The organism is Mucilaginibacter gracilis, assembly GCF_003633615.1.
In the GTDB taxonomy this organism is placed as follows: domain Bacteria; phylum Bacteroidota; class Bacteroidia; order Sphingobacteriales; family Sphingobacteriaceae; genus Mucilaginibacter; species Mucilaginibacter gracilis.
Genome location: NZ_RBKU01000001.1, coordinates 5,305,246 through 5,420,588, shown reverse-complemented (window position 1 = coordinate 5,420,588; position 115,343 = coordinate 5,305,246). Strand labels below are relative to the sequence as shown.

Genomic DNA, 115,343 nt, shown 5'->3' with positions numbered 1-115,343 from the left:
TCTGTGCCTCGACGTTTCACGCCATTCTTCCAGGTCAAGCTGTTCCATTAGATAGGCATAAGAAAGCCCGTGAAAGCCGTACCGTTTAATACCCATAGCCTGAAATCGACGTGGAATGGAGACTAACTTTGCCACGGGCGGCATAGTGGTATGAAAGGAAGTATCAAAACAGGCGACTTGTACCAGGTCCGGGTAGCGCTTCCTGAAAACGGAGATCATTTTAATTTCTTCAGGCAGATGTTCGGGATCGAAGGCGCTGATCTTTTTCAGATCGTCCATTAGATCATCGGTGATCTTTTCCGGTTTATCATGGTCCAGGCCTTGAACCACCCTATGCCCAATCCCCTTGACCAGTTCAAAATCTACCTGTTTTTCCAGCCACCCAATCAGCCAGCTAGCGGTGGATTCATAGTCATTAGTTTTAAGGTCAATTTTATGAGTCGGATGATGCCCGGGATTTTTAAATCGCAGTGCAACGCTTTTTTGACCGATGTTTTCTATTTCGCCTGATAGTATTTCATTTAATCGTACATCAGCTTGGTATAATGCGAACTTGATGCTGGATGAACCACCATTAATAGTAAGCACATGGTTTTTACCTTTTTTCATGGCTGTCATTAATTGTGCGCAATCCAAAGGATGCTAATTTTGTGGTGGTAGACTGATAATCTGTATGGTGAATGGTATTCATGCCAAAATTTTCCGCAAGCCGGACAAACATGAGCTGATCGTCGATATAGATAATTTGTTTGGCGGGCACCTGCGAAATGTCTAATGCCAGCTTAAAAATATCGGTATCGGGTTTACGAAGACGGACAAAGGAAGAGGAGATGAAACAATCAGCAAGATTATTCAGCCCGAAATTTTTTATTCTGAATTCATTCAATTCTCGGCTTTCATTACTCACAATCACGATCTTTAAATGTTGCTCCTTTTTAAGTGCAGCGATCAGGGATAGCATTTCGAAATGGCCGGTAGACTGGGCAAACATAAATTCTTTGAAATCCTGTATTCCGAAATCCTGATGTTCGACAAAAACAACCCTTCTCAAATATTCCTCAAGTGTTATTTTACCTAATTCGAAGGTTTCTACGGTAATGTGGTGCCGGTCTTCCATTACACCATGGTCAAGCTTAAAATAATCAGCAGCCTTTTTGCGTGCAACGCGGTTCCACCCATCGGTAAGCAAGACGCCGCCGATATCCAGAAATAGGGCGGTGATCTTTTGGTTATTCATACCCGCTTTTAATAACGGTTTGAATCATTTTAAAACGGCCGTTTGGTTTGATATAGTTGGGGAGGTGTGCAGGTATAATAATGCCCATCCCTGCTTTTAGGTGGTTGGACATATGATCAATAACAATCTCTGCATTTCCTTCAATGATCTGGGCGAAAGTATCGAAAGGGCTCGTTTTTTCGGTTAATCCTTCTCCGCTGTCAAAAGACATAATGCTAATGTTTCCTGTCGATTTTTTAATAATGGTTTTGATGACGACGGCATTGGGTACATATTCAATAATCTCCACGATAATGTGTGCTTTACCTGTTTCCAGTTCAGTGTTATCTGATGCTTTTTTTTCCATGGCTTTTGATTTAAATATCTTTTTACACTTTTCTTTCTCTAATTTCTTTTAGCTATCAGAAGGTAGATTCTAATTGAGGGTATTCCAGAGCGGTTAAAATCCTAGCACAAAGATGGCGTGACCGGGAATTCTAATTGTTACACAACTCCTTAGAAATGTTACATATTTCACACATTACGAATGACCGATTGTGTTATAGCGATAGGGGAGTAGCAGATCGTAAGCGAGATATTGATATCCGTTGTATAAATGCAGTAATAGAGAATTTAACCTCAGGTTTTTTATTTTTCCATATGATTAAAACTAATCTTGTTTTTATTCCTTATAGTTGTGCATATTGGTATTACATGAACTCATCAAGCAATAAATTCAATGTAATTCAACAATGTGTGCCTGCCATCAAATTTGCTTCTTATAACGACTCTGCTATCGTGATAAGACCGTTCAGCAAATCATTGATTTTACGTTCCTACCCCCCCTTTAGAATATGAAACTTTATGTTAAAAATATGGTATGTATACGCTGCAAGATGGTGGTCAAACAGCAACTCAAAAAATTATCTCTTCATTACATTATCGTCGAACTTGGTGAAGTGGAAATTTTGGAAACCATGTCTAATGCTCAATTGCTGGAATTTAAAACTTTGCTTTTGAAGCACGGACTTGAATTACTGGATGACAAAAAGAGTATCTTGATTGAAAAAATAAAGAAAGTAATTGTCGAGCTGATCCATTATTCCGATGAACCTGCAAAGGTTAATTTTTCTGACTACCTGAGTGAAAAATTAAACCATGATTACACCTACCTGGCTAATTTATTTTCAGAAGTGGTTGGAATCAATATCGAGCATTATGTTATCATGCATAAAATAGAAAGGGTAAAGGAGTTATTAGTCTATGATGAACTTTCACTAACAGAAATCTCTTATAAATTACACTACAGCAGCGTAGCGCACCTTTCCAACCAATTCAAGAAAATTACGGGTTTAACGCCGTCCCATTTTAAAAAATTTAAAGAAAACAGGCAATTGGGCATCGTCGATCCCTGAAAAAATAGAGCGCATGACCTTTACTTAAAGTTTCTTATTAAATCATAAAAAAAAATAAAAATGTTAAGAGAATTAGACAAAAACCAAATAGAAACTCTGTTGAAAGATCAACTGATTGGTCGCCTTGGATGCCATTCAGCAGGCGTTACTTACATTGTGCCAGTTAATTATGTGTATGATGGAACAAGCATTTATTGCCATTCTGCTAAAGGGATGAAGATCGATATGATGAGACAGAATCCGGAAGTTTGTTTTGAAGTGGATAAAATAAAAGACATGACCGACTGGCAAAGCGTGATCGCATGGGGAAAGTTCGAGGAAATTACCGAAATGGCCGAACAGCAAAAAGTTTTACAACAATTGACGGATAGAATTACGCCATACATCATTGATGATTCGGTTACCCGCGAACATGGTTTTGTTGATAACGAAAGTGATATAGGGACGACGGTTGAACTTATCATGTACAAAATCGTCGTCAATAAAAAAACCGGGCGGTTTGAAGCCAGATAAATTTGCGTATGATAGCTTCGGAAATGTACCACTTGACATACGAAAAGTAAACTCGTTTAAAGATTCTGACTAGAAGATCAGAGAGTAGTTTTTAGATAATATTGAATTTAAGTGTTTAACTTAAATTCAATTGCATTACAACATGTTTGTAACAATACTAATTCATTTTTATGTTTTAGTTGAAAAGCAATGCTGAAGTTCCGGACTAAACCCTTGTCAAACCTAAATTTACAATGGTTGATTTAGGGTGTTTTTGATTGTCGGTTTAAATGCTTTTATAAATGACGCAAAAGAATAGCAAAGAAGAAATGTTTTAAATCAATCTGTGGAAGGGGAGGAGTTCAGAATAATCGCTCTTGTTGTCTTATGATGATTCTGTTATATTTAAAAGTATTCTTTATTCTACGAATGACGCAAATAGCAGGTTTGTATTCCAATTGTTAAGTCAAATATAGTATTTTGTTACTTTTACAGTTTTTTCAATTCTAATTTCCATTAGGATAAAATTGATGGAAATTTCGAAAAAGGTTCGGGATTATACAATCCACTTTTTTTTGTATTGGAATTTGGAAGATTTTCTACCGATTAATGTTGTAATAGGCTTCCTTACCTTAAGTTTTGGTGGTCGCTGACAGACCATTTGTTTAAGTGATTGGTAGGCACGTTTCCATTATGAAAGAGTGAGAAATCAGCTCGCCCAATGATTAGGGTGAGAGAGAATAAGCTTTTCGGTGCAAATCCCTGTCAAAGGCAGGAGTTTGTGAAAAATCTATGGAATAGTGACTAGCATCATTTTTCGGAACAGTCCGCATCATTCTATTATTCAGTAATTTAAGAAACCTTTGTGTCGGTATTAGCCTACTTGCTGGTGGATATTACGCCATTAATCCCGAAATTTCAGAACAGGTGCGATACGATGTGAAGCTTTTCAGCAGTAAGATGACAACCGTGAAAATCAACGTCATGAGGATAAACGGCACAGGAATTAATACTTGTCCGCCTTATAAATTATTGGGGCTATTGATAATTCCTATACATCAAACGGTCATCGGGCTTTTGGCAGGCCTTTCATCTCCCAGCAGCACACCCCACTGTTTATAATTTTCGGACCGGTCAAAAACTATTTTTAAAATGGAAAGTATTGGCATCGCCAGAAACATGCCTGATAAACCAGCCATAACGCCCCCAATAATGATCCCAACTATGGAAACAAGCGCATTTATTTTTACTTGCGAACCTACTATACGCGGCATCAGAATATTGTTGTCCAAAAACTGAACGAACGTAATAGCGCCTAAAACGATCAGGACATCGCTGATCTTATCCGATGACGCAAGCGTTAATAATACGCCTAAGAGATTGCCGATTAATGCCCCCAGGTAAGGGATCAGGTTTAAAAAAGCGAATATGATACCGATCAACAAGGCATTCTGGATACCGAATATCCACAATGCGCCGCCGAGAAGTATGATGATATAAGTGATCTGTATTAATAACCCAACCAGGTAGCTTTTTACCATCTTTTCTGTTTGCCGTATTCCTTCTTCAACGTTAAGGTTTTCATCGGCTTTAAACCACATTAAAATAAACTTCAAAAATAAGTTCCTGTATAATATGATCAGGTAAATATAGATAGGTAGAAGCCCGATGAATATAATGACGCCGGATAAGGAACCTGCTGCGCCGCTCAGCATTCCGCCTAACGAACTGAACAGCTTTTTGCTCTGTTCATTAATGAATTTCAGTTGTTCTGCCGGAGAATAGCCAAAAGAATTGCTGATCCAGATGCTGAGACTATCCAAATGCCTGGTAACTGTTTGCTGGATCTGGGGAAAATCATCCAGTAAAGCCGATACCTGGCTGGTAAACAACCAAATAACAAGGGCCAAACTAATAATTAATAAAAGTATGGGTAAGAAAATAGCGATACTCTCCGGAATTTTCAGCTTTCGAAACAAGCGAAAGATGGGCATCAGCATGAGTGAGAAGAAAAAGGCCATTAGCAACGGCATAATTACTGTATTCCCCAAAACAATCAATGCCCCTAATAAAAAGAGTCCCAGCAACTCAACCGACCGTTTTACTGTTAAGGGCAAATCTTTAATAGTGGTGCCCATGATAAACATTACTTTTATTAGAGATTAATTTAATCATTGTCTTTCCCGCTTCCTTCTTTCGCCGGCGATATCGCGTTGGTTCCGATCTCGGTATGCCTGATCTGTCCACCGAGGTAACCTGTTCTGGCAACGAGGCCAAATCCGATTAGGGAAGCAAATAATGCGATCAATGCAAAGGGCCTTACCAGCGAAGGGCTTTTCCAGGTTACAAAAAGCCCTGCTATTGAAATTACCCCGACGGCGATCAAAGCGATCAATGATGTCAGCGCAGATTCAGCATGTTCGTCAATGATATTTTTAGAGATTCCTTGTATATGCTCGACCGTTTCTTCTGCACCTTCACCGGTTGAATAAGCTATACCGGCACCTATAGCCGAAATGATCAGAACATTATAAGCGGCGATCAATGTCGTATTGCTTTTTCTCCATATCCCATGGATCAAAACAAACGCACCTAATATAGAACCGAATATCGGCAGGTGGGTGATCAGTAAATGAATGTGTGTTTGACTCATGATCTTTTTTATCAAAGATGTCAAATAAGGGGCTTGCTTTTAATGACGGCTATCAGCCATTACAATGATTAAGGTCATTATTATCAGTGATTTAAATGCCAGATTTGCAGTCTATAAAAGCTGTTATGAAAACGATCCTGATGCTGACTGATTTCTCAGGCAACGCTACGCATGCAGCCCGTGCTGCGGCCACTGTCGTTGAGAAATTACACGCCGATATCTTGCTGTTCAACACCTATTATGATCATCCCATATTGCCAGCTTATGGCGGCGGGCCATGGGTGGTAGAAGAGTTTGTGTTCCGCAAAGAGGATAGTACAGCACAACTTTCGCATTTAGCCATTCAGCTTAGGCACGTCATTGCCGATCAAACAAAAAATGGCTTCAGGCCCAAAACTGATTACCAGAGTGGTGAAGGTTCGCTCGGTGAGAATGTTGAGGTTATTTTAAAGGATAAAGCGATTGATATGATCGTGATGGGAGGAAGTACAAATAGCGGCCTTGAACACTTATTTTTTGGCAGCGACACGATGGATGTGATCAATCATGCCAACTGCCCTGTCCTGGTTATTCCTCCAAAAGCTTTATTAAAAAAAATAAATAAGGTTACGGTAGCTACCGCATTTGAACTGGCCGATATTAATGCCATCACGTACCTGGTGGGGCTGGCTAAGAACATCGGTTTTGAACTGGAGATCGTTCATGTATCATTAACAGAAAAGGACGAGGAACCCGTTAAGGAACGGGCGATCCATAATCGCGTCCGCGCTATAAAACAAGCCAATGTCACCTATCAGCAGATCAGGGGAAAAGATGTGATCAAACGGTTAAAAGGAATGTGTAAAGACAACGGCTCAGATATACTGGCCCTGGTACACTATCAGCACGGTTTTTTTGCCGATATCTTCAGGACGAGTAATACGGAACAGGCACTATCCGGAAATCATTTGCCGATAATGGTCATTCCGTCGCAATTAATTAACCCATAAGGTGACTATCATATAGTCCTCCTGTTAAACAATTACCCAGATGCCTTTAGAAAAATTAACTATACAGGGACTAACCACAGCACAGGTAACTGAAGCCAGGGCAAAATACGGGCGAAACGTTTTAGATTATAGAAAGGAAAACGGGTTTATTGATGCGGTAAAAAGCCTCGCAAAAGAGCCGATGGTAATTTTATTGCTGGTTACGTCGTGTATTTACTTCATCAGTGGAAAAACCGGCGACGGTATTTTTCTGGCTTCGGCAATTGTGCTGGTGGCTGGTATTTCCTTATACCAGGATTCTCGCAGCAGGAACGCACTCGAAAAATTAAAGGAGTTTTCCCAGCCGTCCTGCAAGGTAATCAGGAATGGAAAAGTGGAAGAAATAAAAAGTGAAGACCTCGTAATGGGTGATAGCTTAAGGATAGAAGAAGGCACCTCTATTACCGCTGATGGTGTTATCGTTCAATCGAATGACTTTTCTGTCAATGAAAGTATCCTTACCGGTGAGTCTTTGGCCGTTTATAAAGATAAAGACGCGACTGATCATTTAATTTTTCATGGAACCACGGTAGCAAGCGGCCTGGCTATAGCTACCATTACCGCAATAGGCAACGAAACCCGGTTAGGAAAGATCGGCAAAAGCCTGGAAGCTATAGTGGAAGAAAAGACCCCATTGGAATTACAGATCAACAACTTTGTAAAAAAAATGGTGATTGCCGGGGCGATTGTATTTTTGACCGTATGGGGCATTAACTATTTACATTCGGCTAACGTTCTCGATAGCCTGATCAAAGCGCTTACACTGGCGATGAGTATCCTGCCGGAAGAGATCCCGGTAGCATTTACTACGTTCATGGCCCTGGGCGCCTGGCGGCTGATGAAAATGGGCATCGTAGTCAAACAAATGAAAACGGTTGAAACTTTGGGCAGCGCATCTGTGATATGCACCGATAAAACCGGTACACTAACCGAAAATAAAATGAGCCTGGCGAGGGTTTATCTGCTGAAACAGAATCAGACTTTAAAAGCAGAAAGCATCACCAGCGAACCTGAAAAGGAATTGATCAGGATTGCGATGTGGGCCAGTGAACCCATGCCTTTTGATCCGATGGAAATTGCCCTGCACGAGGCCTATTCAAAAAGCTCCAAAATGGATGAACGGCTTACTTATAAAATGATCCATGAATATCCGCTGGGCGGCAAACCGCCCATGATGACCCACCTGTTCGAGAATGCAGAGGGGGAGCGCATTATCGCAGCAAAAGGTGCACCCGAAGCGCTGATTAAAGTCAGTGATCTGTACGATATCGAGAAAGACCGGATAACTTCTGCAATTAAGCAACTCGCAGCGGAGGGATACCGTGTATTGGCTGTCGGGCAGGCCATTTTTAACGGTAATGAATTCCCAGCTACACAGCAGGAGTTTAAATTCGCATTTAAAGGGCTGGTGGCTTTTTACGATCCTCCAAAGAAAAATATCAGTGCAGTAATGCAGGATTTTTACAAAGCCGGTATCGCAGTAAAGATCATTACGGGCGATAACGCGGAGACTACCGGAGCTATCGCCCGTCAAATTGATTTCCACGGTTTTGATCAATGTATCAGCGGCGACGCGCTGATGCAATTGTCTGACAAAGAGCTTGGGGATAAGGTAGAAACCGTTAATATTTTTACTCGGATGTTCCCGGATGCCAAACTCAGGATCATCAATGCCTTAAAAGCTAAAAACGAGATCGTAGCCATGACCGGCGACGGCGTGAACGATGGCCCCGCACTAAAGGCTGCAAACATTGGCATAGCTATGGGCAAAAAGGGGACAGAAATTGCCAAACAGGCGGCGTCGCTGATCCTGCTGGAAGATGATCTATCCAAAATGGTGGATGCCATAGCCATGGGCAGGCGTATTTATACTAATTTGAAAAAGGCGATCCAGTATATTATCTCCATCCATATCCCTATCGTATTAACTGTATTTATTCCTTTGGCCCTGGGCTGGATCTACCCCAATATATTTTCGCCGGTACATATCATTTTCCTGGAATTGATCATGGGGCCAACCTGTTCCATTATTTATGAGAATGAGCCGATGGAAAAGAATACCATGCTGCAAAAACCACGACCGTTCAGCACCACTTTTTTTAACTGGAAAGAATTAACCACCAGTATTATACAAGGTTTGGTGATCACAATCGGCACGCTGGCAACCTACCAGTATGCCGTAAGCAAAGGGGCAGATGAACAGCTAACCCGTACCATGGTATTTACCTGCCTGATCGCCGCCAATATATTATTGACACTGGTGAACCGTTCCTTCTTTTATTCAGTGCTCACGACCATCAGGTATAAAAATAACCTCGTTTTGCTAATCATCAGTAGCACCTTGCTTATTTCAGCTACTTTAATTTATGTAAGACCGTTAGCAATTTTCTTCAGTTTCGAGCCATTAAAATTGGAACAGCTTTTAATCAGTGCGGGTATCGGCTTTTTGTCGGTAATATGGTTTGAACTTTTTAAATGGCGAAAACGAATGACAGCCAAAAAGATTGCTGCAAATAATACCCCATCATGAACAGAAGGAAATTTTTAGGTATAACAGGGACATCGGTGGTTATAGCAGGGATAACTTATTACGCCCTGAGCGATAAAAGCAATTTTGTGAGGGCCGATCTGAAGCCTGATACCGCAGTTAAAACTCAACTGAACATAGATGAAAGGCGCATATTATTCCTTGCATCCCTGGCTCCGAGCGGCCACAATACGCAACCATGGCTGATAAAATATATCGAGCCGCTGCATTGGATTATCTTCAATGATAAAACTAAATGGTTGCCTGCTGTCGATCCGGCGCAAAGGGAAACGATGCTATCCATTGGTGCATTTATTCAAAACCTGGAATACGCCGCCAATAATCTGGGCTATAGTTGCCAATTTAGTTTGTTGGCTAATACTAACCAGGATGAAAATGTAATGGAAGTAAAACTGATCAAGTCGGGAAACCTCTTCAGGTATGATACCAAAACTATCATACAACGCCGGACGGTAAGATCAAACATGCTGTCCGAAGCATTGAAAACTGAAGATGTCAGGCTGCTAGTGGCCAATGAACCTGATTTTATTCGCTTTGTACCCCGTACAGCTAAAGCTTATCAATATCTGAACGAACAAACCATCGAAGCCAATAAGATCCAGTCCTATCGTAACGCAGCGCAAAAAGAATTGGCTGACTGGATAAGGTTTTCAAATAAGGATGCAGAGAAATACCGTGACGGTTTAACTCCGGGAAGTATGGAAATCGAGGGTATTTCCGGCTGGGTGGTGCGAAACTTTTATGGGAAACCGAACGTGATGGGTAATAGCTTCAGAGATCAGAATATTAAACAGGCAGAACAGCAGGTAGCATCTTCTGCAGGCTGGTTTTTAATCACAAGTAAGGATGCTTCTGTGCCGAGCCTCATCGAAACAGGGCGGCGGATGCAGCGGCTGTTCCTGAAAGTAAGAGATCAGAATATCGCTATACACCCCATGACCCAAATACTGGAGGAGCCGTCCATACATCAAGGCCTTAATGCCTCTGTCGGCATCACTGACCGGGTGCAGTTCATTTTAAGGACAGGTTATGTAAAACATTATCCCGAACCGGTTTCGTTAAGGCGGCCGGTAGACTGGCTGATACGCTCCTGACGAAGAAACAATCCATTCAATAACAAATAAGATATTCTAAATTCTGACCAACACACACCTTGCAACAAAATGAAATCAACAATAGGGCGAAACTGCCTGATCTTATTATTGGGTTTTCTGAGTTTAGGGGCTATAGGTGGAGGTGCATCATTAATCATTTCGCCAAATGGCAGCTTGATAGGTATGCCATTGTTCCTGCTGAAGAAGTCTCCTTTTCACGATTTTTTAATACCAGGGATCGTTTTATTTCTATTGCTTGGCGTAGCTCCATTCGTGTTAGTTTTTGCACTGATCAGAAAACCGGCATCTGAATTTGCCGAAAAACTTAACTGCTATGATGATATGTACTGGGCCTGGACCTTTAGTATTTATACGGCATTTATGCTGATCGCATGGATACAGTTGGAAATGATGTTTTTACAGGCGGTAAGCTGGCTGCATACTTTCTATATGTCTCTTGCCATTGCTATATTATTTGTCGCCTTATTGCCGGCAGTCAGGAGTTTATATCAAAAATCATCTTAATTTAAATAGGAAGATTATGCTCATTACAGTAATAGTCATTACAGCGCTTTTAGCAGCATTTATCATGGGTAGGGTTAACCTTGCTGTCCGGTTCGGTAAAACCGTGAACCGGCTTTTTGCTTCAGCAAAACCAGTTTCAGATAAAACCTTTAATTACGACCAACTAACAGGTTTACCAAAGCCTGTGCAGCGGTATTTTAAACATGTTTTAAGAAACGGGCAACCTTACATCAGTTACGTCAGTCTTTTACACGACGGGCAATTTAAAACGGGCCTGGATAAGGACTGGACGGCTATTAAAGGCGAACAATATTTCACCGTCGAAAAGCCAGGCTTCATCTGGAAAGGCACAACCTCCCTCTTCACTGCCCGTGATATGTATATTGCTGATAAGGGCAGGCTTATCGTTTCCATTTTGTCCCTTTACAATGTGGTAGATGCACAGGGAGAGAGCTTTAACCAGGGCGAGTTGTTGCGATGGTTGGCTGAAGGGGTTTGGTTTCCCACCAACCTACTGCCCGGAGATCAACTGAAATGGTTAGCCATTGATGAGAATACAGCAAAACTTACCTTTAGCTATAACGGAATGTTCCTGTACTACATTGTAACATTTGATGGCGAAGGGTTGATTACACAAATGGAAACCAAACGCTATATGGAAAAAGGCCGGCTGGAAACCTGGATAGGTAAAATGGCCGGTTATAAGCAGATCAACGGCGTATTCGTACCAACAAACATACAAGCCATATGGAGGTTAGAAAAAGGCGACTTCTGTTATGCTAAATTTAGGGTAACCAAAATAGTTTACGACCAGCCCCTGATATTTTAATTGGTGATAGATATTTAACATCAATAACATATTGCTACCCTATATTACAAAAATTAATAAGTTCATGATGAAATACTTACTGTGCTTATTAATCATCCTGTTGGTTTCGTGTAGCGACGCAGGCAAATTTATCAAAGTAAAGGGCTCTGATACGGAGGTTAACTTGGCGGTTAGCCTGGCCGAAAACTTTTATAAGGAACATCCGGATTTCAGTGTGGCGATCTCGGGCGGCGGATCTGGCCTGGGTATTGCTTCATTGCTTAACGGGCAAACTGATATAGCCAATTCATCCAGGCCATTGAACGCCGAAGAAATTATGTTGCTGAAGACAAAAGGCATCCCTATACGAACGGTGATTTTTGCGGAGGATGCCACAGCTTTTATCGTTCACAAGGATTTTCACCTGGATTCTATTGACATAGCAACGTTAACCAAAGTATTAAACGGGCAATACAAAACCTGGAAACCGGTTACGGGGCAGGATATGCCGATCAGTATTTACGGAAGGCAAAGCAATTCGGGAACGCATTCTTTCATCAGTAAAAAATTAAAGATGGAATTTAGCCGGGATGCCAAGGAAATGAACGGTAATGCCCAGATTGTGGAGGGTATTAAGCACGACAGATCCGGAATTGGTTATGTGGGCGCCGGCTACATACTCAATAACGGAACCGAACAACCCATTAAAGTATTAAAGATAATTGCTAAACCGGGAAGCATTGCGGTGTCTCCTTTAGATATCAAAGCAATTGCTGCTCGCCGGTATTATTTTCAGCGACCGTTATATCAGTTTATACCCCTTACATCCTGGAAAAAGGTGTCTGCATTTATTGATTTTGAAAAAAGCGCTGCAGGCCAAAAGATCATCACCACCTCCGGTTACTACATTATCCTCAAATAAGATATGAAATTAGCGATCAGAGAAAAAACAGATCAAGCTGCCAAATTATTGTTCAGGATGACCGGCCTGATGGTGATCGCTATACTGGCGGGTATATTCTTTATGCTGCTGTGGAATACAGTAGCCTTTTTTTTGAAAATAAAGCCCTGGGATTTTATTACCGGCACCCAATGGAATCCATCAGGAACCCCTGCTAATTATGGTATGCTGCCCTTGTTAGTGAGTACCAGCCTGGTTACGCTGGGTGCCATGTGTATCGCTATTCCTTTGGGTATAGGAACTGCATCCTTCCTGTCGGACTATGCGGGCAGAAAGCTAAAAAGCGTATTGAAACCAGCCATAGAGATGTTGGCTTCCGTCCCATCAGTAGCTATCGGATTTTTAGATATCGTCGTATTAGGCCCAGGCATTGCCAGTATCACAGGTCAATCAAATGGATTGAATGCACTTAATGGTGCTGTATTATTAGCTATCATGTCATTACCTACCATTATCACCGTAACCCAGGACGCGCTGGAGGGCGTGCCGAACGCCTACAAAGAAGCAAGTTACAGCGTTGGCGCCAACCGGTGGCAAACCTTGATACAAGTAACCATACCAGCCGCGGCACCGGGTATTTTGGCAGCTGTGATGCTGGGTGTTGGCCGTGCCATTGGCGAAACGATGACGGTATTAATGGCCACCGGCAACGCATCCGCTTTTCCAAAAGGATTTTTTCATTCGGTACGAACCATGACGGCTACCATCGCTATTGAGATGGGGGAGGTGCCTTATCAAACTACGCATTATTACGCGTTGTTCGCCATTGCGGCAGTGCTGTTTTTAATGACGTTATTGGTGAATATTGTTGGGGAGTACTTTGTAAACAAATACCGAAAATACCAGGCAGCATGATGAAAAAGCTCACACCAATTATTGAATGGGGAACTTTGCTTTTAACCACAGGTTTGGTTTGTTTTTTCCTGTTAGCCATTTTATGGGATCTGATCAGTAAAGGGTCTTCGTCCTTATCCTGGGCATTTATCAGCACTTCACCAAGTGACGGGATGACCAAAGGTGGTATTTTACCTGCCATTATCGGCACGGTATTACTCACATTGATCACAGCCTTAATAGCGGCACCCTTTGGTATTTGCTGCGCTATTTACCTGAACGAATATGCTGAGGATAGCTGGCTCACCAGGATCATCAGGGCCTCGATACGTAATTTAGCAGGCGTGCCCTCCATTATTTATGGCTTGTTCGGGCTGGCGTTGTTTGTACAAGGCCTGCAAATGGGAACTTCGCTTTTAGCTGCGGGATTAACGCTGGGCCTTTTATCGCTGCCCTATATTATCATTACCACCGAAGAAGCGTTAAGACGCGTTCCCAACAGTATGCGTCAGGCTGCTTTAGCGGTTGGAGCCACCCAATTTGAGTCTATCCGCGATGTGGTGTTGCCGTCTGCAATTCCGGGCATGTTAACCGGCCTGGTACTCACGCTATCCCGTGCGGCCGGGGAAACAGCCCCCATTTTGTTTACTGGCGTAGCTTTTTACATCAATAAACCGGCCGGTTATTTAAACCAGGAATTTATGGCGCTGCCGTACCATTTGTATATGTTATCTACCCAACACCAGGCTATTGAACAAGTAAGGCCCTTAGCTTACGGCACGGCATTGGTATTGATCATTGTGGTATTCTTTTTAAACCTTTCGGCTTTTTATATACGTTATCAGCATAGTAAACATGAATAAAGAGCGCGTCAAACTATCGGCAACAAACGCAAACCTGTGGTTTGGCAACAAGCAGGTTTTAAAAAACGTAACCGTAGCTTTTCCTCAAAATAAGATCACAGCCCTCATCGGCCCTTCTGGTTGCGGCAAAAGTACCCTGCTTAGATGCTTTAACAGGATGCATGATCTTTCAGCCGAGGTAAGGATCGAAGGTGAGTTTTTACTCGAAGACCAGAACCTGTATAAAGGGAAACTTTCTGCCACCGAAGTCCGGCGGCGTGTTGGGATGGTTTTTCAGCAGGCTAATCCCTTCCCAAAGAGTATTTATGAAAACATCAACTACGGTTTAAAGATCAATAATATCCCTAAAGACCAGCGCCCCGGTATCATTGAAAATGCATTGAAGGAAAGTTATATATGGGATGAGGTTAAAGATGACTTACAAAAACCGGCAACGAGGTTATCCGGCGGTCAGCAGCAGCGCTTGTGTATAGCCCGGGCCGTTGCCCTGCGCCCTGAGGTGATCTTGATGGATGAACCCTGCTCGGCTTTAGACCCGATCAGCACGGCAAAGATAGAAGAGCTCATATTGAGGCTTAAAAAAGATTATACCATCGTAATTGTGACGCACAATATGCAGCAGGCACAGCGGATAGCTGACCAAACTGTTTTTATGTACCTGGGCGAGATAATTGAGTCAGGCGATACGAAACAGATCTTTGATAAACCCGCTAATGAACTGACAAAGAATTATGTGAAGGGACATTTTGGATAGTATAACCGTTTGTTTTGATATTGAAATCGTCAACCGTCATAGGTTCATCATGTATCCGGTACTAAAAAAATCAAACAGGACACAAGAGCAAGTTTCTTTAATTTGAAATGGTAAATCCTTCGGCGGCCAGAAGGCAAAGGGTTGCTTGCCTTATCTATTTCCCTTTAAAATCTTAACTGTCTCTCATTCAATTTGATTGACGCTACAGCATCATTGTTTATAATGATGGCTGTCACTTCTTTAACTCTTTATTAAGGTCACTTTTATAAAAAAGATTTACTATGAAAAAAATATTGTTTCCAATTGCGCTCTTAACAGCAACATTAGTATTTGCCAATGGTTTAAGAGCCGCCGGCCGACCGTCCGGGCCAATGCTGGTTACAGACACTATCCAGAAGGCTAAACAAACCCAAAAAACGCAGATGAAAGGATTTAAAACAGACATCCAAAAGGATGCTACCGAAAACAAGAACTTCAGAAAGGTACTTTATACCGCCAAACACCTTCAGCTAGTGCTGATGAGCCTGAAGCCTGGCGAGGAAATCGGCTCGGAAACACACGCCAAAAGCGATCAGTTCTTTCGGTTTGAAGGAGGCAGTGGGATATGCATCATTAATTCAACCACCTATATCGTAAAGGATGGCGACGTTATTATAGTACCTGCCGGATCTAAACACAATGTTATTAATACCGATGCGCACAAGGACCTGAAACTTTATACAATTTACGCCATACCGCAGCACAAGGACGGCATCATACGTGCCACAAAAAAAGATGCGGAACAGCATGAAGCTAAATTTGATGGTAAAACAACGGAATAAGTTTTCCTTATCAATACATTTGCCCGGCTGCATTTTAAGTGTTGCAGCCGGACTTTTAAAGTATAGAATTGAACTTTATTCTTCGCCGATACCCATCTTATGAAATTCCTGCGATTTAATTTTTGTCACCCTGTTAAAGGGAATGTTCATCTAACGCTATTATCTAAAGATACCCCTAAAAGCCAGCATTCGGTATTTGACAGCCAAGAAACAAATCTGATCGAAGTGCCGATTGACCATTGTGAGGATGGAAAATGGAAAATTGAATTAGACTGGGAATATGAAAATGAATTCTTTATGCATAAAAAGGAGTTTGAAATCAAAGCCCACAAAAAGATTTATTAGCTAACTATTACCACATGGATGAACTTCAAATGCATCGTATCGGGATAATCATGAGGCCTGAACCTGGCAATGAGATGGAGGTCGAAGGTGTATTGAATCCTGCTGCAATTCGCGGACCTGACGGAGACCTCTATTTATTCCCACGGCTGGTGGCGAAAGGTAATTATTCGCGTATTGGCATAGCAAAAGTAATATTCGATGAAAAAGGCGAACCGGTTGGTGTAAAGCGTCTTGGAGTCGTATTGGAACCAGAAGCCGATTATGAAAAAAGGCCGGAAGGTGGCGGGTGTGAAGACCCGAGGATTACCTATTTTGAGCCGATACAGCAATACATCATGACGTACACTGCCTTCTCGTCAAAGGGGCCGCGCATTGCTTTGGCTATTTCAAAAGATCTACTTCACTGGGAGCGTTTAGGGCTCGCGGATTTTGCGGATTATAAGCTGATCACCTTTAATGACGTATATAATAAAGATGCCTGCATTTTTCCCAGGTCGATGACGAGTCCGCATGGCGATACTTCCATGGTAATGCTGCATCGCCCGTTATTTCCCGGCACTACGCCGGAAGACATCATGTGTGATCCCGAAGACCGCAGGATCAGGGATCACCACGAATGTATCTGGATATCCTATAGTGATTTGATGTTAAATGGCAGCCGGGCCGAACATCTTCAGGAATTTGAATCAAACAGCCCATTAGCGCTACCCGAAGCAGCTTGGGAAAAGATCAAGATCGGCGCAGGAACCCCACCGGTAATGTCAAGGCATGGCTGGCTGATGGTTTATCACGGCGTACACCAGATGCCTGCTGTTAACGATGAGCCGCATCACCTGGTTTACTCAGCAGGGGTTATGATCTTAGATGAGAATCACCCTGACAAAATTCGCTATCGTTCGGCCAGTCCTGTATTAAAGCCGGAGTTATTGGAAGAGCGTGTAGGAATTGTTCAAAGCGTAGTTTTTCCTACTGGAATTGACAGGCGGGACGATTTGGGAACGCCAAACAGGTTTGATATATACTATGGCATGGCGGATAATTGTATTGGGGTGGCAAGACTTGATATTCCTGATAACATAACTCTATTTTAGAAAAACAATATAACACAACAGTGCATTCCATTATATCCCTGAAAAATAGAAACCATTTTTCGCACTTAGTAATTATCGGTTAAACATTTCAAAAAGTATACCTAAAATTTTTAACGGTCTTTTTAAAGTACACGGGTACTCCCTCTTAGAAAAACCGAGTGAAATTTCCGGCATCCTTACTCCTTAGACAAAAAAAAAGTTACTGACCGCTGGCCAGTCATTTATCTATAAGACAGCCATATAACCAAATCGAATTTTCACGCATGACCGGAAATTGCCATTTAAAACCCGGAAAACACCGATCGCAAAATTCTATGGAGCGATTATTGACGTAAATGTAAATTAACAATCCGCATTTTTATTTACCGTTAATAATCGTTAGCTGCGTCGGCGGCCATTATGGATACAAACAACATTGCGGAGCAATTAATCATTGCCAACCAGGATAAGGCCAGATTTGAAGCAGAACTGATCCTTGCGAATATAGAGCTGGATTTTCAGAATGAGGAAAAACAGAAGCGCTCGGCAGAACTGACTATTGCCAATAAAGAACTGGATTTTCAGATCAGAGAAAAAGCGGATCGTGCTTCCGAACTAATTCTTGCTAATAAGGAGCTCCATTTCCAAAACGCAGAAAAGGAAAAACGTACAGCCGAGCTGGTTATCGCCTACAGCCAACTGGATGTACAGAACCGGGAGCGTGAAAAGCGCGATGCTGAGCTCATCCTGGCCAATATCGAACTCATTTTTCAAAATGGAGAAAAGGAAAAACGTGCTGCCGAGTTGGTTATCGCCTATAGCCAATTGGATTTTCAAAATCGGGAGCGTGAAAAACGCGCTGCCGAGCTAATCCTGGCTAATACTGAACTGATTTTTCAAAATCAGGAAAAGGAAAAACGTGCTGCGGAACTTATACTTGCCAATAAGGAACTGATCTTTCAGAATATTGAAAAGGAAAAACGCGCTGCAGAACTAATTGTAGCCAACAAAGAATTACTTTTTCAAAATGAAGAAAAAGAAAAGCGGGCGAATGAGTTAATTATAGCCAATAAGGAATTGGTTTTCCAAAATCAGGAAAAGGGTAAACGTGCAGCGGAACTCATCATTGCAAATATCGAACTTGATTTCCAGGACGAGGAAAAGGAAAAACGCGCAGCTGAACTCTTGATCGCGCTAAAAGAATTGGGCTATCAGGATGAAGAAAAAAGCAAACGTGCTGCTGAACTTATTATCGCCAACCGGGAACTGCTGGTTCAAAAACTCGAAAAAGACAGGAGAGCGGTCGCCGAAGCTAAGAAAGACGAATTTTTCAACATGGTAAGTCATGAATTTAAAACCCCATTGACGAATATTAAAGCCATTCATCAGTTACTGGAGAAAAAAACAGACAAAACGGATAAGATTTATCCTTTTCTTTCCAATGCGAGCAACAGCATCAAACGACTTGAAAAACTGATCGCGGACCTGTTGGATGTCACCAAGATCAATTCCGGACAAATTGATCTGAATATCGCCGCATTCTATTTTGCAGATGCTTTAACTTTAACCAATAGTATTGCTAATGTTGAATTGGCTTCTATTCAGCATGAGATAATTCTTCAAAACTCCGTTGATCTTTTTTACGGCGGAGACCAATACCGGATCGAACAGGTATTGATCAACCTACTGACTAATGCCATTAAATACTCACCGGATGCTCACCAGGTAATAGTTCATGCATCGATGGATAATGGCCACATATCGGTATGCGTAGAGGACTTTGGAATAGGAATCGACAAGAAAGATATAGAGCATTTATTCCAGCGCTTTTACCGGGTCAGTAAAACAGCCTTACAATATCAGGGTGTCGGACTCGGTTTATATATCGCTTCGGAGATCATAAAAAAACATAAAGGGACTTTTTACGTCAAAAGTGAACCTGGAAAAGGTAGTGCTTTTTGTTTTAATTTGCCTTTGATTCCATAAAGTTGACCTGAAAAACGATTCGGTTAAAATATGATCTTCATGATACTTAAAGAGGTCAATCTTTTAAAGGTTAAGCACTTATTATATCTTTAATTCAGCCCAATTACACATCTTCTAAGTCAGTTGCACTGGAATCTCCAATTAGACCCTATATTTTCTTTAACGAAAGTCGTCTTCTCTACCATTGCCAGGAACATTTCCGGCGTACCATTAAATCCCGGTTTGATCCGGAACAGTTTTTAAAAAAAATTTACTAATCCACCATAGCCCTTAAATACAATAAAAGCCCCGCTTATATTGTAAATATAAGCAATGCTGTTCCGCTTTGTCAAGTGTACAACCGGGCATCAGTTAGATAATGGCAAGCACTCCGTGCCGGGCTTTCCGCTGTATCTTCTTCGAAGGATTAAACTCAGCCGTAAAGTCGCCTTTACGGCTGGTCTTCAGAACCGTGCATGAAAGTTTCCCTTCACACGGCTCCTCGTCCGTTAATCATTTATATGAAGCAAGCTGTCTTTCCTCGTTTTGGTCACATGACAATGAGCATGTAATAGTTGCACATTAGCCCATATATCTTTTCCTCCCAAATACAAAGGAATAATATGGTCGGTATCCATATCATCGCCTAATGTAAACTGTAATTTGCATATTGAACATCGACCTTTCTGTTTCCTCAAAAGCATGGCTTTTCTGTTTGATAACGTAGGGTATCTACCAAGCCTTGCTCCCCAATAAGACCAGTCACCATCGTATGGTGAGCGGTTCTCTTTAACTTTGACGTGCCTAATGATTGGAGTTTCACTATAGAGTCTAAGAGGCTTCCCTTTACGAGCAGCAAATGTCCAACGACCGGTTTCCAATCGCCAGTACTTGCGGTTTACCCAAGTTTGGGTCTTATTCGGGTGTCTTCGATTCGCCCATCGCCTCAAAGATTGAAACAACTTATGTGACATATTACTAAACACCCTCTTTGATACAACTGTTGAATGAAATTTACTCCATCCCCTTATGACAGGATTAAGTTGTTCTATCAGGCGTTCTTGTTCGATTGTACGATTACGACGTACAATGTTTTGTATGGCTTTATGTTGTTTCTTTTGAGACTTTTTCGATGGCCTAATAAAAGTTTTGAAGCCGAGAGGCTTCCCATAGTTGCTTTTTCCTGTATGCGTTTTGCCAACATTGTATTGGCCAATGTGCATACCTAAAAAGTCGAATCCCCGGTTGCCATGTTCATCCTGTAGTAAGGTGTGTGCAATTCTCGTCTTTTCCTCTTTCAGGTTTAAATCAATATCTGCAAGCCATAATTCTATAGCTGCCTTACAATGATTTATAACCGCGAGATCTTTATGAAAGACTAAGAAGTCATCAGCATATCTAATAAGTATTGGGCCGCCGCGAACAGGGAATTTCTCTTTAACGATTTGTTCCATGCCGTGTAAAGCAATGTTAGCCAACAATGGAGAAATCACACCGCCTTGCGGCGTGCCTTGTTCAGTCTGGTTAAATACATCATCCTCTAACACCCCGGCTTTTAACCAAGCCCTAATCAATCTTCTTAGGCTGGGAATGGTATTTAACTTTGTTAACAGTTTTTCATGACTGATTTTATCAAAGCATTTCTCGATATCGGCATCTAATACATACTTAGGCTTACTTTTGATTGATAAAAAGATTGCTTCAATAGCATCATGGACTGAGCGACCAGGCCTAAACCCATAACTATTGGGTTCAAACCTCGCTTCCCATTCGGATTCAAGGGCTAATTTAACCAATGCCTGTGCAGCACGGTCTTTCATAACGGGTATGCCCAAAGGGCGTTTTTCATCGCTGTTTGGTTTCGGAATCCATATTCGGCGAGTTGGTTTAACCTTTGCTTCCAATAAGTCTTGGTTGCTAAGTTTCATTCGCTGCACCGGCGTTAGTTTTCTTACACCATCAACACCCGCTGTTTTCTTGCCTTGATTGTCCTGTGTTACTTTCCTAACCGCCAATAGCTTGGCGGCATTAGATTTCAATAACAGTTTTTGTAGTTTGCGCATAGATATTATATCTCCGCGCATGCTTGCCTGATAAATCCGTTTTTGCAGCTTGAAAACATTACGCTGAACCTTCGTCCAGTTAATTGTGTTCCATTCATACATCGGTCGTATTGCCGTGTTCATCGTCTTAAGTTGCTACTTACTAAATCTATCATTAACGTCGTGGGTACGTCTGCCTATCCTTTGGCTTTCCCAAAGGCATTTGCTTTTTACCCAATCTCTTCTTATTAAGGCATAAGGATGGCTTCCCTCTGCTACTGCAGAGCCTTAATAAGATTACCTTGTTCCGATTATCTGTATGGTCTTAATTGACTAAGGGTTAGCGTCCTATTCTTCACCGGATTACAATTGTTTGAACGATTGATGGACGACATAACCATCAATCCTGTAATCGCTCCCATTTTGGGCAAGCCTTACAACCGTAGTTGAATAATCTGAGTAGGCTTGTTGACAGTGACGATGATTCAAACATAGGTTCGTTGCCTACGCATACCTCTACACTCGCAAAGGATTGAGTGTCAGATTCCACTCGTACTTGCTTTCTTCCCTGCTGCACCTATACAGTTGCCACCTGTATAAATGAGGAAAGTGTTTTCATCTGTTCAAATAGATGGAATGGTGTTCCCATTCACCAGATAATCAGTTATTACAAAGAACATTTTTGTAATGTCCGCTTACTTTACTCACGGACAACAAGTCACACATGCCGCTGCTATCCCTCTCGCGAACAAGTTGTCTGATTTACGATTTTTGGTGCCATTTACATCATCCTACATTAACAGGCAATTGATTGGGTGCTAAATCCGAATAAGTTTAATATTCAATATTTCAAATTGATTAAATCGAACGATGTAAAGTGTATTGCTAATTTCATCAATCAACGAACTGAATCCAGCCCTCGACGAAGAATCAATAGTAATTGCATCTATCTCACATAAAGTATTAAAATAAAATTGCTCAATACGCGGTTCGCTCCAATAATGCGAATTTGATGCATAGTCAAACAATTGCCCCCGATAAGTCACCCAATAACGATATCGTTTTTCATTCAGCTCGCCAACGAGCGCAGCCAATTCCTCACTGGTTCGGGTTAATTCTATTCTTTCTTCGGCTTTTAGCTGATTTAATTGAGCCTTGATTTGAAGAAGAACTTTCTTCTCGTTTAAAGGCGCAATTTTCGTTTTTAATTCTTCTATTCTGGCAATTCGATCCATAGTGATGTGGTTTAAATTTGGTTTATTTCTACAAATCAAAGCATGACGATTGGTTTAAGTTACGTACGATCGTTTTCAAGACTACAAATATATTTATTTGGTTCTCACTTCGCCGGAGCTATTTCGACATTCTTGTTACCTGTTAAAATACTTGGGGTGACCGCAGCAATTTTCATGATAAAATCTACACAGTAGGGTTTGTATCGCCTTCGGCTCCAATGGCATTTTTTTATTTAATCAATGAATATTTTAAACGAAACGGGTAAAAAGCGCAGCTAAAATCAAGCCCGGATCTGTCGTGGGGTTTGCAAGAGACTACGGCATAAACGGCTTCCTCCCCAAAGGGTCCCCTCCAATTATTCCGTTTCCGTAATCGTAACGTATGCCTGCGGTGAAATCCAATTGGTTAGTTAGCGAATAGGTGGCCTGTCCGAAGAATGCATAACCTTTGTTGTTGCCATGGCTGTTGCCGATGGTGGTAAATGGCGCACCGGATGTCGGATCGAGCTGTAAATAGTCGGGCCCATAATAGACCGGCGAGTAGGTATAGAGATTTTGTGTAAAGCCATACGCGCCCGCAACCCATTTGAATTTGCTCTGGCTTGCCGATGGCGAGGCAAAACGTATTTCCTGTGAGAAAACATGCTGGTGATTATCCGGCGCGGTGCTGAGTATGTCCAGGGGACTGAAATCGTAGTCTACGCCTTTACCCTCGTACCAGGCGTGCCAATCAATGTAAGATGATACCGAAGTGAAGTTAAAATCCTTACCATAGTAATTGGCTGCCAGCGAGGTATTGAAGTTGTTTCTCCGTTCCACATTGGTATTGTTGGTATTGACCTGATAAGGCTTGGAAAATACGTCATCAATTGATCCTACCCAGGGAAAACTACCCCGGTCATTGTCGTTCTCGGTTTTCACGTTAAGCGCAAGCGACCATTGTTTAGACGGCAGGTACCGTAAATTAAAGTTGCCGGAATAATCCTCTCTGCGGTCGAAACCGCTTTTGGTGAATTCATTATAGTAGATCGAGCCGCGGTGATTATAAGTAAACGAACCGCTGGCAAACAGCTTGTCTTTGATGATAGGTTTTGAAAGGCTAACCGTATACCGCTGCTGCCCGTAATTACCGAAGGTCATTTCTGCATAACCGGAAGGTGTATTACCGGGTTGTTTAGTGGTAATGTTCACCACACCACCAAAGGCGTTACGCCCGTACAGCGTTCCCTGCGGCCCGCGCAGGATCTCGATACTCTGCACATCATTGAACAAGGGCGGCGCGGAAAAGTAATCGAACTGGTAAACACCATCTACATAGGTAGCAACCGCCTGCTCGTTGGAAAACCCCATCACCCCGCGTATGTTGAAGAAATTGGAGCTGGTGCTGTTGCCATGTTCCACCACAAATAAACTCGGGGCAATGGCGGTGAGGTTGGTGATATCCCATAACCGATACTCCTTAATTTGTTTAGCATCTAAGGCGGTGATCGCCGCCGGGATTTTCTGTATAGCCTCCTGGCGTTTTTCGGATGATACCGTCACCTCATTGAGTTGCTGGTTGCTTTCCGCAAGTTTAAAATCGATGACCAGTGTCTGGCCTTTACTCAGTTCCAAAGACTTAAGTTGGGAAGCATAGCCTACGGCAGAAACGCTTATAGTATAACTACCGGCTGTTAAATTGCTTATGCTATATTTCCCCTGGTTGTCAGTTAAGCTACCATAGTTGGTATTCAACAGCTTAACGGTTGTTTTATTAATGCCTTCTCCCGCCGATGTGGTAACGGCACCCTGTATTTTCCCTGATTGGGCCAATGCGGGGATACTAAAGCATACCAATATGAGGGTTGTAATTTTAAAAATTGTTTTCATAAATGTTTTTACATTTTATAGTTACTGAACCAACAAGCTCATTATTTCATTTTCTTCGGTCAGGTTTCATCCCGGCCAATTTTTTCGTAGCCTACACCAAGGACATTTCCCTATCTACGGTTGCGGCTTTCGTCGCTTTTGATTTCTTTCTACGTTTACCCCACCAGACATAAAATCCGGTGACCGGCAGTGTCGCCGAGATCAGGCTGGCGATGAAAGCCAGCACCTTAGTCCATATACCTAAAATTCCACCGGTATGAATATCATAGTTCATGCGCTTGATCTTATCACCCAAGCCCGCTTTTTCATAAAGACCAGCTTCAAAGCCGCTGCCTTTGCCTTGTAATGGTTTCAGACTATACTGGTCAAAATACCAGGTCTCACGTAGGTAATGGGTATCCTTATTGGGGTTATAAAACACCATAAAGGCCGCGTTCTTTTTTTCAGGGTAATAAAATGTAAACGCGGTTTCCTCGACGTATGGTTTTCTTCCCAGGCATTCCGCCCAAACAAGATCAGCCTTATTGTTGAGCGAATCGCTTAGCACAGGATTTTTTGACATGGGTTTCTTTGTGGTTTTCAATTGGTGCCCGCCGCTCGTCAGCCAATAAAAACCCTGGCCGAACCATTTGTAGCCCATGACCAGGCCTGTAGTGCAGATACAGAGCAGAATGAGCATGGCATAAAAACCCAACACGTTATGCAGGTCATAGTTCAGCTTTTTCCATTTGGCCCCCCAGCGGATGGAGAAGCTCAGGCCAGCCTGTTTCCTGCTTTTCGGCCACCACAAGATCAAACCTGTGATCAATAGGAAGAAGAACATCAGTACGCCAGCGGGAACAATAATTTTACCGATTTCTTTTGGCAGCCATAGGTAATAATGCCCTTGCAGTATGATTCTGAAAAAATCATCCTTCATCACCTTGATCTTTAAGATCTGGCCGTTATAGGGATCGACGTAAATATTGGTAGCCATCGAGCCCATTTTCATGCCCATATAGTTGACTACTGCCGATCTGCCTGGCCCATTATAGGTAATGGTGCCGACGTTTTTGCCTTTAAACCTTTCTTCAACTATCTTTTTCAATTGCGATGGCGGCAAAAGCACCTTACCGGTTTGCACATATTGAAACGGTTCGGTTACACTGCGGATCTCTTTTTCAAATACGATGATACAGCCGGTGATGCTAACGATCACCACAATAATGCCGGAGATCAATCCCAACCAGAGATGGATAAATCCGATAACCTTTTTTGCTGTCATGATCTTAAAATTTAAGTTCCAGTGAACCAAGTACACGGGCAGGCATTTGCGGCGTGGAGGATACCCAGTATTTCTCATTGGTCAGGTTATCAGCTTTCAGCGAGATCCTGAACTTCGGCTGGTTGTAAAACACAGAAGCGGCTAATACATTAGCAGAAGCAATATTTACAATATTGGCATCATCAAAAAAATTCTGCCCGTAGTAATTTCCGCCAGCCCCGATACCTAAACCTTTAGCAGCCCCCTGATATAGCGTATAGCTTACCCAATAGTTCAGCGTATTGTTGGGCACCAGTGCCGGGCGGTGACCCTGGATATCCGGGTTGGATTGTACATAACGGCTGTCATTCAAACCATAACCAGCGATAATGTTTAAACCCTTAACGGGATTGCCGATAAATTCCGCTTCCAGCCCTTTACTGCGCTGGGTGCCGTCCTGAATTGAAAAGGCGCTGTTGGCCGGATCTTTTCGCAGGATGTTCTCCACCTTGATATCATAATAGCTAACGGTAGAAGTCAATCTGCCGTCTAAATATTCCGCTTTAACACCACCTTCCCATTGGTTGGCGTGTTGCGGTTTAAAAGCGTTACCATTCTGGTCAAAGCCACTCACATTATTAAAGCCGTTCATGTAATTACCGAACAGCGATACATGGCTTTTAACCAATTGATAAACGATACCCAGCTTAGGTGATAAGGACCCTTGTTTGTAATTAGCGCTACCGTTATCCACGTAATCATCATAACGCAAACTGCCCATGACGTTCAGGCGGCTGGTCAGGTCGATTACGTCCGAAACATAAGCGGCGTATATATTACTATTGGGCTTGCTTGGATTATAGGTCAACTTGGCAATCGCGGCATCAAACTGGTCTATGCCGACATATGGGCCTGATGATTTCCGATAATTGAACTTATCATAAGCAGCACGGCTGGAATAGAACGTATGCCTGCGTTGTAAATAATCCATCCCGACTAAAATGCGGTGCTGCATCCCTGCCAGAAAAAATTTACCATTGAAGTTTTGTTGCAGTTCTAAAAAGTTGAGATCATAATAGGTCTTTCCGGCGGCGCGGGTCAACAAGGTATCGCTGGCAATGGTAGCGGCTAAAAATGGATAATCGTAATCAGTATGCGAACTGGCCAGGTTGGTACTGGAAGTCCAGTTATCGGACATTTTATAATTCAGCTGCATGTTGAAATTGGTCACCGTTCCCTTAAAGGCTATTTCATTGGTCAGGAACGATTTTTTATAAATGCTGCTGCTTAACTGATCCAGGCTTTTAATACCCGAAGTTGCCGGGATGGTCAGGATAGGCGTGCTTGTCGCCTTGCGGGTGTAGTATTCACCTTCCACCAAAAGATCGAGGCGTTTATTGATCCGATAGGTAAATACCGGTGCCACGAAATAGTTTTGGGTAATACCGTAGTCCTGGAAGCTACCCTCGTGGTGCGAAGCGAGATTGATGCGAAAAAGCGCGCTCGAATCTTTGTTGACCGGCGTATTAACATCGGCGGTAAAACGGCTGAGGCTGTAAGAGCCGCTGGTATAAGAAACGTTAGCAAAAGTACCATCCAATGGTTTTTTGGTTACCCGGTTCACCAGGCCGCCATAGGAAATCTGGGCACTGCCAAATAGCGTCCCTGACGGCCCTTTTAAAACCTCGATGCGCTCCAGGTTAGCCGGATCAACATCGGTATATTGCGGGCTGGTCAAGCCGTTCCGGATAAAACCGGGATCGGCAAAGCCCCTTAATATCAAATAATTCTGCCCATTACCGGCTTTAGCGCCACTGACAGCACCAGTCGCGTTCGCGAGAGCCTGCGAATACGCTACTACCGCCTGCTCTTTTAGCAGCTCTTTGGGGATCACAGTATAAACCTGCGGATTTTCCAGGTTCTTCAGCGGCATCCGCGCGATATAATCGGATTCCTTGCTGACTGATTTATTCTTCTTGGCGGTACTGATCACCACCTCCTGCAATTGCGCGTAAGAATCACTGAGCAATATGTCAGGTACAGCCGTAGTCTTCCCTGCGCTGATGGCCACAGCCTGCTCCAAGGGAGACAGGCCTATAAAGGTTAATTGCAGTATATAATTGCCAGCCGGGGCTTTTAAGCGGAAGTTGCCGTTATTGTCTGTTACAGTAAGATATTTGGTATCTTTCAAACCAACGGTTACGCCGGTAAGCGGTTGTTTATCTGACGAGAGTACTTTACCCTTAACCGTTCCGGTGGCAGGGTCTTCAGTATTCGTGATATTTTTGGCCATAGCCAGGTTGAAACTGGTCATCACCAGCAATAGCAAGAACAGGTTCTTGTAAAAATTAGAGAACATAGGAGTTTGTATAAGTACATAAGAATAGGCTGCGCATCAATACAGACCGCAGCAAAAAATAATACATAGCATGGCTAACCCTTTTTAGGGGGTGCCAAACAATATGAAATACTTATACACTAACCGTGGGTGGTCTGAAGATAGTTTCGATATAGCGGCTGCTATATTGGTAGGTGTAAGGTGGAAACGAGCTTTTTACCGTTTCTAAAATTGCTGGCTCGATGAACGACAATTGAAATGGCTCCTGAAAAAAGGATACTTCCAGACGGTTCAAGTTGTCTTTTGCTTCCTGTTTTTTTTCGTTTTCCTCGGCTTGGTGGATTTTTTTCATGAAATAACACTTGCCGTTACAGTGCATCCAGGGGCGGCTTCGATTGATACAAAGATTTTCCGCGATGTACTTGTGGTTCATTTCAAAACCGGCATAGACCATAAACATTGAAAAGTTGGAACTGATCAGTGTTACAAGTAGCAATATGGCGGTGAACCGTTTGAACATTTCCGCAAATGTAGGATAAAAACATTTTAATTAAGAGTTTTCGTTGATTGGATGTATACTGCTAAAATCAAAAGGCTAAAAATAAAAACTGCGCAAATAGGTTACACATCTGTTATTTTGCTTTGTTCTTAATCATCTTTTAATAACTTTTGCAGGAATGATTTGAGTTGAAATATATTACAGCCATTGTAAATGCATCTGACCCGTTTTTTTGAATTTTTCAGTTGATAATATCCTTTCGCGTGTACATAGGATTTATATGCACTTTCAACTGAAAAGATTATTGTTTCATCAGCTTCAAAGGCTGACATAGCTCTGTCTATTGCCTCACATACCTTTAGCAATTCAATCACATGAGCTATATTATCAATCATTTAGACGGTATTTACCTTTCTTTTTGCAGGTATATGTTATTCATTGTTATCAAAAATGAGGATAATTTATTTCAAATTTCGTATATTCGTATAATGTCCGATGATTCAATTTATCACCTTAATTTAGTAATTGATGACCTCACTAACAGTATTCGCCAGGTAGATAGTGGAGAAAGTTTTGAAACAGAGGTATTACCTGTTACGGATGAAGATATTAAAATTGCAACTAAAAAAAACAGTTGGCATTTTACATGGAAAACGGAGTATAATCAGGATGACCGTTCTGTTTTCAAATTGATAAAGTCTGATGAACCCGATATTATTCAGGGACTATTAAGTTTGAGTGATTTGGAGGGATATGTTTATGTTCATTTGGCAGAGAGTGCACCGATAAACTTTGGTACGGATAAATTGCATGAAGGTGTTGGTGGTAATCTGTTTGCTTTTGCATGCAAAAGATCCTGGGATGATGGCAATGAAGGGTTTGTTTCATTTCAGGCTAAGACTAAACTGATTACCCATTATGAGAAAGTTCTGGGAGCAGTTCACACTGGCGGTCATAATATGATTATTTATCCGCAAGAGGCATTATTTTTGATTAAACAATACTATAAAGTTTAGAAAAATGGGATATATCAGAGAACCAAAAAATGTTGACTTGGTAGTAGGCCCGTCAATTTTAACAGAGGATACAAAAAAACACATTGCTCAGGCCATTGCCCAGTATCATAAGACTGGCAGAAAGCCTGTCAGCGTTGAAATCACCCAAACGGCAGGAAGTGCCAGCCGGGCCAAATCAACCAAATCAAGGGCACAGCAGGCAATGCGGAGAAAAGCAAAAATATAAAAAGGTTGTGCTGAATTTTGCGCACAGCAAAGCACCCCGATCCATAACAGATCGGGGTTTCTTTTTACCGGGAAAAGGAATCAAAACGGTAAAGAGTTTACAGGTTCAATTTTTAACATCTGATCTAATAATATTATGCCGATACAAAATATTAATGGAAAAGAAATTGCTGTATTGACTTATGGGTACAGCGATAAATAGTGGCCATTGCTTAGCGAGTATGTTAAGGCCACGCATGGTAAAAACGAAGTAAAAGACCCTGCGGAAGTACTTTTAACGTTGGTTTCTTTAACACCCCTCATAAACACTTGCATGAACTGCCATATCTACTATTGCAATATCCCTATCTTTCAGGAGTGCTAAAAGTGTTGCACTGTTAGCCGTATATCCCGTAGTAAAAATCAATGCAGAATCCTCACTTCGATTAAAAAACGCTGATATTTTTCCGCTGTAACATTTCATGGTAGTCATGATGCCCACCTATTAGCGGCGAAGCCCCGGCACCTGTTCCATATTTTTCAATTCCATGAATAGCTGCCAATTTTACCTTGGGATGTTGGGTAAAATTCAGATAGTCATTTGAAACAAGGCTGACACATTTTTTGGGTGTTTTATTAAAAGGAGATGTCACCCACATTTCAGGCCCACAGCCATTTTTACTTGTCATAAAGCGAAAGTTCATCTGGCCACTTTCGTTCATATAAAATCCTTAAAACTCGCTTTTAAAAAATTGATGTTGGTTTTCATACGGTAAAATTTTAGTAGATGTTTTGAGTTAAAAATATAATTTTAACTAATCGTGGAAAATTACAATTGTTTCGTTAGAAGCGTTTTAGAATCGTTATTTACAATAGAATGACAGTTTTTACCTTTAAAAAAATTAAATAAAAATCCAATCTGAGGTAGGTGGAAAGTTTAGTGTTTTAAATGAATTAGAGGGGTTTTTAGTTGGTCCTAAAGGGCACAACCTAACGGCCAAAATCATTGTTTAATCGGAAGCATTTGGAATCGGCATATAACAACAATCTTTTACACCAACAGATCTTCCATCCCGAATGCCGTCAGTACTTTTTCGAATTCAACTTCAACGGCATCGTTGGCCCTTTTAGTGATATCTCCTGTTGAAGAATCAACAACTGTCCGTAATGGCCTTTGACCTTTCGGTAAATTGATCAGGTTTACTATCGCATCCGCAACTTCCTGAGGATCTGGATTTGCAGTTTCAAACATTTGTCCAATGGCTGCGAACATTTTATTTGGAACATCCGCGATCTCTTGATATTCGCCAGCAACTGATGCATCAGAACCAACCTGCATCTTTTGGGATATTTCTGTAGGGAAAGCTCCTGGTTGAATGATGGCTACATCAACCCCTAAAGGTCTTATTTCATAATGTAACCCTTCGCTTAAACCTTCTAAAGCAAACTTTGAAGCACTGTATATTACCGAAAAAGGAGCGGAAAATCTGCCATATCCGCTTGAAATGTTAATAATTAAGCCTTCTGATTGTTTACGCATAAATGGCAATACGAACTTTACCAATCTCCATGGGGCGAAGACATTGATATCAAACATCCGCCGGACATCATCAGTGGTAGAACTTTCGGCTACACCGAACATCGCAGCACCGGCATTGTTTACCAAAACGTCAATCGTTCCTTCTTTTGCGATAATCGCGTCAATAGCTTTTTTTACACTTGTTTCATCAGTTAATGACACATCCAAAACAGTAACATTTTCGATCTGTGCCAGGGCTTTTGCTTTGTCGGCATTTTTACCTTCGGTATCTCTAATGGTAGCATAAACTTTATGCCCCAAAGCCGCAACGGACTTGGCGGCAAGCCATCCGAAACCGCTATTCGTTCCAGTAATTAAAACAACTTTTTTGCTCATTTTTCTTGTTATTTAAGATGATGATGCAAAGGTTGGTATCTAAAAAAAGAAATCATTTACCATTTGGTAAAAAGCAATTTCAACGGATATTTTTTCTTATCCTGCTCAATGACTGTTGGGTGATCCCGAGGTAAGAGGCGATATGAGAAAGAGGAATACGATTGACAAGGCCGGGGAACTGTTCAATGAAGGATAAATAACGAGTGGTTGCATCCTCGGAAACTAACGGGCTCCTTCTTTCAATCATTTTTAACAAACAATTTTTTTCTATCAGACCTTTTATAGCTTCCCAGCCAACAATTGTATTTCCGATCTCGTCCCAATCTTTCTTTGAAAAAACAAGCAATTTACAATCGGTTTCAGCCTGTATATACTCAGAAGCTACCACTTGTGCCTCAAATTTTTGCTGGTCCGAAACAAAATGATTCTCTTCACTGAATGAATGAGTGATCTCTTCGCCTTTGTTGTTATAATAGCAGAAACGAATTACCCCCTCAAGAAGAAATCCAACCTGCCGGGGGATCTTTCCGGCTTCTGAAAAATATTCATCTTTATGAAGTGCCAGCGTTTTTGCTTTGCTCATAATGAAATCTGTTTGCTGCTTATTCAGATTGCCAAACTTCAATATATAATTGATGAACTCTTCCATACGTTAAATATCGAATTTATTGCGGGCAGTTTATTTACCATTTGGTAAAAACACAGTCGATCAGTTAATTTAACGTAGACGAATTAAAACAAAGAGAGCGGTTTCCCACTCGTTTTGTTTCACTTAATGTGTTTATTTATTTTCAAAAAAGCGTTTCTGTGTTTTTAAAGCTTCATCCAGGGATGTTTGAATATATGCAATACCCTGTACCGCTTCTGGAGTAGAAGCTATTCGTCCAATTTCCCCTGGCTTGGTAAAGTCAATTTCCTCAATGCGTTGGTTTATCCACCATAGGTTTCCAAATGGGTCCAAAATCCTGCAAACCTTTTCTCCAAACCACAGAGCAGTGATGTCAGTTACTGATTTAGCTCCAAACTCTATTGATTTTTGATAAACATCTTCTACATCTTCTACATATAAATTTAGAAAACTTGGGGTCGGCGGCCAGCCTTCTCTTGAATCAAAAAGCATAATTAAAGCATCTCCAATTTTTACGACTACGTGAATGATAATCCCTTCTTTATTAGTAATCCTGCTGTGAGGAATCTCTTCCGCATCAAAAGCAGCCTTTAAAAATTCAATTAATTTGGCTGAGGACTGAGAAATGATCCAAGGTGTAACTGATGTGTAGTGATCAGGTACGGTCTTAAGTTTTTGCGGTTCGTTCATATTCATGATTTTTTATAAAAATATTAACGGCGAGTGACAGCCCTATGTCAGTAGGTATTTGAAAATTATTGTATGTATCTCGTTATTTTGATGAAAGCAAGTTAAACATTTGTGTTTTACCGATCTCTATGAAGTATTACTGAAATTAGATGCAACTATTTTATCGATATTTTAGAGTAAACTGTTTAAATTGTAGCCTTTTGCGTCATCAGGCCAATCCGGCTAACTTTATCTTATACTTCCTGTAGCACCTGTAATATGCATTATAATTTGGTTTAAATTATGATTCAAAATTGCTGCTAAGATAAAACGTGAAATAGTATAAATCGGCCCTTTTTTAAGGGCTGTTTTTTCTTTGTCAGAGTAGTAAAATCTATAAATCGTACTATGTTAGCAAAAGCATTTTTTCCTTCAGGCCGGGATTATGTGGCCGCCTTTCGAAATATTATGAAACGTTCCACCTCTATTCGGAAAATGTGCAGGTCCGAATTATCTGCTGAATTAATCTGTCAATTCCCGAAACAGCGGAAGACATAGGGAAGTCTACAAACGGTTTAAATAGAAAGCTGGCGAATAATAGCACCTGGTACATTTATGCAAGCTCTCCCTGGCCGCCGGAAACGAAATGGTTATGTCCAGTGATATAGGCCGCGCGGTCAGACACCAAAAAAGCGATCATTTCCGCCATATCTGCTGCGGTACCTGGCTTGCCCTCCAGCGGGATAGCTTTAAAGAGCTGTTCTACCGTGATGCCAAAAGCGGCGGCCAGCTGTTCTCTGCCCTCGTTACCGCCGGGTGTAAGGATCGCGCCTGGCGTAACAATATTCACCCGTATGCCAGCCGGCCCCAGTTCCTTTGCCAACGACTTCGTATAGCTGCTTAATGCTGCTTTTGCTGCCCCATAGTGTGCCAGAAAACCGTGAAACGGGATCACGCCGCCCGATGATACATTAACAATTGCACCGGAACCGCTTTGGCGCAACGCGTTTAATAAAGGATTGGTTATGCGTACTGCGCTCATAAAGTTGATCATCAGCGAATCCATCCAGTCCTCATCCGTGATCATCTCAATACCCGGAAGCCTTGGCGTAGCTGCACCGGCGTTATTGACCAGAATGTCTAGGCCGCCAAGAATTTTCAATGCATCTTCGGTTACGTCGTTGGCACCGGCCAGTGTAGTTATATCGCCTTGAATGAACGATGCCCCGGCAGGGGTTTGTTCATGGCGTGAACGGGCGGCAACGGCTACGGTAGCGCCGCCATCGATAAGACGCTGGGCGGTTGCTGCACCAATACCCCGCGAACCACCGGTTACCAGGGCTTTTTTGCCCTGGAATTCATTTGCGTAATCTTTCATTGTCCTTCTTTTTAGAATAATTTACAATGCAAAGTTGCGGGGATAGCGACTGGTCGCCAATGAATTATTTCACCAAATGTGCGTGAACTAATTCACATTATTTAAGTATTGTTATTGCGGATTTTGGAAAGAAACTCGCGGGTCATTCCCAGGTAAGAAGCAATCATATATAACGGAAAACGTTGTAAGAGCTGCGGATAATTCTTTGCAAACTGCTCATATCTTTTTTCGGCAGACTGGCTGATATTAGACAGTACCCGCTTTTGAATATTCACCGCGACGTGCAGCGTCTTTAGCCTGAAGTAGCTATGAAATTTCGGGACCGTTTCTAATAATCGCTGTTCGTTCTCATAGCTTATCTGGATGACTTCGGAGTCCTCAATGGCTTCTACAAATAAGGTGGCAGGCTCTTGTGAAAGAAAACTTCCGTGATCGCCGATAAATCCACCCTCAACAGCAAGCGCAATCGTGTGCTCCTGTCCGTCATCGCCAAGGATATAAGCCCTTAAAGCGCCTTTCACCACATAATTGCGATAACTGGAAACAAAGTCCGGTTGGTCAATGAACTGCTTGCGCTTTACTTTCTTTACCCTTAACAGCGTAGCAAAAAAATCCTCTTCCGTTTTGGTGAGTGGCAATTCTCTGGTGACATAATTGACTAAAGGCGAAACGTCGTTCATAAGGCAAAGGTAAAATATTCAGTGCTGGAATTAAGGTTGCGGTGTTTATGATGAAGAAAAATGCCGGCGAAAAAATGCTGGTCTGATTAAACCTCGAAAAATAATAACCTAAAGAAGTTTATAAGTCACAAATGTTTAGGAATATCCTCCGGCTGAAAACACTTGTATTTCTCACTCTTAGAACCTGTCTTTATTGTGTCTACGCATTCCCACTGAATATCCCATGAGTATAAATGGTATGAAGATCGATACCATGGATAGCCAAAACCAAAGCGGCTTTGCTATCATCATGGTATAAAACACCGCTAATAAGGAAAATAATATGGCAACCGACATTGCTATGCTTCTTTTCCCCTTCAGCAACGATATTATAAAACCACCTGATAATGATGCGACTATTACCGCGATCAATTTGCTTAAAAGCAAGCTCATGGATGATTGGCTGAAAATAACCTGGGTATGCTTAATATTATCCACTGAGGGCGGAATCACCGGGTCAGGAAAAAACATTTCTGCGAATGATGCGATTGCAACAATAATAACAATAATAATTATCACACTAAATATGCCGGTTAAAATTGATTTCATCATAGCTGTACTTAAATAGAAGTTATAGGTGTAGTCGTTACCGCCAGCTTCAATAAGCTAAATCTGATTTTAGTTGGTAACTCCAATAGTCGCTTCATATTAAATTTACTTATGCTGTGTAATACCGAGAACCTCTTCCAGCCAATCAAACACAACTTGTGCCTTTAATGCCGGATTATTTAGTCCGCAATGGGCATCTCCTCCTTCTTCGGCAGTTAGCATTTTATCGCTTAACGACGCGCAATTAGTCATTTTTGCTATGGATGTTCTTGCCAGTGCTATTGCGCCGCCTTCACCCTCAGAGGACATATTTAAATAATGGCAAGTAATTTTGTCTTCCATCCCTTCAATTGTGAATTCACTTGCAAAGTCAAGGAATTCAGCAAGTGTTTTATTTTCCATCCCATGTGCCCAACGCACTTCGTCGAGCAACCAACGTACAACACTGTTGGACATATCGACCACCGATTCAAGCTCACGTGGGTAGGGCTCAAAGGGATCAAGATTCATGGCACCCATCCAGCCAATCCGGCAAAGTGGCATGGTCGGATAAGCAATGGCAGCTTTGATGCGATGATCGTGGGCAACCGTGCGCGGCACCATATACCCACCAAAACTATGGCCGTTGATGGCAATTTTATCAGGATCAACATCTGGCCGGGAAAGCGCGTAATCAACGAAGCGGCTGATCGGTACCTCCACATCAGGCCGGAACTTTAGTTCCGGGTCATGTATTAATGCCCCAGGCTCCCCTGAAACGTCGAACATTAAGGCATTCCAGCCTCTATCCGCTGCATGTGCCGCATCGCCCCAGTAGTAAATTTCCTCAGCAAAGGTATCCCCACCGCCCATTACCAGTAATGTAGGCTTAGGGCTATTCGTTTGATCAGCCCTGATAAAGTATCCTGGCAAGGTTTTGCCATTATCAATCGCCACTTCAACGACTTCAATTTGAGGATTCATCAATTTACAAGCTTCACGGAAACATACCCGGTTTTGCATTCTATACTGGTATTGCCGGGGATCTTTGTAGTTGCAAAAAAAACCGGCTGCCTGCCAATAGGTTGAGGCTCGCTTGAACGCGTCACGAGCACTTATTAAATGGCCCTTAGCAAAACATTCACGGGCGACATTTTCCACCCGCGTAGCCGTAGAAGCCCAGGCTTGGGTCCAGCTTTCAAAGTCGCCGTCGGTGATTTTTTTTATGGTAGAAAAGATCTCTCCCGACTCTGCGCCGCCAAAGTTGATGTGACTAAAAGCCTTGGCCAACTGCATGTCCATGATGCTTTTGAAGTAGGCCGGCATGCCACTTGTAGTTCCGTAATACCATTTGGTTGTTCGGGCGGTATTCGTTAATTCATTTTTCATATTCTCAGTTGATATTTTTATTGTTTAAATTTATGAAGCAAAAGTATTTCTACCTTTAGAGATAAAATAACCCTAAAGAATAAATAAATAGTCGTAAAAAATGGAAGAGAGCTCAGTTATTGATACTACAGTGGCCCAAATGCTACATACTTTAGGTATAGAGGAAAGCAAGGAATTATCTGATAATATCGGGAATTTTGATGTTCAAATTTTTAAAGTATTTGATTTTATTCCTGATTTGGTACTCACTATCCGTTCTTATGTCATTAAAAAAAAATTCACCCATCACTTTGGGAATGTTCAAAAGTTTGAGAACGGCATTTTTTTCTCCTTTCATAACTTTTTTAAGGATACTTCGAATAATAATTCTTCGCATAGCCTTAATGAAGAATTGCCCCATGTGAAAATAATCCCGATGAATAGCAGCCAGGAATATACATTCTACAAAAACACGCACATGAAGCATGTTGGAATACTGGTCAGTATTGACTATTTAAAACGTTTCTTAAGGGAAGACGCAGCAAAATTCAGTGATTTATTGACCTGTCAGAACAGTCTGGTTATCGAAGAGTTCATGTCGGATGATATACTACGAACTATAAATGAAATTGTAAACGCTGACAACGTTAGCTTATCTAAATTTTATTTCAAATTGAAGGCCATTGAATTGCTTTATTTCCTCTTTAAAAGGCTTGATAAACGTGTCCAAATGACTTTTCACAGGCTAACCCGCACTGAAATACAAAACCTGTACAAAGTTAGGGACAGATTAATAGCTCAACTTGATAATGCACCCCCTCTTGGCGAATTGAAAAACATTGCCGGTATGAATGAAATAAAATTAAGAAAATCATTTATTCAGGTTTTCGGTATGGGTTTGTATGAATATTTTCAGCATATCCGGATGCAGGAAGCCGCGCGGTTATTAAGAGAAGACAACCTAACCGTATCCGAAGCAGGGTATCGCCTAGGCTTTACAAACCTTAGCCATTTTAGTAGAGTATTCGAGGCAAGTATAGGTGTGAAGCCTAAAAAATGGTCTATGGAAAAAAGTATTGGTTCTTAACGCATACCGTACCAACTATCAAACGGACAATGTTTTTTGGCACGACCACGAGTAATTCGGAAAATATCCTGTTTAAGCAAGCCTGTGAGTATCGGGATTTAGGCCTGCAATAGATAATAGCACTAAATCCCACTCAACAAATAAAACAACTTGACTCTTCACCATTTTCCATTGACATTTCCAGGTACCTTTGCAATAACGCAATTCGAATTATGGTCAAGATACCTGATGCTTATATTTCCCGCAAAGCTGAAATAGTGGTTCAGTTCAAGCATGTTTTGGAAAGCCATATGGATGACTTTATGGCCGGGCGGGTCAATAAAATGTATGAGCTTAAGGAAATAGCAGATATTATTTGCCTTCATCCTGTTCATCTGAGCAAAGTAATCAAATTGGAAACAGGTCATCATGCCTGTTACTTTTATGAACAGCGGATTTTATTGGAAGCTACAAAATTGCTTGCCGACAGGACTTTATCCATTGGAACGATTGCCCACACCCTGGATTATGATGTTTCAAATTTTACCAAGTTCTTTAAAAAGTTCATGGGAACAACACCATCATCATACAGGAAAACATTAGAGATCACCATTTAAATTAAAAAAATGAGCAACAAAGAAATTATGATTGGAGCGGGTACGTCAAGTCCTCTTATTGCCCGTAAACCGGGTTACGGAACAATGCGTTTGACGGGTGAAGGTTTCTATGGTGAACCACGGAATCGCGAGGGTGCTATTGCACTTTTGAGAAAAGCCGTAGAACTGGGTGTTAATTTTTTTGATACCGCAGATTTCTACGGACCGGGCGTAACCAATAGATTATTAGCTGACGCCTTATATCCTTATTCGGATGACATTACCATCGCTACGAAGGTTGGGACTAAACGGGGAACCGACAAAAGCTGGCTACCATACGGCAAGCCTGAAGAGTTGAGAACGAGTGTCGAAAATAACCTCAAAGAACTCAAACTGGATCAATTGCCTTTAGTGCATTATGGCAAAGCTGCACATAGTCCGGGAGATTATGAGGAAGGTTTGGGAACCATACTGGCACTGCAAAAAGAAGGTAAAATCCTGCATGTCGGACTCAGCAACGCCTCCGTTGATCAATTTAATACCGCGATCAAAATGGGTAAAGTTGCCAGCGTTGAGAATATGTACAGCTATACGCAACGGGTTACTGATCCGGCTAGTCCCTACGGATTCCAGGGGGGAGAGTTATTGCCTTTGTGCCAGGAACATCAGATTCCTTTTATTCCTTTCTTTTCACTAGAAACGTCATTACCTACCGGGCAGAACAAAATGAAAGAATTAGCAGATATCAAAGGTGTCACCATCGCACAACTCAACATTGCATGGCTGCTTCATCAGTCTGAGTGGATACTGCCAATTCCCGGCACTACATCCATCCAGCATCTTGAAGAAAATATAAATGCAGCTGGTATTTCCTTTTCAAATGATGAGTTAGCGTTTTTAGATTAATTTAATAGGGCCAATAAATCCGCCATTGTATGCAATTTATAAATCAAATGGTATACATAACACAAGATGAAGAAAGCCTTATAACTTGAATTCGATTAGTCAGAAATCAACAATTGGTTGGCGAATTTTTATTTCATTTATTAATCGAACTTAGGTTATTTGTTAATTTTGTGGCAGGTAAAATTTAAATAATGTCCATATCCACCGAAAGCGAAAAAACTGGAATGCAGCAAGCCTGTGCGGCTGTAGCTATTACACTTAAAAAAATGCGGGAGTATGCCAAACCAGGTGTTTCTACCAAAGAGCTTGACGAGTATGGCGGCAAATTGCTTGCGCAGTTGGGGGCAATTTCGGCACCAGTGTTAACCTATAATTTTCCGGGATATACGTGTATAAGCGTTAATAACGAGATAGCGCACGGTATACCATCGGCAGATAAGATACTTAAAGAAGGCGATTTGATCAATATTGATGTATCGGCCGAGTTAAATGGCTATTGGGCAGATAATGGTGGCTCGTTTGTTTTAGGAGAGGATATTCATGGTCATGGTAAATTAGTAGAAGCATCGAAAGAGATATTAAAAAAAGCAATTAGTAATATTAAAGGTGGCGTAAGAATATCAGAAATTGGCAAATTGATTGAAACTGAAGCCAAAAAGGCGGGATATACGGTAATTAAAAATCTCACCGGACACGGTGTTGGCCGAAGCTTGCACGAAGAACCACATGAAATTGCCAACTATTTCGATAGATTTAACTTTGAGCGGTTTAAAAAGAATTCGGTTGTAGCAATAGAAACATTTATTTCAACACGGTCTACAATTGCCAATCCAGAAATAGACGGCTGGACGCTGACCGGTAATAAGGGCGGCTTTGTTGCGCAGCACGAGCATACTATTATGGTAACCGGCGGCCAACCGGTGATATTTACAGCACAAAACGGTATATGGGATTAACGCTTTAAATTACGCAGATCAAAAAGAACGCTGGTTCAGTGCTTTACCGGCTCATATGATTTCGCGGAAGCGAACCACATCAGGCTGGAATTCTGTGTGGAGAACGAACAATTGCAGCTTTCCCATAATGCACTAAAAGAAGCTTCCCAGTTCGCTGAAAAAGAGCCGGTGTTTTTTGACGACACGAAATCAGCCGACGGATTTGAATTTATCCCATGTGACGATGGCTTGCTGATCAGCTGTACCCACCAACGATCGAAATTCAAAGGACTAAAAGTTGCGGCCCATTATCGATTCCCTCTTTAATTGTATTTTCAATGGAGCTTAGATCAAGCACATCAAGCTTTGTCACCAATACATGTTCCGAAGTAGTCAACGCTGTTTTACTTTCAGGTTTTCGCATGGTAGCAATAACGTTCCAGCCTTTAGATAAAAATAATTGTGCGGTTGCTGCACCTATACCGCTGCTTGCACGGGTAATTAAAATTGTATTGTACATTTTTTGAGTTTTTATGATGATGTAAAGGTCCGGCCATAATGGTAATGGCAGATAACACTAATTCAGGATAGTAGTATACTTTTTGCTGATTGTAAAAAAAGTTTCATTTTTGCAAACGGGAGGCGATATGATCAAAACAACGGAATCACTGGAAGAATTTTACAAACATAAATTTAACGACCTTTCTGATCATCTGAAAAAAGATATTGGCCAGTTTAACGTGTTTCGTATTGAAGACCGTATCCGATCAGGTACTACCTCACCAACTTACATCCGGCGGGATTTTTTCAAGATCATGCTCTTCCATGGAAACAATGTTTTTCATTATGGCGACAAAAGTATTTGTGTATCCGGAAACACGTTATTGTTTTTTAATCCGCAGGTTCCATATACTTATGATTTGCTTACCGAAGACACCAAAGGCTACTTCTGTGTATTTAAAGATGAATTTTTTAAGGAGAACCTTCGCTTGAATTTGAGTGAACTCCCATTGTTTGCTGCCGGTGTGCAGCCTGTTTTTCATTTAACCGATGACGAAAATCAAGAGGTACAGAATATCTTTGAAAAGATCATCAAAGAATTTAACACTGATTTTATCTATAAATATGAGCTGGTTAAGAATTATGTTAGCGAACTGATCTACCTTGCCATGAAGCTGCAGCCATCCGAACAGGTATTTCAACATTCGGACGCAGGTACGCGTATCACCTCGGTATTTGCCGAACTGTTGGAAAGGCAATTTCCCATAGAGTCTACCTCCCAGCGGTTTGAGTTCCGTTCACCTAAAGTTTTTGCCGACCGGCTTTCGGTTCATGTTAATTACTTAAACCGCGCCATCAAAAAAACGACAGGCCGTACGACTACCAATCACATTTTTGAGCGGCTTACCAGCGAAGCGAAAGCTTTACTGAAACATACCGATTGGAACATCTCCGAGATCAGCTATGTGCTGGGTTTTGAAGACCAGGCACATTTCAACAACTTTTTTAAAAAGCAAACCAAGCTTAATCCATCTTCGTTTCGGAAGGTTTGAATTTGACAAAAATCGGTTTGATATCAACAAACCGGTATTTTGATTGCACGCTAACTTTGTATCAAAATTAAAATATCATGAGGGATACAAAAGTTTGGTATATAACCGGGGCATCCAAAGGAATGGGATTATCCTTGGCAAAACAATTATTGGCTAAAGGCCACAAAGTAGCCGCGACTTCGAGATCTGTTACCGCATTCGATCAGTTAGCTATATATGGCGACCAATTTCTGCCTTTGGAGGTTGATCTTAAAAATGAAAGATCAATTGCTGATTCTTTAAAAAAAACCATAGAAAGATTTGGCGAATTAGATGTGATAGTAAACAACGCAGGTTATGGACTTGGTGGCGCGCTGGAAGAACTAACCGCTGAAGAAATAAACGAGAATTTTGAAGTAAACTTTTTTGCCGTGGTGCGAGTGGTTCAGCAGGCTTTGCCATATTTCCGCAAACAGCGCTCAGGTCATATCATTAATATTTCCTCCATTGCCGGCTTTGCACCTGGTTTGGGCTGGTCGATGTATTGCGCGGCCAAATTTGCGGTAAGCGGCTTGACCGAGGCCCTAGCTAATGACCTTAAACCACTGGGCATAAACGTTACTAATGTTTTGCCGGGCTGGTTCCGGACAAATTTTGCAAAGGCAGATTCTATAGCCTATAACCAGAATCAAATAGAAGATTACGCATACCTGCGGGAATATCACGAAAAAATGAATAACATGGACGGTGCTCAGCTGGGCGACCCGGATAAGATCGCTGATGCATTTTTAGAACTGGTAGGCAGTCAAAACCCCGCTGTAAATTTATTCCTGGGCAGCGATGCGTTCAACCGTGCAAAAAGCAAGATAGACCAACTCAATATACAGATGGAAGACTGGAAAGAAGTTTCTTACTCAACTGATTTTAAGTCTTAATGATTTATAGTTAATAATAATCGCGGCTGATTTCTTGCGGATGATCCAGGGAAGTCAGCCTTTTAAAGAGATCAAGGTCAAATCAGGAGGTAACTACTTTTCTTATACTAAAAGAGCAAGTCCAATAATGGCTCAAAAAGGTATAAGCGATCAAGTAAGAAATCAAAAAAAAATCCTCCATGCATCTATGGCCAGATATTTAAAAAGAGATAATTTATAATCATAATTCTTTGGATTAAATTTTGAAGCCTCAATGCATTTTTGTGTCTACATATAATAAGATTTGCAATTAATCTGAGTCAAAAAGTGGTGAGTAAGAATTTGCATCCCAGTAACATATTGAATATAAGGAAAAATCAGGATAATACAAATCCCCCGGTACTTTCTCCGAAGGGATTTGACTGTCAAGCCACTGATCTAGCATACAGGCGCATAAATGATCATCCTGCGTCCCTTTGCTAAAACGGGCTGCATCCACGATAACATACCAGCAAAAGCGATTTTGCGCATACAGGATGTCAATGCTTAATTCCAGCGCCCCGCGCAGCTGCTCGGAAAGGACGATATAACTGTCGTATTCTAAAATCATAATTTTACATGGCTGATCAATGGGTTAGTTTATCCAAGTGTTCAGATCAAGTACCTCAGCTTGCCTGCTAAAAATTTTTTCCATCAGCAGCCGGTGCACCTCTTCATCGTTGTCTGCACAGCAATCTTCGATCACCACGATCTGATAGTCTTTATCCGCGGCTTCACGGAGTGTGGAGAGTACAACACCACTGGTGGCTATACCCGTCATTACCAAATGTCGAATGTCCTGAGCTCTTAAGATCACTTCCAGATCGCTTCCGGAGAATGCGCTTACCCGGCGCTTGACCACGATGATGTCATCCGCTTGTGGGGCCAGGTCAGGATGTGTATGGAGAAATTGCGCCGCGAATTCAGCCGTCCAATGTTCCTTATTTACAAAATTGGAAAATAGTTTATTCCCTGAACCCACTTCAGGAGCACCTGGCCTGAATCCCTGGACGACGTGAATAACCGGCATCCCGTATTCACGCGCTTTTACAATAGCCTTTTTGACATTAGCTACCAGTGCCGAATGATCAGGTAAATGGCTTAACAGCGCCAATTGCATATCCATTACCAAAAATGCTGTTTTTGTCGATTGTTCCATTTTTTTGAATTTTTAAGCTGAATGATTTATATTTTTTCTATGATCTCTTCTTCCGTTTCGTCAGCGATCAGTTTGGGATTACCTGCTACACGTACACGCAAGAGCCTAAAAAACACTGCCGCAACCAAAAGACCGATTAGCCCCTGGCAAAGCATGGTGTTGGGCGCACCGATCTTTTGCGATACGAAGCCTACCAAAAGGCTGCCCAGGGGAAGCATGCCGAACAAGGCCATGATCAGGATGCTGATCACCCGCCCGCGCATCTCCGGTGCGCATTCGGACTGAACGATAATATTACTGAGCGTTCCCTGCGCAACCGTTCCAAATCCCGCTATGGCGGCAAACAAAAGGGCGATCAGCAGGTTACCGCTTTGTGAAAAGGCGATGAGGCCGATACCCAGGATTACGGTACTAACCAGCAGGTGTCTTTTGAGATTGGCATCTTTCTTTAAGGAGGTCAGGACGATGGTTCCGCAAACCGCCCCGATGCCGATAAAGCTGGTGATATAACCGAAAGTCGCGGCATTGCCTTTAAAGATGACCTTGGCGTAAACCGGCACCAAAGTGTCATACGGCATGACCAGCAAACAGATGATGCTCAGCATCAGGATGACCAGGCCTATCGTAGGGGTCTTGATAATATAGTTGAATCCCTCTTTTAATTCCGTGATCGCTTTCTTTTTGATGTTCTTAGGAACGTAAGCCGGTAGTTTCATAAACATCAGTGAAACCATGACAGCGCCGAAACTTGCAGCGTTTAATAGAAAGCATACGCCCGCACCGAACTTTTCCAGCACAATGCCGGATAAAGCAGGCCCAAGTAATTTAGCAAGGCTGGCTGTCGCGGACGTTAAGGAAAGTGCACTGGGCAGATCTGTTTCTTCATACAACACTTCATGGATCATGGCCTGTCTCGCGGGAACGTCAAAGGCATTGATCACACCCAGGATCATACTTAATACCAGTATTTCCCAGATCACAAAATGACCGGTCATCACCAATACTGCAAGCAGGCTCGCCTGGATCATTGATAAGATCTGAGTGATCCTGATGATCTGGTAACGCTCATACCGGTCAGCCGCAATACCACCGGCAACCGAGAACAAAAAGGAGGGAAACTGTTCGGCAAATATGGTCAGCCCCAGCATGAACGTAGAATGCGTCATGGAGTACACGACCCAGACGACCGCTGTACGCTGCATCCATGTCCCGAATTGCGATACTGACCGCCCCCAAAAATACAAGGTGTAATTAAAGCTCCTGAATGCCTTAAACATGTCTGTTTTACCCAAATTGGCCATAATAAAAATTAAATTAAAAACATTCTGACAAAAAACGATAAAATGTCAGTTTTTATACAAAAAAATTAGCTTTTCATCCAGTGCATGGCCATAGCCATTAACGTATCAACCGTCGGTTTTAATTCGCTGAAATCATTATCCTGCTTCATTTCCCGCCGTATACCGCGAATACTGCTCAGCAATATAAAAATTACCCGCTCCAGGTCATTTGGCTTCATCGGCCTGACCTCACGTCTTCCAACTCCTTCAGCGAACACCGCCGCAAGCAGATCTGATTCAGCCTTCATCAGCTTTTTATGTACCGCGGTCAGGGTGGTTGCGTGCCGGGATATTTCGTCCACGTTCATGCCCGCTTCCATCGCGGCAAAAACACCGCTTTTTTCTTCGGATATTTTAACTTTGGCCAGACAGAAGATCTTTAACTTTTCTTCCGTTGAACCGCCTTTATCTACGGCCAGCCTGACTTCGTCCATGATATCACGGATCAGCATTTCCATCACCGCGTCAAATATCTCATCCCTGTTCTTATAATAATAATAAATGGCACTCCTGCTTTTTCCGATAACCTTGGATACATCATCCATCGTTACCTTTTTCAAACCGTGTTTTAAATACAGTTGCAGCGCGGCTTGGAGAATCTGTTCCGGGAGTTGATCATTAATCAGAAGCGTGGTCGATGCCATTTTATTGTTGATTGCGCACAAAGTTAAACAATACTGACAAAAAAATAAATTTTGACAGTTTGTTTTTTTTGATTCGTTTTATTGATAGGACTATCCGGAGTAGGGTAGCTTTAACTGGCTGGGGACTTCAACAGCCCATGGAGTTCGTTTCTTTGCTGCAAAAATTATTTGCAGGCAATGTTGTTATTATAAAAGCTATTCGCACCTTTCCAGGCGAGGTATTCCAATTGCTGCTGAGGTGTACGCCCGTCAGTGGTCAGTTCACTGGGATATTTGTATTTCAGCGATTTCAGGTCGAACCGGCAGGCATCGGCAATAGTTCGGGCATTTAAGATCGCTTCCGGATAATTGCGGAATAAGCGCTCCATCTCAGCTTTTTCTTTGAGATACCTTTCGGCATTTTGATGCAGTTTATAACCAGCGTTAAAAATGGTGCATTTTTCCCGAATACAAGTCACAACGTCTTGCAGTTCCCTTCTGTTAGGGTGATGATAATGAACGTCATTAGTGGCGACCAATGGGATATTTAATTCAGCTAACAGGAAAAGGCGCTTGGCATCATCGCCAGTATAATACTTGGTTGCAGCGAGATAAAGGTTGGGCAGGTTTTGCTTGTAATCTTTTACATGGTGCGTAAATACAAGTTCAAATTCAAAATCTTGGGTGATTTTGTCGGGTGGTATAATAATAAAATAAGACCCTTCGGAATGCTGGTAAACATCCCTTTTAGAAATATAACATTTTTCTTTTTCAGCACGTAAATTGCCCAATGTAAGCAAAGCGGAAAGCCGGGCATAGGATTCTTTGTCCGTTGGATAAGCCAACAAGCTTGGGCCATCGAGCAGGTCAAGGCGGACACCGGGAATCAGCCGGATATTGCGGTCTTTAGCAACTTGGTAAGCACGGACAACACCTGCAAAAGTGTTACGATCACTGATGCCAATCGCATCATACCCCAAATCGGCCGCTTGGTCGATGAGTTCTTCCGGGTGACTGCCGCCGCGCCGAAAGCTGAAATTGCTGGTCACCTGTAATTCGACGTAACTCATGCGAAAAAGCCATGTAGATACCTGTGTTGATTGTTTTCTGCATTATAGTGGCCTGAACGAAAAAGCCAATAACGACGCCCTGCTTCATCTTCGGCGATATAGTAGTCCCGGTGTTCACCCGGTTCAAGCCACCATTCACGTTCGATGCGCTCGGGGCCGTCGGCCCCCACGATAATATGCTGCTCACCTTTCCAGATAAATAACTTGGGCGGGTAATCCGGTGTTAACGCCATCGCTTCAATACGTTCCGGATTATCCAGTATTTGCATAGGCCGTGGTTTATCCGTGCGCCAATCACTTTCGGGCTTCTTTTTTAAATTGGTGTTTGGTTCCGGCGTGCGCTCAGGCCAGTAATGTTCCCCTGGAAGGTAACGATTAATATGAGCTGTGCCGATCCTGCCTGCTACCCGGTCCAGCAGTTCGGCTACTTCTTCACTATCCGCGCCGCCTCCGGCTGACCAAATTTCACTTTGCTTATCGTTGACAGGCTCTGTCTTCAGTGCATCCAACACAAATAATTCAATGCCAAGTCCCGGCGCGATGGTTTCCAGCTTAATAAAAAATAATTTGAATAAGTGTTGTGTTCGGTTACTGGGATGATTGGTGCCTATGCTAATGTTCCCGTTCTTGCCATCTACCCGGTACCATGTTAATATAGCGGATCGGACACCCAAACCTTCACTGTAAGCCTTTTGCAAAGCCTTTCGAGCAAATCATTTAATCCTATTTCTATAGCCGTTCGGGTACGGACAGGTTCCAGGCAATCGAGGCGTACGCTGTATGGCACTGGTTCTTTAAGCGGAAATAAATATTCTACCTCCTGACCAAGTGCTTGTTGCAGCCGCAGTACCATATCTTTACCAAAACGCCTGCGCAAGACGGCGTTTGGCATGTAAATAAAACTATTGATCTGATGCAGGCCCAAGTTCCGCAGCTTCAATAGCTGGTTCATAGGCAAACGTAGCGCTGATGGTGGTAAAGGCATTAGGGCATTCCGGTGTTCGCCTTCAGGTACGATAAGGCCGGAGGTAGCGCAACGGGCAACGCCCCAGGCGGTGCCGATAGTGTCGGCAATCGCCGGGCGAACGTCATAGCCAATCGCTTTTAAGCGTGAAACAATTTCTTGTAAATAAGCTTTTTCCCCGCCTTTCAAATATGTACAGCCAGTTACATCCTGAAATAAACCGTCAGGCGGATCAAGCTGTACGAGCGGCGTATAACGCAGGCACCATTCCGTGAGGCCGGTTAGTAATTTCAGGTTGCGGCCGGGTTTGCCATCGAAAACCTGGAGATCCGGCGCGATGACCCGTGCATCGGCAACGGTCATACCTTCAGTTACTCCGTACTTACGGGCTTCATCCGTCAGCGCGGTAATGAGCATACGTCCATGGTCGGGTTCGGCGAAGACATAGGCTTTCCCTTTCAGCCCGGTTTGGCGGATTGCCTTCCAGTCTGTGAGTAAATGCCGGAACCATATGGACGCAAAACGCTTAGGCATAACGACGCGCTTCTTCCGTAAGCTGTGGTATGGTGATCGTTTGAAAATCGTGTTTTTTCCATTCTACAGTCCAGTTTCCGGGCCTGCCATTCCGTACTTTAAGCAATTCTACCTGCCAGCGCGGATGGCCGACGCCGGGCATACCTGTTCTCAGCTGACTATGGACAGGCCGGATTTGCCAACGGGTAACACAGGCAGTCGTGTTGACTTTTTTGATATCCTTTCGCAAAACAAATCCAGTTACATGGCTTTTCTCAACGGCTAATTGTAATCGCTGGGATTCTGTAAAGCTGAGGTCTTTAGTTTCACATATCACTGTAGCAACACCCTCACATTTCAGCGCTTCCTCGGTAACCCAAAGCACATCTTTTTGCAGCGGCACATCTACGAAAATAACACGGTCGGGATCGACACCAAAAAGTTTTAGCGCTGGCGGGTAAATGCGGCGGGTATAACTGATCCACAGGCACGCCCCACCGTTGCCCAATAGTTTTTGAACAAGACCGGCAATAAATCCGCCACTGGCGGCGGTGTCTTCCGGACAGTTACTTATAAATTCGTGGATCGCTCCGGTTGGAAATACCCCGTCTTGAAAAGCGGCTGCTACCGGGCCAAGGCCCAGGTCATTGTCCGTGCCGGGTTGTGGCGGACGGAAGCCCTCCCAGCGGATCATATCCTGCCTGAGTTTGCTGATAATTTCTTCTTTCGTAGCAGTCATCGTCGTCGTTTAAAAGTCAAAGTGCATTTGATCAAAATTCAGCTTACGGCGGCTGTTGTAATCCCTAATGGCGGCGGCAATGGTTCTCACTTCATCCAGCGAAAAAACCTCATCTTCGCTGAAACCGATAATATCTTCAGGTTCCCGCGGCTCATCCTCGATGTTCACGTAGATCACCGAATGATGATTGAATGTCCTGATCTGATAGCGCATAAAACCAGCATTGTCAGCAAGTTGATCAAGCTGTTCGGCAGAGAAAGTTACCAGCCGCGCATTGAGTTCTATTTGTAAATTATATGGTACCATGTTTGCCAAATTTGAGGACTATAAAGTTATGCTAATATTTTTAGCATTTTCTATTACTTTTTTACAATTTTTTATTCACATTTGTTTTATTAAAATTACTGTACATGGATAAGGCATTTTTAAGCGGGCCTCAAACGATTACAATTGATCGTAAATAGGGAGGGCAACTAACCCTGCGGGTAATCCCCGAATTTGATGATGCTACCGAAGCATTAATTTATGGCGGATTGGCCTTTCAACTATTGCGAGAAGATTATGGCATGTTTCAGTTATTTTATGTTGAAGTGCCTGGCTACGAAGCGCCCAAAATGGAATCGTTAGGCAAGCTTTTATTTGACCGCGAGGGAAATTGGATTTACGATGGAGATAAATTGACAATTGATGAACAGGAAGAGGCTGCGGGATTCATTACCGGTCATCGTGGAGCAATGGATAGACTGATCAAAGACATTCTTTAAAACATATGCATACGGAATACTAAAAGCGAGTGGTCATTTATCTACAGCAGGAATTGCCGGAATATCAGGAAATGTTGACTGTGAAAGCCAATCAGATTGTGTTTACCGTACCTCCCGGTGCCGTATTTGAACAGTTTTATCAGAAGCTATTCGCTTCTATATCTGCATGTACCGCCCGCATCCGTAACAGAGAAATTGATCTGGAATTTAAGGTATGGTCACCTACGCAGCAACGCAATTTTAAGGTGCTTAAATAAAATTTTTACTGTAACCCATCCTAAAAAACCGGACTACTTAAATGAAGAAAAGTCTTAATTTTAAGAGGTTAAACCAATTACACTGACCACCTTCCCCAATTTTAATTCTTTTCACAAAAGCCTGAATTCAGCAGCTAAGGTGGTCACTTTGAAAAAGACTCGTAGGCAAGTCTGGGTACCCGACCATATTGATTTTGAAACATTTATCAAAAAGGCTTACAGCTGAACTATTTTGATACCCGTCGGCGATGAATTTTCATAAAAGAAATAGGGGTTGGCGTTAAATAAAACCAGGTCTTTAACTAATCTGTCTGTGTTTATAGCAAGCTGTGTTTCGGCAAATGGTTTTACAAGTGTTTCAATATCTGAATCGTGAAAATCATTATAGCTAAATCCTGTTTTGAAAAGTATAGCTTAACATCCTTATTAGCCTTCACAATTTGGTTACGTATGGTTGAAGTGGCTATACCTAATTCATGACTTACTTCTTCATAGCTTTTACCTTCTAATTTACACAAGGTGTAGATGAGTTTTCTTTGAGGAGCAAGGTGTTCTATAGCCCGTTGCAATAGCTCGTGATTTTCTTTATTAATTATGGTTTCTTCAGCAAAAGTATCGAAGGCAGTTGCAGGGCTGACGCATAAGAATAGTTAAAAGTTGATATGGTTATGAACAAAGTGTTGGAAACGTAGGTATAACTTTTGTGGTTTCGGGAGGATTAGAGTCGGGTTAGCGTTTTTTCTTTGTAAAAGCATATGACGACTTCACTTCACAATCATTTTAGATGGATACCTGATCCTCGTACAGGTAATAATAAGAAACACAATTTACTGGAAGTTATCATTTTGTCGGTATTGGCCGTTCTATGTGGTGCAGAAAGCTGGTACGAGATGGAAGAATTCGGGAAGGAGAAAGAAGATTTTTTAAAGCAGTTGCTGCCTCTTGAAAACGGCATACCCAGTCATGACACGATCAACCGGGTTTTTATGCTGATCGATTCGGCGCTTTTTGAACAGTGTTTTCGTGCCTGGACAGCGGAACTTAGCCGGGGTCTTGAGGAGTCGGGCCTGTCTGGCGAAAAGGAGTTGATCGCTATCGATGGAAAGAGCATCTGTAACAGCGCCTGCAAACACCAGGGGTTGGGGGCCTTGCATTTGGTAAGCGCCTGGTCGGGTCGTAACCAGTTGGTACTGGGGCAACAAAAAGTGGATGACAAGAGCAATGAGATTACGGCGATCCCAGCATTGTTATCGCTATTGAACATCAAAGGGGCGGTAGTAAGCATCGACGCAATGGGTACACAGAAAGCGATTGCTGAACAGATTGTCGAAAGCCAGGGCGATTATATCCTTGCTTTGAAACAGAACCAGGAAACACTTTATGAACAGGTAATCAATCAGTTCAACTTTAAAGAAGACAGTTACAGCCAGCACCTGGATAAGGGCCACGGGCGGGCGGAGATCAGAGACTGCAAAGTCATTCATGAACTTAACTGGGTTGACGAAAAGGAAAATTGGAAGGGAATAAAGACCATCATCAAAATAACCTCGGAAAGGATAATAGGTGACAGCCACTCCATACAAGACCGCTACTATATCTCCAGCCTCCGTGCTGATGCTGCCTATTTTAACCAAGCCATCCGCGCACATTGGGGCATTGAGAACCAATTGCACTGGCAGTTGGATGTCGGATTTGGCGAAGATTACAATACCACACGGAACAAACAGACCGCCCAAAACCTTGCCGTAGTCAGAAAGATAGCCCTAAATATCCTAAAAGCCGACAAAACCAGTAAGGCCAGCCTGAAAGCAAAAAGAAAAATGGCCGGGTGGAACCATAAATTTCTTCTTTCATTACAATTAATCGCTAAAACAAATTCCTAATGCGTCGGCCCTGAAGGCAGTTGACGATAGAACAAGGCTTTCAATTAATCGCTTATCTTTAGCCATTTTACGAAAATGCCCGTAAACCAAATTTTCAGCAATTTTATATAGATAAGATTTGAATGAGGTATCCAGTTTAATATTATGCCGGTTCTCCCAAATTTTAAGAAAAAGATCTTGTAATAATTCCTGTGCAATCTCTTCATCTTTTACCAGTCGTAAAAGGTTTCTATATAGTTGATGACTATAAAAATCGTAGATGCTGGTAAAAGCAAACTCGCTTCCTTTTTGAAGCTGCTGAATTAAAAGGTTTAATTTTTCATTATCCGCCACCATAATTTCATCTGTTTAAATGAATGGTGAGCCAATAGAAACGATGGTCGGGTATTGTATTTAACAATAGGGCCGGTTACCCGCAAAGTCTATTGTAGCATGGCTCTGACAAAGCCAACCAGTTATTTCGAACTGGTCTCCAACAAAGACACAAGCGAGCACCGGCCCTATCACATGTATAGGGTTGAGGTGCCACACTTACGCTCGCTGGAATAAACTGTCAGATTTAGCTGCGAGGCTCGTAAGCAAGTCCTACTTTAAATAAACGGTAAGTCCTGCAAAAATATAAATTTCTTACTCCGATTCTTGATGTAGTGCCATTATCTGTAGTAATCGCTATCGTAAATTAGAGTTTTTAATTATTCTTTAAACAAATATAACTTTTTGATCGGAAACTATCAAAAAATGATAGTTAATACTACTTATATATCATAGTTAAAAAGAGGCTTCTTGACATTGCCAATTACAAGCTTTGTATATGAGTGTAGAGATAGGTAAAATCATTCATGGATTTGTGCAAGAAAAAGGCTTAAAAGCAAAATTTGTTGCTGAATTTGTTAATGTTAGTGAATCCACGCTTTTTGGTATCTACAAAAGAAAATCAGTTGATATTGATAAGCTAATATTGTTTTCTAAACTATTTGATAGAAACTTGTTCTTATATTATTTGAATGAAGAGCCACTGAAAGGAATGTTTAGTAAAGATTTTGTAATACTTCAAAATCGTATTCTTGAACTTGAAAATGAGATTGGTACGTACAAAGAAAAAGTCAATTACTTGACAGAGATAGCCGAGGCTCAAAAGAAGGTGATTCAACTACATGAGGGGAACGCATCCCATAAAAAAAGCAAAAGGGCGAAAACTAAATGACAATATCCTTATACTGGATTTGTAAATTAACTTATAAGTGAATATCTTTACATTAGAAGCTTGGGACGATGAGGGTAGGAAATGTACGTTCTACACCGTGCGATGGGAGGACGCAAGCGAAAATGAAACAGATAAGTTCTTTAATAAATATAATGCGATCCCGGAGTTGAAAACGGCGACTCAGCAAATGTTGAGTTTTGTGCTGGATAGTATTGGCGATGACCACGGTGCAATCGATGCCTTGTTTAACCGCCCTGAAAATATGGTCACAGGTTTGCCCAATACGGGAAAAGTAACGGTAAAACAAGTACTGTTCGCCTATCCTAATTTCCCGCTTCGCTTGTACGCATTGCGGGTTAATAACAGGAGCGATATGGTGATCTTGTTTAATGGTGGCCTTAAATCTGCGCAAACGAACCAGGAAAGCAAAGATATTCACCTTAAATGGGTAGAGGCCTGTCAGTTTGCAAAACGTATTGAAGATGCGTTAAAGGATGGTGAAATTGTGATTGATGGAAGTAACAGAAGAATTGTCTCCGCTAATGGAGACGATGAGATTTATTTATAAGGATTAGACGATGAGAAGTAAGGTGGCACAGCATATACAGGATGAAACCCCCCAGGAGGTGCGCATTTTTGTACGACAATATACCGATATTGTAGTGCGTATTAGCGAGATCATGCACGAGAAGGGTTACACGCAAAAGGATCTGGCCGTAAAAATGAATAAGAAACCTTCGGAAATCAATAAATGGCTGAAAGGAAATCATAACCTTACGCTTAAAACACTTGCTAAACTGGAAGCAGAATTAGGTGAGCCGCTCATATATACTACCCGTGAACATACACACGCTTAATTACGCTCAATAAGTTTTTATAAGGCACAGACATTGTTTAGCTCAGCAGTGCTTTTTTGGATGCCTTTTATTAAAGTGTAACGCAGATTGGACGATATAATCACAATAAACCCCATTTTAACAATCAAAAGGCGATAATTTAAAAGTTGCAACACGTATAAAGGATGCGTATATCTACTATCCTTAATACTTAAGCGCATGGACAACTATCACTTTTTTGATAACCTGGTCAGGGCCGACGCATTAGGAATTTGTTTTAGCGATTAATGAAAGAAGAAATTTATGGTTCCACCCGGCCATTTTTCTTTTTGCTTTCAGGCTGGCCTTACTGGTTTTGTCGGCTTTTAGGATATTTAGGGCTATCTTTCTGACTACGGCAAGGTTTTGGGCGGTCTGTTTGTTCCGTGTGGTATTGTAATCTTCGCCAAATCCGACATCCAACTGCCAGTGCAATTGGTTCTCAATGCCCCAATGTGCGCGGATGGCTTGGTTAAAATAGGCAGCATCAGCACGGAGGCTGGAGATATAGTAGCGGTCTTGTATGGAGTGGCTGTCACCTATTATCCTTTCCGAGGTTATTTTGATGATGGTCTTTATTCCCTTCCAATTTTCCTTTTCGTCAACCCAGTTAAGTTCATGAATGACTTTGCAGTCTCTGATCTCCGCCCGCCCGTGGCCCTTATCCAGGTGCTGGCTGTAACTGTCTTCTTTAAAGTTGAACTGATTGATTACCTGTTCATAAAGTGTTTCCTGGTTCTGTTTCAAAGCAAGGATATAATCGCCCTGGCTTTCGACAATCTGTTCAGCAATCGCTTTCTGTGTACCCATTGCGTCGATGCTTACTACCGCCCCTTTGATGTTCAATAGCGATAACAATGCTGGGATCGCCGTAATCTCATTGCTCTTGTCATCCACTTTTTGTTGCCCCAGTACCAACTGGTTACGACCCGACCAGGCGCTTACCAAATGCAAGGCCCCCAACCCCTGGTGTTTGCAGGCGCTGTTACAGATGCTCTTTCCATCGATAGCGATCAACTCCTTTTCGCCAGACAGGCCCGACTCCTCAAGACCCCGGCTAAGTTCCGCTGTCCAGGCACGAAAACACTGTTCAAAAAGCGCCGAATCGATCAGCATAAAAACCCGGTTGATCGTGTCATGACTGGGTATGCCGTTTTCAAGAGGCAGCAACTGCTTTAAAAAATCTTCTTTCTCCTTCCCGAATTCTTCCATCTCGTACCAGCTTTCTGCACCACATAGAACGGCCAATACCGACAAAATGATAACTTCCAGTAAATTGTGTTTCTTATTATTACCTGTACGAGGATCAGGTATCCATCTAAAATGATTGTGAAGTGAAGTCGTCATATGCTTTTACAAAGAAAAAACGCTAACCCGACTCTAATCCTCCCGAAACCACAAAAGTTATACCTACGTTTCCAACACTTTGTTCATAACCATATCAACTTTTAACTATTCTTATGCGTCAGCCCTGATAACCTGGTGGTAAGGGCACCTTTCTTTAGTTACATTGATTATACCCAGGTTAAGCTCGATAAAATTATTGGAGATCCTTATTTTCAGGAGGCCTTATTCCTGGCGAGCCCGGGATTATATCACAATCTGGAGGAAAAGCAATTCGACAATGCCCGATTAAGCGAACGGGAAAAACTGAGCGTACAAAAGTATTTTAACCGGATGTGTTTCCGGCCTACGCCATTCGGTGCCTTTTCCTCATTTTCAGTAACTACCTGGGGGAAAGACGAAACGATAATCCTGAAGAATGAGGATGCCAAACTTCACTTGAACGTGGACCAGGAAATTGTCAACCGTTTATCTCCACTGTTCGTCAATGATGATCCCGAACAAAACCTATTTATTGCTAATCCGGCACTTTACCAATGGGGGAGGGACTTCCGCTTTATCACCACTACTTACGCTAACGACAGCCGAAAAATTTATTTTGATCTGGAGTCCATTGAAATTAATGAACTGACCGGCCCGCTATTTTCGTTTTGCCGTACGGTCTTCAAAAGCGGAAAGGAAATCGCTGCCTATATGATGGATTTAACCGGCTGTACCATGGAGATGGCCAGTGACTATCTCCGGTTTTTGATTGGCGCGGGTATCTTAATGTCGGCTACAAACAACAATATCATCGGGAAAGATTATTTGCAGGTGTTATCTGCCCAATCCAATAGCCCTTCTCTTTTGAATACTGTTCTGGTGGATATTAATAGGAATAGGGAACTGATCCGGTTTCCGGATGTTCAGTATTTAAAGACCAATGCGGAAAGGATCAGTCAGTTATTAAGTGGTTTCGGACATCAACACCCTGGACCGTTATTTTATGCTGGCCTGGAACGCAGTACGACCCACGGCGCGCTTTCGTCCAAAATTAAAGATCAGCTAATGGACGGGGTAATGGCTTTGTCCGCTTTAGTAGCACCTGCGCAACCGGATATGTTCCGCCAATTTATTAAAGACTTTAAAGCAAGATATAACAGGCAGAAGATACCTTTACTTCAAGCCGTTGACCCGGATATCGGGATTGGCTACGGGCCTGTTAACCACGCTAATATAGATTCTGATCTTTTACGCTCTGTTAAATTTAGGGAGCGGAAAACGGATCAGCTTACCCTGGATTGGTCGAAGGTACATCGGATGCTGTTTAAAAAATGGAATGACCGCTTAGGAAATGATAGCCCGATTGTTTTAGATGAGCTTGATGTGCAATCCCTCTCATCTAATAGCACTTTATCTTCCCCGCCAAGTATCGCTGCGCTATTCAGAACAACAGCACACGGTGTTTTCCTGGAGTCATTGGGTGGCGTTACCGCAACGGCATTAATCGGGCGGTTCACTGCCTGGAACAAAGAAATACATCGTGTAAGTAAGGAGATCGCCGCTGTGGAGCAGGCGGCAAATCCGGAAATAATCTTTGCCGATATCGGGCAGCTTTCTGACCCTCACGCCGATAATATCAACAGGAGGGAACATGTATACCATTATGAAATACCCATAAATGTGATTTCGACTTTAGATAATGACCATCAGATACAACTTTCTGACCTGTGGGTTTCTGTTGTTGACGATGAGCTTGTTTTGGAGTCGGAGCGGCACCAAAAGGTGATCATTCCGCGTCTGACTTCCGCCTACAACTATACGCGAAACAACCTGGCAGTATTCAGGTTGCTTTGTGATTTGCAGCAGCAAGGGTTGCAGGGAAGCTATGCCTTTTCGTTAGCACACTATTTTCCAGGGATGGCCTACTATCCGAGAGTCGTTTATAAACGAACTATTTTAAGCCCGGCTACCTGGTACCTGTCCGTACAAGATCTGAAGGATTTGCAGCATTTGTCAGGCGATGAATCCGTCATAAAGATCCGTAGTTTAAAAGATCAGCTTAAACTTCCAACAATATTAGCCCTGAGCAAGTTTGATCAGCAATTGGTTTTTAATCTGGATAATGATTGGGAAATCCTATTCCTGGTGGATTGTCTTAAAGGAAGCGAAGGGGCTGTTTTACAGGAGTTTTTCATCCCCGATAACCGCACCATCCAAACCGGGGAAGGTAAAGCGTTGTGTAATCAGTTTGTAGCGTTCCTTTACAAGCGGGAAGCCGTTTATTCGGGTCTGCAGCTCCGGAAAGACGTAGCTGTGCTCAAAAAGCAGCAGGATTATATCATCGGAAGCAAATGGCTTTATCTGAAATTATACTGCAATCCGGCTATGGCGAACAATATATTATCGACGCGACTATTACCTTTATTAAAAAAGCTGGATCAGTCTGAGATGCAATCCTGGTTCTTTATACGATACCGGGACCCTGGTTATCATATTCGTTTGCGCCTGAAAATTAAGGAAACAGCAGTCGGGCCGATATTGGATAAGTTTAAGCGGCGAATGTCGGAAACCATTAGTTACCAGTTGATCCGGGAGTACCAGGCTGACACTTACCGAAGGGAAATGGAAAGATATGGTGGCGATATAATAGAATGGATGGAGGATTATTTTCACGGAAGTAGTGAACTGATCGCACATCACATTAAAATGGTTGGTAAAAAAACCTATAGTTACAGTTATCACAGTATAGCATTTGTTTCCGTTTATGAGTTATTAGAACGTTTTATTCCGGACATTGTTGAGCGAATTTCGTTTCTTGAAAAAATGGTGGAACTATTTTATGCGGAGTTTGCTACTGATAAATCACTGAGAATTGACCTTGACCAAAAATACAGAGAGCTGAAAATTGAAGTGAGTTCATTAGTAACTAATGAATCCTACTATCATCAACTACGCCTCACGCCTTATGCGGAGCTTTTCAGGAACGGAATCAAAAATGTCTTGAGGCATACAACAGCATTCGGTGTTAAAAGGAAAAATCAATTATTGGCGGATATGATTCATATGCACCTGAACCGGCTCTTCGTCGATAAACAGCGTCAACAGGAATTAATCGTCTATTATTGCCTTCTTAAATTCCAGGTAACGGTACGGGCAATGAGCAGCGTCAAATCAAAACCTCCTGCGTGATTTAAGGAGTAGTTCGTTCATCTTTTCAAGAAATGACTCCTTATAAAACCGTCCTAAGTTCAGAGTGATATCGTCTTCTAAGATCACCCGCATTTGCTCAACTGCCTTGATCCGGTCGGTATTGATGATAAACGATTGGTGTACCCTGGTAAATTGATCCATCGGCAGGTATTGCTCAATTTCGTTTATGGTTAAATACGGCATGATATCACCTGAAATAAGGTGGATCTTAATATAGTTTTGCGCGCCCTCTATGTACAATATATCATTGATGGTTACCTTAACCATCCTGCCCCTGGTTTCCGTTTTGACAAAAAAGAAATCTCGTTTTTTCTTTTGACCAGCTTCGGCCTTTTTAACATCGCGCAGGATACGCTGAACGCTTCTCCTGAAACGGGCATAACTGATCGGTTTAAGCAGAAAGTCGAATGCCTCTTTTTCAAAGGCTTCTAAAGCAAACTCCTGAAAGGATGTTGTAAAAATGATCTTTGTATAAAGATTTGCCATTTCAGCAAACTCCATCCCTGAAAGCTCCGGCATTTCTACATCCAAGAAGGTAATATCCGGGGGATTAGCCCCGGTTACTTCATTCAGCGCGACAAGCGGGTTGGTAGAGAATCCCTGCAATTCGAGCCCATCGGTTTGATCGATATAAGCCAAAAGCATTTCAACAGAATGGTATTCATCATCGATTACATAGCATTTTAAATTCATAACTGCATCATTAGTTCCACGCCAAAACTCTCTTCCTCTTCGCTAATTTTCAGTTTATAATGGTGCGGGTAGCTATAATCCAAACGCTTGAACACGTTCTGAATGCCTATAGATCGTAAACGTTTTTTCTTGGACTGATGTTTTTTTAAATTCCAACTTACAAATCTCAGCTCGTTTTGCGCGTTGATCGTGATGTGCAGCTTTGCTTCGCCTTCCTTCTTTTTCAGGTATCCGTGCTTAAAAATATTTTCAGTCAGCGTCAGTAGTATTAAAGGAATAATTTGCGCATTTGCTGTATCGCCCGCCACTTGAAAATCGATATAGAGTTCATAATCAAACCGAAGCTGGTTAAGCTCAATAAAGTTTTGTATCTGTTCGATTTCCTTAGCTAGTGTAGTTTTTCCGGTAATATTTACTTCCTCCAGCGAAAATCGCATAATATCAACGAGCAGTAAAACACATTGCGAAGCCGTACGCGAATGCTTATAATAAGTGTTATGGATGAACGTCAGGGTATTAAATAGTAAATGGGGACTGATTTGCTGCTGGAGATAGGCATTCATAGCCTCCGCCAAATTTCTTTCTAACTCTGCTTTTTCTTTAAGCGTGGTCAATTGTAGCGTTTCTGTTTCATGCACACGGTTTCTGAATGTGATGACACGTAAAATCGCCCAGTATAGTGAACTGCAGCCTAAAAATGATATTCCCCGGTAAATATTGGGAACAAGAAAGGTTGCGACATAGGAGCGAGTCGAAACGGCCCCGGAAGAATAAAACAGAAAATAGTCAAGCCCGTATTTAAATCCCAGGTAAATAAATAATTCCAGTAACATCAGCCCGGGAATCCATAGATAAGATCTAGTGTTATGTTAATCGTGTAATGACGGATAAAGTCTTTTCAGTTTTATTCGCGCATCTTTATTTTCGAACTGCCAGTTAATTTTGCTGTTCTTATTATTTCTGTTGTGTTGCCATGCCGCTACCTCTTCATTGATCTTCAGCATTGTTGAAATATGCCTGTTTAGGCATTGCCCATTCAATACATGCAATTCTATCTCGGCCATATTGAGCCAGCTTCCATGCTTGGGCGTATAAACAAACTCAAACCTATCCCATAGCCTTTTGGCTTCGGCTGGTTCAAATGTCTCGTAAAATGCAGAGGCCGAATGGGTTTTAAAATTGTCCATTACTAAAGTTATTTTTTTCGCTGTCGGGTACCATTCATCTGCTATTCTTTTTACGAATAAAGCCCAGTCCTTTTTGGTTTTAAACGCCGTAATTTCTACAAAGCGCTTGCCCCTCAAAGGCTCGTTGGCCATAAATATATTGACTACCCCATGCCTTATGTACTCGTAATCTACTCTTGCCTCCTGGCCAGGCTTCATGGCTTGAGAGGGCTGCCCTTCTTCTATCAATTGTTTTGGCGACTCATCCATACATACAACCGGAAATTCCTCATCATAAGGTTTTTTGTATACATCCAATACGCGTTCCATATTGGCTACAAATTCGCTGCTTTTTTCCGGTGGTATTACCCAGCCCTTTACTTTCCAAGGCTTAAGTTCGTTTTTTTAAGCACACTTCTTACTGTTACATGCGAAATACTTTCTACATATTCCAACTCTACCATTTTATCGGCGAGTAGCCTTAATGACCATTTAGCAAACCCCTCAGGCGGCTCGCTGCAACACAAGGCAACCAGCTTCGCTTCTACATCGCCATCTGATTTTGTTTCATAAACACGGCTGGTGGGGCGACGATCTAAAACACCTTCAAAACCCTCTTCAATAAACTTTTTCTTCACCCGGTCTATCGTTCGCATCCCTACTTTCAGGACTTTGCTGATCTGTTCATTTGTTATTTTCTCCGCATATTCCCCTTCATCACAATTCAATAGTATATAGGCTGTCCGGAATGTTTGAGAACTATGGGAGCCCTTGTTGATTATCGAGTATAACTCTCCAACCTCCTCTTTTGTAAGTTTTATCGTATAACGTACCATCTGTAATTTGTTTTACAAATATACGCTTTTATACGTCATATTATATTTAACTTAACACTAGGTGATTTAATAGCAAAAGAAAGGAGTATATGTGCGTTGAAATAAAAAAGCAGCACATTTAAACCGTAGTAACAAATATAGTTTTGCAGGGGTGAAAACGTACCGATACTGAACCGCACAAAACTAACTTCGTAGGTGATAAATATAACCCAGCCGGCAAAATGCTTCAGGAGCAGTTTGTAATTCAATTTATTGAATAGCCCTATTCTCAATTGTAACCCCATTGTCATAGCCGGTTGTCTTTCTACTACATCAGGTCATGCGTGTAACAAATTTGTCACTCCCTCTTGTTTACTCCTAATTTGAGTAAAAAGTTACCGATATGAAAAACATAACAGCAAAAAAATTTAATAAGAGGATTAATAAGTTACATCGCTTCAATGATCTGATCGATGATTATTCCGCAGAAACCACCGTAGGTGACCCGACAAATACAACCATTACCGTACTAACCACCGTTAGCGGCCCACCCATTCGGCAGGCCGTCAAAGGGCAGTCAGCGCAGAAACCACTAATGGATTAATTTCCGGAGTAAAAGATTAATGCTATGCTTAAGGACGAATTAAAAATGCTGGCGGCCATGGCCGCTGGTTTTTCGGACATGATAGACCAATCGAAAGGGTTGTCAATTGCCTATTTAACGGCACAGGAAACCAATATGATGATGGAGTGTCAGCGGATAAAGAAAGTTTGGACCGATCTGCTGTTCAGCCAGGCAAAAGATCATGTACTACGGAGATATATCGCCTTTCAGCAACAGGTTATCCTGGAAATGGCTGATTCCCTTTACGAGCTGATCAGATCCGCAAAGGATAATGGCCTCGCAGAAGATGATATGCTTTTGAAACTACCTTTGTTATTGCAGCGGCGCTTGTTAGATCTGAGAGATTTCCAGGTTCAGTATTTTCATTCGTTTTTTGATCAGAACGGAAAAATACCGGCTGCTGCAACGCCGTCCATCCGCAAAAAAATGGCGGAGGTGGCGGAAGAATTGAGTGCCGGACTGGAAAATATCGAAATTGATCCTGGCTTGAAAGTTTGTGTCATGGACTATCTGGGGGCGATCATTAATACCAATAGTTATACTCCTCTTAGTTACCGTGCAGCGGAATATTTGATGTCTTTTGCAGAGGCCTTGCAGGGCACCGTTTCCTTCGAGGGTAGTGCCGATCATACACAAAGCGTCGTAGAAGCATTATTCTATATGAATTTTAATCACAATAACTTTTGTCTTTGGTACCAGGACGATATCTCGAAGAAAAAATCCAATCTGCGTGCAGACGATCAGCTACCGATGTTGCTGAAACAGCTACTTTTACTCAAATCTTTGCCGGTGATGACCACTGCCGCATTTGATCCCGGTGTGCCAGCGGTTCATATTCAGATGGAGCATTGGTTGAACGAGTTTATCCGGCAGGAACATCTTAAGATCAACGGTGGTGAACACGAAATCCCTGGCAAGCTAGAGTTGAAGCTCACTGTCGCCCAAATGGCCTTATTGGTCAGGTTGCTATACGAGGAAGGCGTTTTTACCATGAAAAACATCACTGCTATATTGAAGTTTTTTTCAACTCACTTTATGAGTAAGAAGCAGGAACGTATATCTTATGGAAGTATGAATAAATTATACTATAGCGGCGATCAGTTTACGGGATATGCGGTAAGGGAGCTACTGTTGAAAATGGTAGCGAAAGTGAATGAAATGTTTTTTCCAAAATAAAGTATGTTGGTTAAGGATCAATCCATCGGCAACTTTCCAGTAGGCCTAACGTTCATCGCGAAAGGTGAAGCATCGTATAAGACTTATCTATGAAAAGCGTAAAAAGTATATTTTATCTTTGATTCAAGAGGTCATTTAGCGGGGCCGGCTGCGCCTGCTTCTTATAGCGAATTAAGTCCCCTGGCAAGCAATGCGGGTGATTCGGAATTGAAGCAGCTTAACCATGATGCATTTTTAGCTGTAGTTTAAAGTTGCTACAGAGAAAATTTGAGGAAGGTGGTTATGTATAATATAGACAAGAAGCAAGGCTATCCCTATGCCTGGTTGGACGAAATCATAGAAGTCACATTAAACCCGGAAAAAACGAGTGTTTCAGAGCTGGGAATACAACAATTATCAGCGATCGAGAATAAATTCGATCAGGAACTGCAAACCGTTCTAAAGGATCTGAAATCGAGTACCTTTTATCAGTTTTCTTCAAAAAAAATTAAAGCGACAGTTACCCATTATTACGACGCCCTGCGCCTGTTGGAACAGCAGGCAATGCAAAATCTTGCTGGCTACGCGGATAACCACCCCTTAGCGGCAACCGGCGAGAACCTGGTGCTTAAACTCCAAAATACCGGCGCAGCTTTAAAAAAACGTTACGGCAAATATGTTGAAGATAAGGTTGCTGACGATCACCACACGCCAACGCAGCCAATAGCTATCTCCAAAATACGCTGTAAGCTAAGCGTGGACCAAATCGGTATTATTCTAAAGGCCGCGGACGATGCCAAGCTCATTATTGCCAGCTCTATCAGCGTTATTTTTCGTTCCATTGTTCCTTTTCTTTCCACAGAAAACATGAAAAATATTTCCTGGAACAGCATGCGTAAAAGCACTTACCACATCGAACAGATGGATAAGGATGCTGCCATAGCGACGCTGGAAAAGCTGATTTTGATCATCAAGGGTTATTGAAAGCCCCTTTGCTGCCGCCTAAAGCCGCCTCAACAGGGCGGCTTTTTTGGTTTGGGTAAATTAAAAATCTTTTTTATCAGTGAATAAACAACTGTAAATCAGCGGGGTGCAGGGGTGCAGTTTGGGGTGTAGCGAAAAGTTGAACTTTTGAGACTACTTCAATCCCCGTTGCTTTGCTCTATGATTACCAACAGGATAACAGTTCAACCAGCCAATATGGCCAACTGCTTAAAAGCCTTTTCAGAAGTGCATAATGCATTTTCTTCGACTACAGCTTTTCGAAGCCAGTTGACCAGGGCCCAGGCTGACTGCCGGATCACGAGGAAGCTATTTGGCTCTTCCGTAAATCAATCCGTCATTCCTAAACAAAGGGGTAACTGGGTAAACGGATGCTATATCAGCATCGCATAACCGGTACAACTTTCTGCCGACTGCAGAGGGGTAATTGATCAACCAGCCTAACGGGTTGATAAACGAACGTTATTTGACATGTGGGGACAAAACATTATCCGGCGGGAAGCTGGAAATTTCGCGAAGGTGAGCGTAAAGCCGCAATAGACCGAGAACGCGAAGGCAGGCGAGAGCCCGGATCGTAGGATCTGACGGAAGTAGTCCCGAAATATATACCGGCAGAAGCGAATTATCGGGTTCGATACCCGCTGCCGGTACACAAAGCTACTCCTTAGGTAGAGCACCTTTCTTTCTACGATTAGGTGTCTTTTTATTTTTTGCCGGTTACCGGCTATCTGTTTAACTCAATTCTATTTTTATGTCAAAGTTATTAACCGCCAGGGAGCTGAAGGAACAAGCGTCTTTGGTAGACCTGTTAAGCCGTTTAGGATATCAGCCAGTACCTAAAAGAGGCCGTGAAAAAATGTATATTAGTATGCTTCGGGATAGTGATAGCAATCCCTCCTTTAGTGTGAATGATGATCTCGGTGTATGGTTCGACCATGGTGCCGGAAAAGGCGGGAATATTATTGATTTCGGATTAGCGTACTGGAAGCATTTGAGCTTTAACGAAGTTGTAAAGAAGATCCAGGACGTTTGTGCAATCGAAACAGCGGAACCGAGGGCCCAGCGGCCAAGAAAACCGGTAAAGGTCCAGCATGTTGTTGAAAAGGTAAGGCCGCTAGGTGCCCACCCGGCCATTACGGATTACCTGAAAAGCCGCGGCGTATTTGAGGTCGCCAAGTTTTACCTCAGTGAGGTCTTCTATTATGTAGAGGATGAAAATGATGTTCGCAAACATTATTTCGCTGCAGGCTGGCTCAATGAACATAATTCCTGGGAAGTCCGTAACCGTTATTTTAAAGGCTGTATGGGACACAAAGGGATTACTGTGATACCGGGGCACCCTAAAAAAGCAGCTTTATTTGAAGGCTTCCTTGACTTTTTAAGCTGGCGATATGAAAATCCGGAAGCAGACCATACCATTATCGTTTTAAATACCTTAACCTTACTGCACCAGGCGATCAACAAGGCAAAAGCTTATTCCTCATTGGATATTTACTTTGACCGAGATAAAGCAGGTAAAACCGCCAGCAGGGATTTTATAAAAGCTTTACCATATGCGACTGACCGTTCAGCCGTTTATGAAGGGTTTAATGATTATAACGATAAATTAAAAGCGCAGCTGAAAACTATCACTAAAGAGCAGGAGACCAAAACGAATTTCTTTGCCAATGTCCGGGTTCCGTTTGTGAGGTAACGAATGGCGGCAGAGCCGCCACCCAACTTCTTAATTAGTGGTTGAAAACCCAAATTGATAATCAGATTTTCCGTTGCTTTTGCAACGGCAAGATGTCTTTTTGTTTCACAAAAAGTCTCTTGCCCTTCCAGGGGGGATTTAAAAAATTTCGCGACTCAATTTTTCTATGGCTGATCTAAAGAAGCTGAATGGGCGACCGAAATTAAAGGAGGGTAAGCGAACCAAGTTCATTAACGTTAGGTTTACAGAAGAAGAGTATAAGGAAATAGCTGGTCTTGAAAAAGCATTGGCCCTTTCTAAAACAGACCTGATCAGGATGCGGATTTTATCCGATGCCAAGAAAACCGTGATCAATTCCAGGGAGCTTATCAAATACATTGATAGTGCCGGTGCCGAAATGGCCCGGATCGGTAATAATATCAACCAGTTGGCCAAACATGCGAACACACTTAGATTGCAAGGTGCATTAGATCCGGCGATCATTACTCAATTCAATCAACTGTTTGACGAGTACATCCAGGTTCAACAGAAATTTGAGGTGTCACTTCGGCAAATAATCAGGGCAATGGGCCTTTGACCCTTGCCATTCCGACGGTATGAGGATTGCCGACTTGAATGCCAGGCAGATCGCAGGATTAGCAGATCGTGAGATCGGTGGATTAGCAGATTAGGAGATTGTAAGATTACCTGCTCGTGAGATCGCTTGATCGCAAGATTTGGTGATTAGGAGATCGGTAGATTCTTAGATTCCCAGATTATTGGATTTGTCGATCTAAGTAGATGCGGATCGGTAGCTATCGGGATCACCCGCTACCAGGATTCGCTGATTAATAACTCTAACGATCTGCTAATTGATAGGTAAAGGGATCGGTAGGTAGTTTTTTTATTGTACCATAATCCATGATAGCACACATTTTTGAAAAACCTTCCAGGACATTTGCCGGTGTAAAGTACAATACAAATAAAGTTGACCGGAATACTGGCGAACTGATGCTGATCGCCAACTTTGGGGCTACTCAGGCACTCCATAATCCACGCCCACAGGACCTGGTTAACTATCTGCTGATGGTTTCAGCACAAAATAAAGGCATCAAAAATACGCAGTTCCATGCTGTCATTTCGGCTGCCGGCCGTAATTACAATAAACAGGAACTCACAAAAGTCGCGGTCATGTGGATGAAAGAAATGAAATACGGTGACCAGCCATATCTTATTGTCTTTCATAAAGACACAGATAATAACCACGTTCATCTAGTGAGTTCGCGCGTAGGTAAGGACGGAAAACAGATCGACCGGGATTACGAACAGGTACGGGCTGTCCGGAATATCAACAAGGTACTGGGCTACGATTTCGCCCTTCAATACCGGTTTGGTACAAAGGCACAATTCTATCTGATCCTGGAAAATCAGGGTTTTCTTGGCCGGGATTACCTGGACGAGGAAAAGCTTCAAAAGCGCATACAATCCTATAAGCCCGACAAAGCAAGAATAGCCGAACTCAAAGCATTGGTTATTAATCACAAAAGTAAAGTTGACTTTGTCGGGCAGATGAAATCGCTTTACGGGCTTGATCTTGTATTTCACTCGTCTGAAGGAAAAGCACCCTATGGCTATACAGTCATCGACCATAGCACCAAACAGGTTTTTAAAGGCAGTGAAATTCTCCCGCTGAAAATGTTGTTGGACGAGAAAATTAACATTGAACAATTAAATCATCCGCCTATAATTGACCTGCATGATTATTTAAACGAGAATGCCATAACCTATTATTCTGAATATTCCCCGGAGCCGATTCACATCCAGCCTATTATGATTGCCGACGATGTAGACGATCAGCAAGTGCTTGGCATGAAGCGCCGGAGACAAAAGAAGGCCCGGACTAATACCCGTTAAGCGGTAAGACCATTAAAATTATTACTCCATTGAAAACTTATGATTTGTTTATTCGGCAACCAAAAAGGCGGCGTAGGAAAAAGTACGCTCACCGTCTTATCAGGAAACTACCTGAGCCTGGCTAAAGACTGGCCGGTTACTATTATCGATATGGACTATCAACAATCCATATCGCAGAAATTTGAAAAGGCAAAAGTGTTGGAGAACGAGGAGCCGTATGACGTGTTACCGGCCAACCTGGAAAGCTTTCCCCCTTTAATTCCTGTTCTGACAAAAAATAAGAAAGACGCAATTTTAATAGATCTGCCCGGCAAACTGGATGATGACGGCCTGATACCGGTTTTTAAATCCGCTGATCTGGTTATCTGCCCCTTTGCTTATGATGAGTTCACCTTTGAGTCCACAGTGCTTTTCTCAGTCGTCCTAAAGAAGGTTAATCCCAATGTAGAGGTGGTGTTTATTCCAAACCGCATCAAAGCCAACGTAAAGTTTGAGATTATGAGCGAGGTGAACGAACAGCTTTCCAAATTCGGCAAGATCACCTTGGCTATTCCGGACCGGATCGATTTTCAAAGGATTACCACGTTCCAGACGCCACTATCACTATATGGGATTATCACCCCTGTCTTTGAAGACATATTTGCCGATCGCTTATGGAAAAAATGAAATCATTAGCCGACCAGTTGCGTGAGCAAATGGTTAAGCCCGGTGCAAAACAAGAAAGCAGTAAACAGAACAGTACCGGGAAAAAAGCTGTCAAAACTGAAAAGCAGCAGAAGAATGATACGGAGGGTGCGCCAATTCTTCAGGTGCTGACCGAATACGATAATAGCGACCATAAAACAATGGTGCATTTTCGGTTTGATCAGCAAACGGTTGATTTCCTGAACCAGTTTAAAATAGCAACTGGTGTGGACGCTACCAAATTCGTTGCCTATGCCGTCAGGCAGTTTATCGGGGCGCATCCCGAATTAAAAACGATCATTAAACAATTTATTCAAAAATCATACTTATGACACGATTGAAATTTTTACTCGGATTGTTTTGTACCTATGCTGCCTATTACACCATAGTCCTACTTTGTGATCACAGACGACAAAAGCAACCGGCGGCGAAACCGAACGAAGAGTTGCCTGCAAGGGATCAGCCTTCCCCTGTGGAACCGGCAATAGAAAAAAAAGGTGGGACAGGTACGGTTCTCAAACATAATACGGTAGCCAGATCGCTGTATGCCTATGATAACAGTAACCATACCCAAATGGTGCACGTTAGGTTTGATCCGCAGACAGTGGATCTGCTGAACAAGTTTAAAATGGCCACGGGTACTGATATTACCAAATTTGTCGCATTCGCGGTTAAATACCTGTTTGAGTCCAATCCCGAACTCAAAAACATCATCAAACAATACTTACAAAATACAACACTATGACCTGGATAAAATTCGCTCTTTGGGTGCTTGGCATCTATACCAGCTATTATGCAGCCCTGATATGCTGGGATTTTCTGCGTACAAACCGCGGTGGAACCGCCAATGATAAACATGAACTTACTTTTGTTGAGGATATCCACCCTGTTAAATCACTTGTGGAAGAAACAGGTTCCGGAAAGGAATCTTCTATTGCTTTTTCGGGTGGTGTGAGCCTTAAACAGCTTTTCAATCTCGCCCGAGAGGAATCGGTCGAGTACATCAAATCCGTTAGCTTCTAATGAATGAAATTTTTCCTGTTGGCATGTTGCTGTTTTTTCAATGCAGTGGCATTCGCTCAGCCCGGCATCGCCGAGATGCAGCAGGCTAAACAAGACCTATCATCATCCTTTTTTTCTGCCGTTGATTTTTGTTTGGTCCTCGCCTGTTTATTCGGCTTGTTAGGCGGGCTCAGAATTTACCATAACTGGCAGATGGGTAAGGATCGGATAGATTCGGCCGTTGCCGCCTGGTTTTTTGCATCTTTCTTTATGATCCTGTCGGGTCCTTTTTTGCGGGCATTGTTCGGAATCTGATTGCCTGTTTTTTCCAAATGCTTCATCCCACGAAGCACTAAAAGATTCCTGTCCTTAATTCTTCAATTTTAAATCCTTCTTGGATTTAACCGGCAGCCTTTATGCTGCCATCTTCCTGGGTGAAATAATCGGGGCGTTGTTCGTGATCTGAACGCTCTTTTAGCATAACCGGCCTGCTTCCCCGCTGGCTCTAAAAGATCTCCGCCTTTATTTTTTCTCCATTTAAATGTTCTCAAAAACAAAAAAGTTATGGGCTTCAGCAGTATTGCTGGCCCTGTCCATTCCCGTGTTCGCACAAAGCGGCGTTAACGGACTGAACACTGCAACAACAACCCTGAAAACTTACGTAGCCCCCGTAACCAATATTACTTTGGTGATCGGCGGTATCGTTGGTATCGTTGGTGCCATCCGTGTCTACTCCAAGTGGAATGGTTGGAACGCCTCTTTGGTAAATCCAAACAGATCGGCGAGGGCTTATCCATCGACCGAAATAAAACTTCTACCTCCCTGAATGAAAAACTGGAAGCGCTGATCCCGGCAGGGAAAATAGCCTCCCTCAATTCAGGGGAAATGGTTGGCGTGATCGCCGCCGATGCACAGGAAAAATATACGGGGCAATTTGAAACGTCCGCCATTAACTGCCGGATAAATCTTGATATGGAGGCCATTAAGCGGGAAGAAAAAGGCTACAAGCCATTGCCGTCCTTTTATGATTTCGGTGGGAAGCTCGATGAAAAACTCCGGCAGAACTTCAACCACATCAGCCAGGAAATACAGGAAATGGTATTGGCCTTTAAGCCGCCAACACCCACAGTACCAGTTAAAGCCACCATGAAGAAATGAAAGAGCCTAATGAAATACAGTTACCCCACTTGCTATTGGTACATCCTGATCTTAAAGATGACCCGGTACAGAAACAGGGTGAGATCGGGTTTATAACCGCTGCGATCCTGAACACGGATGAATTTTATGTGGGTTTTGACGACCACCAGGTGGGCTTCTACGGCGCTGATGCGCTGCTCACCTTCAAAGAGCCGGGCGACATCTATGATTTCCTGCATGAAAATGCGCTGACCTTATCCGTTGACGATTTTAAAGACCTCAAAAACATCGCGCTTTTATTGGATCATGGAACTGAAAAACATATCCGCACGGCGATGGAGCTGGTTAAAAAGAACGGTAACATTCAGGACGCGGTAACCATTGGTTTAGACCGCTTTCTTGGAATAGATCAAACCAGGGGTTTGAAAAGATAGGGCCTTACAGGCCAAACTCCTTCAATACAATCAAACAAACATCTAAAGCAAAAAACATGAAACAGGAAGAAACCATCGGCTTAATGATTATGGTCAGCCCGGTACTCTGGACCTCTGACCACGTCGGCAAGATCGGCATCATTGAACTTGCCGACTTTGATGAAGATAAAATAGGAGTAGGATTTGAGGACGGGGAAGTAGATTCCTTCAGCGCTAAAACCCTGTTTGTGCTTAAAGCAACGGAAGAATTGAAGGCACTGGCGGAAAAATACAAATCCGTGCAGTGGCCGCCTGTGGCTCAAAATCTGCAGACACTGGCTTTGCTTCAGGAATCGGGATCACCCGAACAGCTGAAAAAGGCCTATATACTCCTACAGGACGACCCGGAGCTCCACCGGGAGGCGACGATCCGCCTGAACGAGATCATTGACCTTGCCCAAAGCCGAAAAACAGGCAGGTAAACCTTAAACATTTAAATTTTATGGAAAATCAAACTTTAGCCGGCACACTCGTTTTGGTGCAGCCGGATTTGGATACTGACCGGGAAGCAAAACGGGGCCAGATCGGGGTGTTAACCTATGCCAGGTCTGAAACGGAAAACTATGTAAAGTTCCCCGAGGGTGGGGAAGCCTTTTATCCTGCCGGGCAGGTCATGATGCTTAAAGATAAACAGGAGATCTTCAACGACCTGACCAGCAATGGCTCGTCCATGCCGCTCGATGATTTTAAGGCCATGTACAAGATCATGCTTCTGCAGGACAGGGGCACCTCGCAGGCCTTGTATTCGGCATTAGCAATTGCTAACGATCATCCCGGTTTGCAGGAAAAAGTGTTGGATTCGATCAGCCCTGCTCAAAAACAGGAATTGGCGAAATCTTATAGCCGATGAAACTACTGATCAGCTTCTGCCTGGTCTGCCTGCCCCTAAAGCACCTTAAAATAAATTCTGAATACGGTTACCGTATCCACCCGCTTACCGGCAAATACGCCCTGCATGCGGGTGTTGACCTTAAAGCCCGCCACGATACCGTTTATGCGATCCTCAGTGGGTTTGTCAGATCTACCGGCTACGATAATGGCCTTGGCTTAAACATCCGGCTGGCCCATGGTGCGGTTGAATCGATATATGGTCACCTCAGCCAAATTTTTTTAACGACCACCGATAGCGTAACCGCTGGTGAGCCCATCGGCATCACCGGCGCTACCGGTCATGTGACCGGCGAGCACCTGCACTTCGGTATCTGCTACCGGCATCAATACATCAATCCAATTAAATTTTTATACGAACTACTAAAAAAACAACAAAATGAGCAAAACTTTTAAAGCACTGCCGATCCAGCTTTCAGACAAGCTGATCGGTGAAATCAAGGAGGGTAATTCCCTGTTTCAAAAACCGGTTAAAGAAAACGGCATGCCCGCTTTTGTGAAACCGATCAATCCCGTTACCGGGAAAGGCTATAGCGCCATGAACGCACTGATCCTGGGTATGCAGCGACACGACGACCCACGCTGGCTATCGGCCGATGCCGCCCGTTATGCCGGGACCTGGGTGAAAGAAGGGGAAAAGGGAACCCTCATCGAGTTTCCAAAAACAAGCGATATACAGGCTATCCGCACCGCGGACGGTCAGCGAATCAAAAATGAAGAAGGCGTAACACAAACTAAGACGGTTGAATTTGATAAACCAAAAACAGGCCAGGCCTTTCTATTTAACGGCAGCCAGTTAAAGGACGTTCAGCCCCTGGAAGAATTTCTGGCTAAACAAAACGAAGGCCAAACGCTTTCACCTATTGAACGGGCCAACAAATTGATCGAGGACAGCAAAGCGGTGATCATCCACGGCGGGCAAGAAGCCTATTATGATAAGCAACGGGACGCTGTATTTATGCCGGAACCCGAGCATTTTGAGAATGAAACCAAATACCTGCAGGCGGCCATTCATCAGCTGGCACATTGGAGCGGGCACGAAGATCGTTTGAATCGCCCGATGGAAGGCAAATTTGGTTCGCTGGATTACGCCCGTGAGGAAATGCGTGCCGCGATTGCCGGCATCCTGATCGGCGGTGAATTAAAGATCGGCCATAACTTCGGCCAGCAGGCTGCCTATATGAGCACTTTTGCCAAAATCTTAAAGGATGAGCCATTTGAGATTGCCAAAGCGACAAGGGACGCGCAAAAGATCGCTAACCTGTTATTAGGCGTTTCACAGAAGCGGGAACAAAAACAGGCACCGGAAGTCGGTTTTAAAAAGGGTGATGAGATCGCTTACATGGATACCACCTACAAAGTGCTTGAAACCTATAAAACCAAAAGCATCAAAGTGGAAGACGCCGATGGTGCGCGGAAGGTGTTGAAGCCCGACTATGGCCTTTATAAATCCCTGTTAGAAGCCAAAACTAACCCCCGTGAACCGGATATGGTTTTAGCCGAAGAACAGGGCCAGTCAGAGGAACAGGGCCAACAACAAAAAATCGGACGATAAATGAACCTGGTTAATTTTCATGAAGATGATCTCCCGATCAAGGATCTGGAGACCATTGGGCTGGCCTCAGGCGGTCAGCTCCTGTTAAATGTCGATGACCTGAGAGCTTTGCTTTCAGGACGCCGCACGGCCATGCTGGAACTGCATGACCTGGAAACCGATAACATCAAGATCAAATCCATCAACGCTAAGATCTCTCTAAAGCCTAATGAGGCCGGCAAACTTGACTTATTGATCCATCCGATTTACCGCAAACCCGAAATACCCGATTTTCTGAACGAAACCGAGGCCAACCAATTACGTAAAGGTGAAGTCGCCAGTTTACTCAAGATCACCCTCGATAACCACGGCAATAAAAAGGAAATGCTGGTCGAGTTTGACCCGGAAACCAAAGAATATATCGTATCGGACACAGAAAAGATCCTGGCACCGGATATGGTTAATAATGAATTTTTGACCCCGGCTCAGAAGGAGGCTTATAAAAAAGGTAAAGAGGTCCAGATCGCTGATGGTACCAAATTTAACTACTCGGGTACAGATCATCACGGCATCCGCGCCAATAAACTGGCCCTGGTTGCTTCCATTTTGATCGATGGTGGTCTTTCCTATATTGTGTATAAAGGCCTAAACGCTCTATTTAACCAGAAACGGGATCAAAAGTCAGCTGAAAAATTAAGCCCCGGTTATCACCAGGCGATCAAAGACATCGAAAATCAGCATGGCTTTATGCCGCACCAGTTTGAACAATCCCAATCCCGAAAGGGACGGTAAGACCGATGAATCGTATTTTAACAGGCCTTGGTATTCCGTTGGAAGTCCAGGCCTTTTTTAACATAGCAGAAGATCTTACCTTCCATTATGGCGATCAATATGAACGTTATGATGCCGGTTTCCACATCGTTCCTTCCACGCAAAACCTTTGGTTTGCAGGAACTCCAAACGCGTCACTTTTGATCATTACCTATTCAGTTATGGAAGCGATGGCATTTATTACTTTTAACCGTCATCGTTTTCCACGGCTGGAACAGTTGGCTTTTATCGCTATCGGTAACAAACTGCATGCGGAACAGGGCGATTGGATCAGGCTAAGTTTTCTGAGGCGTAAGGTCATATTGGTATTCGGCAAAGACCTGGTAGGGCATATTACCGATATCAAATTAGCAGCCGCTATCAAAAACATCCCTATCCGGATACTTTATAAGAACAACGAAATTCATATTTACCGCAATAGTTCCTTAAAGATTTTCGATCAGGAGCAGGTTTCCTTGCATGCTTTTCAGGAGGCCTTCGCCATTCGTCCCCGCTTCCGAACCGCTAAGCCGGTTCGATCTTTAACTTTTTTAGATCAATTAAAACATGACGCAGAACGATGAAATTCTCTTAAGGCCGGCAATGCTGTTCGCATTCCTGAAAGCCTTGCCGCTTCTTACGCTGGCCATTACCTTCCTTTTACTAGCCTGGTGGCTGTCTCCTTATTTTATAGTATTCAGCGTGGTCATTTGCGGCTTTGCCTGGTATCGCTTATTATATATCCGGAGTTTTAAGTATCAGATAACCGCTGAGTATATCCTTTTAACCCAGGGTATTTTCTTTAAGCGGATCGATCAGGTAGAATTATTCAGGGTTAAGGACTACATTATTACACAATCGTTGATCATGCAAATTTGCAAACTAATGGTTCTGACCTTGAAAAGTACGGATCCTGAAAATGCCATGATCCAATTCCAGGGGATACCGGAATCCAATATCATAGAAACCATCAGGGACAGGGTATTGGAAGCGCGAAAAAGTAACCATATTTACGAATTAAATTAAGTGGAGTACTTTGAAGATACTAATTTAATTAGTAATTTTAATTAATAATTAGATCATGAAAGCGATAGTACGAAATGTCTTATTGGCCTGTTTAATTTCCATGTTCGCCTTTTTTGGAGCTGTTGGAAGGAAACATACAAAGGATAAAATGACCGAAGCGCAAAGGGCAGAGGCAAGGAAGGAAACATTAACCTGTTTAGCGGTTGCCTTTTTAGCTTGCGGTGCCTGTGCATGGCGGTGTAACGTTCTTTACAAAAGAATAAATGAAGAACGGGAGTACCAGCGCAGGTTCAATGATTACATGCGCAATTCTGCTATTAACAGGCTTTCTTAAAAGCGGGTAATCAGTTCACAATGGCGATAATGTTCTTCTAAAAATAAATTATTGCGCCCCTTGCGCACCGTTTAGATTCAGGCCACCATCTATTAATTTCTACGTAACTACATTATGAGGGGCTTTTGCTGTTAGCTGAGGTGAGTAAAAATATTGTCAGTTCAGTATATGGCGTAATAACCCCTTGTGCCAATAGCGATGGAGCTTCCGGTCGATTACTTCACATGTTGCGATAGTATATATTTTAATAAGCCAACGAAATATCAAATACATACTAAAAGTATCAATGGATAGCTAACAAAGCAGCTCCGCCCGGAGTAATGCAATAGCTATCATATGCGTGCTTCAATGATTGAGGTTCGCATTAAACTTTATTTAACAAACACTAAAATGGTTGTAGAACTAATAACAAAAGACGATCTGGAAACATTTCGCAGGATGTTACTTGGCGACATAAAACTTTTATTATCTACCAGCACAAGCGATAATAAAGAATGGTTAAGGTGCAGTGACGTAAGAAAAATGCTAAAAATTTCGCCAGGAACACTTCAAAATTTACGGATCAACGGTAAATTGAAATCACAAAAAGTAGGAGGGATCCACTTTTACAAACTCACTGATATTGAGAATATGATCAGTGGAAAAACCCAATAGCTATGTCAGCCGAAACGTCAACACTCTCGAAGCTATATTCTAAAATAGCCGAGGATCCACGCGTAAATGTGTGGCACGTTAGCTTATTTACATTCCTGCTAAACCTTTGGCAGAAAAGCGGCTATCAACAGCAGTTAAAAGTGTCCCGGAAACAACTAATGGTTGGGGGGCATATTAGTAGTATCACCACTTACCATAAGTGCATCAGTCAGCTCACTAAACTTGGGTATATTCTTTATATACCCAGTTATGATGTTTACAAGGGGACTAAAATAGTGATCGTGTTATAACCAACACCCTTTTTTTAAATAATCAGGTTGGTTTTTATGTCCATTATAGACAATTTATCAGGTCTTTAATATGAATTCTTTTATCATAAAAAATGGCCTTTTTAAACTATTAGAATTTTCATGGTAAGTTGTTGATTTATTGATTATTGTGTATCTTTGCTATTGAATTTACAGAGGTAAAAAACAAACTGCGACATCTATGGCGTTTGATTATCTCATGGTAGCTAAATGACTATAAATCAATCTTATATAGGGGTAGGTTCGAATCCCTCCCTCACCGCTGATATCAATATCAAAACACAGGAAAAGCCCGCAAATCTAACGATAGCGGGCTTTTTTGTTTTAACCAAAACCCTATTTTATTCACCAAATACAGTCAAATAGGTGAGTAATTCGGTGAGTTGGAACATACTAAAATGCTACTCACCGAATCCTTTTTATAGCTTTGATAATCAAGATGTTCATTCATTGAACATCTTGTACAGGATGATTTGCAAACTTAATTTTGTTTTACTTTTTAACGTTAAAATGTTATGAAAACCACATTCAGTTTGCTTTTTTATTTAAAGAAGCCAAAAAATTATGAAAACGGCCTTGTACTGGTGTGCCCACTCTTCGCCAATCTTCATTCTTTTCATAAAAGCCTTAATTTAACTGCTAAAGGTGGTCACTTTTAAATTGGCCAAGTGGGGGCAATCAGGTGTGGTTTATCCACAAGTTGCTGAATTAAAGAAACTGGAATCTCAAAAACCTCCAGATGATACCGAAATTTTTGATAAAGAGGATGAGCCGGGACAGGTCGTTTCTATGTGAGAATATAAAGGAAAATTTAAAGACGGGCAACGTAATAAACTATTTTCTGATTCCGTTTACCGGAAAAGAAACGGATAGGGGCTGTTTTCGGGCAGTTGTTATATTAATGCGATATATAATTAAAGAAGTATTTTAATAAAACAATGCAGCGTAGTTAATTCGATCAAAAAATACAATTTAACCCAGTAGGAGTAATAAAATACCTAAGATTGAAAGGCCCTTAATTGATACTTTTAAATACTTTAAAGCATAGGTTAGCTGGTTTTCAACGGTGTGTTTACTAATACCTAATTCCCTGGCAATTTCATCATTATTCAGTTGCTGTATTTTACTCATGTAAAATATTTGCCGGCAACGTTTGGGCAGCTGTTGAAGATAACCATCCAATGTGTTTTCAAGATCTAGTTCGTTTAACCTCATGTGGCCCAAATTAACTGCATGGTTTTTACCCTCATTCATGTGATTTTCATTGTATTCCAACTTAGACATTTTTGCAACCTTAATATACCTAAACACTTCATACCTGGTAATTGCGTTGAGGTAACTGCTAAAATTCTCCATTTTTAAAGATCTTCTTTTGTTCCAAATGATAATGAATACATCGTGTACAATTTCTTCACACGCATCAGAATCTTTAATATAATGAGATGCTGTTTTATAAAGCCGTAGCCAGTATCGGTCATACAAAGCAGCAAAAGCTTGCGAATCATCGTTTAAGATGGCACTCCATAACTCATGGTCATTTAGGGCTTTATTTATCATGTAATTGGTAAACTAAAATTAGAAATAATAATTGCAATTAACATACTAGGCGTTAAAAAAGATAATTTTTTTCTTTTAACGAGGATATTTAAATTCTAAAATCACCAACAGATAATTAAGTATTTATGGGAACAGGCCTGGTGTATTATCATCGCTTGGGGCAGGGTTCAACATGCAGTAATTGGCCAAAAAAATCAATAAATAGGTTGTATTAAAAGAAAAAAAGGTATTGAAATTAATAGAAAAAGTTGATTTTAAATTGGATGATGAAATATTTTAATAAAATGCAGTATTGTGCCGGGAGTTGGGGTAGGCAAATTCACTCTATTGTTATATAACCATCAACTAAATTATGATAATTAACAAACACCAGTTGTTTAACATCAGGCAATAGCCAAAAAATAACAGTGTCAATTAAAAAACCAATAATTCATTTAACTTCCTTATGAAAAAATACCTTGTACTTTTAATGGCTGTTTTTGCAGCAAGCAATGTTTTTGCTCAATTTAAACCCGGCAATATTGCGGTATTGCGTGTTGGCGATGGTTCGTCATCTATGTCAACCAGTTGCGCGGTGAGTTTGCTGGAGTATACAACTGCCGGTATGAGCGTTGGCGATCCAATAGCCATACCATCAGAGACGGCAGGCAAACGGTTGGTGCTTGACGTGGGCGGCAGTACCGAGTACAGTCAGTTACGGTTGTCGGCCAATGGCCAATACCTTAGTTTTGTAGGTAACGATACTACACTTGGCTTAATGCCCAATGCTGCTGCCACAAAAGTTATAGCCAGGGTAGGCGTAAATAAAGTGGTTGACCTTACAACTAATTTTTTGATGCCCAAAGGTGCATCAGTGCGCGGTGCCGTTAGTGATGATGGCAGTAATTTTTGGGTAAACAACTCGAACGGGCAAATGGGGTTTTTATATGTGCCGTATGGCAATAGTGCGTTGGCCAATCCCGGTTATGCGGTAGTAAATACCAATAATTACCGTTCTGCACAAATTTACAATAATGAATTGTACGCCCTGAACGGCGGCGGATATAACCTGTGTTTGTTAGGTGCTGGCAGTCTTCCTAATGCTAAAACAGCCCCAACTACAACCATTGCCATGCCCGATCTCGCCGTGCCCGCCAGTAGCGTATGCTTTTATCTTTTCGACCAAAGCACCAAAGAACCCGGCCTTGATGTAGCCTATATTTTTGACGGTAATGGTAATACGCCTTATCCAACTAAAGCAGGTAATAATATGCTGCGTAAATTTTGCAAGGTAGCTGGCACCTGGCAGGAAACAGGAGCTATAGAGGTAAAAAACTTTGGCGAAGCGCCGCCTTCACGCCCCGATTTATTGCGTGACCTTACCGGCGAAATAGGCAGCGACGGCAAAGTTACACTATATGCCATTAGGGGAGTAAACACCAATAGCACATTGGTTGCTTTTAAAGATGCCAGCGGCTACAACGGTACACTTACAGAAGCTGCCGTTACATTTAAGAGCCTGGCCAATGCAGGTACTAATTATGCGTTTAAAGGCGTGGCTTTAACTCCCGCAGCAAAAGGCGGCAAACCGGCCAAAAAATAACAATGCATAATAATTTATCATAACTTAAAAAAGAGATAATAGAAACGAGTAATAAACCGGCCCTGCATGCAAAGGCCGATAGGTTTTGCTCGGGCCGGAGTGACATAGAGCGTAAACTGGGGCCGCATTATTATAAAAAGCCGATTTTGAATTGGGAGAAGGAGAGTGAATAAGATTCTCAATATCAAAATATCAGGCACTATTAAGTGCCGCAAATACCGAAAGGCTACCTGCGTAGCCGTTTGGAACGAATAACATTATTAACCAACTAATCATCTAATCAATAACATGAACCGACATTTTTTTGCATGCATTATATTTTACCTGCTGGTTGGCCGCTGTATGGCCGCCGGCGTAGAAACGGTTGATACGTACAGCGCATCAATGAAAAAAACTATCAAAGCCACCATTATTAAACCTACGGGTTATAACAGTAAAAAAAAGTACCCGGTGTTATACCTGCTGCATGGCTTTGGTAACAATTATACATCGTGGCCAGCGCGCGCACCCGAAGTTGTTAAGCAAGCCGATTTATTCAATATGCTTATTGTTTGTGCCGATGGTGAAAATAGCTGGTATTTTGATAGCCCGGTTGATTCTGCCTACCGTTATGAAACCTATATTGCTAAAGAGCTGGTGGGCTGGGTTGATAGCCATTACTCAACCATAGCGCAAAAAAGCGGCCGCGGTATATCGGGCAATAGCATGGGCGGCCACGGCGCGTTGTACATTGCCTTTAAACACCCCGATGTTTTTGGCGCCGCAGGCAGTTTAAGTGGCGGTGTTGATATCCGGCCGTTTAGCAATAAGTTTGAACTGCCAAACCGGCTTGGTACCATTGCCGAGCATCCGCAAAACTGGGAACAAAACACCGTTATCAATATGATTGATATGTTAAAACCTGGCGCATTAGCTATTTTTATTGATTGTGGCACCGATGATTTTTTCCTGAAAGCAAACGAGGCTTTCCATGCCAAACTCCTCGAAAAAAAGATACCTCATACTTACATGACGCGCGAAGGCGACCACAGCTGGGATTATTGGAAAGTTTCTATTTACTACCTGGCTTTATTTATGAGCCGTTATTTTAGTAAAGCAAGCAGTTGATTTATAATGTAGTGTTATGTTAATGGTGTAATGACGGATAGTTTTTAGCAACAAGTTTTGAGTTGAAAAAAAAGAATAATATAACTTTTGATGTACCTAAATAAACTTTATCTTATTGAATATCATAAAGATGGAAAAATTTAGAATTGTTTTTTGCTTTTTTATAGGAGTTGGGTTAGTGAAAAGCACTCTATAGAAAATAAAAGCCAGTTATTATACCATTTTATGACCAAAGAAGAGTATCTGCTTTTGTGTGAAAAGTATCTGTCAGGCAATGCTTCTACCGAAGATGAGGAGCTATTACTGAGTCATCGTGATGATTTTAACATCCAGGATTTTCATAATCATGATGAAATCGAGGATCAACAGCTGATCAAACAGAGAATATTTGACAGAATAGAGAGTACTAGGAATAACAACATTAAAAAAATGTTCCCTAAATACCGGTGGGCTGTTGCCGCATCGGTATTCATATTATTTGCAACCGGATTATTTCTATTTAAAAATACCGGGACACAGACCCACACAGTTGCCTCTGTGCCTCAGAAGGTAAAACCCATACTTCCCGGTGGTAACAAAGCCATACTAACATTGGCTGATGGTTCAACAATCGATCTTAATGCGGCAACCAACGGAATTATTGCCAGGAACGGCAAAGCTGCTATTACCAAAAAGCAAAACGGGCAGTTAATTTACTCTCAAAACCCTACAGCAAACGTTGTTGATAGCAAAACAGCCTACAATACCGTTAGTACGCCGCGGGGCGGCCAGTACGAGGTGGTTTTGCCCGACGGTACCCAGGTTTGGCTAAATGCTGCCTCCTCTTTAAAATATCCCACTCAGTTTAAAGGTATTGAAAGGCATGTTGTACTAAATGGGGAAGCTTATTTTGAGGTAGCGAAAAATAAAAACATGCCATTTACCATTGAAGCCAACAATGTAAACATTAAGGTATTGGGAACGCACTTTAATGTAATGGCCTACAATGATGAAACCATTGTTAAAACCACCTTACTTGAAGGTTCCGTGTTACTGAGTAACAGCACAAATAATGCTCTGTTGGTTCCTGGTCAACAGGCGAATGTGGAAAATTCGGGTGGGAAGTTTTTAGTGAATTACGTAAATACAGACGATGCCGTATCCTGGAAAAACGGGTATTTCACATTCAGGCGCGAAAATATGATTAGCATTATGAAAAAGGTAGCCCGCTGGTATGATGTTGATGTAACTTACCAAAACGACGTGAGCCGTGTGTCATTCGGCGGTACTGTTTCCAGAGCCAAAAATATTGAAGAATTACTAAATAAAATAGAATTAACCGGTTCCGTTCACTTTAAAATAGAAGGAAGGAGAGTTATTGTGAAGTTATAATTTTTACTTACTCCTTTGGTTATAAACAAACCAGGAGCGTTGGAGCGCCCCTGGTTATCAGTCCGTGAGAAGCTGAGTTAGCTAACCAATACCAATTGCGTCGAACAATCAATTATTTATTAACCTAACATTCAAATGTATAAATTTTTTACTGCATTTATATGTGGTACATGCTGCTTCGTCTAATACGGATGTGGGCTTTGGCGCCATCGGTTTCAAGGGCGACTCAGCCAAATGGGTAGCTTCCACATCCTTAACACACGTAGGCTTAGCCGCAGGCTACCCTGGCGATGATGATTGGGCTGTATCAAAACCGTTTGACCTGAGAACTGTAATGCCGGATAATAAAGGAGCGGTAAATATTAAGGCCATATATCAATCTGCTTTAACAACGTATACATACAATTACGCCTTGGCGGGTACATATAAAGCAACTTTTGTTGCCACCAATCAAAAACTTGGTGACCAAAAGCAAACGGTTAAACAAATTGAGATCACGGTTATCCCCTAATTAACCAAGCCATACCAGGTATAATAGGCCATACAAAGCCTATCATACCTTTAATTTTCTACCAATGGGTGCGTTTTGTTCGCTATAAAACACCTCTTGGCCTCAATGTATTTTGCATTTTCCACACCAATAAATTGACACAGCATACAATTCCACAAATGAATAGATCAGTAAAAAGTATAAAAAAGGCAGGCATATTATTACTAGCCGTTTTATTGACATACAAAAATGGTATGGCTCAGGTAATTGAAATACCACAGAATATTCCGGACGCTCATCCACGTATCTATGCCGAGACCAATGGGAAAATTAAAATCGATGCCAAATTAAAGAATGCCGAATGGGCAAAAGAGATACTGAGCAGTGTGCAAAATGATCTGGAACCTTATATGAAGCGCTTTGACCGGGATAGTACCTGGTTGGTATCGCGTTTACAAATGTACTGGAAGAGCCATCACACAGATATATACATTAAGGGCACTAAATTTTTAAGGGCCGAAGGGCATGCAGCAGTACCTACTGTGCGCTTTGCTGGTACCCGTGATTGGGCAACAAATTATAAAGTGCCCGATTTGGCCGCGCTAAAACCCTATGACGATAAGGATGACGGAAATGTTTTCATGATCGATCAGGCTAATAAGGGCGAATGGGTTACACCCGACAAGACAGGGCTGGTAATTGAACGGATTAATCAAAAAATACTTGAATTGGCGCAAAATGCAAGTTTTATGTATTGGTATAGTGGCGATGAACGTTATGCCAAATTTGCATCCATTGTACTTAAAACCTATATCAAGGGATTATATTATCGTCATCTGCCGGTTAACACAATTGATAGTCAGGAAAGTTACCTTACCGGATTAACTTCATTCGAGGTAATACATGAAGAAGCTGTGGTCCCCACTACGGTATGTTATGATTTTTTATATAATTATTTAAAAAAAACAGACCCGGATTTCAATACCAGATATGCGGCACCTGTTTTTAAAAAATGGGCAGATAATATTATTGAGAAAGGTGTTCCGGATAACAATTGGAATATTTTTGAAATGCGCTACTTATCCTATCTCGCGCTTGCTTTGGATAACGATAAAGATTATGCTGATGGTAAAGGCATATCTTACTATCTGGATGTTATTTACAACAAAAACTTCCCCCGCCAAACATCATTTACCAAAAGTTTAGAAGGGTTTGATAAAAACACCGGAACATGGCATGAAGCACCTGGTTATAACCTTCATGTGTGCGAAGATATGGTAGGAATTGTGATGTTAACAGATCGCGTGATGACAGGAAAGCTATTGCCCCTTTTTTCGATATTGAAAAAGGCGGTATTAACCACACCACAATACCTCTTTCCAGATAAAAGAATAGTTGCCTACGGCGATAGCCATTATGATATGTTGCCAGCGGGTAGTTTTGAGTTTTTTATATCCTTAGCCAGAAAGTATGGTAACATTGACGACGAAAAAAAATTTACAGCGTTACTTAAATACACCCAGGACGAACCTTTAAAACGAGCAAAGCAAAAGTCTCTTTTCAACCTTTTCTTTTATGTAGATAAACTTAAAGATACACCACCGGCAACACTCGCTGATTTTGCGGCACCAACTTTTTATGCCCCTAACCAAAGCTGGTTTGTTCAGCGGAATGGTTTTGATGAGAAAAACGGGCTTATGATATCCTCTAATGCTTCGGAGGGAAACCATTCGCATTCCAATGGCATTAATATGGAATTGTATGGAAAGGGTTATCCGCTGGCACCCGATTTTTCATCAGGCGAAAGTTACTGGCATCCTGGATACAGGGAGTTTTACGCTCAATTTGCAGCTCATAATACGGTAGTGGTAAATGGCAAATCATCGTATGGAACAATGTTAACTTCTATACCTTTTCAACTCAAGAGCTGTTACCCGGCTACAGAAAAAACGGAAAACTATTTTAAAGCAGTTACATTTTCCAATATCGCCTTTACAGAACCATCTACCAATGCAGCCCAATTGCGTTTACTGAGTATCATACGCACAAGCGATACCAGCGGTTATTATGTTGATATTTTCAGATCGAAAAAAAATGGTGGCGGTGATATCAAACACGAATACATTTATCACAACCTGGGCCAGCAGGCAAACGTTTTTGATATGAGATCAATGCAATTGTCGCTGATACCAACAAACGAACTTTCCTCGGCTAAAGGAGATGTTAAGGGCTATGATTATTATAAAGACAAAACTTATACCAGTTATAATCAGGATTTCAGAACCAATTTTCAATTGATTATGAAAGATGTGCCGGTGATACAAATGAACGTATGGATGAAAGGCGAAAGCGGCCGTCAGATATTTATTGTTAAGTCACCAAAATCGTACGCGCTAAATACGGGCGTTGTTCCAAATGAGATTGCAGAAGCCGAGGTCCCCACCCTGATCGTCCGCCAAAATGGAGAAGCGTGGACACATCCTTTTGCTGCAATTTTTGAACCATCTTATACCGATGGGCAAACCGTTACTTCAATGTCGGCCTTTAATTCCATTACCCATAATGCGGAGTTTGTTGGCCTTAAAGTTACCAACGTTAATAACACTAGCCAATTGATATTTTCGGATGTAAAGGGAGTGCAGTTAAACCAATATATGGATTTAAGCTTTAAAGGAACATACGCTGTTGCCTCTGATAAAAAGGGTGAAATGCAATATCTGTTTTTAGGTAACGGAACCTTATTTAGCAAGCAAGGATATGCGTTATCGGCTATAAACAAGCCCATTAGCGCGGCTTTATTGTTTGACAGAGGGACCCTGAAATTATATGCAGAGGATGCAATTAAACTTCTTTTACCTGTTACCGGAAATTCAAATCGTGTTTTTATTGAGATAACATCTAACGGCCAAACTCAAAAAATTGAAGGGCGAATTATAACATCGGGTGGCAGTAAACAGGCGGAGTTTATTGTACCTGGATTGCACGGGCAGGTATCCACTATCAAGCTCAAAAATTCCTAAATTAATTATTGATTTGATTTTAAGGCTGATAAAAAAATTGTTCATGAAAAAACAAATAAGTTTAATGCTGTTTTTGCTGTTTGCAGCCCTAGCTTCAAAGTCGCAAAACGGTCAAAAATCGTTAACTGGTTACGTAAATACATTTATAGGTGCTGCCGATAACGGCCATACTTTTCCTGGTGCAACTGTGCCTTTCGGAATGATACAGGCAAGCCCCGAAACGGGTAATTGTAGCTGGGATTATTGCTCGGGGTACCGCTATGAGGATAAAAAAATATGGGGCTTTGCACAAACACATCTCAACGGAACCGGAGTTCCGGATCTTGGTGATATCCTGCTTCAGCCATTTACCGGATCAACCGAACGTGAAAATTACCATAGTGCCTATGCTAAAAAAGTTGAAATAGCAAGCCCGGGATATTATAGTGTAATATTAAGTGATTTTGATGTTAAAGTGGAGCTAACCGCTACAGCACATACCGCTTTCCATCAATACACCTACCCAGCCAATAAAGGCGCAGCCAAACTATTGGTTGATTTACAATCAGGCCTGGTATCGTCACAAAAGCAGTTACATGAGCATGTGATAGAGAATAAAGTAACGTTTGAGGGCGACGATGCTATTGTAGGCTACAGCCGGGTAAAACAATGGGTTGACAGAAACTATTACTACGTAATTATATTTAACAAGCCTATTTTTAAAACAACACTTTTACCAAAAACAGCAGGTGACAAGGCCCCCCGGTATGTGTTTGATTTTGATTTAAAGCCCAGCGAAAAGCTTAAGGTTAAAATAGGTATATCGTGCGTTAGCATAGCGGGTGCAAAAAACAACTTACAAACCGAATCTCCGGGATGGGATTTTCAGGAAATACATCATAACGCTGTAAAAGCCTGGGATCGGTATTTATCACGAGCAGAAGTGCAAGGTACTCCAAATCAAAAAGTTAGTTTTTATACTTCGTTATACCATTTGTTTATCCAGCCAAACAATATTGCCGATGTTGACGGGCAGTATCGTGGTGCTGATAACAAGGTGTATAAAAGCCTTTCAAAAACATACTACTCTACCTTCTCGTTATGGGATACTTACCGCGCCGCGCACCCGCTGTACACAATTTTAGCACCCGAAAAAGTAAACGATTTCGTCAACACAATGCTTATGCATTTTGACAGGCAAGGTTATTTACCGATATGGACACTTTGGGGAAAAGAGAATTTTTGCATGATAGGAAACCACGCCGTCCCCGTTATTGCAGATGCTTATTTAAAGGGTTTTAGAGGTTTCGACGCCGAAAAAGCTTTCAACGCAATCAATTCATCGTTAACCACTAACCACCCAAAATCGGAATGGGACATCTACAATAAATATGGATACCTACCTTTCGACCTCGTAAAAGAGGAATCTGTATCCAGAACATTGGAATATGCTTATGATGATTATTCGGCCGCTCAAATGGCGAAAGCGTTGGGTAAAACCGAAGAATATGCTTATTTCAAAAAACGGTCTGATTTCTATAAAAACTTGATAGATCCGGAAAGTACTTTGATGCGTGGCAAAGATTCTAAAGGGCAATGGCGCACACCTTTTAACCGCTTTCAGCTTTCACACGCGGGCGATGCCGGAGGAGACTATACCGAAGGGAACGCATGGCAATATACCTGGTCTGTTCAGCATGGCTTTACCGGGCTTACCGGTGCAATGGGCGGTAAATTAAAAACAGCACAAAAGCTCGACTCGTTATACAAATTAAAACCGGTACAGCAAGGGAGCGGCTTTGTAAGTGATGTTACAGGCCTGATAGGGCAGTATGCACATGGCAATGAGCCGAGTCATCATGTAGCTTATTTGTTCGCTTTACTGGATAAGCCAAGCCGCACACAGGAGTTGGTTCGCGAGATCAACGATAAGTTTTACCTAAATAAACCCGATGGCTTGTCGGGCAATGATGATTGCGGGCAAATGTCGGCCTGGTATGTGTTTACTGCCATGGGGTTTTACCCGGTAAACCCCGTAGGCGGGCAATATGTTTTGGGCGCACCTCAACTACCCTATATCTCAATACGGGTTACGGATAATAAGCGATTTACGGTTACTGCCGAAGGATTATCAAAGCATAACAAGTATGTTCAGAAAGTTTATTTAAACGGTAAAGTATATCATGGGCTATTTATAAATCATAAAGATATTATGAATGGCGGTACACTGAAATTCATGATGGGAAACCGGAAAAGAGATTTTATCTAAATTTTAATGCAATGAAGAAAGAAACAAATCAAGTTCTGCTCAAATTGGTATTGAGCACACTTTTAGGCTGCTTTACAAGCTTAGGCTGCTTAGCGCAAACCATTGAAAACATAGTTGTAAAATCTCCAGATGAAGGTTTGAAGGTTGCAATTTTTATTAAAAAGGATGCAGCCGGGGTATCAAAACTCTATTATTCGGTTGCTAGCAGGGCAGAACAGGTTATTTTGCCATCTGAGCTGGGAATTGGTATTTGGAATAACGATCTGCAAATCAAAAGCGCTCTTAGTTCCCACGTCAACAATACATGGAAACCGCTATACGCCGAACGGAATAACATTAAAGATGAATATAATCAAACAATTATCACGCTTAATAAAGTGGGTATCAGCGATGAATTGCAAGTAATTTTCAGGGCCTATAACGAGGGGTTTGCATTACGTTACAAATTTCCTAAAATCAACCAAGCAGAGAGATACTTCCCCGTTACATCAGACAATACACAATTTACCTTTCCCGAAGGAGCTACGGCTTGGTTTGAGCCCGCGGTAGAAAGCCCATACATGTGCCTTCCGCTAAAAAATTGGCCAGGACAATCTGAAGGGCCATTAACCCTTAAACTTAAAAGCACCCTATATGTTGCTTTGGGAGAAGCTGCGCAAATTAACTTCCCCATCATCAAATATTCGGTTAAAGCAGAAAATCCTAATACAATTTTTTGCAACCTGCAGAGTGCTGTTCCCGATAGCAAAAACGGCAGTTTAATAAGCCCTTGGCGCTATGTATTGATTGCCGAAAAACCGGGCAAGCTTTTGGAAAATAATTTTTTGGTGCAGAACCTGAATGCACCTAGCCAGATAAAAGATACTAAATGGATAAAACCAGGCAAAATGATAAGGGAGGTAAGCCTCTCTTATCAAGGCTGTAAAAAACTTATAGATTATGCATATGAACATCATGTTCAATACATTTTACTGGATGCTGGTTGGTACGGTGCAGAATTTAGGTCGAAAGAACTATCAGATGCTACAAAGCCCAAACCAGAACTGAACCTACCAGATATTTTGGCTTATGCGAAAGAAAAGCATATAGGCATATGGCTCTATGTTAATCGTGTTGCCTTGGATGCACAGTTAGATGACATTTTGCCCCTATATGAAAAATGGGGTGTAGCCGGTATTAAATTTGGATTTGTTAGAGCTGGAACATTTCAGGCCATATCATGGCTTCATGATGCTGTGCAGAAATGTGCGCAGCACCATTTAATGGTTGATATTCATGATGAGTACCGGCCATCGGGTTACACCAGAACATATCCCAATCAATTAACGCAAGAAGGCGTAAGAGGCAACGAACAAATGCCCGATGCCAATAACAACACCATATTACCATTTACCAGGTTTATTGCCGGACCGGCAGATTATACTTTATGTTATTATGATAAACGAATAAAAACAAGCCGCGCACACCAACTTGCTTTGGCTGCAGTATATTATAGCCCCTTACAAACGCTGTACTGGTATGATAAGCCCTATGAGATTAAAGCCGGACTCGAGCTGGAATTTTGGGATAAGATACCTACCGTTTGGGATGACACCCACGTTGTTCAAGGCGAAATAGGGCAATACATTACAGTGGCACGGCGCTCTGGCAATGCATGGTTTATAGGGAGTTTAACCAACAATGATGCTCGTGAGCTACAATATGCATTAACATTTTTAGAGGCTGGTAAAAAATATATTGCCACTATTTACTCCGAAGACGACAAAGCGACAGCTATAAAGCAGGCGGTTAAGGTGGATAGGTTTATAGTAACCTCGTTATCGATGATAAAAATGAACCTCACCGCCGGAGGTGGTTGCGCGGTAATGATTGAACCTGCCGACCAGCATAATAGTAAAGGAATCGTCAACCTGCCTTAATACGGAGAGTAAATTAAACTTTTAAAAAAAAACCATCAAAAAAAATGACATCCATTTTTAAATACAGAAGCCTTTATTTATTAGTTATTATGCTTTGCGGCTTTCAAAACAGTACTAATAAAAGTTTGCTGGTGCAGCAGGCCATTGGTATAGCCAAACAGCAAATGCTGGGGATGATAAACGAGGTAGGCAATCGTAATGGCTTTCCCCGGTCGGTAAATGTTGATGGAACTTTACGATTGGTTAATAAATATGATTGGTGCAGCGGCTTTTTTGCCGGTAATTTATGGTATACCTACGAAGCGACCGGAGACAATACCTTAAGGAAAGAGGCTACACGATTAACCGATTCGTTAGAACCCCTTAAAAACTATACCCTTACACACGACCTTGGCTTTATGATGTATTGCAGTTATGGCAACGCTTATCGTTTAACTGGGGAAAAGCATTATAAAGATGTGCTTATCCAGGCTGCCAAATCACTAAGTTCGAGGTATAGCCCCGTTGTAAAATGCATTAAATCATGGGATGATGCTACCTCCTGGAGAGACCATTCTAAATTTGATTACCCTGTTATTATTGATAATATGATGAATTTGGAACTCTTGTTTTTCGCATCCAAGGTAACCGGAGATCCATCATTTAAAACGATTGCCATAAATCACGCGCTAACAACTTTGAAAAATCATTTACGTTCTGATTATAGCGCTTATCATGTGGTAAACTACTATTCTAAAACCGGGAAAGTAAAAACAAAGGAAACCAATCAGGGGTTTTCTGATAATTCGGCCTGGAGCCGGGGGCAGGCCTGGGGTATTTATGGTTTCACGGTAGCCTACCGTGAAACTAAAGACAAGCGTTTTTTAATAGTGGCTCAAAAAATGGCAGAATACTTTATCAATCATAAAAACCTACCTCAAAACAAGATACCATATTGGGATTTTGATGTCAATAAACCAGGTTTTAAATCTAATTGGAACTACAATGCTTCAGAATATAAAATTCCACCCCGGGACGCGTCTGCGGCGGCAGTTGTTTGTTCGGCTTTATTTGAGCTATGTAAATATTCAGGAGCTAAGAATAGCTTTTATAAAAATACCGCTGTGCAAATCCTTTTGGAATTAGCATCAGAATCTTACCTGGCCAAGCCGGGCAGTAACCATCATTTTTTACTGATGCATTGCGTAGGGAACTATCCTTTGCATAGCGAGATTGATGTACCCTTGGTTTACGCCGACTATTACTTTTTGGAAGCATTATTACGCTATAAAAAAAGTAATGTAGATTGATTCCCGATGTGGAAATAGAAACCATACAATGAATATCAACCTTGTTAACCCTCAATAAAATATTTATCAAAATAGTTATTACATAAATTTCCGTAATCTGTCACACAAACAGTTAATGATTTCCCCCGGTCTGCATTGCTGGCTGCGGGAATGATAGTCAGAGTGGATAAACCGATAGCACTGGCCCCTCTTCGCCGATTTATTTTCTTTTCATAAAAGCCTGAACTTAAGCACTAAAGGTGGTTGTTTTTAAATTGGCCAAACGGGGTTAATCAGGTGTGGTTTATCCACTCTCTGATACCTTTTTTGCAAAAATTTAAGTCGTTGTCAGCCACAGGAAGAATTAAAATCTTACGGTCGCAATATCGCGCCGCTGTTTACGGTGGAAATGGATATACAGATTCTCTACAATTTTTTTTTGGTAGACATTTAAAAAAATCGCTATAATTGCAGTATTATTTTTAATTAGTCTAAATAAATGAAAAATAAACTTACTACACTGTTTACATTTTTAATTCTTCTTTCATCCCTTTTTGCTTATGCTCAGCAAGGCGCAACCCCCGCAATAATTAGTGGTTATATCCAAAACAGCAACGGGGAAGGTATAATTGGCGCTACCGTATTGGTTACAGGTACAACAATATCAGCCGCAACAAACACAAGCGGGGCTTACAAGTTACAGTTACCTGCGGGTAAATATATCTTGCGCTATTCCTATATAGGGCTTAACACCGTAAACAAAGAAATAGAAATCTCTCAGGGAGCTAACCTGAAACTTAATGTACTGTTAACCTCAGGCAGCAATCCATTACAGGGTGTGGAAATTACCGGGCGAAAGGAAAAAACCTACAAAACCAAGTCAACCTTTATAGGTAATAAAACCGAAACAGATATTAAGGATCTCCCCCAATCGGTTTCCTATGCCAGTAAAGAGCTCATGGCCGATCAGGGTGCCGTACGTGTAGGCGATGTGGTTAAAAACTTTAGTGGTGTTAACCAGTTTACTTTTTACGATGACCTCACCATAAGGGGCTTCCGCGTTAACGGCCAAAGCAATACACAACTGGTAAACGGTTTGCGTACCAGTACCGGTTTCTGGAAGCAACCGCTCACTAACTACCTTGAACGTGTTGAAGTACTCAAAGGCCCTTCGTCTGCCTTGTATGGTAATGCAAGCCCTGGCGGCGTGGTAAACCGGGTAACCAAAAAACCGCTTGATGAAACCCGGAAATCGATCAGCCTTTCTATGGGCAGTTTCGATACCTTCAGGGCACTTGCCGATTTTACGGGCCCGGCCAATAAAGATAGTTCGCTATTATACCGCTTAAACCTTGGTTATGAGGATGCCAATTCATTCCGGGATCTTCAATTTGATAAAAACGTTATCGTTGCGCCCTCGCTTTCTTTTATCGCCTCGCCTAAAACACGCATCAATTTTGATTTGGTATACAATAACTCTCACAGTAGGCTCGATCGCGGGCAGGCGGTAATTGGCAACGATCTTTATTCAACCCCTCAGTCGCTCGCGTTAAGTGCCGGCAATGATTTTTTGAATGAGCAGACCTATATTGTTACGCTATCTTTAAATCACCAGTTTAACAGCAAATTAAGCTTTAATGCGGCCTACTCTAAAACAGGCTATCAGGAAGATCTTTATGAACACCGCAGCGCTAATGCTTATGCAAAAGATAAGCTTGGTAATGATATACCTAACCTGGTTGCCATGCAGATTTTCCAGCGCAAGCGAAAACGCTACATCGACAATTTTAGCGGTTACTTTAACTACAACGAAAAAACAGGCCCAATTGAGCATAAAATAGTAGTAGGCTACGATTACGGCAGCGAGAAAATGCCTGTTGGTGCTTCGCAACTCACCGCATCTGGCTACCGGAATGCGTCTAATACCGGCACAATTGCCAATTACGTTGCCAAAGACAGCCTTAAATATTTGAGGGATACCAAAGGCAACCCGGTGCCTAATGTGGCATCGTTTAACCTGAATGATGTTTTAAACTCCCAGCGTCTGCAGGACGATAGCAAGTCCTTTTTCGCGCCAACTGCACTGTCGCCAACTTATTATTACCTCAATGCCGGTTATGTGCAAGATCAGTTAAAGCTTGGCCGCCTGCAAGCCCTGGTTGGCATACGTTATGAGTACTATACCGATTTTGTAAACTATGCTTCGCCAACACAAGAGGCAACGCATTCGAGTGCCTGGCTACCCCGGTTTGGCCTGGTTTATTCGGCATCTAAAAACATCAATATTTATAGCACTTATGTTATGGGGTACAATCCTCAAACGGCAGCAACCTTAGCCAATCCTAACGCCGGCGGGCCATTTGCCCCCGTAACCAGTAACATGATAGAGCTTGGGGCTAAAAGCAGCTGGTTGGACGACAGGCTTTCTATCACCACATCTATCTACCAGATAGAACAGAACAATACTTTGTATAATGCTAATGTAGCTGGCCAACCTGACTTGTTAAGGCCTGTAGGTAAAGAACGTTCGAGAGGTTTTGAATTTGATATTACCGGCCGGATTACCCCATACTGGAGCATACTGGCTTCTTATGCTTACAATGATGCAAAGATAACAGAAAGCGGTATCGCTACAGAAGTTGGGCAGCAAAAGCCAAACGCACCTAAAAATATGGCCAATATATGGACACGCTATAATATCACAAATGGAACGTTAAGCGGCCTGGGCCTGGGTTTAGGAGCTAATTATGTAGACAAACGGATGCTCTCCATCAATGTAACGCAAAGTATACCGTCTTACACGTTGGTTGATGCCGCCTTATTCTACAACATCGGCAAAGTGCAATTGCAGTTTAACGCCAATAACCTCACTGGCAAAAAATACTGGGTGGGCGGGTATGATTATATACGGTTGTTCCCCGGCGCGCCATCCAACTACCTGCTAACCTTAACTTACACTTTCAACTAAGGGCTATGCAATTTTGGAAACGGTTTAAAGCAGTTGCGGCCTGGCTACATTTGTGGCTGGGGCTGGCTATCGGTATAGTTATCGTAATTATTTCGGTAACAGGTTGCGTGCTTGTATTTGAAGACGAACTATTTGACTTTTTCCACCGGGACCTGGTAGAAGTTAAACAAACAGGCCGGCCAAAAGCCGTTTCTGAATTAATGACCATTGCACAGCAAACCTTAGGTAAAAGCAAGCCCATTACCGATGTGAGGATAAATGAGGATGGCCACAGTTATGTATTTTCGGCAAGTAAAATCAATAAGGCTAAAGATATTACGCTGAGTTATTTTAGCCAGTTTAAATACCGGGACGACGTATACGTAAACCCATATAACGGGAAAGTGCTGGGCGTGATAGACGTGCGTTACGAATTTTTTAACGTTACCGAGCAACTGCACAGGCAACTGCTGCTGGTTAAACCTGTTGGCAGCATAGTCATAGGTTGCTGCGTATTAATATTTTTGGTGATGCTCATTACCGGCTTCATTTTGTGGCTGCCTAAAAACTTAAAGCAACTTGTAAAAAGTATCAGCATTAAATGGGGGGCCAAATGGAAACGGGTAAACTACGATTTGCATAACAGCCTTGGCTTTTATGTGTTACCCATAGCCATTGTTATAGCGGTTACCGGGCTTACCTGGTCTTTTAAATGGTGGGAAAACGGTATCTATCAAATGCTTGGATCTAAAAAACCGGTAGTGCTTGTCCGCAAGGCACCGCCGGTTACCACGGCCGATACCACGGGGAATCACCTCGACCTGATGCTTGCCACGCTACAGCATAAACTTGAGGGTAACTACCGGGTGATAGGCCTTAATCTACCCCGTAAAAGCGAGCACACCATGATGGCTTTTGTATACCTGAAAAACCGAACAGACGGGTGGCGCAATTTAAGTTATTACTATTTTGATGCCCGAACCGGTGAGTTATTTGATGAACTGGAACATGCGAAAAAACCATTGGGCTTAAAATGGCGCAACTCTAATAAGGATATTCATACAGGAAGAATTTATGGATTACCGACTCAGTTGCTGGCATTATTGGCATCACTCGTTTGCGCGTCACTTCCTATAACAGGCTTTCTCATATGGTGGGGCAAGCGCAAAAAAACTAAAAAAGCTAATTATACCCGTTTGGTCCCTCACTAAATTGCTTAGTATGATAAAAACGTTGCCAGATATATTTTATAGACTACACCAAATAGATAAGCCTGAGATGGGCAAATTGCTTTTTTGCATTGTTTAGGTAATGCTTAAATAATTCAATTTATTTGTCACCAATACTAATTTGGCGTAAGTGCCAGGTTGAGCGTTGTATACAGCTTAAACTAAAAAATTGTGTATAAACATAGCAACGCTAAGTTGTTATGTTTATACACAATTAAGGTAAGCTAATTTAAACAACCTTAAACCGCGCCATCAGTTGCTATTTGTTGATCCATCCACCATGCATCGGTATAGTTGCAATTCCATAGCAATTTAAGCATTGTTGCCCATGGCTCGCGGCCAAACTATCTAAGCTTTATTTAGGATAGTTTTAATATCTTAAAAATGCTGGTTACCCGTGCCGTTGGTTTGATAGGCACCAATATCCTTACCCGGTAACGTATACTCCGTTACGCCATATTTGGCATCCACAGGTACTGTGCCTTTTTCAAGCCCGTAAGGCATAAAGCTGGTATACCCTTTGCCTACGTAAGGCGAAGTAAGTTTCAAATTGAAATTATAACTTCCCACCGTAACAATGTCTCGTAGTTTTGCACCGGCAGGCAGTGGTACGGGGCCATTAATAAATTGCGGGTTGTTGGCACCTATAATTGCAGGGGTAGCTGTGTAGGTATTGCCCGGCATCCAACCAGAAGGTAAAAATGTTGAAGGTAACGGAACATCTGTTGGCATAGCACTGGTGATGGCTGTACTTATGGCCTGCGATGGATAAATTTGATTAGCAACCGATGCCGAATCGGCATAGCTATAGTTATAACCGTAACGGATGTTGGCGGTATCTGCTATAGGGTATTGAACAATGCGTAAACCGAATTTACAGTTTACAATAATGTTATTATAAGCGTTACCCGCAGCACCTTGCTCAAAATTTAATGATCCGCCGCGTCCGGCAGCTATCCGGCGGTAACCGCAATTAACAATGGTGTTGTTATACATGCGGATGTTTGATCCCGGTACACCGGGAGCTGCCGATATGTTGGAGTTTTTTGGCCCATTGGTTGCTATACCGATACAAAGGTTATAAGCAAAATCGCCTATGGTTCCGGCTTTGGCATTCAATGCCTCGCCGCCGGTATATCCGCATTTTTCAAAAGTGTTACGGAAAAATTCGAGTTTGCCGCCCACGGTACGCACGGCATCATCAACGCTACCATAAATCCACGAATCTTCCATTACAACAGCGCCATTAGGGTTTTGAAAATAAAGCGGGTATGGGCTTCCCGATAAAACTTTAATATCACCGCTTGTAGCGGCCCCGGCAAATTCGATGTGGGTCCATTTTAAAATGATCTTGTTACAATCGGCAGCACCAATAATGCCTGTCCATTTGCCTATATAGGCAGAATCAACACCCGCGTTATTCCCAATTTGATCGGTTTTAACCGTTCCTAAATGGGTAAAATAAATTGGTGCTTCTTTGGTTCCTAAACTAATTAATGTACCGTGTACACCCACACCGTAGTTACCTTTAAAGTTAATGGTAACACCAGGCTGAATAACTAAGGTATCTTTTGCCCCCACAAGCACGTTGCCGCAAACGTTATAAGTTTTACCTGCAAGCATAGTTCCGTTTAATGCAACAGATGTAGCTGTGCCTATAGGCGTTAAACAGCCTACCTCGCTTATAGGCGACACTACCGGTACTACGGCAGTTGATAAATTTTTGTAATCTGCTATTTTTTTACAGGAATACAAAACAGATGTGGCCATTAACAGGGCCGTAAGTATATAAAGTGTCCTTTTCATAATGCTTAAAATTTATAGCGCATACCGAATAGGTAGCTTGTTTTAAAATTGTCTTTTTGAACTGTAATTACCTTGTTTGCATCGGTTTGCAAGGCAAGCGGCCTTCCACCTGGAGCTGCCAGGTAGTTGTTGTACGACTGGTGCAACTCTAACACATAAGGTGTATTTGTTAAGTTGTTAGCTTTTCCATAGATAGAAAAGTGTTTGCCTACTGTTTTTTCGATAGAAAAGTCGAGCTGCTCGGTTGGGGCCTGCCAATAATCAAGGCCGTAAGCCGGGTTAACAAAGGCTATACGCTGGCCTGTGTATACAAAGGCACCTTGTACATTTACGCCTAATTTTTGGTTCTTGTATATTAATGCCAGGTTGCCGATATGGTCTGATTGGCCTTGTAGGGGAGTGGTTTCGTCTTGTGATCTAACGGTAATGATACCCGCGTCGCTTCGGTAAACATAATATTTTGAAGTGGTGGTTTGCGATTTGGTATACGTGTAGTTTGCAACTACGCCAAAGGGGCCAAAATATTTAGTAAACACGGCTTCAAAACCGTAATTGGTGGCACTGGCATTATTTACCGGTGCTAAAATAGCCGAAGTACCCCCGGTGTTTTGTGCCAGCCTCGGATCGTTCGGGTTAAGTAAGGCATATTCAATTGGATTGTGAATTTTTTTGTAAAACGCACCAATCAATATTTCATCGGCGTTTTTCGGGAACAGCTCATATCTCAAGTCAATATTATCGGCCGTTGTATGGTTTAGGGTAAGTGGGTTACCCTGCTCTTTGTAAACTTCGCCAGGCTGGCCGTCGGGTATTAATTCGGCAAAGGCTGGGCGTGCCAGGGCTTTGTAGTATGATAACTTAATATCTTCGTTTTCTTTTATTTTGTAATTTAACACACCGCTCGGTAAAAAATCGGTATAGTTAATTATACCTGAGCTTGCCGGCACCGAGTTTGATAATTGCGTATCGTAGTTTTGTTTGGTGTACTCAATGCGTAAACCACCCAGTGCTTCTAACTTATCGGTAAGTTCCCATTTGCCCTGGGCATATCCGGCACCTACGTTTTCTATAAAGGTGTAATTGTTACCGTCGGGGCTAAATAATGATGCGCCTGTATTTTTAAATGTAAAGCTTGCGTTATCAATATTGGTATAAACGGCACCAACTACCGTGGGCGTTAAGCTGTATGAATTATAATAGCTGGTACGGGTTTTATTTCTTTCCATACCGCCAAATTTTAACTCAAACTTGCGGTTTAACAATTTAAAGTTATCAGTTAAATTAAAATAGGCAGAGTAGTCAACATCTCCGTTGTGCGACCAAATGCGGCTCATGCTTTGCAATTTATCTGTACTACCAGTTGAAGCAACAATTTGGTACTCATGTGAAAATTCAGCTTGATCTGGGGTGTGGTTATTAGCCTGTGAATAATCTAACGACCAATCAAACTTCAAACCATCAGAGAGTTGGTGAATACCCTGTAATGATGAATTGTAGATAGTTTGGTACTGCCACTTGCTTCTTGATAAGGCATCGATAAGTGAATTTAATGCGATAGTATCGCTTATTTTTCTGGTTTGATAATCATCAAGCCTTACAAATACATTCACTAACGATATTTTGTTTTTGTTGTTAAATTTATAGTCAAACTTATTATTCACGCCAATTCTGCGGCTTTCGGTTGAATAGGTACGTGCCTCCAAATCGGTAAAGTTGGGTACGTTATTTACGTTAGGCTGTGCGGCGGGCAAATAATAAGTAGAGTTGTTACCGGTAAAGTTATCCTGGTAGCTGGTTGAAATTATAAAACCAAGCTTTTTGTCTTTAAAAAAACGATCGCCGAAGGTAAAGCCAAAGTTAGTATTGATAGGGTTGGTTTTATTAGAAAAATGTAAATTCCGATTAGGAAAATCAGTAGGGACGGCAGCGTAGCTGTTTCCGTTAACCTCGCTTGGCGCTGCTTTGCTGATTGATGAGTGGTCAAACTGTTCGAAGTTTCGCCCTGCGAAAATTGCATTATAACCTGCGGCAGCGTTAACCTGCAGCAAGGTTTTAGAGGGCGCATCTTTCATCACAAGGTTAATGGTACCGCCAATGGCATCACCTTCCATTGAAGGTAATAGCGTTTTGCTTACTTCTAAGCGTTCTAATAACTCGGCAGGGAAAAGATCAAGTGGGATAAAGCGGCTCTTATTGTCGGGGCTGGAAATTTTGATGCCATTAACAAGTGTATTAATATACCGTTTATCCATACCGCGGATGATAGGGTAACGGCCTTCGCCCGAATTGCTTCGCTCGATAGTAACACCTGATACGCGTTGCATCACATTAGCCACCGTAATATCTGGCGATAGCTCTATGTTTCGTGCCGAAACAACGTTTACTAATTGGTTTGAATTTTTTTCTATCGTTCTGGACCGTTTATCATTAGATGACCCGTTATCTACAACTGATACCGAGTTCAACTGGTTTGTTACCGGCTCCATAACAACGTTTAACGTTGTAATTTGGGCATCAGCTACCTTTACCTGTACCTGCCTGGTTTTGTAAGAAACAAAACGAAATTCCAAATTGTATTCGCCAGGTTTAAGATTTTTAAATGTGAAATAACCGTCGAGCCTTACATATTGGCTTTTACCGGTTTCCTTTAATACCACAGTGGTACCCACCATGGGTTCCCTGGTTTCAGCATCAGTTACCTTGCCTTTTATGGTTTGCGCATGGGCTAAAAACGACGATGCGACCAGGAAAAAAAGCAATGTTAATTTTAAGAATGAGTAGTTGTACTTCATGTTTTAGACCTAAGTTTCCGCAAATAGACAACTCGAAATCTGAAGCAAATCTGAGTTTTTTACCGCTGTTAAAATTGGTAACTTAATAGTAACATTGGGTTTATTTTTTGCTTGGTTATTGCCGAAAACAGGCGCGTTATGTTAATTTAATGAGATGTATTATTTGCTTGAGTTAACATACAAGGAGGGTGAAAGTATCTTCCCTAAATTTAAGAATGCCTTAATCAAACAAACCACACAAGGTAAAATGGGCTTGTTTTGCTTGATTTTTTAATTGAGGTTTGGTGTATTAAACATGCACAAATTTTGCTTTACTTTTTGTTGTTTTTACGGGTGGCACCTTAGTAATTGTAACCATCAACTTAAACTATTGTGTACTTGGATGGGTAAACAAAAAAACATTATTGATTGTCTAGCACGGCTAACAGTTCTATTAAATTATCAATTACTTTATATGGATTGGCAGTTTGCAATTGTTGCGAAGTGTGTGCGCCGCTTGTAATGCCAATATTAAGCCCACAGCCAGCATTTTTCCCTTCTTCAATGTCAATAATAGAATCGCCCACTTTGGCAACAGTTTTAGCATCTGTTATGTTAAACTGTTGCATGGCATGCCATATCATATCCGGGTTTGGCCGGTTTTTGCTTACATCGGTAGCCGTAACTAATCCATCAAAATCAACTCCGGTTTGCCAACCCAATTTTGATATTAATGATAAGGCAGTTTGGCGGTTATACCCTGTATTTAACACCACCAGGATACCTCTTTTTTTTAATGCTGCAAATAGTTGGCTGGCATTAGCCTGCTCAAAAATTTCTATTTTTGCATAAGCATCGGCCAGTTGAACAATAAAGTTTTGGTAGATGCTATTGGCCAAAGCATCATCAGTATTGTTAGCATATACATTTAAAACACTTTTAATAGCCTGCAATTTTTCTTTACCTGCACCCTGCGCAAGTACCTCATCTAAAGTAAAATTAAAGCCGGCCTCGTTAATGGCTTTCCTAAGCGTTTTATAAACTACATTGTTTTCGTTAACAGTGGTTCCTGCCATGTCGAAAACAACCATTTTGATGTTATTCATTTGTTTTTATATGATTTTTGTAAAAAATATTAACTTATTTTAATGCCTGCTCTTACAACTTTACGCTCACTGGCAAACTTAAAGGCATGGTCAATTTTATCGATTGTATTTTCCTTTTCAACCAAATTACCCTGTAAATATTGTTTAGTTAAATTAAACAATGTTTACAATTGTAGTGTTTAAAGTATGTTAAATTTATGTTATTAAATAGCTACAGTCGTTTAGCTTTCAAAAAAATAAACGATAATCATGGTGGCATTGGTTGTACCGGTATTTTGTGGTTTATGCGGTATGCGGCCATCAAATAGTACAGAATTTCCTGCGCTAAAACTGTAGGTTTCGTCTTCTAATTTGGTAAAAATGCGTTGGTAGTTAAAGTCTGTAGCTTTTTCTTTGTGGAAATGTTAGCCCGTTTAACAAGTAGCAATGGTTTATGGGTGCCGTTTTTAATATCGGGATGCGTAGCAACATGAAACAAAGTTTACTATGGCATTTAGATTTTTATTTTTTGCAGCTATTTTTTGATCGCCGTTTGATATAAAACCTTGCCTTCTAAATTGATTGCTTTTACATTTAAGGTGTTCGAATCGATCGAAAAATACATAAATCCGTTTTCCGAAGCTGCAAAGCGGGTGTAAGACACACCTGCGGTTACGGGTGTTAATTCGGACCCGGCCCCCGAAATAAACTGATGCGTGTAACCCTCTGGTTTTAAATGCTGTAAAGAGTGTTCGTGGCCCGATAGGTAAACGTCTACCTTATGTTGCTCAAATATGGAAGGGAGCTTTTTCCTCATCGTTAAGGTATCGTAATTGTCTATACGCGGGCCAACGGAATGATAGGGGTGATGGCCCACTGCAATTTTCCATTTAACATCGGCCGAAGCCTGTTGAAGTGTGTTGTTTAGCCATTCAATTTGTTTGTTGGTATAATCTGCTTTTTCGTCAAAAAGCATTGGGTCTGTGTCAAGCATAACAAAAAGTACGCTGCCTTTTCCCTTTCCTAGAGAAACTTCTCTTGAATAATAACGTGCAGGCATGTTCCAGCGCCTGCTTATCTTACTGTACCTAATTTGCGCGTCGGGGTCCGAGCCATAGTCGTGGTTTCCTAATACCGGAAACCAATCTCCCTGTAAAGAATGTGCCGTGTACACGTTCTCAAAAGAATAATGCCATAACGGATCATTCTCGCTGATTACGCCTTTGGGATAAAAATTGTCGCCAACAGATATGTTAAAATCATTGGGATAGCTTGCTGCCCAAAGCCCCATTTGTTTGGCTGTTTCCAACTGGTGGTACTCGCCGTTGCGGCCCCAATCGCCTATAGCCAAAAAGTTCATCGGGAAACCATTATTAAGACTGGCCAACGGCGAAACATCCTCACTTTCCAGATGAGTTACCGGTTTGCTATCCGCGAAAGCTTCGAGCGGGCTAAGCATACTTGCACCTATTGCTGTTAATGCGGTGCCTTTTACAAAATCTCTTCTTTTCATTAGAATATTATTTTGTAGCTGCTAATGGGCTGGTTTTAATTTCGTACACGCCGGCAATAATCTCTTCTGCGAGGCCGAAAGACAGCGTCATGCCGGCACCGCCCAGGGCGTTGATAATGGTAACGCCGCTTTCCGGACTAAAAACAAACTCCGTTTGTCCGTTCGTCATTTTAGGATAAACGCCGTTCCAGTTTTGTATAATGTGTTGATTTTTAAATGCTGTGAAGGTGTCCAGGTAGTCAAGTATCATACGGTTAATAAAGTCTTTATTAAAAGGCTCGTGCGTTAGCCCGTATTCGTGCGAATCGCCAATGGTTAATTCGCCGTTATGGTTTTGTGATACCATAACGTGGATACCCCACTTTAAATATTCGGCATATTGCTGCTGGTAACGTTCTTTTAATTTTTTTAAAGAGGGCGCAGATTGAAAGCCCGTATAATGGATCATGGATAGGCCGCCGCAAAGCGACGGGCCCATGCGCCACCCATCCGGCTGCGCCTCAAAGCGCATCATTTGCAGTTTGCATTTGGTAATTTCAATTTCGGCAAAAACTTCGGGGTAAAGGGTTTCAAAATCAGCTCCGCTGCAAACGTAAATTTCATCTGCTTCCCAGTGCTGCTTTCCGGCATACACCGCCGGGTGGGTTATGTTGTTAACCACGGTGTTCCAATTAAAGGTTACCTCGTGTTTTTGTTCCAGGTATTGCGCCACCTGGGCTATGGCTTGGCGGGCTTCAACAATCATCTCGGCTGGGCTCCATAAGGCACCTTTCATGCCGTTTGTGTTAACTCCATCGGTTTTACTTAATACCTCATCCGGGTTTAGCAAATCACAATTGCGGTTTGCTTTGTTTAGAGTAACGTACTCGGCCATTACCTGCAACTCATCATCATGATAGGCTAAATGGAGCGAGCCAACCTCGTTGTGCCAAATACCTGCTTCCAGGCAAATCTCTTTCCATACGGCACGTGTGCGCACGGCTCTGTTGTACAGCTCTCCCTCTGGTTGCCCTATAGGCCATATCATTCCGAAGTTTCTGATGGATGCACCTACACTGCGTTCATTACGCTCAAAAACGGTAACCTGGTACCCTTTAATAGCCAGGGCCCTTGCTGTAGCCAAGCCCACAATGCCTGCACCTATTACTATAGCCGACGGTTTATTCATAACTTATTGCGATTGGTTTTGTATGTTTTACTTTTGCCTTTCCGGCGAAATATAGTAGTGAACAGGTTGCACTTATTGCGCCTATTAACGAAACAACCATTACTCCCTCGTTAAAAAATGCACTCCAGCTAATTCCGGGCCGGCCTAATTCTTTAATTAGTAATACGCTCACGCTACCTAAATAACCGGCAGAATCGGCTATGTACATAATGAAGCCCACGTTACCCTTCACCTGGAAAGAGGCTATCATCCGTTCAAAAAAAATGGCGTTGTAAGGGATGTAGCCCATATACAAACCAAGCCCCGCGCAAGTCATCCACACTACGGGGCCAATAAGGTGCAGGTTAAAGGCCAGTGTGGCTAAGCCCACCAATATGCAGCCGGTAATAATTAAGCCATGTATTAGGGCAAAGGCTTTAAGGTTGTTGCGTACAATAATTAACAAGCTCATTAAAAATAAAACTATAAGGGCTATTGTAGTATCAATATTGGTATAAATGGTATTGCTTTTAACACCCAGGCCTGCCCATATCTCCACTTCAAAATTATCGCGTACATCTCGCATTACAGTTAGCAGCACATAAATTATGAGGGTTAGTATAATACCTGGTAAAAAATTGATTACAAAACGCTGCCTGTCGGCAGCATTCATCACACTTCGCAAGGTGCGTAACTTAATATCTTTAACAGTGGGCGGAGGTGCAATTTCCAAACATAAAACAAATAGCAGCAGCGGCAACACAAACAAAAGCCCGGTAACAAAAGGCATCCAGTATTCACTAATGTGATACGCGGTTAAGAGCAGCCTTCCAACCGTTTTAACAAAGCCCGAAGCAAAAATAAGGCTTACTGACATAATAGCTGCCATAAACTCGGTAGATCGGCGGCCCTCTACGTAACTAAATACCAGTCCCCATATCATCCCTAACGGAAACCCGTTAACCAGCATAAAAACAATATTATAAGGTGCCGGTGTTAAAGCAAAGCACAAAAGTGCCAGCCAGGCAATGCCAATGAGGGTGATAATATAAATGGCTCTTTTAGCCGGTTTAACTTCGGCAATAAACCGGATGCCATAAAACTTACTAAATGTATAGCCAATTACCTGGGCAATAACCAGCCATACCTTATAGTCGATATGAGCGTATTGCAGACCCGCATAAGTGCCTGCAGAAAATGCTTTGCGAAACGCGTACATACTGGTATAGGCACCAAATGCCGAAATGCCTATTAATAAGCTGGTTAACCTGGCAGATAGGCGTAATGCCTTTTCGCGAAGAGTGATTATCAAGCCCATGATAAATTAATGAGCTTGCGGACGTGAATTATTTTTGAGATTATCATGTGTTTAGCAATACTAAACATGTATTATTATTTGTTAACTAAATTAATATTAAGCTTTGGTTAACAGGAAAACGGCATTAATTATTAGCCTAAAAAAAGTATACCAGCAGCACGCCGACGGTAGATTTACTGATATTACCCGGCGTGTGGAGTACCCTGCTCAATATCAAAAGCCTTTATTAAAGTAACGTAAAATTGTTATCAGCCTAACATAAGCACTATAACTTTGTGGGGTATTACCGGGCTTGCATAAACGTTCTTTATCCGGCAATAAGATCAAGTTAATAGTTAAATAAACCCGGCGTTGCAACGCCGGTTAAGTAGTTTATTAGTAGCGCGCTGGACGGCAGCAGTTGAAGGTTCGAGCCCTTCCGTTACGACTAGTTTGGCAACCTTGCCAAACCATGTTTTACACCTTTGTGTAAAGATTAGCAGCGGTAAAACGAGGAAGCGACTGTGGCGCTCATTATCTCACGGTAGTTTAATTGCTATAAACCAATAATATAAAAAATTGGGTTGTATTTCGTCCCTCACAGTTAATACTACTATCAAAAAAATATAAAATCCTGCAAATCAAATAATTGTGGGCTTTTTTATTTTCGGGAAGCAAGCAAAATATGCTTAATATTAAAACTTGTTAAAATGCTGTTAACTGTAGGTAATAACTGCAAAATAAATTTACCAATAATGGCCTTGTTTTACTTATCCAATAATCAGGCGGTAGGCAAATTTCCGTGCCGTTTTAAGGTAGCTTATTTAAGGGTTTACCAGTAAAAAAATATGGTAAATAAAGTTTAATTTAAGCATACTTTTGGTTTTTAATGAAGCTGATTTTTTTTAAATATGGTATAGTGCCGGCCTTGTTGGTTTGCATAAGCTTTGTTGCGTTTGCACAAAATGCCGGTATGGTTACTATAGCAAAAAATGGCTGGGCAAATAACTCGGTTAATGCGGTTATTTTTCGCAAAAACTCTTTAATTGCCTTTAAGGGCCAGCAGTATGCAGCTTATTATGATAGCAGCCAGTTTGTAGTGCTTGCCAAACGCAAATATGGCAGCCCGGTTTGGCAAACCTTACGTACAGCGTTTAAGGGCGATGCTACCGACGCCCATAAATCAATCAGTATTATAGTTGATGGCGATGGCTACCTGCATTTGGCCTGGGGGCAGCATAACAACCCGTTAAATTATGCCAAAAGCATAGCACCCGGCAGTTTAAACTTAACGGCTAAAATAGCCATGACGGGCAAAAAGGAAGGTAAAGTAAGCTATCCAGAATTTTATAAACTGCCCGGCGGCGATTTGTTATTCCTGTATCGCGATGGGGCATCAGGCAATGGTAACTTAATGCTTAACCATTACAGTGTAAAACAAAAAAGCTGGCTACAGGTTCAGGATGGTATGATTGATGGCGAAGGCAAGCGTAATGCGTATTGGCAAATGGCCATTGATGGGCGAGGTTACATTCACCTGTCGTGGGTATGGCGCGAAAGTCCGGACGTATCAAGTAATCACGATTTATGCTACGCCTGCTCAACAGATGGTGGTTTAACCTGGCAAAAGCTTAACGGCGAGCGTTATACCTTACCAATTACCGCTGCCACGGCCCAGTATGCCTGCAAAATACCGCAGCATAGCGAGTTGATAAACCAAACATCCATGTTTGCCGATGGTGCGGGCAATCCCTATATTGCAACCTACTGGCGCGATGCTGGGCAAACCGTTCCGCAATATCACCTGGTTTATTTTAACGGTACTGATTGGAAAGTAAACAAACTTGGTTTCCGCCACAGCCCGTTTAGTTTAAGCGGGGGAGGCACAAAAAGCATCCCAATATCAAGGCCGCAAATTATAGCCTGGCGCAACGGTAAAAAACAAGCGGCTGCATTTATTTTTAGGGATGAAGAGCGTGGCGACAAGGTTTCTATGGCGATAAATAAAGATCTGGATGCAAATACCTGGCAATTGACCGACCTTACAACGTTTTCGGTAGGTGCCTGGGAACCGAGTTATGACACTGGCCTTTGGGCCGAAAAAAAGATACTGAACCTGTTTGTACAAAAGGTGGTGCAGGTGGATGGCGAAGGCCGGGCCAATAACCCACCCGAAGATGTGCAGGTATTAGAATGGCAGCCCAAAAAACATGAACAGCATAATTAGCATGATTACGGTAAAAAAAATTATATTAACAAGTTGCTTTGTTGCAGGCTTACTGGTGTTTACCAAAACGCAAGCGCAAAAAGTTAGCTTTAGGGCTGATAAAAACCTGCTGCAAACCATTGATAAAGATTATAAAAACGCAACCGCCCAGTATAAATTATTAGCTAAACAATTGGAGTTGAAACCCAACAGGTTTCCTAAAAGTTATTATCCCGATTCGGCTAAACTTGAAACCAGCAACTCGGGCTGGTGGTGCAGTGGCTTTTACCCCGGCACACTGCTTTACCTTTATCACCAAACTAACGATACCGCCTTACTTACCGAGGCTAACCGCATTATGGCTGTTTTGGCTAAAGAGCAATACAATACCAGTACCCACGATTTGGGTTTTATGATGTATTGCAGTTTTGGGAATGCCGAAAAGTTTGAACCCCAACCGGCGTATAAACAAATATTGATTAACAGTGCAAAATCTTTAGCGTCGCGGTTTGACCCTAAAGTTGGCTGCATAAAATCCTGGGATTCTAAAAAATCGGAGTATCTGGTTATCATCGATAATATGATGAACCTCGAACTGTTGTTTTGGGCAACCCACGTAACCGGCGATAGCAGTTTTTACAAAATTGCGGTAACGCATGCCAATACAACCATGCATAACCATTTTAGGCCCGATTATAGTTCGTACCACGTTGTGGTGTACAACCCGCTTACCGGCCAGATAAAAAACCGGCGCACCGCACAAGGCTATGCCGATGAATCGGCCTGGGCGCGGGGGCAGGCCTGGGGCCTGTACGGTTACACCATGATGTATGCCCAAACCAGGGATAAAAAATACCTTGACCAGGCAAACCATATTGCTAGTTTTATACTTACTAACCCTAACCTTCCTCCAGATAAAATACCCTATTGGGATTATAATGCACCCAATATACCAGGTGCTTTGCGCGATGCTTCGGCGGCAGCAGTAATGGCGTCTGCATTTTTACAATTGTGCGGTTATAACAATGCCAAAACAGGTGGGTTATATTTCAAAACCGCCGAGACTATTATCCGCAACCTGTCGGCAAAGCCCTATATGGCGGCAGCAGGCACCAATGGTGGTTTTATATTACAACACAGTGTGGGGCACATGCCAAACAAAACCGAGGTAGACACACCGCTAACTTATGCCGACTACTATTTTATAGAGGCCCTGGAAAGATATAAAGACCTCACCAAAAAATGAAATTGACAGCGCGTACATTAATATTGGCAAGGCTTTTAATTTTGGTGGGTACGCTGTTTTCATTATCCGCCCAAAAGGCGGCTGCCCATAACTTTTAAAGGTGATAATAGGAGATAAGCTGGTTTGACAACCGGGACCTGAATGTTTTTGATAAATAAAGATGATGATGAGAATAACCACATATACGCTATTGCTGCTGCTTATTTTTACCGCGGGCATTAAAGCACAAGGTAATTTAATTACCAATATTAAAAACCGTAAAACATTAAGCCTTAATGGTAGCTGGCACTATATTGTGGACCCATACGAAACCGGTTTTTACGATTACAGGTATAAAGAGCTTAAAGAGGATAACGGCGATGCTTATTGGAACACCGGCATCCCTGCCAATAAAACCGCGAAAAAAGAACATGGTTATAACGATAAGTATACCATTGAAGTACCCGGCGACTGGAACCATCAAAAGCCTGAGTTTTTGTTTTATGAAGGCACCATATGGTATCAAAAAACATTTGATTATAAAAAGCAGCCTAACGGCAATAAATACTACGTTTACTTTGGAGCCATAAACTACCGTGCCGACGTTTACCTTAACGGGAAAAAATTAGGTATGCATAAAGGCGGCTTTACACCCTTCAATTTTGAAGTGCCTGCCGCTTTATTGAAAGATACGGGCAACTTTTTAGTAGTAAAGGTTGATAACAAACGGTATGCCGATGAGGTGCCAACTTTAAATACCGATTGGTGGAACTATGGTGGTATAACCCGCGATGTAGCGCTGGTAGAGGTGCCTACCACTTTTATCCGCGATTTCATGATTCAGCTTAAAAAGCCGCATAATGGGGTAATGCCATCAAAGGAGCCCGAAGTAGAGGGTTGGATAAAGTTAGATCATCAGCCGTTAGCGGCACAAACCGTAACCGTAAGCATACCCGAGCTTAAATTAACAAAGCAATTTACAACTACCGACTCCCTTATTCCGCTTAATTTTAAATTGCCCGCGCAGGTAAAGCTATGGAGCCCGTTGGCGCCTAAACTTTACCGGGTTATTGTAAGCACCAGTACAGATAAAACCGAAGATGAGATAGGCTTTAGAACAATTGAGGCTTTTGGGAAAAAGCTATTGTTAAATGGCAAGCCATTGTTTATGAGCGGTATATGTATACATGGCGAAATACCACAGGATGTTAGGCGCGCATATAGCCAGCAAGACGCCGCCCAATTGCTGGGCCAGGCACGCCAACTGGGGTGTAATATGGTGCGGCTGGCACATTATCCTCATGATGAAAAAATGACCCGCCTGGCCGATTCGCTGGGGATATTGGTATGGTCGGAAATACCGGTTTACTGGACGATAGATTTCGGCAACGCCGAGGTGTTAAACAAAGCCAAGTCGCAACTTGGCGAAATGATAACCCGCGATCATAACCGCGCCAGTGTAATCATCTGGTCGGTTGGCAACGAAACTCCTATAAGCACTACCCGTACTAATTTTATGCATAATTTAATTATCAAAGCCAAACAATTGGATAGTACAAGGCTGGTATCGGCAGCACTGGAAGTTAACTATGGCGCGCTTAAAAATCAAAATATGGTTGACGATCCGCTGGGTGAGTTTGTTGATCTGGTTGCGTTTAACGAATACCTGGGCTGGTATGGCGGCCTGCCCGATAAATGCCGCACCACCAATTGGGGCACGCCTTATAATAAACCCATGTTTATAAGCGAAACCGGTGCAGAAGGCAAAAGCGGTTTCCACGCCGATTCGCTTACCCGTTTTAGCGAAGAGTTTCAGGAATGGTATTTTAAAGAACAAATAGATATGCTAAAACGCATGCCCGATAATTTTGTGGGCCTGTCGCCCTGGGTACTTGCCGATTTCCGTTCGCCAAAGCGCAATAATCCCCTGTACCAGGAAGGCTGGAACCGCAAAGGGTTTTATGATGATAAAGGCAATAAAAAGAAAGCCTTTTATATTTTGCAAAAGTATTACAAACAAAAATCTGCCGAAACAGCTAAATAACCAATGTTAACAATGAAAAACCGCATTTTACTTTTTTTGGTGCTGATAGTAACCATTAGTGTTAATATTTATGGCCAGCCCTTGCAGCACAGTTTTACCATGGGCGATGAAGCCTTTATGCTTGATGGTAAACCCTTCCAGATGATATCGGGCGAAATGCACTATCCGCGCGTTCCGCGCGAGGCCTGGCGCGCCCGTATGAAAATGGCCAAAGCCATGGGCCTCAATACCATTGGCACCTATGTGTTTTGGAACCTGCACGAACCCCAAAAAGGTCATTTTGATTTTAGTGGTAATAACGACGTTGCCGAATTTGTAAAAATAGCCAAGGAAGAGGGCCTTTGGGTGATACTGCGCCCAAGCCCCTATGTTTGTGCCGAATGGGAATTTGGCGGCTACCCTTACTGGCTGCAAAATGAAAAGGGATTGGTGGTGCGCAGTATGGAAGCGCAGTATATTGCCGAATACCGTAAGTATATTAACGAGGTAGGCAAGCAGTTGGCCCCTTTGCAAATTAACCATGGCGGTAACATCCTGATGGTGCAGATTGAGAACGAATACGGATCGTATGGGAGCGATAAAGCCTATTTGGCCCTTAACCAGCAATTGTTTAAAGATGCCGGTTTTGATGGCTTATTATATTACCTGCGACCCCGGTGCCGATGTTAAAAACGGGCATCTGCCCGGTTTAATGCCCGCTATAAATGGTGTTGATGATCCCGCCAAGGTTAAAAAAATTATTAACGAGAACCACAACGGTAAGGGCCCTTATTACATAGCCGAATGGTATCCGGCCTGGTTTGACTGGTGGGGAGCAAGCCACCATACCGTTGCTGCCGAAAAGTATGTGGGCCGTTTAGATACCGTGCTTGCCGCAGGTATATCCATCAACATGTATATGTTTCATGGCGGTACAACCCGTGCTTTTATGAATGGTGCCAACTATAACGACCGCTCACCTTACGAGCCGCAAATAACCAGCTATGATTATGATGCCCCGCTTGATGAGGCCGGTAATGCTACCGATAAGTTTATGAAGTTTAGGGAAGTGATACAAAAGCATTTACCGGTAGGCCAAACACTTCCGGCTGTTCCGGCGGCTAAACCTACTATGGCTATTGCGGCAATAGGTTTTAATGAGGCCGTTTCGGTGTTGGATAATTTGCCTAAAGGCAGGTTAAGCGATAGCCCGCTAACGTTTGAAGATCTTAATCAGGATTATGGTTACGTGCTTTACCGCACAAAAATACAAGGTGGAAAAACGGGCGTACTTAAATTGAGCGACCTGCGCGATTATGCCGTTATAATGGTGAATGGTAAAACCATTGGCACACTGGATAGGCGCTTAAAGCAGGATAGCCTAACATTAACACTACCTGCCGGGCCTGTAACGCTTGATATTTTAGTGGAGAATATGGGCCGCATTAATTTTGGTAAATACTTGCTGCAAAACAAAAAAGGTATAACCAAAGCCGTGTTTTTTAATGGTACCGAAATTAACAAATGGCAAATGTTTGGTTTGCCGTTAAGCGATAGCAAGCAAATTGCATTTAAACAGGGTACTACAAGTAGCAATTTGCCAACTTTTAAAAAGGGCACGTTTAACTTGCAAAAGGTTGCCGATACTTACATTGATTTGAGTAAATGGGGCAAGGGCGTAGTTTGGGTAAACGGGCATAACCTTGGCCGCTACTGGAACGTTGGCCCCGAGCAAACGCTGTACCTACCGGCAGAATGGTTAAAAAAAGGTGCTAACGATATTGTTGTATTTGAATTGTTAAAACCTGAAATCAATAGTTTATCAGCCATTGAAAAACCAATTTTAGACATCGTTAAAAGATAGGTATGAAAATTTTAAAACACCTGTTTCTCTTCGTCGTCACGTTTGGTTTTTGTAACAGCTATGCAAACGGCCTTACCTCAAAAACCGATAGCGCGTATTTATTTGTTTATTTTACCGGTAACGGTGCCGGAGAAGAAGCCATCCATTTTGCAATAGGTACCGATGGTTATCATTACAAAGCCTTAAATAACGACGAGCCGGTGCTAAACTCGGCAGATATTAGTTTTACCGGTGGTGTAAGAGATCCGCATATATGGCGGGCGCACGATGGAAAAACGTTTTATATGGTAGCCACAGATATGAATGTATCTAAAAACGGCTGGGGCGCAAATTACGGTATGGTTATGATGAAATCGAAAGATTTGATACACTGGAGTTCAAACGTTGTAAATATCCCAAATACATTTCCCTAGTTTGCGCAGGTTAACCGGGTTTGGGCACCTCAAACAATTTACGATGAGGCGCAAAAAAAATACATGGTATATTGGTCGATGCGGTTTGGAAACGGCCCAGATAAAATATATTACGCCTATGCCAATAAAGATTTTACCGCATTAAGCAGCACGCCCAAACAACTGTTTTTTAAGGCCGATAGCGGTGCTACCATTGATGGTACTATTGCTGTTAAGGATGGTAAATACAACTTATTTTTTAAAACCGAGGGCAGTGGCTCCGGCATAAAAAAAGCAGTATCGGATAAACTGACGGAAGGGTACGTTCTGTACGATAAATATTTGCACCAAACCAAAGAAGCTGTAGAGGGTGCCGATGTGTTTAAGCTCATTAACTCCGATACCTGGATACTGATGTACGATGTATACATGAAAGGCAAATACCAGTTTTGCAAAAGTACCGATCTGGAAAATTTCCAGGTTGTCGATCAGGAAATTGCTATGGATTTCCATCCCAGGCATGGCACAATTATGCATATTTCGGCAAAAGAAGCGCAACGATTAACAGATAGATGGAACAAATAAGGTACAGGTAGAAGGTACAAAATGCTTAAAAACTAAAGTGAAGCTTGAGTTGGTAGCTGTTGGTTTTTAATAAGGTATTTATAGCTATACTAACCAGGTTAATATTGGGCTATACTTAGCCAATTTTGGAGTAGATGAGCTGGCAGGTTGGTGATACCTTTACATCGGTTTAATTGAATTGAGTAACTGATTTTCCTTATTATTTATTAAATGAGAATTGGCCCGCGTTAAGCGGGCCATCTTTGTTTAATTACAACAGCTATAAATGAAAAATAGAAAATTTCACTTTTGTGTTATACTCTTTTTAAGTATGATACCTGTGGTGGCCAGCGGGCAAAAGCAAAACACGCGCAGCCATCAAAACTTTGATGCAAACTGGAAGTTTAGCCTTGGCAATGCGGCAGACGCCAAACGCGATTTTGATTACGGCATCGGTAATATTTTTTCAAAATCGGGCGAAACGGCCGGCACTTGCATAGCTACTGATTTTAAGGATTCTACCTGGGCAAACGTAAGGTTACCTCACGATTGGGTTGTGGCGTTGCCATTTCAATATGTAAAAAATGACGATATCGATTCGCATGGTTATAAACCTGTAGGCGCGTTGTTCCCTCAAAATAGTATTGGCTGGTACCGTAAAACGTTTACGGTTAACAAAGCCGACTCGGGCAAGCGCTATGAAATTCAATTTGATGGTATTTACCGGGATAGCAAAGTTTGGTTGAACGGTTATTATATTGGCGGCCATAGTAGCGGTTATAACAGTTTTGCGTTTGATATAACCGACTTTATTAAGTTTGGAAAAAGCAATGTGATGGTTGTGCGTGCTGATGCCACACAAAGCGAAGGCTGGTTTTACGAAGGTGCAGGCATATACCGCCATGCCTGGCTCAACAGCTACAACAACGTACACTTTAAAACCGCAGGAGGGCTTTTTGCGCATGCCGAGGTGGCAGACGGAAAAGCACAGGTAAAAATAGAAGCCGATATTGAAAACAGGGGCATTAATGCTGCGGCGGCAACTTTATATAGTTACATTACCGACAGGGACGGCAAAATTATAGCCAAAGGCAAGCAAATTCCTTTTACCGAAGCTATACGCGAAAATAAATTACTGGTTGACGAGATGACCATCATCAATCCCCGCTTATGGTCGTTAGATGATGCTTATCTTTACAGGGCCGTATCGTTAATAAAGGCTAACGGGCAAACTATTGATAGTATCAACGTTAAGTTTGGCGTGCGCACTTTTAAGTTTGACAGCGAAAAGGGTTTCTTTTTAAATGGTAAACCGTTAAAGGTACAAGGCGTAAGTTGTCATCAGGATCATGCCGGGGTAGGTTCGGCATTGCCGGATGAGTTGCAGTATTACCGCATCAGGTTATTAAAAGAGATGGGCGTTAACGCCTATCGTACAACACATAACCCGCCAACGCCCGAACTGTTGGATGCTTGCGATAGCCTGGGGATGCTGGTGATGGACGAAACACGTTTGTTAACCAGCGGCCAGGAGTACGAACAACAATATCGTGATTTGATATTGCGCGATCGTAACCATGCCTCCATTTTTATGTGGTCTATTGGTAACGAAGAGTATGTTACCCAGCGCACAGATATAGGCAAGCGTATAGCACAAAACCAGATATTGTTACAACAACAGCTTGACCCTACCAGAACAAGTACCTATGCCGCCAATATGGGTAACGTTTACCGGGGCGTAAACGAGGTAATCCCGGTAAGGGGTTTTAATTATAATTTATTGGGCATTGATGCTTACCACAAAGAGCATCCTTTGCAGCCCATTATAGGTACCGAAGTAGCCAGCACAGTTACCACCCGCA

Annotated in this window: 117 protein-coding genes (2 of these 117 only partly in view); 74 read left to right on the top strand and 43 right to left on the bottom strand. The window is 42.1% G+C overall.

Annotation, left to right across the window (positions count from 1 at the left end; genetic code table 11):
• The 3 genes in view from BDD43_RS24015 to BDD43_RS24005 are tightly spaced (each overlapping or abutting the next) and all read right to left on the bottom strand, a layout consistent with a single transcriptional unit that may run on beyond the window.
• A protein-coding gene (locus BDD43_RS24015) for an acetate/propionate family kinase (RefSeq protein ID WP_121200478.1) crosses the window boundary here: on the bottom strand, positions 1-609 show its 5' portion. The gene continues 591 nt to the left of window position 1, outside the view; 609 of the gene's 1,200 nt are visible here — the first part of the coding sequence; it begins with the start codon at positions 607-609; its stop codon lies beyond the left edge, outside the window.
• Positions 596-1,237, bottom strand: coding sequence for an HAD family hydrolase (locus tag BDD43_RS24010; RefSeq protein WP_121200476.1), 642 nt, complete (start codon positions 1,235-1,237; stop codon positions 596-598). The genes BDD43_RS24015 and BDD43_RS24010 overlap by 14 nt, the downstream gene beginning before the upstream one ends.
• Positions 1,230-1,583 carry a cupin domain-containing protein gene (locus BDD43_RS24005; protein ID WP_121200474.1) on the bottom strand — a complete coding sequence of 118 codons (354 nt, stop codon included), beginning with the start codon at positions 1,581-1,583 and terminating at the stop codon, positions 1,230-1,232. The genes BDD43_RS24010 and BDD43_RS24005 overlap by 8 nt, the downstream gene beginning before the upstream one ends.
• Positions 1,584-2,070: 487 nt before the next feature.
• On the opposite strand from BDD43_RS24005, the gene BDD43_RS24000 reads away from it, so the two are divergent.
• Positions 2,071-2,631 (top strand): helix-turn-helix domain-containing protein, encoded by a 561-nt coding sequence (locus tag BDD43_RS24000; RefSeq protein WP_121200472.1) that lies wholly within the window; start codon positions 2,071-2,073, stop codon positions 2,629-2,631.
• Positions 2,632-2,691: 60 nt separating this feature from the next.
• Complete coding sequence (locus tag BDD43_RS23995; protein WP_121200470.1) at positions 2,692-3,144, top strand: pyridoxamine 5'-phosphate oxidase family protein; 453 nt, start codon at positions 2,692-2,694, stop codon at positions 3,142-3,144.
• A gap of 1,037 nt (positions 3,145-4,181) precedes the next feature.
• Here the strand turns inward: BDD43_RS23995 and BDD43_RS23990 are convergent.
• Positions 4,182-5,261, bottom strand: coding sequence for an AI-2E family transporter (locus BDD43_RS23990; protein ID WP_246001776.1), 1,080 nt, complete (start codon positions 5,259-5,261; stop codon positions 4,182-4,184).
• Positions 5,262-5,290: 29 nt separating this feature from the next.
• A complete protein-coding gene (locus BDD43_RS23985) occupies positions 5,291-5,776 on the bottom strand; it encodes a hypothetical protein (RefSeq protein WP_121200466.1) in 486 nt (161 codons plus the stop codon).
• Between the two features lie 125 nt (positions 5,777-5,901).
• On the opposite strand from BDD43_RS23985, the gene BDD43_RS23980 reads away from it, so the two are divergent.
• The 13 genes from BDD43_RS23980 (at position 5,902) to BDD43_RS23920 (ending at position 19,413) form a co-directional block, all read left to right on the top strand.
• On the top strand, positions 5,902-6,765 hold the full coding sequence (locus BDD43_RS23980) for a universal stress protein (protein WP_162847162.1): 864 nt from the start codon (positions 5,902-5,904) through the stop codon (positions 6,763-6,765).
• Positions 6,766-6,805: 40 nt separating this feature from the next.
• On the top strand, positions 6,806-9,334 hold the full coding sequence (locus BDD43_RS23975; protein ID WP_121200462.1) for a cation-translocating P-type ATPase: 2,529 nt from the start codon (positions 6,806-6,808) through the stop codon (positions 9,332-9,334).
• The gene (locus tag BDD43_RS23970; RefSeq protein ID WP_121200460.1) at positions 9,331-10,446 is read left to right on the top strand and encodes an Acg family FMN-binding oxidoreductase; all 1,116 of its coding nucleotides are present in this window, start codon (positions 9,331-9,333) and stop codon (positions 10,444-10,446) included. The genes BDD43_RS23975 and BDD43_RS23970 overlap by 4 nt, the downstream gene beginning before the upstream one ends.
• A gap of 69 nt (positions 10,447-10,515) precedes the next feature.
• Complete coding sequence (locus tag BDD43_RS23965) at positions 10,516-10,971, top strand: hypothetical protein (RefSeq protein WP_121200458.1); 456 nt, start codon at positions 10,516-10,518, stop codon at positions 10,969-10,971.
• Positions 10,972-10,987: 16 nt separating this feature from the next.
• The gene (locus tag BDD43_RS23960; RefSeq protein WP_121200456.1) at positions 10,988-11,800 is read left to right on the top strand and encodes a DUF6544 family protein; all 813 of its coding nucleotides are present in this window, start codon (positions 10,988-10,990) and stop codon (positions 11,798-11,800) included.
• 64 nt (positions 11,801-11,864) lie between these two features.
• On the top strand, positions 11,865-12,701 hold the full coding sequence (locus BDD43_RS23955; protein WP_121200454.1) for a PstS family phosphate ABC transporter substrate-binding protein: 837 nt from the start codon (positions 11,865-11,867) through the stop codon (positions 12,699-12,701).
• 3 nt (positions 12,702-12,704) lie between these two features.
• On the top strand, positions 12,705-13,595 hold the full coding sequence (gene pstC, locus BDD43_RS23950; RefSeq protein WP_121200453.1) for a phosphate ABC transporter permease subunit PstC: 891 nt from the start codon (positions 12,705-12,707) through the stop codon (positions 13,593-13,595).
• Positions 13,592-14,437 (top strand): phosphate ABC transporter permease PstA, encoded by an 846-nt coding sequence (pstA, locus tag BDD43_RS23945; RefSeq protein WP_121200451.1) that lies wholly within the window; start codon positions 13,592-13,594, stop codon positions 14,435-14,437. The genes pstC and pstA overlap by 4 nt, the downstream gene beginning before the upstream one ends.
• Positions 14,430-15,191 carry a phosphate ABC transporter ATP-binding protein PstB gene (gene pstB, locus BDD43_RS23940; RefSeq protein ID WP_121200449.1) on the top strand — a complete coding sequence of 254 codons (762 nt, stop codon included), beginning with the start codon at positions 14,430-14,432 and terminating at the stop codon, positions 15,189-15,191. Before pstA ends, pstB begins: the two co-directional genes overlap by 8 nt.
• A gap of 281 nt (positions 15,192-15,472) precedes the next feature.
• Positions 15,473-16,012 carry a cupin domain-containing protein gene (locus tag BDD43_RS23935; RefSeq protein WP_121200447.1) on the top strand — a complete coding sequence of 180 codons (540 nt, stop codon included), beginning with the start codon at positions 15,473-15,475 and terminating at the stop codon, positions 16,010-16,012.
• 99 nt (positions 16,013-16,111) lie between these two features.
• A complete protein-coding gene (locus BDD43_RS23930) occupies positions 16,112-16,357 on the top strand; it encodes a hypothetical protein (RefSeq protein ID WP_008513208.1) in 246 nt (81 codons plus the stop codon).
• A gap of 14 nt (positions 16,358-16,371) precedes the next feature.
• Positions 16,372-17,448, top strand: coding sequence for a glycoside hydrolase family 130 protein (locus BDD43_RS23925; RefSeq protein WP_121200445.1), 1,077 nt, complete (start codon positions 16,372-16,374; stop codon positions 17,446-17,448).
• Positions 17,449-17,847: 399 nt separating this feature from the next.
• Positions 17,848-19,413 carry a sensor histidine kinase gene (locus BDD43_RS23920; protein ID WP_121200443.1) on the top strand — a complete coding sequence of 522 codons (1,566 nt, stop codon included), beginning with the start codon at positions 17,848-17,850 and terminating at the stop codon, positions 19,411-19,413.
• Between the two features lie 488 nt (positions 19,414-19,901).
• Here BDD43_RS23920 and ltrA read toward each other — a convergent pair whose 3' ends face one another.
• The 6 genes from ltrA to BDD43_RS30685 form a co-directional block, all read right to left on the bottom strand.
• Positions 19,902-21,578 (bottom strand): group II intron reverse transcriptase/maturase, encoded by a 1,677-nt coding sequence (ltrA, locus tag BDD43_RS23915; protein WP_121196347.1) that lies wholly within the window; start codon positions 21,576-21,578, stop codon positions 19,902-19,904.
• Positions 21,579-22,252: 674 nt separating this feature from the next.
• Positions 22,253-22,669, bottom strand: coding sequence for a hypothetical protein (locus tag BDD43_RS23910; RefSeq protein ID WP_121200441.1), 417 nt, complete (start codon positions 22,667-22,669; stop codon positions 22,253-22,255).
• Between the two features lie 315 nt (positions 22,670-22,984).
• The gene (locus BDD43_RS23905; protein ID WP_246001774.1) at positions 22,985-24,538 is read right to left on the bottom strand and encodes a TonB-dependent receptor; all 1,554 of its coding nucleotides are present in this window, start codon (positions 24,536-24,538) and stop codon (positions 22,985-22,987) included.
• A 91-nt stretch (positions 24,539-24,629) separates the two neighbouring features.
• Positions 24,630-25,802: a PepSY-associated TM helix domain-containing protein gene (locus BDD43_RS23900; RefSeq protein WP_162847161.1), complete on the bottom strand. Its 1,173-nt coding sequence runs from the start codon at positions 25,800-25,802 to the stop codon at positions 24,630-24,632.
• Positions 25,803-25,806: 4 nt separating this feature from the next.
• A complete protein-coding gene (locus BDD43_RS23895; RefSeq protein ID WP_121200438.1) occupies positions 25,807-28,140 on the bottom strand; it encodes a TonB-dependent receptor in 2,334 nt (777 codons plus the stop codon).
• A 112-nt stretch (positions 28,141-28,252) separates the two neighbouring features.
• The gene (locus tag BDD43_RS30685; RefSeq protein WP_246001772.1) at positions 28,253-28,471 is read right to left on the bottom strand and encodes a hypothetical protein; all 219 of its coding nucleotides are present in this window, start codon (positions 28,469-28,471) and stop codon (positions 28,253-28,255) included.
• Between the two features lie 521 nt (positions 28,472-28,992).
• On the opposite strand from BDD43_RS30685, the gene BDD43_RS23880 reads away from it, so the two are divergent.
• Positions 28,993-29,634 (top strand): hypothetical protein, encoded by a 642-nt coding sequence (locus BDD43_RS23880; RefSeq protein ID WP_211339728.1) that lies wholly within the window; start codon positions 28,993-28,995, stop codon positions 29,632-29,634.
• A gap of 4 nt (positions 29,635-29,638) precedes the next feature.
• Positions 29,639-29,860 (top strand): hypothetical protein, encoded by a 222-nt coding sequence (locus BDD43_RS23875; protein ID WP_121200434.1) that lies wholly within the window; start codon positions 29,639-29,641, stop codon positions 29,858-29,860.
• A 424-nt stretch (positions 29,861-30,284) separates the two neighbouring features.
• Here the strand turns inward: BDD43_RS23875 and BDD43_RS23870 are convergent, their stop codons facing one another.
• From BDD43_RS23870 to BDD43_RS23845, 6 genes are all read right to left on the bottom strand, one after another.
• Entirely contained in the window at positions 30,285-30,560 is a 276-nt protein-coding gene (locus BDD43_RS23870) for a hypothetical protein (protein WP_211339727.1), read from the bottom strand.
• A gap of 329 nt (positions 30,561-30,889) precedes the next feature.
• A complete protein-coding gene (locus tag BDD43_RS23865; protein ID WP_121200432.1) occupies positions 30,890-31,753 on the bottom strand; it encodes an SDR family oxidoreductase in 864 nt (287 codons plus the stop codon).
• Between the two features lie 79 nt (positions 31,754-31,832).
• The gene (locus BDD43_RS23860) at positions 31,833-32,402 is read right to left on the bottom strand and encodes a Crp/Fnr family transcriptional regulator (RefSeq protein ID WP_121200430.1); all 570 of its coding nucleotides are present in this window, start codon (positions 32,400-32,402) and stop codon (positions 31,833-31,835) included.
• Positions 32,403-32,534: 132 nt separating this feature from the next.
• Positions 32,535-33,077 carry a VOC family protein gene (locus BDD43_RS23855; RefSeq protein WP_121200428.1) on the bottom strand — a complete coding sequence of 181 codons (543 nt, stop codon included), beginning with the start codon at positions 33,075-33,077 and terminating at the stop codon, positions 32,535-32,537.
• A gap of 586 nt (positions 33,078-33,663) precedes the next feature.
• On the bottom strand, positions 33,664-34,428 hold the full coding sequence (locus tag BDD43_RS23850; RefSeq protein ID WP_121200426.1) for an oxidoreductase: 765 nt from the start codon (positions 34,426-34,428) through the stop codon (positions 33,664-33,666).
• Positions 34,429-34,529: 101 nt separating this feature from the next.
• Positions 34,530-35,108, bottom strand: a complete 579-nt coding sequence (locus BDD43_RS23845; RefSeq protein ID WP_121200424.1) for a Crp/Fnr family transcriptional regulator — start codon at positions 35,106-35,108, stop codon at positions 34,530-34,532.
• A 322-nt stretch (positions 35,109-35,430) separates the two neighbouring features.
• Between BDD43_RS23845 and BDD43_RS29780 the strand changes: the two genes are divergently transcribed.
• Complete coding sequence (locus BDD43_RS29780) at positions 35,431-35,715, top strand: hypothetical protein (protein ID WP_147425728.1); 285 nt, start codon at positions 35,431-35,433, stop codon at positions 35,713-35,715.
• Positions 35,716-35,801: 86 nt separating this feature from the next.
• Here BDD43_RS29780 and BDD43_RS23835 read toward each other — a convergent pair whose 3' ends face one another.
• Positions 35,802-37,064, bottom strand: a complete 1,263-nt coding sequence (locus BDD43_RS23835; protein WP_121200420.1) for an alpha/beta hydrolase family protein — start codon at positions 37,062-37,064, stop codon at positions 35,802-35,804.
• A 100-nt stretch (positions 37,065-37,164) separates the two neighbouring features.
• On the opposite strand from BDD43_RS23835, the gene BDD43_RS23830 reads away from it, so the two are divergent.
• From BDD43_RS23830 to map, 4 genes are all read left to right on the top strand, one after another.
• A complete protein-coding gene (locus BDD43_RS23830) occupies positions 37,165-38,130 on the top strand; it encodes a helix-turn-helix transcriptional regulator (protein WP_121200418.1) in 966 nt (321 codons plus the stop codon).
• 212 nt (positions 38,131-38,342) lie between these two features.
• Positions 38,343-38,726 carry a helix-turn-helix domain-containing protein gene (locus BDD43_RS23825; protein ID WP_211339726.1) on the top strand — a complete coding sequence of 128 codons (384 nt, stop codon included), beginning with the start codon at positions 38,343-38,345 and terminating at the stop codon, positions 38,724-38,726.
• Between the two features lie 9 nt (positions 38,727-38,735).
• The gene (locus BDD43_RS23820) at positions 38,736-39,611 is read left to right on the top strand and encodes an aldo/keto reductase (protein ID WP_121200414.1); all 876 of its coding nucleotides are present in this window, start codon (positions 38,736-38,738) and stop codon (positions 39,609-39,611) included.
• A gap of 191 nt (positions 39,612-39,802) precedes the next feature.
• Positions 39,803-40,567 (top strand): type I methionyl aminopeptidase, encoded by a 765-nt coding sequence (gene map, locus BDD43_RS23815; protein ID WP_121200412.1) that lies wholly within the window; start codon positions 39,803-39,805, stop codon positions 40,565-40,567.
• A 262-nt stretch (positions 40,568-40,829) separates the two neighbouring features.
• Here map and BDD43_RS23810 read toward each other — a convergent pair whose 3' ends face one another.
• Entirely contained in the window at positions 40,830-41,066 is a 237-nt protein-coding gene (locus BDD43_RS23810) for an SDR family NAD(P)-dependent oxidoreductase (protein WP_121200410.1), read from the bottom strand.
• 127 nt (positions 41,067-41,193) lie between these two features.
• Between BDD43_RS23810 and BDD43_RS23805 the strand changes: the two genes are divergently transcribed.
• Both BDD43_RS23805 and BDD43_RS23800 read left to right on the top strand, forming a co-directional pair.
• The gene (locus BDD43_RS23805) at positions 41,194-42,099 is read left to right on the top strand and encodes a helix-turn-helix domain-containing protein (RefSeq protein ID WP_121200408.1); all 906 of its coding nucleotides are present in this window, start codon (positions 41,194-41,196) and stop codon (positions 42,097-42,099) included.
• A 77-nt stretch (positions 42,100-42,176) separates the two neighbouring features.
• On the top strand, positions 42,177-43,013 hold the full coding sequence (locus tag BDD43_RS23800) for an SDR family NAD(P)-dependent oxidoreductase (protein ID WP_121200406.1): 837 nt from the start codon (positions 42,177-42,179) through the stop codon (positions 43,011-43,013).
• Between the two features lie 289 nt (positions 43,014-43,302).
• On the opposite strand, the gene BDD43_RS23790 is transcribed toward BDD43_RS23800, so the two are convergent.
• The 9 genes from BDD43_RS23790 to BDD43_RS23755 form a co-directional block, all read right to left on the bottom strand.
• A complete protein-coding gene (locus BDD43_RS23790; RefSeq protein ID WP_121200402.1) occupies positions 43,303-43,602 on the bottom strand; it encodes a hypothetical protein in 300 nt (99 codons plus the stop codon).
• A 24-nt stretch (positions 43,603-43,626) separates the two neighbouring features.
• Positions 43,627-44,190 carry a cysteine hydrolase family protein gene (locus BDD43_RS23785; protein WP_121200400.1) on the bottom strand — a complete coding sequence of 188 codons (564 nt, stop codon included), beginning with the start codon at positions 44,188-44,190 and terminating at the stop codon, positions 43,627-43,629.
• 26 nt (positions 44,191-44,216) lie between these two features.
• The gene (locus tag BDD43_RS23780; protein ID WP_121200398.1) at positions 44,217-45,491 is read right to left on the bottom strand and encodes an MFS transporter; all 1,275 of its coding nucleotides are present in this window, start codon (positions 45,489-45,491) and stop codon (positions 44,217-44,219) included.
• A 65-nt stretch (positions 45,492-45,556) separates the two neighbouring features.
• Complete coding sequence (locus BDD43_RS23775; protein WP_121200396.1) at positions 45,557-46,174, bottom strand: TetR/AcrR family transcriptional regulator; 618 nt, start codon at positions 46,172-46,174, stop codon at positions 45,557-45,559.
• Between the two features lie 164 nt (positions 46,175-46,338).
• Complete coding sequence (locus tag BDD43_RS23770; RefSeq protein ID WP_121200394.1) at positions 46,339-47,223, bottom strand: PHP domain-containing protein; 885 nt, start codon at positions 47,221-47,223, stop codon at positions 46,339-46,341.
• Positions 47,220-47,897, bottom strand: coding sequence for a hypothetical protein (locus BDD43_RS30680; RefSeq protein ID WP_246001770.1), 678 nt, complete (start codon positions 47,895-47,897; stop codon positions 47,220-47,222). Before BDD43_RS30680 ends, BDD43_RS23770 begins: the two co-directional genes overlap by 4 nt.
• Entirely contained in the window at positions 47,873-48,721 is an 849-nt protein-coding gene (locus tag BDD43_RS30675; protein WP_246001769.1) for a Y-family DNA polymerase, read from the bottom strand. The genes BDD43_RS30680 and BDD43_RS30675 overlap by 25 nt, the downstream gene beginning before the upstream one ends.
• On the bottom strand, positions 48,714-49,439 hold the full coding sequence (locus BDD43_RS23760; RefSeq protein ID WP_121200392.1) for an ImuA family protein: 726 nt from the start codon (positions 49,437-49,439) through the stop codon (positions 48,714-48,716). The genes BDD43_RS30675 and BDD43_RS23760 overlap by 8 nt, the downstream gene beginning before the upstream one ends.
• Positions 49,440-49,448: 9 nt before the next feature.
• Positions 49,449-49,745, bottom strand: a complete 297-nt coding sequence (locus BDD43_RS23755; RefSeq protein WP_121200390.1) for a hypothetical protein — start codon at positions 49,743-49,745, stop codon at positions 49,449-49,451.
• A gap of 227 nt (positions 49,746-49,972) precedes the next feature.
• On the opposite strand from BDD43_RS23755, the gene BDD43_RS23750 reads away from it, so the two are divergent.
• Together BDD43_RS23750 and BDD43_RS23745 are read left to right on the top strand one after the other, a co-directional pair.
• Positions 49,973-50,203 carry a hypothetical protein gene (locus tag BDD43_RS23750; protein ID WP_162847159.1) on the top strand — a complete coding sequence of 77 codons (231 nt, stop codon included), beginning with the start codon at positions 49,973-49,975 and terminating at the stop codon, positions 50,201-50,203.
• 29 nt (positions 50,204-50,232) lie between these two features.
• Entirely contained in the window at positions 50,233-50,460 is a 228-nt protein-coding gene (locus BDD43_RS23745) for a hypothetical protein (RefSeq protein ID WP_147425726.1), read from the top strand.
• Positions 50,461-50,807: 347 nt separating this feature from the next.
• Here BDD43_RS23745 and BDD43_RS23740 read toward each other — a convergent pair whose 3' ends face one another.
• On the bottom strand, positions 50,808-51,029 hold the full coding sequence (locus BDD43_RS23740) for an RNA polymerase sigma factor (RefSeq protein ID WP_262707435.1): 222 nt from the start codon (positions 51,027-51,029) through the stop codon (positions 50,808-50,810).
• Positions 51,030-51,215: 186 nt separating this feature from the next.
• On the opposite strand from BDD43_RS23740, the gene BDD43_RS23735 reads away from it, so the two are divergent.
• Positions 51,216-52,343, top strand: coding sequence for an ISAs1 family transposase (locus BDD43_RS23735; protein ID WP_121196770.1), 1,128 nt, complete (start codon positions 51,216-51,218; stop codon positions 52,341-52,343).
• Here BDD43_RS23735 and BDD43_RS23730 read toward each other — a convergent pair.
• Positions 52,320-52,679, bottom strand: coding sequence for an RNA polymerase sigma factor (locus BDD43_RS23730; RefSeq protein ID WP_121200382.1), 360 nt, complete (start codon positions 52,677-52,679; stop codon positions 52,320-52,322). The genes BDD43_RS23735 and BDD43_RS23730 overlap by 24 nt on opposite strands.
• A gap of 475 nt (positions 52,680-53,154) precedes the next feature.
• On the opposite strand from BDD43_RS23730, the gene BDD43_RS23725 reads away from it, so the two are divergent.
• Genes BDD43_RS23725 through BDD43_RS23715 form a run of 3 tightly spaced genes read left to right on the top strand, consistent with a single transcriptional unit; the run spans position 53,155 to position 54,404 of the window.
• On the top strand, positions 53,155-53,547 hold the full coding sequence (locus BDD43_RS23725; RefSeq protein WP_121200380.1) for a hypothetical protein: 393 nt from the start codon (positions 53,155-53,157) through the stop codon (positions 53,545-53,547).
• 37 nt (positions 53,548-53,584) lie between these two features.
• On the top strand, positions 53,585-54,115 hold the full coding sequence (locus tag BDD43_RS23720) for a hypothetical protein (protein ID WP_121200378.1): 531 nt from the start codon (positions 53,585-53,587) through the stop codon (positions 54,113-54,115).
• A gap of 10 nt (positions 54,116-54,125) precedes the next feature.
• A complete protein-coding gene (locus tag BDD43_RS23715) occupies positions 54,126-54,404 on the top strand; it encodes a helix-turn-helix domain-containing protein (protein WP_121200376.1) in 279 nt (92 codons plus the stop codon).
• Between the two features lie 243 nt (positions 54,405-54,647).
• Here BDD43_RS23715 and BDD43_RS23710 read toward each other — a convergent pair whose 3' ends face one another.
• The gene (locus BDD43_RS23710; protein WP_121195558.1) at positions 54,648-55,769 is read right to left on the bottom strand and encodes an ISAs1 family transposase; all 1,122 of its coding nucleotides are present in this window, start codon (positions 55,767-55,769) and stop codon (positions 54,648-54,650) included.
• A gap of 135 nt (positions 55,770-55,904) precedes the next feature.
• Between BDD43_RS23710 and BDD43_RS23705 the strand changes: the two genes are divergently transcribed.
• Positions 55,905-58,937: a lantibiotic dehydratase gene (locus tag BDD43_RS23705; RefSeq protein ID WP_121200374.1), complete on the top strand. Its 3,033-nt coding sequence runs from the start codon at positions 55,905-55,907 to the stop codon at positions 58,935-58,937.
• Here BDD43_RS23705 and BDD43_RS23700 read toward each other — a convergent pair.
• The 3 genes from BDD43_RS23700 to BDD43_RS23690 form a co-directional block, all read right to left on the bottom strand.
• Entirely contained in the window at positions 58,920-59,651 is a 732-nt protein-coding gene (locus tag BDD43_RS23700; protein ID WP_121200372.1) for a LytR/AlgR family response regulator transcription factor, read from the bottom strand. The two genes, BDD43_RS23705 and BDD43_RS23700, sit on opposite strands and share 18 nt — an antisense overlap.
• Positions 59,648-60,484, bottom strand: coding sequence for a sensor histidine kinase (locus BDD43_RS23695; protein WP_121200370.1), 837 nt, complete (start codon positions 60,482-60,484; stop codon positions 59,648-59,650). Before BDD43_RS23695 ends, BDD43_RS23700 begins: the two co-directional genes overlap by 4 nt.
• 36 nt (positions 60,485-60,520) lie before the next feature.
• Positions 60,521-61,653, bottom strand: a protein-coding gene (locus BDD43_RS23690) for an IS630 family transposase (protein WP_233276784.1) whose coding sequence is annotated in 2 segments (ribosomal slippage) — positions 60,521-61,224 and positions 61,224-61,653 — 1,134 coding nt in all. Because the reading frame shifts where the segments join, the coding sequence is not laid out codon by codon here.
• Between the two features lie 382 nt (positions 61,654-62,035).
• Here BDD43_RS23690 and BDD43_RS23680 point away from each other — a divergent pair.
• From BDD43_RS23680 to BDD43_RS30245, 25 genes are all read left to right on the top strand, one after another.
• Positions 62,036-62,236, top strand: coding sequence for a hypothetical protein (locus BDD43_RS23680; protein ID WP_121200366.1), 201 nt, complete (start codon positions 62,036-62,038; stop codon positions 62,234-62,236).
• Positions 62,237-62,260: 24 nt separating this feature from the next.
• Complete coding sequence (locus tag BDD43_RS23675; protein ID WP_121200364.1) at positions 62,261-63,433, top strand: hypothetical protein; 1,173 nt, start codon at positions 62,261-62,263, stop codon at positions 63,431-63,433.
• 282 nt (positions 63,434-63,715) lie between these two features.
• Entirely contained in the window at positions 63,716-64,396 is a 681-nt protein-coding gene (locus BDD43_RS23670) for a hypothetical protein (RefSeq protein ID WP_121200362.1), read from the top strand.
• A gap of 769 nt (positions 64,397-65,165) precedes the next feature.
• Positions 65,166-66,107, top strand: coding sequence for a toprim domain-containing protein (locus tag BDD43_RS23665; RefSeq protein WP_121200361.1), 942 nt, complete (start codon positions 65,166-65,168; stop codon positions 66,105-66,107).
• 166 nt (positions 66,108-66,273) lie between these two features.
• The gene (locus BDD43_RS23660; protein WP_121200360.1) at positions 66,274-66,684 is read left to right on the top strand and encodes a plasmid mobilization protein; all 411 of its coding nucleotides are present in this window, start codon (positions 66,274-66,276) and stop codon (positions 66,682-66,684) included.
• Between the two features lie 323 nt (positions 66,685-67,007).
• Entirely contained in the window at positions 67,008-68,000 is a 993-nt protein-coding gene (locus tag BDD43_RS23655) for a relaxase/mobilization nuclease domain-containing protein (protein ID WP_121200358.1), read from the top strand.
• A 39-nt stretch (positions 68,001-68,039) separates the two neighbouring features.
• Positions 68,040-68,666, top strand: coding sequence for a ParA family protein (locus BDD43_RS23650; protein WP_121200356.1), 627 nt, complete (start codon positions 68,040-68,042; stop codon positions 68,664-68,666).
• Positions 68,654-69,016 carry a hypothetical protein gene (locus BDD43_RS23645; RefSeq protein WP_121200354.1) on the top strand — a complete coding sequence of 121 codons (363 nt, stop codon included), beginning with the start codon at positions 68,654-68,656 and terminating at the stop codon, positions 69,014-69,016. The genes BDD43_RS23650 and BDD43_RS23645 overlap by 13 nt, the downstream gene beginning before the upstream one ends.
• On the top strand, positions 69,013-69,429 hold the full coding sequence (locus BDD43_RS23640) for a hypothetical protein (protein WP_121200352.1): 417 nt from the start codon (positions 69,013-69,015) through the stop codon (positions 69,427-69,429). Before BDD43_RS23645 ends, BDD43_RS23640 begins: the two co-directional genes overlap by 4 nt.
• Entirely contained in the window at positions 69,426-69,707 is a 282-nt protein-coding gene (locus tag BDD43_RS23635) for a hypothetical protein (RefSeq protein ID WP_121200351.1), read from the top strand. The genes BDD43_RS23640 and BDD43_RS23635 overlap by 4 nt, the downstream gene beginning before the upstream one ends.
• Positions 69,708-69,710: 3 nt before the next feature.
• On the top strand, positions 69,711-70,001 hold the full coding sequence (locus BDD43_RS23630; RefSeq protein WP_121200349.1) for a DUF4134 family protein: 291 nt from the start codon (positions 69,711-69,713) through the stop codon (positions 69,999-70,001).
• Positions 70,002-70,227: 226 nt separating this feature from the next.
• The gene (locus BDD43_RS23625) at positions 70,228-70,512 is read left to right on the top strand and encodes a DUF4134 family protein (RefSeq protein WP_121200347.1); all 285 of its coding nucleotides are present in this window, start codon (positions 70,228-70,230) and stop codon (positions 70,510-70,512) included.
• Positions 70,425-70,844, top strand: a complete 420-nt coding sequence (locus tag BDD43_RS23620) for a hypothetical protein (protein WP_211339725.1) — start codon at positions 70,425-70,427, stop codon at positions 70,842-70,844. Before BDD43_RS23625 ends, BDD43_RS23620 begins: the two co-directional genes overlap by 88 nt.
• Entirely contained in the window at positions 70,841-71,257 is a 417-nt protein-coding gene (locus BDD43_RS23615) for a hypothetical protein (RefSeq protein WP_121200345.1), read from the top strand. The genes BDD43_RS23620 and BDD43_RS23615 overlap by 4 nt, the downstream gene beginning before the upstream one ends.
• A 56-nt stretch (positions 71,258-71,313) precedes the next feature.
• Positions 71,314-71,718, top strand: a complete 405-nt coding sequence (locus BDD43_RS23610) for a hypothetical protein (protein WP_121200343.1) — start codon at positions 71,314-71,316, stop codon at positions 71,716-71,718.
• 20 nt (positions 71,719-71,738) lie between these two features.
• A complete protein-coding gene (locus tag BDD43_RS23605) occupies positions 71,739-72,146 on the top strand; it encodes a hypothetical protein (protein ID WP_121200342.1) in 408 nt (135 codons plus the stop codon).
• Positions 72,143-72,580 (top strand): M23 family metallopeptidase, encoded by a 438-nt coding sequence (locus BDD43_RS23600; protein ID WP_121200340.1) that lies wholly within the window; start codon positions 72,143-72,145, stop codon positions 72,578-72,580. Before BDD43_RS23605 ends, BDD43_RS23600 begins: the two co-directional genes overlap by 4 nt.
• Complete coding sequence (locus BDD43_RS23595) at positions 72,564-73,739, top strand: zincin-like metallopeptidase domain-containing protein (protein WP_121200338.1); 1,176 nt, start codon at positions 72,564-72,566, stop codon at positions 73,737-73,739. The genes BDD43_RS23600 and BDD43_RS23595 overlap by 17 nt, the downstream gene beginning before the upstream one ends.
• On the top strand, positions 73,740-74,510 hold the full coding sequence (locus BDD43_RS23590) for a DUF4099 domain-containing protein (RefSeq protein WP_121200337.1): 771 nt from the start codon (positions 73,740-73,742) through the stop codon (positions 74,508-74,510). It abuts the gene before it with no gap.
• 5 nt (positions 74,511-74,515) lie between these two features.
• Entirely contained in the window at positions 74,516-75,112 is a 597-nt protein-coding gene (locus tag BDD43_RS23585) for a hypothetical protein (protein WP_121200335.1), read from the top strand.
• The gene (locus BDD43_RS23580) at positions 75,096-75,554 is read left to right on the top strand and encodes a PH domain-containing protein (protein WP_121200333.1); all 459 of its coding nucleotides are present in this window, start codon (positions 75,096-75,098) and stop codon (positions 75,552-75,554) included. The genes BDD43_RS23585 and BDD43_RS23580 overlap by 17 nt, the downstream gene beginning before the upstream one ends.
• A gap of 55 nt (positions 75,555-75,609) precedes the next feature.
• A complete protein-coding gene (locus BDD43_RS23575; RefSeq protein ID WP_121200331.1) occupies positions 75,610-75,888 on the top strand; it encodes a hypothetical protein in 279 nt (92 codons plus the stop codon).
• Positions 75,889-76,278: 390 nt separating this feature from the next.
• Positions 76,279-76,542, top strand: a complete 264-nt coding sequence (locus tag BDD43_RS23570) for a helix-turn-helix domain-containing protein (protein WP_121202099.1) — start codon at positions 76,279-76,281, stop codon at positions 76,540-76,542.
• A 2-nt stretch (positions 76,543-76,544) separates the two neighbouring features.
• Positions 76,545-76,832, top strand: coding sequence for a hypothetical protein (locus BDD43_RS23565; protein ID WP_121200329.1), 288 nt, complete (start codon positions 76,545-76,547; stop codon positions 76,830-76,832).
• Positions 76,833-77,495: 663 nt separating this feature from the next.
• Positions 77,496-77,645 carry a hypothetical protein gene (locus BDD43_RS30245; protein WP_162847158.1) on the top strand — a complete coding sequence of 50 codons (150 nt, stop codon included), beginning with the start codon at positions 77,496-77,498 and terminating at the stop codon, positions 77,643-77,645.
• A gap of 177 nt (positions 77,646-77,822) precedes the next feature.
• Here the strand turns inward: BDD43_RS30245 and BDD43_RS23560 are convergent, their stop codons facing one another.
• Entirely contained in the window at positions 77,823-78,407 is a 585-nt protein-coding gene (locus BDD43_RS23560) for an RNA polymerase sigma factor (RefSeq protein ID WP_121200327.1), read from the bottom strand.
• 445 nt (positions 78,408-78,852) lie between these two features.
• Here BDD43_RS23560 and BDD43_RS23555 point away from each other — a divergent pair, with 445 nt between their 5' ends.
• The 10 genes from BDD43_RS23555 (at position 78,853) to BDD43_RS23510 (ending at position 95,570) form a co-directional block, all read left to right on the top strand.
• Positions 78,853-79,989, top strand: a complete 1,137-nt coding sequence (locus tag BDD43_RS23555; RefSeq protein ID WP_121200325.1) for a hypothetical protein — start codon at positions 78,853-78,855, stop codon at positions 79,987-79,989.
• Between the two features lie 288 nt (positions 79,990-80,277).
• The gene (locus BDD43_RS23550; RefSeq protein ID WP_121200323.1) at positions 80,278-81,096 is read left to right on the top strand and encodes an alpha/beta hydrolase; all 819 of its coding nucleotides are present in this window, start codon (positions 80,278-80,280) and stop codon (positions 81,094-81,096) included.
• A gap of 225 nt (positions 81,097-81,321) precedes the next feature.
• On the top strand, positions 81,322-82,467 hold the full coding sequence (locus BDD43_RS23545; RefSeq protein ID WP_121200321.1) for a FecR family protein: 1,146 nt from the start codon (positions 81,322-81,324) through the stop codon (positions 82,465-82,467).
• Positions 82,468-82,630: 163 nt separating this feature from the next.
• Positions 82,631-82,978: a hypothetical protein gene (locus BDD43_RS23540; RefSeq protein ID WP_121200319.1), complete on the top strand. Its 348-nt coding sequence runs from the start codon at positions 82,631-82,633 to the stop codon at positions 82,976-82,978.
• A gap of 158 nt (positions 82,979-83,136) precedes the next feature.
• Complete coding sequence (locus BDD43_RS23535) at positions 83,137-85,977, top strand: heparinase II/III family protein (protein WP_121200317.1); 2,841 nt, start codon at positions 83,137-83,139, stop codon at positions 85,975-85,977.
• A 43-nt stretch (positions 85,978-86,020) separates the two neighbouring features.
• Positions 86,021-88,225 (top strand): GH92 family glycosyl hydrolase, encoded by a 2,205-nt coding sequence (locus tag BDD43_RS23530; protein WP_121200315.1) that lies wholly within the window; start codon positions 86,021-86,023, stop codon positions 88,223-88,225.
• 11 nt (positions 88,226-88,236) lie between these two features.
• Positions 88,237-90,144, top strand: coding sequence for a glycoside hydrolase family 97 protein (locus tag BDD43_RS23525; protein WP_121200313.1), 1,908 nt, complete (start codon positions 88,237-88,239; stop codon positions 90,142-90,144).
• A gap of 44 nt (positions 90,145-90,188) precedes the next feature.
• Positions 90,189-91,433, top strand: a complete 1,245-nt coding sequence (locus tag BDD43_RS23520) for a glycoside hydrolase family 88 protein (protein ID WP_121200311.1) — start codon at positions 90,189-90,191, stop codon at positions 91,431-91,433.
• Between the two features lie 478 nt (positions 91,434-91,911).
• Positions 91,912-94,380, top strand: coding sequence for a TonB-dependent receptor (locus BDD43_RS23515; protein ID WP_121200309.1), 2,469 nt, complete (start codon positions 91,912-91,914; stop codon positions 94,378-94,380).
• A 5-nt stretch (positions 94,381-94,385) separates the two neighbouring features.
• On the top strand, positions 94,386-95,570 hold the full coding sequence (locus BDD43_RS23510) for a PepSY-associated TM helix domain-containing protein (protein ID WP_121200307.1): 1,185 nt from the start codon (positions 94,386-94,388) through the stop codon (positions 95,568-95,570).
• 396 nt (positions 95,571-95,966) lie between these two features.
• Here the strand turns inward: BDD43_RS23510 and BDD43_RS23505 are convergent, their stop codons facing one another.
• From BDD43_RS23505 to BDD43_RS23480, 8 genes are all read right to left on the bottom strand, one after another.
• Positions 95,967-97,394, bottom strand: coding sequence for a hypothetical protein (locus BDD43_RS23505; RefSeq protein ID WP_121200305.1), 1,428 nt, complete (start codon positions 97,392-97,394; stop codon positions 95,967-95,969).
• Positions 97,395-97,399: 5 nt separating this feature from the next.
• Positions 97,400-100,186: a TonB-dependent receptor gene (locus BDD43_RS23500; protein ID WP_121200303.1), complete on the bottom strand. Its 2,787-nt coding sequence runs from the start codon at positions 100,184-100,186 to the stop codon at positions 97,400-97,402.
• 401 nt (positions 100,187-100,587) lie between these two features.
• Positions 100,588-101,271 carry a phosphonatase-like hydrolase gene (locus BDD43_RS23495; RefSeq protein ID WP_211339724.1) on the bottom strand — a complete coding sequence of 228 codons (684 nt, stop codon included), beginning with the start codon at positions 101,269-101,271 and terminating at the stop codon, positions 100,588-100,590.
• Between the two features lie 29 nt (positions 101,272-101,300).
• Positions 101,301-101,432, bottom strand: coding sequence for a hypothetical protein (locus tag BDD43_RS30910; RefSeq protein WP_262707434.1), 132 nt, complete (start codon positions 101,430-101,432; stop codon positions 101,301-101,303).
• A gap of 60 nt (positions 101,433-101,492) precedes the next feature.
• Positions 101,493-101,633, bottom strand: a complete 141-nt coding sequence (locus tag BDD43_RS31125) for a cupin domain-containing protein (protein WP_394339639.1) — start codon at positions 101,631-101,633, stop codon at positions 101,493-101,495.
• Positions 101,634-101,785: 152 nt separating this feature from the next.
• Entirely contained in the window at positions 101,786-102,763 is a 978-nt protein-coding gene (locus BDD43_RS23490; RefSeq protein ID WP_121200301.1) for a metallophosphoesterase, read from the bottom strand.
• Between the two features lie 7 nt (positions 102,764-102,770).
• Positions 102,771-103,931 carry a TIGR03364 family FAD-dependent oxidoreductase gene (locus BDD43_RS23485; protein WP_121200299.1) on the bottom strand — a complete coding sequence of 387 codons (1,161 nt, stop codon included), beginning with the start codon at positions 103,929-103,931 and terminating at the stop codon, positions 102,771-102,773.
• Complete coding sequence (locus tag BDD43_RS23480) at positions 103,924-105,228, bottom strand: DUF5690 family protein (RefSeq protein WP_121200297.1); 1,305 nt, start codon at positions 105,226-105,228, stop codon at positions 103,924-103,926. Before BDD43_RS23480 ends, BDD43_RS23485 begins: the two co-directional genes overlap by 8 nt.
• Positions 105,229-106,096: 868 nt before the next feature.
• Here BDD43_RS23480 and BDD43_RS23475 point away from each other — a divergent pair.
• From BDD43_RS23475 to galA, 8 genes are all read left to right on the top strand, one after another.
• The gene (locus BDD43_RS23475; RefSeq protein ID WP_121200295.1) at positions 106,097-107,434 is read left to right on the top strand and encodes a BNR repeat-containing protein; all 1,338 of its coding nucleotides are present in this window, start codon (positions 106,097-106,099) and stop codon (positions 107,432-107,434) included.
• A complete protein-coding gene (locus tag BDD43_RS23470; protein WP_170158825.1) occupies positions 107,418-108,659 on the top strand; it encodes a glycoside hydrolase family 88 protein in 1,242 nt (413 codons plus the stop codon). Before BDD43_RS23475 ends, BDD43_RS23470 begins: the two co-directional genes overlap by 17 nt.
• 160 nt (positions 108,660-108,819) lie before the next feature.
• On the top strand, positions 108,820-110,682 hold the full coding sequence (locus BDD43_RS23465) for a glycoside hydrolase family 2 protein (protein ID WP_246001766.1): 1,863 nt from the start codon (positions 108,820-108,822) through the stop codon (positions 110,680-110,682).
• Between the two features lie 12 nt (positions 110,683-110,694).
• On the top strand, positions 110,695-111,351 hold the full coding sequence (locus tag BDD43_RS30905; protein WP_262707433.1) for a beta-galactosidase: 657 nt from the start codon (positions 110,695-110,697) through the stop codon (positions 111,349-111,351).
• Positions 111,311-112,525 carry a beta-galactosidase gene (locus BDD43_RS23460; protein ID WP_262707432.1) on the top strand — a complete coding sequence of 405 codons (1,215 nt, stop codon included), beginning with the start codon at positions 111,311-111,313 and terminating at the stop codon, positions 112,523-112,525. Before BDD43_RS30905 ends, BDD43_RS23460 begins: the two co-directional genes overlap by 41 nt.
• Positions 112,526-112,527: 2 nt before the next feature.
• The gene (locus tag BDD43_RS30670; RefSeq protein ID WP_246001764.1) at positions 112,528-112,938 is read left to right on the top strand and encodes a glycoside hydrolase family protein; all 411 of its coding nucleotides are present in this window, start codon (positions 112,528-112,530) and stop codon (positions 112,936-112,938) included.
• A 63-nt stretch (positions 112,939-113,001) separates the two neighbouring features.
• Positions 113,002-113,502 (top strand): glycoside hydrolase family protein, encoded by a 501-nt coding sequence (locus BDD43_RS30665; RefSeq protein ID WP_246001762.1) that lies wholly within the window; start codon positions 113,002-113,004, stop codon positions 113,500-113,502.
• Positions 113,503-113,767: 265 nt separating this feature from the next.
• A protein-coding gene (gene galA / locus BDD43_RS23450; RefSeq protein ID WP_121200291.1) for a beta-galactosidase GalA crosses the window boundary here: on the top strand, positions 113,768-115,343 show its 5' portion. It continues 854 nt past the right edge of the window; the window shows 1,576 of its 2,430 coding nt (coding positions 1-1,576); the start codon lies at positions 113,768-113,770; its stop codon lies off the right edge, out of view.

Excerpts from the sequence above, each read along its gene's own strand:
- BDD43_RS24010 (WP_121200476.1), bottom strand. The coding sequence starts at position 1,237 with ATGAATAACCAAAAGATCACCGCCCTATTTCTGGATATCGGCGGCGTC.
- BDD43_RS24005 (WP_121200474.1), bottom strand. The coding sequence starts at position 1,583 with ATGGAAAAAAAAGCATCAGATAACACTGAACTGGAAACAGGTAAAGCA.
- BDD43_RS24000 (WP_121200472.1), top strand. The coding sequence starts at position 2,071 with ATGAAACTTTATGTTAAAAATATGGTATGTATACGCTGCAAGATGGTG.
- BDD43_RS23995 (WP_121200470.1), top strand. The coding sequence starts at position 2,692 with ATGTTAAGAGAATTAGACAAAAACCAAATAGAAACTCTGTTGAAAGAT.
- BDD43_RS23990 (WP_246001776.1), bottom strand. The coding sequence starts at position 5,261 with ATGGGCACCACTATTAAAGATTTGCCCTTAACAGTAAAACGGTCGGTT.
- BDD43_RS23985 (WP_121200466.1), bottom strand. The coding sequence starts at position 5,776 with ATGAGTCAAACACACATTCATTTACTGATCACCCACCTGCCGATATTC.
- BDD43_RS23980 (WP_162847162.1), top strand. The coding sequence starts at position 5,902 with ATGAAAACGATCCTGATGCTGACTGATTTCTCAGGCAACGCTACGCAT.
- BDD43_RS23975 (WP_121200462.1), top strand. The coding sequence starts at position 6,806 with ATGCCTTTAGAAAAATTAACTATACAGGGACTAACCACAGCACAGGTA.
- BDD43_RS23970 (WP_121200460.1), top strand. The coding sequence starts at position 9,331 with ATGAACAGAAGGAAATTTTTAGGTATAACAGGGACATCGGTGGTTATA.
- BDD43_RS23965 (WP_121200458.1), top strand. The coding sequence starts at position 10,516 with ATGAAATCAACAATAGGGCGAAACTGCCTGATCTTATTATTGGGTTTT.
- BDD43_RS23960 (WP_121200456.1), top strand. The coding sequence starts at position 10,988 with ATGCTCATTACAGTAATAGTCATTACAGCGCTTTTAGCAGCATTTATC.
- BDD43_RS23955 (WP_121200454.1), top strand. The coding sequence starts at position 11,865 with ATGATGAAATACTTACTGTGCTTATTAATCATCCTGTTGGTTTCGTGT.
- pstC (WP_121200453.1), top strand. The coding sequence starts at position 12,705 with ATGAAATTAGCGATCAGAGAAAAAACAGATCAAGCTGCCAAATTATTG.
- pstA (WP_121200451.1), top strand. The coding sequence starts at position 13,592 with ATGATGAAAAAGCTCACACCAATTATTGAATGGGGAACTTTGCTTTTA.
- pstB (WP_121200449.1), top strand. The coding sequence starts at position 14,430 with ATGAATAAAGAGCGCGTCAAACTATCGGCAACAAACGCAAACCTGTGG.
- BDD43_RS23935 (WP_121200447.1), top strand. The coding sequence starts at position 15,473 with ATGAAAAAAATATTGTTTCCAATTGCGCTCTTAACAGCAACATTAGTA.
- BDD43_RS23930 (WP_008513208.1), top strand. The coding sequence starts at position 16,112 with ATGAAATTCCTGCGATTTAATTTTTGTCACCCTGTTAAAGGGAATGTT.
- BDD43_RS23925 (WP_121200445.1), top strand. The coding sequence starts at position 16,372 with ATGGATGAACTTCAAATGCATCGTATCGGGATAATCATGAGGCCTGAA.
- BDD43_RS23920 (WP_121200443.1), top strand. The coding sequence starts at position 17,848 with ATGGATACAAACAACATTGCGGAGCAATTAATCATTGCCAACCAGGAT.
- ltrA (WP_121196347.1), bottom strand. The coding sequence starts at position 21,578 with ATGAACACGGCAATACGACCGATGTATGAATGGAACACAATTAACTGG.
- BDD43_RS23910 (WP_121200441.1), bottom strand. The coding sequence starts at position 22,669 with ATGGATCGAATTGCCAGAATAGAAGAATTAAAAACGAAAATTGCGCCT.
- BDD43_RS23905 (WP_246001774.1), bottom strand. The coding sequence starts at position 24,538 with ATGAAAACAATTTTTAAAATTACAACCCTCATATTGGTATGCTTTAGT.
- BDD43_RS23900 (WP_162847161.1), bottom strand. The coding sequence starts at position 25,802 with ATGACAGCAAAAAAGGTTATCGGATTTATCCATCTCTGGTTGGGATTG.
- BDD43_RS23895 (WP_121200438.1), bottom strand. The coding sequence starts at position 28,140 with ATGTTCTCTAATTTTTACAAGAACCTGTTCTTGCTATTGCTGGTGATG.
- BDD43_RS30685 (WP_246001772.1), bottom strand. The coding sequence starts at position 28,471 with ATGAAAAAAATCCACCAAGCCGAGGAAAACGAAAAAAAACAGGAAGCA.
- BDD43_RS23880 (WP_211339728.1), top strand. The coding sequence starts at position 28,993 with ATGAGCTATATTATCAATCATTTAGACGGTATTTACCTTTCTTTTTGC.
- BDD43_RS23875 (WP_121200434.1), top strand. The coding sequence starts at position 29,639 with ATGGGATATATCAGAGAACCAAAAAATGTTGACTTGGTAGTAGGCCCG.
- BDD43_RS23870 (WP_211339727.1), bottom strand. The coding sequence starts at position 30,560 with ATGAACGAAAGTGGCCAGATGAACTTTCGCTTTATGACAAGTAAAAAT.
- BDD43_RS23865 (WP_121200432.1), bottom strand. The coding sequence starts at position 31,753 with ATGAGCAAAAAAGTTGTTTTAATTACTGGAACGAATAGCGGTTTCGGA.
- BDD43_RS23860 (WP_121200430.1), bottom strand. The coding sequence starts at position 32,402 with ATGGAAGAGTTCATCAATTATATATTGAAGTTTGGCAATCTGAATAAG.
- BDD43_RS23855 (WP_121200428.1), bottom strand. The coding sequence starts at position 33,077 with ATGAATATGAACGAACCGCAAAAACTTAAGACCGTACCTGATCACTAC.
- BDD43_RS23850 (WP_121200426.1), bottom strand. The coding sequence starts at position 34,428 with ATGAAAGATTACGCAAATGAATTCCAGGGCAAAAAAGCCCTGGTAACC.
- BDD43_RS23845 (WP_121200424.1), bottom strand. The coding sequence starts at position 35,108 with ATGAACGACGTTTCGCCTTTAGTCAATTATGTCACCAGAGAATTGCCA.
- BDD43_RS29780 (WP_147425728.1), top strand. The coding sequence starts at position 35,431 with ATGGCAACCGACATTGCTATGCTTCTTTTCCCCTTCAGCAACGATATT.
- BDD43_RS23835 (WP_121200420.1), bottom strand. The coding sequence starts at position 37,064 with ATGAAAAATGAATTAACGAATACCGCCCGAACAACCAAATGGTATTAC.
- BDD43_RS23830 (WP_121200418.1), top strand. The coding sequence starts at position 37,165 with ATGGAAGAGAGCTCAGTTATTGATACTACAGTGGCCCAAATGCTACAT.
- BDD43_RS23825 (WP_211339726.1), top strand. The coding sequence starts at position 38,343 with ATGGTCAAGATACCTGATGCTTATATTTCCCGCAAAGCTGAAATAGTG.
- BDD43_RS23820 (WP_121200414.1), top strand. The coding sequence starts at position 38,736 with ATGAGCAACAAAGAAATTATGATTGGAGCGGGTACGTCAAGTCCTCTT.
- map (WP_121200412.1), top strand. The coding sequence starts at position 39,803 with ATGTCCATATCCACCGAAAGCGAAAAAACTGGAATGCAGCAAGCCTGT.
- BDD43_RS23810 (WP_121200410.1), bottom strand. The coding sequence starts at position 41,066 with ATGTACAATACAATTTTAATTACCCGTGCAAGCAGCGGTATAGGTGCA.
- BDD43_RS23805 (WP_121200408.1), top strand. The coding sequence starts at position 41,194 with ATGATCAAAACAACGGAATCACTGGAAGAATTTTACAAACATAAATTT.
- BDD43_RS23800 (WP_121200406.1), top strand. The coding sequence starts at position 42,177 with ATGAGGGATACAAAAGTTTGGTATATAACCGGGGCATCCAAAGGAATG.
- BDD43_RS23790 (WP_121200402.1), bottom strand. The coding sequence starts at position 43,602 with ATGATTTTAGAATACGACAGTTATATCGTCCTTTCCGAGCAGCTGCGC.
- BDD43_RS23785 (WP_121200400.1), bottom strand. The coding sequence starts at position 44,190 with ATGGAACAATCGACAAAAACAGCATTTTTGGTAATGGATATGCAATTG.
- BDD43_RS23780 (WP_121200398.1), bottom strand. The coding sequence starts at position 45,491 with ATGGCCAATTTGGGTAAAACAGACATGTTTAAGGCATTCAGGAGCTTT.
- BDD43_RS23775 (WP_121200396.1), bottom strand. The coding sequence starts at position 46,174 with ATGGCATCGACCACGCTTCTGATTAATGATCAACTCCCGGAACAGATT.
- BDD43_RS23770 (WP_121200394.1), bottom strand. The coding sequence starts at position 47,223 with ATGAGTTACGTCGAATTACAGGTGACCAGCAATTTCAGCTTTCGGCGC.
- BDD43_RS30675 (WP_246001769.1), bottom strand. The coding sequence starts at position 48,721 with ATGCCTAAGCGTTTTGCGTCCATATGGTTCCGGCATTTACTCACAGAC.
- BDD43_RS23760 (WP_121200392.1), bottom strand. The coding sequence starts at position 49,439 with ATGACTGCTACGAAAGAAGAAATTATCAGCAAACTCAGGCAGGATATG.
- BDD43_RS23755 (WP_121200390.1), bottom strand. The coding sequence starts at position 49,745 with ATGGTACCATATAATTTACAAATAGAACTCAATGCGCGGCTGGTAACT.
- BDD43_RS23735 (WP_121196770.1), top strand. The coding sequence starts at position 51,216 with ATGACGACTTCACTTCACAATCATTTTAGATGGATACCTGATCCTCGT.
- BDD43_RS23730 (WP_121200382.1), bottom strand. The coding sequence starts at position 52,679 with ATGGTGGCGGATAATGAAAAATTAAACCTTTTAATTCAGCAGCTTCAA.
- BDD43_RS23725 (WP_121200380.1), top strand. The coding sequence starts at position 53,155 with ATGAGTGTAGAGATAGGTAAAATCATTCATGGATTTGTGCAAGAAAAA.
- BDD43_RS23715 (WP_121200376.1), top strand. The coding sequence starts at position 54,126 with ATGAGAAGTAAGGTGGCACAGCATATACAGGATGAAACCCCCCAGGAG.
- BDD43_RS23710 (WP_121195558.1), bottom strand. The coding sequence starts at position 55,769 with ATGACGACTTCACTTCACAATCATTTTAGATGGATACCTGATCCTCGT.
- BDD43_RS23700 (WP_121200372.1), bottom strand. The coding sequence starts at position 59,651 with ATGAATTTAAAATGCTATGTAATCGATGATGAATACCATTCTGTTGAA.
- BDD43_RS23695 (WP_121200370.1), bottom strand. The coding sequence starts at position 60,484 with ATGTTACTGGAATTATTTATTTACCTGGGATTTAAATACGGGCTTGAC.
- BDD43_RS23680 (WP_121200366.1), top strand. The coding sequence starts at position 62,036 with ATGAAAAACATAACAGCAAAAAAATTTAATAAGAGGATTAATAAGTTA.
- BDD43_RS23675 (WP_121200364.1), top strand. The coding sequence starts at position 62,261 with ATGCTTAAGGACGAATTAAAAATGCTGGCGGCCATGGCCGCTGGTTTT.
- BDD43_RS23670 (WP_121200362.1), top strand. The coding sequence starts at position 63,716 with ATGTATAATATAGACAAGAAGCAAGGCTATCCCTATGCCTGGTTGGAC.
- BDD43_RS23665 (WP_121200361.1), top strand. The coding sequence starts at position 65,166 with ATGTCAAAGTTATTAACCGCCAGGGAGCTGAAGGAACAAGCGTCTTTG.
- BDD43_RS23660 (WP_121200360.1), top strand. The coding sequence starts at position 66,274 with ATGGCTGATCTAAAGAAGCTGAATGGGCGACCGAAATTAAAGGAGGGT.
- BDD43_RS23655 (WP_121200358.1), top strand. The coding sequence starts at position 67,008 with ATGATAGCACACATTTTTGAAAAACCTTCCAGGACATTTGCCGGTGTA.
- BDD43_RS23650 (WP_121200356.1), top strand. The coding sequence starts at position 68,040 with ATGATTTGTTTATTCGGCAACCAAAAAGGCGGCGTAGGAAAAAGTACG.
- BDD43_RS23645 (WP_121200354.1), top strand. The coding sequence starts at position 68,654 with ATGGAAAAAATGAAATCATTAGCCGACCAGTTGCGTGAGCAAATGGTT.
- BDD43_RS23640 (WP_121200352.1), top strand. The coding sequence starts at position 69,013 with ATGACACGATTGAAATTTTTACTCGGATTGTTTTGTACCTATGCTGCC.
- BDD43_RS23635 (WP_121200351.1), top strand. The coding sequence starts at position 69,426 with ATGACCTGGATAAAATTCGCTCTTTGGGTGCTTGGCATCTATACCAGC.
- BDD43_RS23630 (WP_121200349.1), top strand. The coding sequence starts at position 69,711 with ATGAAATTTTTCCTGTTGGCATGTTGCTGTTTTTTCAATGCAGTGGCA.
- BDD43_RS23625 (WP_121200347.1), top strand. The coding sequence starts at position 70,228 with ATGTTCTCAAAAACAAAAAAGTTATGGGCTTCAGCAGTATTGCTGGCC.
- BDD43_RS23615 (WP_121200345.1), top strand. The coding sequence starts at position 70,841 with ATGAAAGAGCCTAATGAAATACAGTTACCCCACTTGCTATTGGTACAT.
- BDD43_RS23610 (WP_121200343.1), top strand. The coding sequence starts at position 71,314 with ATGAAACAGGAAGAAACCATCGGCTTAATGATTATGGTCAGCCCGGTA.
- BDD43_RS23605 (WP_121200342.1), top strand. The coding sequence starts at position 71,739 with ATGGAAAATCAAACTTTAGCCGGCACACTCGTTTTGGTGCAGCCGGAT.
- BDD43_RS23600 (WP_121200340.1), top strand. The coding sequence starts at position 72,143 with ATGAAACTACTGATCAGCTTCTGCCTGGTCTGCCTGCCCCTAAAGCAC.
- BDD43_RS23595 (WP_121200338.1), top strand. The coding sequence starts at position 72,564 with ATGAGCAAAACTTTTAAAGCACTGCCGATCCAGCTTTCAGACAAGCTG.
- BDD43_RS23590 (WP_121200337.1), top strand. The coding sequence starts at position 73,740 with ATGAACCTGGTTAATTTTCATGAAGATGATCTCCCGATCAAGGATCTG.
- BDD43_RS23585 (WP_121200335.1), top strand. The coding sequence starts at position 74,516 with ATGAATCGTATTTTAACAGGCCTTGGTATTCCGTTGGAAGTCCAGGCC.
- BDD43_RS23580 (WP_121200333.1), top strand. The coding sequence starts at position 75,096 with ATGACGCAGAACGATGAAATTCTCTTAAGGCCGGCAATGCTGTTCGCA.
- BDD43_RS23575 (WP_121200331.1), top strand. The coding sequence starts at position 75,610 with ATGAAAGCGATAGTACGAAATGTCTTATTGGCCTGTTTAATTTCCATG.
- BDD43_RS23570 (WP_121202099.1), top strand. The coding sequence starts at position 76,279 with ATGGTTGTAGAACTAATAACAAAAGACGATCTGGAAACATTTCGCAGG.
- BDD43_RS23565 (WP_121200329.1), top strand. The coding sequence starts at position 76,545 with ATGTCAGCCGAAACGTCAACACTCTCGAAGCTATATTCTAAAATAGCC.
- BDD43_RS23560 (WP_121200327.1), bottom strand. The coding sequence starts at position 78,407 with ATGATAAATAAAGCCCTAAATGACCATGAGTTATGGAGTGCCATCTTA.
- BDD43_RS23555 (WP_121200325.1), top strand. The coding sequence starts at position 78,853 with ATGAAAAAATACCTTGTACTTTTAATGGCTGTTTTTGCAGCAAGCAAT.
- BDD43_RS23550 (WP_121200323.1), top strand. The coding sequence starts at position 80,278 with ATGAACCGACATTTTTTTGCATGCATTATATTTTACCTGCTGGTTGGC.
- BDD43_RS23545 (WP_121200321.1), top strand. The coding sequence starts at position 81,322 with ATGACCAAAGAAGAGTATCTGCTTTTGTGTGAAAAGTATCTGTCAGGC.
- BDD43_RS23535 (WP_121200317.1), top strand. The coding sequence starts at position 83,137 with ATGAATAGATCAGTAAAAAGTATAAAAAAGGCAGGCATATTATTACTA.
- BDD43_RS23530 (WP_121200315.1), top strand. The coding sequence starts at position 86,021 with ATGAAAAAACAAATAAGTTTAATGCTGTTTTTGCTGTTTGCAGCCCTA.
- BDD43_RS23525 (WP_121200313.1), top strand. The coding sequence starts at position 88,237 with ATGAAGAAAGAAACAAATCAAGTTCTGCTCAAATTGGTATTGAGCACA.
- BDD43_RS23520 (WP_121200311.1), top strand. The coding sequence starts at position 90,189 with ATGACATCCATTTTTAAATACAGAAGCCTTTATTTATTAGTTATTATG.
- BDD43_RS23515 (WP_121200309.1), top strand. The coding sequence starts at position 91,912 with ATGAAAAATAAACTTACTACACTGTTTACATTTTTAATTCTTCTTTCA.
- BDD43_RS23510 (WP_121200307.1), top strand. The coding sequence starts at position 94,386 with ATGCAATTTTGGAAACGGTTTAAAGCAGTTGCGGCCTGGCTACATTTG.
- BDD43_RS23505 (WP_121200305.1), bottom strand. The coding sequence starts at position 97,394 with ATGAAAAGGACACTTTATATACTTACGGCCCTGTTAATGGCCACATCT.
- BDD43_RS23500 (WP_121200303.1), bottom strand. The coding sequence starts at position 100,186 with ATGAAGTACAACTACTCATTCTTAAAATTAACATTGCTTTTTTTCCTG.
- BDD43_RS23495 (WP_211339724.1), bottom strand. The coding sequence starts at position 101,271 with ATGAATAACATCAAAATGGTTGTTTTCGACATGGCAGGAACCACTGTT.
- BDD43_RS23490 (WP_121200301.1), bottom strand. The coding sequence starts at position 102,763 with ATGAAAAGAAGAGATTTTGTAAAAGGCACCGCATTAACAGCAATAGGT.
- BDD43_RS23485 (WP_121200299.1), bottom strand. The coding sequence starts at position 103,931 with ATGAATAAACCGTCGGCTATAGTAATAGGTGCAGGCATTGTGGGCTTG.
- BDD43_RS23480 (WP_121200297.1), bottom strand. The coding sequence starts at position 105,228 with ATGGGCTTGATAATCACTCTTCGCGAAAAGGCATTACGCCTATCTGCC.
- BDD43_RS23475 (WP_121200295.1), top strand. The coding sequence starts at position 106,097 with ATGAAGCTGATTTTTTTTAAATATGGTATAGTGCCGGCCTTGTTGGTT.
- BDD43_RS23470 (WP_170158825.1), top strand. The coding sequence starts at position 107,418 with ATGAACAGCATAATTAGCATGATTACGGTAAAAAAAATTATATTAACA.
- BDD43_RS23465 (WP_246001766.1), top strand. The coding sequence starts at position 108,820 with ATGATGATGAGAATAACCACATATACGCTATTGCTGCTGCTTATTTTT.
- BDD43_RS30905 (WP_262707433.1), top strand. The coding sequence starts at position 110,695 with ATGAAAAACCGCATTTTACTTTTTTTGGTGCTGATAGTAACCATTAGT.
- BDD43_RS23460 (WP_262707432.1), top strand. The coding sequence starts at position 111,311 with ATGGCTTATTATATTACCTGCGACCCCGGTGCCGATGTTAAAAACGGG.
- BDD43_RS30670 (WP_246001764.1), top strand. The coding sequence starts at position 112,528 with ATGAAAATTTTAAAACACCTGTTTCTCTTCGTCGTCACGTTTGGTTTT.
- BDD43_RS30665 (WP_246001762.1), top strand. The coding sequence starts at position 113,002 with ATGGTATATTGGTCGATGCGGTTTGGAAACGGCCCAGATAAAATATAT.